The 114,997-nt window shown below is 59.1% G+C and carries 107 protein-coding genes, 8 tRNA genes and 1 riboswitch (2 of these 116 cut by a window edge); of the genes, 24 read left to right on the top strand and 91 right to left on the bottom strand.

All coding sequences use genetic code 11. From position 1 onward, the window contains the following. The 5 genes from upp to FYJ74_RS04575 all read right to left on the bottom strand — a co-directional run. On the bottom strand, positions 1-984 hold the 5' portion of the coding sequence (gene upp / locus FYJ74_RS04595; RefSeq protein ID WP_120372010.1) for a uracil phosphoribosyltransferase. It extends 114 nt beyond the left edge of the window; 984 of the gene's 1,098 nt are visible here — the first part of the coding sequence; its start codon is at positions 982-984; its stop codon lies off the left edge, out of view. Positions 985-1,124: 140 nt separating this feature from the next. Continuing rightward, positions 1,125-1,532, bottom strand: a complete 408-nt coding sequence (locus FYJ74_RS04590) for a biotin/lipoyl-containing protein (RefSeq protein ID WP_154528396.1) — start codon at positions 1,530-1,532, stop codon at positions 1,125-1,127. A 78-nt stretch (positions 1,533-1,610) separates the two neighbouring features. Further along, positions 1,611-2,027: an OadG family transporter subunit gene (locus tag FYJ74_RS04585; protein ID WP_229769336.1), complete on the bottom strand. Its 417-nt coding sequence runs from the start codon at positions 2,025-2,027 to the stop codon at positions 1,611-1,613. 15 nt (positions 2,028-2,042) lie between these two features. After that, positions 2,043-3,602, bottom strand: coding sequence for an acyl-CoA carboxylase subunit beta (locus tag FYJ74_RS04580; RefSeq protein WP_120372012.1), 1,560 nt, complete (start codon positions 3,600-3,602; stop codon positions 2,043-2,045). A gap of 310 nt (positions 3,603-3,912) precedes the next feature. Continuing rightward, positions 3,913-4,143, bottom strand: coding sequence for a flagellar biosynthesis protein FliR (locus FYJ74_RS04575; RefSeq protein WP_154528395.1), 231 nt, complete (start codon positions 4,141-4,143; stop codon positions 3,913-3,915). A 577-nt stretch (positions 4,144-4,720) separates the two neighbouring features. On the opposite strand from FYJ74_RS04575, the gene FYJ74_RS04570 reads away from it, so the two are divergent. Further along, on the top strand, positions 4,721-7,066 hold the full coding sequence (locus tag FYJ74_RS04570; RefSeq protein ID WP_154528394.1) for an autotransporter family protein: 2,346 nt from the start codon (positions 4,721-4,723) through the stop codon (positions 7,064-7,066). A 215-nt stretch (positions 7,067-7,281) separates the two neighbouring features. Here the strand turns inward: FYJ74_RS04570 and FYJ74_RS04565 are convergent, their stop codons facing one another. The 10 genes from FYJ74_RS04565 to rpoD all read right to left on the bottom strand — a co-directional run bounded on the left by FYJ74_RS04565 (position 7,282) and on the right by rpoD (position 21,080). Next, positions 7,282-8,229 carry a Gfo/Idh/MocA family protein gene (locus tag FYJ74_RS04565; RefSeq protein ID WP_199674672.1) on the bottom strand — a complete coding sequence of 316 codons (948 nt, stop codon included), beginning with the start codon at positions 8,227-8,229 and terminating at the stop codon, positions 7,282-7,284. 44 nt (positions 8,230-8,273) lie between these two features. Beyond that, complete coding sequence (locus FYJ74_RS04560; RefSeq protein ID WP_120372015.1) at positions 8,274-9,023, bottom strand: polyphenol oxidase family protein; 750 nt, start codon at positions 9,021-9,023, stop codon at positions 8,274-8,276. Further along, entirely contained in the window at positions 9,010-10,314 is a 1,305-nt protein-coding gene (locus tag FYJ74_RS04555) for a bifunctional folylpolyglutamate synthase/dihydrofolate synthase (protein WP_154528393.1), read from the bottom strand. Before FYJ74_RS04555 ends, FYJ74_RS04560 begins: the two co-directional genes overlap by 14 nt. A gap of 9 nt (positions 10,315-10,323) precedes the next feature. Continuing rightward, positions 10,324-13,029 (bottom strand): valine--tRNA ligase, encoded by a 2,706-nt coding sequence (locus tag FYJ74_RS04550; RefSeq protein WP_154528392.1) that lies wholly within the window; start codon positions 13,027-13,029, stop codon positions 10,324-10,326. A 29-nt stretch (positions 13,030-13,058) separates the two neighbouring features. Beyond that, positions 13,059-13,655 carry a ribosome biogenesis GTP-binding protein YihA/YsxC gene (gene yihA / locus FYJ74_RS04545; protein ID WP_154528391.1) on the bottom strand — a complete coding sequence of 199 codons (597 nt, stop codon included), beginning with the start codon at positions 13,653-13,655 and terminating at the stop codon, positions 13,059-13,061. Beyond that, positions 13,652-15,970 carry an endopeptidase La gene (gene lon, locus FYJ74_RS04540; RefSeq protein ID WP_154528390.1) on the bottom strand — a complete coding sequence of 773 codons (2,319 nt, stop codon included), beginning with the start codon at positions 15,968-15,970 and terminating at the stop codon, positions 13,652-13,654. The genes yihA and lon overlap by 4 nt, the downstream gene beginning before the upstream one ends. Positions 15,971-15,973: 3 nt before the next feature. Continuing rightward, a complete protein-coding gene (gene clpX / locus FYJ74_RS04535) occupies positions 15,974-17,272 on the bottom strand; it encodes an ATP-dependent Clp protease ATP-binding subunit ClpX (RefSeq protein ID WP_154528389.1) in 1,299 nt (432 codons plus the stop codon). A gap of 82 nt (positions 17,273-17,354) precedes the next feature. Further along, positions 17,355-17,933, bottom strand: coding sequence for an ATP-dependent Clp endopeptidase proteolytic subunit ClpP (clpP, locus tag FYJ74_RS04530; protein ID WP_154528388.1), 579 nt, complete (start codon positions 17,931-17,933; stop codon positions 17,355-17,357). An 82-nt stretch (positions 17,934-18,015) separates the two neighbouring features. Further along, a complete protein-coding gene (tig, locus tag FYJ74_RS04525; protein WP_326830867.1) occupies positions 18,016-19,368 on the bottom strand; it encodes a trigger factor in 1,353 nt (450 codons plus the stop codon). A 296-nt stretch (positions 19,369-19,664) separates the two neighbouring features. Further along, complete coding sequence (rpoD, locus tag FYJ74_RS04520; RefSeq protein ID WP_229769335.1) at positions 19,665-21,080, bottom strand: RNA polymerase sigma factor RpoD; 1,416 nt, start codon at positions 21,078-21,080, stop codon at positions 19,665-19,667. Between rpoD and FYJ74_RS04515 the strand changes: the two genes are divergently transcribed. Continuing rightward, on the top strand, positions 21,070-21,378 hold the full coding sequence (locus FYJ74_RS04515; RefSeq protein WP_154528386.1) for a hypothetical protein: 309 nt from the start codon (positions 21,070-21,072) through the stop codon (positions 21,376-21,378). The two genes, rpoD and FYJ74_RS04515, sit on opposite strands and share 11 nt — an antisense overlap. 311 nt (positions 21,379-21,689) lie before the next feature. On the opposite strand, the gene FYJ74_RS04510 is transcribed toward FYJ74_RS04515, so the two are convergent. Continuing rightward, positions 21,690-22,370: a hypothetical protein gene (locus FYJ74_RS04510; RefSeq protein WP_154528385.1), complete on the bottom strand. Its 681-nt coding sequence runs from the start codon at positions 22,368-22,370 to the stop codon at positions 21,690-21,692. Positions 22,371-22,697: 327 nt separating this feature from the next. On the opposite strand from FYJ74_RS04510, the gene FYJ74_RS04505 reads away from it, so the two are divergent. Further along, entirely contained in the window at positions 22,698-23,327 is a 630-nt protein-coding gene (locus FYJ74_RS04505) for a DedA family protein (RefSeq protein WP_154528384.1), read from the top strand. A gap of 129 nt (positions 23,328-23,456) precedes the next feature. Here the strand turns inward: FYJ74_RS04505 and FYJ74_RS04500 are convergent, their stop codons facing one another. After that, entirely contained in the window at positions 23,457-23,654 is a 198-nt protein-coding gene (locus tag FYJ74_RS04500; RefSeq protein ID WP_040550697.1) for a cold shock domain-containing protein, read from the bottom strand. Positions 23,655-23,880: 226 nt separating this feature from the next. Continuing rightward, positions 23,881-25,221 (bottom strand): glutamate--tRNA ligase, encoded by a 1,341-nt coding sequence (gene gltX / locus FYJ74_RS04495; protein WP_154528383.1) that lies wholly within the window; start codon positions 25,219-25,221, stop codon positions 23,881-23,883. A gap of 115 nt (positions 25,222-25,336) precedes the next feature. Here gltX and FYJ74_RS04490 point away from each other — a divergent pair, with 115 nt between their 5' ends. Then, the gene (locus FYJ74_RS04490) at positions 25,337-27,931 is read left to right on the top strand and encodes a DNA polymerase (protein WP_229769334.1); all 2,595 of its coding nucleotides are present in this window, start codon (positions 25,337-25,339) and stop codon (positions 27,929-27,931) included. A 70-nt stretch (positions 27,932-28,001) separates the two neighbouring features. After that, complete coding sequence (locus tag FYJ74_RS04485) at positions 28,002-29,114, top strand: SurA N-terminal domain-containing protein (protein ID WP_154528381.1); 1,113 nt, start codon at positions 28,002-28,004, stop codon at positions 29,112-29,114. 142 nt (positions 29,115-29,256) lie between these two features. Here FYJ74_RS04485 and FYJ74_RS04480 read toward each other — a convergent pair whose 3' ends face one another. The 8 genes from FYJ74_RS04480 to FYJ74_RS04445 all read right to left on the bottom strand — a co-directional run bounded on the left by FYJ74_RS04480 (position 29,257) and on the right by FYJ74_RS04445 (position 32,793). Continuing rightward, complete coding sequence (locus tag FYJ74_RS04480) at positions 29,257-29,913, bottom strand: ankyrin repeat domain-containing protein (protein WP_195838796.1); 657 nt, start codon at positions 29,911-29,913, stop codon at positions 29,257-29,259. Between the two features lie 87 nt (positions 29,914-30,000). Next, the gene (locus FYJ74_RS04475; protein ID WP_154528379.1) at positions 30,001-30,537 is read right to left on the bottom strand and encodes a TIGR04076 family protein; all 537 of its coding nucleotides are present in this window, start codon (positions 30,535-30,537) and stop codon (positions 30,001-30,003) included. 91 nt (positions 30,538-30,628) lie between these two features. Next, positions 30,629-30,718, bottom strand: a tRNA-Ser gene (locus FYJ74_RS04470). Between the two features lie 39 nt (positions 30,719-30,757). Further along, a complete protein-coding gene (gene tadA, locus FYJ74_RS04465) occupies positions 30,758-31,258 on the bottom strand; it encodes a tRNA adenosine(34) deaminase TadA (protein ID WP_154528378.1) in 501 nt (166 codons plus the stop codon). Between the two features lie 68 nt (positions 31,259-31,326). After that, positions 31,327-31,403, bottom strand: a tRNA-Arg gene (locus tag FYJ74_RS04460). A 39-nt stretch (positions 31,404-31,442) separates the two neighbouring features. Then, positions 31,443-31,519, bottom strand: a tRNA-Arg gene (locus FYJ74_RS04455). 18 nt (positions 31,520-31,537) lie between these two features. After that, positions 31,538-31,627, bottom strand: a tRNA-Ser gene (locus FYJ74_RS04450). A gap of 110 nt (positions 31,628-31,737) precedes the next feature. Next, the gene (locus tag FYJ74_RS04445; protein WP_154528377.1) at positions 31,738-32,793 is read right to left on the bottom strand and encodes a 3'-5' exonuclease; all 1,056 of its coding nucleotides are present in this window, start codon (positions 32,791-32,793) and stop codon (positions 31,738-31,740) included. Positions 32,794-33,198: 405 nt separating this feature from the next. On the opposite strand from FYJ74_RS04445, the gene FYJ74_RS04440 reads away from it, so the two are divergent. The 3 genes from FYJ74_RS04440 (at position 33,199) to FYJ74_RS04430 (ending at position 34,966) form a co-directional block, all read left to right on the top strand. Then, entirely contained in the window at positions 33,199-33,741 is a 543-nt protein-coding gene (locus tag FYJ74_RS04440; RefSeq protein ID WP_078016496.1) for a GNAT family N-acetyltransferase, read from the top strand. Positions 33,742-33,955: 214 nt separating this feature from the next. Beyond that, entirely contained in the window at positions 33,956-34,603 is a 648-nt protein-coding gene (locus tag FYJ74_RS04435) for a flavin reductase family protein (protein WP_154528376.1), read from the top strand. A gap of 57 nt (positions 34,604-34,660) precedes the next feature. Continuing rightward, positions 34,661-34,966, top strand: coding sequence for a DUF3795 domain-containing protein (locus FYJ74_RS04430; RefSeq protein WP_154528375.1), 306 nt, complete (start codon positions 34,661-34,663; stop codon positions 34,964-34,966). A gap of 219 nt (positions 34,967-35,185) precedes the next feature. Here FYJ74_RS04430 and FYJ74_RS04425 read toward each other — a convergent pair. The 36 genes from FYJ74_RS04425 to FYJ74_RS04255 all read right to left on the bottom strand — a co-directional run bounded on the left by FYJ74_RS04425 (position 35,186) and on the right by FYJ74_RS04255 (position 71,309). Next, positions 35,186-35,284 (bottom strand) — tRNA-Sec (locus FYJ74_RS04425). Between the two features lie 102 nt (positions 35,285-35,386). Next, on the bottom strand, positions 35,387-35,773 hold the full coding sequence (locus FYJ74_RS04420) for a J domain-containing protein (protein WP_154528374.1): 387 nt from the start codon (positions 35,771-35,773) through the stop codon (positions 35,387-35,389). 14 nt (positions 35,774-35,787) lie between these two features. Beyond that, positions 35,788-36,627, bottom strand: coding sequence for a purine-nucleoside phosphorylase (locus tag FYJ74_RS04415; protein WP_195838795.1), 840 nt, complete (start codon positions 36,625-36,627; stop codon positions 35,788-35,790). Positions 36,628-36,660: 33 nt separating this feature from the next. After that, on the bottom strand, positions 36,661-37,554 hold the full coding sequence (locus tag FYJ74_RS04410) for a tyrosine-type recombinase/integrase (RefSeq protein ID WP_154528373.1): 894 nt from the start codon (positions 37,552-37,554) through the stop codon (positions 36,661-36,663). 59 nt (positions 37,555-37,613) lie between these two features. Continuing rightward, complete coding sequence (locus tag FYJ74_RS04405) at positions 37,614-38,156, bottom strand: NUDIX hydrolase (protein WP_154528372.1); 543 nt, start codon at positions 38,154-38,156, stop codon at positions 37,614-37,616. Between the two features lie 34 nt (positions 38,157-38,190). Further along, a complete protein-coding gene (fmt, locus tag FYJ74_RS04400) occupies positions 38,191-39,123 on the bottom strand; it encodes a methionyl-tRNA formyltransferase (protein ID WP_154528371.1) in 933 nt (310 codons plus the stop codon). Then, positions 39,120-39,599 (bottom strand): peptide deformylase, encoded by a 480-nt coding sequence (gene def / locus FYJ74_RS04395; RefSeq protein WP_154528370.1) that lies wholly within the window; start codon positions 39,597-39,599, stop codon positions 39,120-39,122. The genes fmt and def overlap by 4 nt, the downstream gene beginning before the upstream one ends. A gap of 162 nt (positions 39,600-39,761) precedes the next feature. Further along, positions 39,762-41,318: a S1 RNA-binding domain-containing protein gene (locus FYJ74_RS04390; protein WP_154528369.1), complete on the bottom strand. Its 1,557-nt coding sequence runs from the start codon at positions 41,316-41,318 to the stop codon at positions 39,762-39,764. Further along, positions 41,311-42,192: a 4-hydroxy-3-methylbut-2-enyl diphosphate reductase gene (gene ispH, locus FYJ74_RS04385; RefSeq protein ID WP_154528368.1), complete on the bottom strand. Its 882-nt coding sequence runs from the start codon at positions 42,190-42,192 to the stop codon at positions 41,311-41,313. Before ispH ends, FYJ74_RS04390 begins: the two co-directional genes overlap by 8 nt. After that, positions 42,189-43,136 carry a tRNA (adenosine(37)-N6)-dimethylallyltransferase MiaA gene (miaA, locus tag FYJ74_RS04380; protein WP_154528367.1) on the bottom strand — a complete coding sequence of 316 codons (948 nt, stop codon included), beginning with the start codon at positions 43,134-43,136 and terminating at the stop codon, positions 42,189-42,191. The genes ispH and miaA overlap by 4 nt, the downstream gene beginning before the upstream one ends. Further along, on the bottom strand, positions 43,133-44,959 hold the full coding sequence (gene mutL, locus FYJ74_RS04375; protein ID WP_154528366.1) for a DNA mismatch repair endonuclease MutL: 1,827 nt from the start codon (positions 44,957-44,959) through the stop codon (positions 43,133-43,135). The genes miaA and mutL overlap by 4 nt, the downstream gene beginning before the upstream one ends. Next, positions 44,959-47,541, bottom strand: a complete 2,583-nt coding sequence (mutS, locus tag FYJ74_RS04370; protein WP_154528365.1) for a DNA mismatch repair protein MutS — start codon at positions 47,539-47,541, stop codon at positions 44,959-44,961. The genes mutL and mutS overlap by 1 nt, the downstream gene beginning before the upstream one ends. Then, positions 47,542-47,964, bottom strand: coding sequence for a Holliday junction resolvase RuvX (gene ruvX, locus FYJ74_RS04365; RefSeq protein WP_154528364.1), 423 nt, complete (start codon positions 47,962-47,964; stop codon positions 47,542-47,544). 2 nt (positions 47,965-47,966) lie between these two features. Then, complete coding sequence (gene alaS, locus FYJ74_RS04360; RefSeq protein ID WP_326830866.1) at positions 47,967-50,615, bottom strand: alanine--tRNA ligase; 2,649 nt, start codon at positions 50,613-50,615, stop codon at positions 47,967-47,969. A 65-nt stretch (positions 50,616-50,680) separates the two neighbouring features. Next, a complete protein-coding gene (locus FYJ74_RS04355) occupies positions 50,681-51,967 on the bottom strand; it encodes an amidohydrolase (protein WP_154528363.1) in 1,287 nt (428 codons plus the stop codon). Between the two features lies 1 nt (position 51,968). Beyond that, entirely contained in the window at positions 51,969-53,219 is a 1,251-nt protein-coding gene (locus tag FYJ74_RS04350; protein WP_154528414.1) for an adenosylhomocysteinase, read from the bottom strand. After that, on the bottom strand, positions 53,209-54,492 hold the full coding sequence (gene xseA / locus FYJ74_RS04345) for an exodeoxyribonuclease VII large subunit (protein ID WP_154528362.1): 1,284 nt from the start codon (positions 54,490-54,492) through the stop codon (positions 53,209-53,211). The genes FYJ74_RS04350 and xseA overlap by 11 nt, the downstream gene beginning before the upstream one ends. After that, complete coding sequence (gene nusB / locus FYJ74_RS04340; protein ID WP_195838794.1) at positions 54,489-55,010, bottom strand: transcription antitermination factor NusB; 522 nt, start codon at positions 55,008-55,010, stop codon at positions 54,489-54,491. The genes xseA and nusB overlap by 4 nt, the downstream gene beginning before the upstream one ends. Further along, positions 55,007-55,450 (bottom strand): cytochrome D ubiquinol oxidase subunit I, encoded by a 444-nt coding sequence (locus FYJ74_RS04335; protein WP_154528360.1) that lies wholly within the window; start codon positions 55,448-55,450, stop codon positions 55,007-55,009. Before FYJ74_RS04335 ends, nusB begins: the two co-directional genes overlap by 4 nt. Before the next feature lie 116 nt (positions 55,451-55,566). Further along, positions 55,567-56,070, bottom strand: coding sequence for an Asp23/Gls24 family envelope stress response protein (locus FYJ74_RS04330; protein ID WP_154528359.1), 504 nt, complete (start codon positions 56,068-56,070; stop codon positions 55,567-55,569). After that, complete coding sequence (locus FYJ74_RS04325; protein WP_154528358.1) at positions 56,057-56,482, bottom strand: CD1247 N-terminal domain-containing protein; 426 nt, start codon at positions 56,480-56,482, stop codon at positions 56,057-56,059. The genes FYJ74_RS04330 and FYJ74_RS04325 overlap by 14 nt, the downstream gene beginning before the upstream one ends. Before the next feature lie 113 nt (positions 56,483-56,595). Beyond that, on the bottom strand, positions 56,596-57,171 hold the full coding sequence (gene efp / locus FYJ74_RS04320; protein WP_154528357.1) for an elongation factor P: 576 nt from the start codon (positions 57,169-57,171) through the stop codon (positions 56,596-56,598). 482 nt (positions 57,172-57,653) lie between these two features. Continuing rightward, complete coding sequence (locus tag FYJ74_RS11615) at positions 57,654-58,868, bottom strand: hypothetical protein (RefSeq protein ID WP_195838793.1); 1,215 nt, start codon at positions 58,866-58,868, stop codon at positions 57,654-57,656. Positions 58,869-59,267: 399 nt separating this feature from the next. After that, entirely contained in the window at positions 59,268-60,968 is a 1,701-nt protein-coding gene (locus FYJ74_RS04310; RefSeq protein WP_154528356.1) for a type II secretion system protein GspD, read from the bottom strand. A 9-nt stretch (positions 60,969-60,977) separates the two neighbouring features. Then, positions 60,978-61,451 carry a hypothetical protein gene (locus FYJ74_RS04305; RefSeq protein ID WP_154528355.1) on the bottom strand — a complete coding sequence of 158 codons (474 nt, stop codon included), beginning with the start codon at positions 61,449-61,451 and terminating at the stop codon, positions 60,978-60,980. Next, positions 61,448-61,969 carry a hypothetical protein gene (locus FYJ74_RS04300; RefSeq protein ID WP_154528354.1) on the bottom strand — a complete coding sequence of 174 codons (522 nt, stop codon included), beginning with the start codon at positions 61,967-61,969 and terminating at the stop codon, positions 61,448-61,450. Before FYJ74_RS04300 ends, FYJ74_RS04305 begins: the two co-directional genes overlap by 4 nt. Continuing rightward, a complete protein-coding gene (locus FYJ74_RS04295) occupies positions 61,966-62,499 on the bottom strand; it encodes a hypothetical protein (protein WP_154528353.1) in 534 nt (177 codons plus the stop codon). The genes FYJ74_RS04300 and FYJ74_RS04295 overlap by 4 nt, the downstream gene beginning before the upstream one ends. After that, positions 62,489-63,397: a type IV pilus biogenesis protein PilM gene (gene pilM / locus FYJ74_RS04290; RefSeq protein ID WP_154528352.1), complete on the bottom strand. Its 909-nt coding sequence runs from the start codon at positions 63,395-63,397 to the stop codon at positions 62,489-62,491. The genes FYJ74_RS04295 and pilM overlap by 11 nt, the downstream gene beginning before the upstream one ends. 29 nt (positions 63,398-63,426) lie before the next feature. Continuing rightward, entirely contained in the window at positions 63,427-63,774 is a 348-nt protein-coding gene (locus FYJ74_RS04285) for a type IV pilus modification PilV family protein (protein WP_154528351.1), read from the bottom strand. An 11-nt stretch (positions 63,775-63,785) separates the two neighbouring features. Then, positions 63,786-64,958, bottom strand: coding sequence for a type II secretion system F family protein (locus FYJ74_RS04280; protein WP_195838792.1), 1,173 nt, complete (start codon positions 64,956-64,958; stop codon positions 63,786-63,788). A 47-nt stretch (positions 64,959-65,005) separates the two neighbouring features. Then, a complete protein-coding gene (locus tag FYJ74_RS04275; RefSeq protein WP_154528349.1) occupies positions 65,006-66,091 on the bottom strand; it encodes a type IV pilus twitching motility protein PilT in 1,086 nt (361 codons plus the stop codon). A gap of 5 nt (positions 66,092-66,096) precedes the next feature. Beyond that, positions 66,097-67,611 carry a GspE/PulE family protein gene (locus tag FYJ74_RS04270; RefSeq protein WP_154528348.1) on the bottom strand — a complete coding sequence of 505 codons (1,515 nt, stop codon included), beginning with the start codon at positions 67,609-67,611 and terminating at the stop codon, positions 66,097-66,099. A 13-nt stretch (positions 67,612-67,624) separates the two neighbouring features. After that, positions 67,625-69,214, bottom strand: coding sequence for an outer membrane protein assembly factor BamB family protein (locus FYJ74_RS04265; protein WP_195838791.1), 1,590 nt, complete (start codon positions 69,212-69,214; stop codon positions 67,625-67,627). A gap of 17 nt (positions 69,215-69,231) precedes the next feature. Beyond that, the gene (locus FYJ74_RS11610) at positions 69,232-69,837 is read right to left on the bottom strand and encodes a hypothetical protein (protein WP_195838790.1); all 606 of its coding nucleotides are present in this window, start codon (positions 69,835-69,837) and stop codon (positions 69,232-69,234) included. Beyond that, positions 69,819-70,619 (bottom strand): PulJ/GspJ family protein, encoded by an 801-nt coding sequence (locus tag FYJ74_RS04260; RefSeq protein ID WP_154528346.1) that lies wholly within the window; start codon positions 70,617-70,619, stop codon positions 69,819-69,821. Before FYJ74_RS04260 ends, FYJ74_RS11610 begins: the two co-directional genes overlap by 19 nt. Positions 70,620-70,958: 339 nt before the next feature. Continuing rightward, entirely contained in the window at positions 70,959-71,309 is a 351-nt protein-coding gene (locus FYJ74_RS04255; RefSeq protein ID WP_229769333.1) for a heat-shock protein Hsp90, read from the bottom strand. A gap of 167 nt (positions 71,310-71,476) precedes the next feature. On the opposite strand from FYJ74_RS04255, the gene FYJ74_RS04250 reads away from it, so the two are divergent. From FYJ74_RS04250 to FYJ74_RS04215, 8 genes are all read left to right on the top strand, one after another. Then, positions 71,477-71,563 (top strand) — tRNA-Leu (locus tag FYJ74_RS04250). Positions 71,564-71,891: 328 nt separating this feature from the next. Next, positions 71,892-72,101 (top strand): hypothetical protein, encoded by a 210-nt coding sequence (locus tag FYJ74_RS04245; protein ID WP_154528344.1) that lies wholly within the window; start codon positions 71,892-71,894, stop codon positions 72,099-72,101. 68 nt (positions 72,102-72,169) lie between these two features. Further along, positions 72,170-72,814 carry a hypothetical protein gene (locus FYJ74_RS04240; RefSeq protein ID WP_154528343.1) on the top strand — a complete coding sequence of 215 codons (645 nt, stop codon included), beginning with the start codon at positions 72,170-72,172 and terminating at the stop codon, positions 72,812-72,814. Beyond that, positions 72,811-73,065, top strand: a complete 255-nt coding sequence (locus FYJ74_RS04235; RefSeq protein ID WP_154528342.1) for a helix-turn-helix domain-containing protein — start codon at positions 72,811-72,813, stop codon at positions 73,063-73,065. The genes FYJ74_RS04240 and FYJ74_RS04235 overlap by 4 nt, the downstream gene beginning before the upstream one ends. Positions 73,066-73,154: 89 nt before the next feature. Then, complete coding sequence (locus FYJ74_RS04230; protein WP_154528341.1) at positions 73,155-75,413, top strand: AAA family ATPase; 2,259 nt, start codon at positions 73,155-73,157, stop codon at positions 75,411-75,413. Continuing rightward, the gene (locus FYJ74_RS04225) at positions 75,410-75,832 is read left to right on the top strand and encodes a hypothetical protein (protein ID WP_154528340.1); all 423 of its coding nucleotides are present in this window, start codon (positions 75,410-75,412) and stop codon (positions 75,830-75,832) included. Before FYJ74_RS04230 ends, FYJ74_RS04225 begins: the two co-directional genes overlap by 4 nt. Positions 75,833-75,930: 98 nt before the next feature. Continuing rightward, on the top strand, positions 75,931-76,107 hold the full coding sequence (locus tag FYJ74_RS04220; RefSeq protein ID WP_154528339.1) for a hypothetical protein: 177 nt from the start codon (positions 75,931-75,933) through the stop codon (positions 76,105-76,107). 31 nt (positions 76,108-76,138) lie between these two features. After that, on the top strand, positions 76,139-76,645 hold the full coding sequence (locus FYJ74_RS04215; RefSeq protein WP_154528338.1) for a hypothetical protein: 507 nt from the start codon (positions 76,139-76,141) through the stop codon (positions 76,643-76,645). 226 nt (positions 76,646-76,871) lie between these two features. Here the strand turns inward: FYJ74_RS04215 and FYJ74_RS04210 are convergent, their stop codons facing one another. The 6 genes from FYJ74_RS04210 to FYJ74_RS04190 form a co-directional block, all read right to left on the bottom strand. Next, a complete protein-coding gene (locus tag FYJ74_RS04210) occupies positions 76,872-77,060 on the bottom strand; it encodes a hypothetical protein (RefSeq protein ID WP_154528337.1) in 189 nt (62 codons plus the stop codon). Between the two features lie 225 nt (positions 77,061-77,285). Next, on the bottom strand, positions 77,286-78,011 hold the full coding sequence (locus FYJ74_RS04205; protein ID WP_154528336.1) for a Fic family protein: 726 nt from the start codon (positions 78,009-78,011) through the stop codon (positions 77,286-77,288). Then, positions 78,004-78,240 carry a helix-turn-helix domain-containing protein gene (locus FYJ74_RS04200; protein WP_154528335.1) on the bottom strand — a complete coding sequence of 79 codons (237 nt, stop codon included), beginning with the start codon at positions 78,238-78,240 and terminating at the stop codon, positions 78,004-78,006. Before FYJ74_RS04200 ends, FYJ74_RS04205 begins: the two co-directional genes overlap by 8 nt. 740 nt (positions 78,241-78,980) lie before the next feature. Then, a complete protein-coding gene (locus FYJ74_RS11750; RefSeq protein WP_326830869.1) occupies positions 78,981-79,370 on the bottom strand; it encodes a tyrosine-type recombinase/integrase in 390 nt (129 codons plus the stop codon). Next, the gene (locus FYJ74_RS11935) at positions 79,256-79,930 is read right to left on the bottom strand and encodes a tyrosine-type recombinase/integrase (protein ID WP_326830871.1); all 675 of its coding nucleotides are present in this window, start codon (positions 79,928-79,930) and stop codon (positions 79,256-79,258) included. Before FYJ74_RS11935 ends, FYJ74_RS11750 begins: the two co-directional genes overlap by 115 nt. A 229-nt stretch (positions 79,931-80,159) precedes the next feature. Continuing rightward, complete coding sequence (locus tag FYJ74_RS04190; RefSeq protein WP_154528334.1) at positions 80,160-82,637, bottom strand: DUF3656 domain-containing U32 family peptidase; 2,478 nt, start codon at positions 82,635-82,637, stop codon at positions 80,160-80,162. A 234-nt stretch (positions 82,638-82,871) separates the two neighbouring features. On the opposite strand from FYJ74_RS04190, the gene FYJ74_RS04185 reads away from it, so the two are divergent. The 7 genes from FYJ74_RS04185 to FYJ74_RS04155 all read left to right on the top strand — a co-directional run bounded on the left by FYJ74_RS04185 (position 82,872) and on the right by FYJ74_RS04155 (position 91,062). Continuing rightward, positions 82,872-83,831 carry a LysR family transcriptional regulator gene (locus FYJ74_RS04185; RefSeq protein WP_154528333.1) on the top strand — a complete coding sequence of 320 codons (960 nt, stop codon included), beginning with the start codon at positions 82,872-82,874 and terminating at the stop codon, positions 83,829-83,831. 132 nt (positions 83,832-83,963) lie between these two features. Then, on the top strand, positions 83,964-85,193 hold the full coding sequence (locus tag FYJ74_RS04180; protein WP_154528332.1) for a pyridoxal phosphate-dependent aminotransferase: 1,230 nt from the start codon (positions 83,964-83,966) through the stop codon (positions 85,191-85,193). Between the two features lie 366 nt (positions 85,194-85,559). Further along, on the top strand, positions 85,560-86,480 hold the full coding sequence (locus FYJ74_RS04175; protein ID WP_154528331.1) for an ABC transporter permease: 921 nt from the start codon (positions 85,560-85,562) through the stop codon (positions 86,478-86,480). Positions 86,481-86,492: 12 nt separating this feature from the next. Next, on the top strand, positions 86,493-87,452 hold the full coding sequence (locus FYJ74_RS04170; RefSeq protein WP_154528330.1) for an ABC transporter permease: 960 nt from the start codon (positions 86,493-86,495) through the stop codon (positions 87,450-87,452). A 22-nt stretch (positions 87,453-87,474) separates the two neighbouring features. Then, positions 87,475-88,467, top strand: coding sequence for an ABC transporter ATP-binding protein (locus FYJ74_RS04165; protein ID WP_154528329.1), 993 nt, complete (start codon positions 87,475-87,477; stop codon positions 88,465-88,467). Next, positions 88,464-89,420: an ABC transporter ATP-binding protein gene (locus FYJ74_RS04160; RefSeq protein WP_154528328.1), complete on the top strand. Its 957-nt coding sequence runs from the start codon at positions 88,464-88,466 to the stop codon at positions 89,418-89,420. The genes FYJ74_RS04165 and FYJ74_RS04160 overlap by 4 nt, the downstream gene beginning before the upstream one ends. A 52-nt stretch (positions 89,421-89,472) precedes the next feature. Beyond that, positions 89,473-91,062: a peptide ABC transporter substrate-binding protein gene (locus FYJ74_RS04155; protein ID WP_154528327.1), complete on the top strand. Its 1,590-nt coding sequence runs from the start codon at positions 89,473-89,475 to the stop codon at positions 91,060-91,062. A gap of 90 nt (positions 91,063-91,152) precedes the next feature. On the opposite strand, the gene FYJ74_RS04150 is transcribed toward FYJ74_RS04155, so the two are convergent. Then, positions 91,153-92,526: an MATE family efflux transporter gene (locus FYJ74_RS04150; RefSeq protein ID WP_326830865.1), complete on the bottom strand. Its 1,374-nt coding sequence runs from the start codon at positions 92,524-92,526 to the stop codon at positions 91,153-91,155. Positions 92,527-92,947: 421 nt separating this feature from the next. On the opposite strand from FYJ74_RS04150, the gene FYJ74_RS04145 reads away from it, so the two are divergent. Next, the gene (locus FYJ74_RS04145) at positions 92,948-93,268 is read left to right on the top strand and encodes a hypothetical protein (RefSeq protein WP_154528326.1); all 321 of its coding nucleotides are present in this window, start codon (positions 92,948-92,950) and stop codon (positions 93,266-93,268) included. Between the two features lie 209 nt (positions 93,269-93,477). On the opposite strand, the gene FYJ74_RS04140 is transcribed toward FYJ74_RS04145, so the two are convergent. The 22 genes from FYJ74_RS04140 to FYJ74_RS04035 all read right to left on the bottom strand — a co-directional run. Next, positions 93,478-94,545 carry a D-alanine--D-alanine ligase family protein gene (locus FYJ74_RS04140; protein WP_154528325.1) on the bottom strand — a complete coding sequence of 356 codons (1,068 nt, stop codon included), beginning with the start codon at positions 94,543-94,545 and terminating at the stop codon, positions 93,478-93,480. 62 nt (positions 94,546-94,607) lie between these two features. Beyond that, on the bottom strand, positions 94,608-95,210 hold the full coding sequence (locus tag FYJ74_RS04135) for a flavin reductase (RefSeq protein WP_154528324.1): 603 nt from the start codon (positions 95,208-95,210) through the stop codon (positions 94,608-94,610). Positions 95,211-95,406: 196 nt separating this feature from the next. Further along, entirely contained in the window at positions 95,407-96,210 is an 804-nt protein-coding gene (gene thiM / locus FYJ74_RS04130) for a hydroxyethylthiazole kinase (RefSeq protein ID WP_154528323.1), read from the bottom strand. Next, positions 96,194-96,724, bottom strand: coding sequence for an energy coupling factor transporter S component ThiW (gene thiW / locus FYJ74_RS04125; protein ID WP_154528322.1), 531 nt, complete (start codon positions 96,722-96,724; stop codon positions 96,194-96,196). The genes thiM and thiW overlap by 17 nt, the downstream gene beginning before the upstream one ends. A gap of 146 nt (positions 96,725-96,870) precedes the next feature. Next, positions 96,871-96,973: riboswitch (TPP riboswitch) on the bottom strand. A gap of 105 nt (positions 96,974-97,078) precedes the next feature. Continuing rightward, positions 97,079-97,154, bottom strand: a tRNA-Lys gene (locus FYJ74_RS04120). 20 nt (positions 97,155-97,174) lie between these two features. Then, a tRNA-Leu gene (locus tag FYJ74_RS04115) sits at positions 97,175-97,259 on the bottom strand. A gap of 328 nt (positions 97,260-97,587) precedes the next feature. After that, the gene (locus FYJ74_RS04110; RefSeq protein ID WP_154528321.1) at positions 97,588-98,496 is read right to left on the bottom strand and encodes a radical SAM protein; all 909 of its coding nucleotides are present in this window, start codon (positions 98,494-98,496) and stop codon (positions 97,588-97,590) included. 69 nt (positions 98,497-98,565) lie between these two features. Next, positions 98,566-99,759, bottom strand: a complete 1,194-nt coding sequence (locus FYJ74_RS04105) for a phosphoglycerate kinase (protein WP_154528320.1) — start codon at positions 99,757-99,759, stop codon at positions 98,566-98,568. A 1-nt stretch (position 99,760) separates the two neighbouring features. Then, a complete protein-coding gene (gap, locus tag FYJ74_RS04100; protein ID WP_154528319.1) occupies positions 99,761-100,783 on the bottom strand; it encodes a type I glyceraldehyde-3-phosphate dehydrogenase in 1,023 nt (340 codons plus the stop codon). A gap of 130 nt (positions 100,784-100,913) precedes the next feature. Beyond that, positions 100,914-101,792 (bottom strand): DNA-binding protein WhiA, encoded by an 879-nt coding sequence (whiA, locus tag FYJ74_RS04095; RefSeq protein WP_154528318.1) that lies wholly within the window; start codon positions 101,790-101,792, stop codon positions 100,914-100,916. Then, complete coding sequence (locus FYJ74_RS04090; protein WP_154528317.1) at positions 101,789-102,928, bottom strand: gluconeogenesis factor YvcK family protein; 1,140 nt, start codon at positions 102,926-102,928, stop codon at positions 101,789-101,791. The genes whiA and FYJ74_RS04090 overlap by 4 nt, the downstream gene beginning before the upstream one ends. Beyond that, entirely contained in the window at positions 102,925-103,812 is an 888-nt protein-coding gene (gene rapZ, locus FYJ74_RS04085) for an RNase adapter RapZ (RefSeq protein ID WP_154528316.1), read from the bottom strand. Before rapZ ends, FYJ74_RS04090 begins: the two co-directional genes overlap by 4 nt. An 11-nt stretch (positions 103,813-103,823) precedes the next feature. Then, the gene (locus FYJ74_RS04080; protein ID WP_154528315.1) at positions 103,824-104,540 is read right to left on the bottom strand and encodes an SPOR domain-containing protein; all 717 of its coding nucleotides are present in this window, start codon (positions 104,538-104,540) and stop codon (positions 103,824-103,826) included. Between the two features lie 29 nt (positions 104,541-104,569). Then, a complete protein-coding gene (gene ftsZ, locus FYJ74_RS04075) occupies positions 104,570-105,742 on the bottom strand; it encodes a cell division protein FtsZ (protein ID WP_154528314.1) in 1,173 nt (390 codons plus the stop codon). 14 nt (positions 105,743-105,756) lie between these two features. Next, positions 105,757-107,064 carry a cell division protein FtsA gene (gene ftsA, locus FYJ74_RS04070; protein WP_154528313.1) on the bottom strand — a complete coding sequence of 436 codons (1,308 nt, stop codon included), beginning with the start codon at positions 107,062-107,064 and terminating at the stop codon, positions 105,757-105,759. 27 nt (positions 107,065-107,091) lie between these two features. Then, the gene (locus tag FYJ74_RS04065) at positions 107,092-107,853 is read right to left on the bottom strand and encodes a hypothetical protein (protein WP_154528312.1); all 762 of its coding nucleotides are present in this window, start codon (positions 107,851-107,853) and stop codon (positions 107,092-107,094) included. A gap of 26 nt (positions 107,854-107,879) precedes the next feature. Next, complete coding sequence (gene murC / locus FYJ74_RS04060) at positions 107,880-109,310, bottom strand: UDP-N-acetylmuramate--L-alanine ligase (RefSeq protein ID WP_326830864.1); 1,431 nt, start codon at positions 109,308-109,310, stop codon at positions 107,880-107,882. Between the two features lie 14 nt (positions 109,311-109,324). Beyond that, positions 109,325-110,362, bottom strand: coding sequence for a UDP-N-acetylglucosamine--N-acetylmuramyl-(pentapeptide) pyrophosphoryl-undecaprenol N-acetylglucosamine transferase (locus tag FYJ74_RS04055; RefSeq protein WP_154528311.1), 1,038 nt, complete (start codon positions 110,360-110,362; stop codon positions 109,325-109,327). Positions 110,363-110,376: 14 nt separating this feature from the next. Next, positions 110,377-111,390, bottom strand: a complete 1,014-nt coding sequence (locus FYJ74_RS04050; protein ID WP_320633441.1) for an FtsW/RodA/SpoVE family cell cycle protein — start codon at positions 111,388-111,390, stop codon at positions 110,377-110,379. A 67-nt stretch (positions 111,391-111,457) separates the two neighbouring features. Beyond that, positions 111,458-112,768, bottom strand: a complete 1,311-nt coding sequence (gene murD / locus FYJ74_RS04045; RefSeq protein ID WP_154528309.1) for a UDP-N-acetylmuramoyl-L-alanine--D-glutamate ligase — start codon at positions 112,766-112,768, stop codon at positions 111,458-111,460. A gap of 60 nt (positions 112,769-112,828) precedes the next feature. Beyond that, positions 112,829-113,794, bottom strand: a complete 966-nt coding sequence (locus tag FYJ74_RS04040; RefSeq protein ID WP_229769331.1) for a phospho-N-acetylmuramoyl-pentapeptide-transferase — start codon at positions 113,792-113,794, stop codon at positions 112,829-112,831. Then, positions 113,791-114,997, bottom strand: partial view of a UDP-N-acetylmuramoyl-tripeptide--D-alanyl-D-alanine ligase gene (locus tag FYJ74_RS04035; protein ID WP_195838789.1) — the 3' portion only. The gene runs 164 nt beyond the window's last position; only the last 1,207 of its 1,371 coding nucleotides appear in the window; its start codon lies beyond the right edge, outside the window; its stop codon occupies positions 113,791-113,793. The genes FYJ74_RS04040 and FYJ74_RS04035 overlap by 4 nt, the downstream gene beginning before the upstream one ends.

Here is a 114,997-nt window from a genome sequence, read left to right as displayed (position 1 = left end):
CTCGTGCACGACCGAAACGCCCTCGGGCGCGGCGATCAGGCAAACCAGAGAGATTTTTTTGCCGCCGCGCTTTTTGATCAGGCTGATGGCTTCCGCCGAGGAACCTCCGGTCGCCAGCATCGGATCGAGCAGGAAAATATCGCGTTCCTCGATATCGCCCGGAAGCTTGCAGTAGTACTCCACCGGCTGAAGCGTCTCCGGATTGCGGTAAAGGCCGATATGCCCGACCTTCGCGTTGGGGATCAGATTCAACACGCCCTCCATCATGCCCAGCCCCGCGCGCAGGATCGGCACGATGGCCAGTTTCTTGCCCGCCAGTGCATAGGCCTTGGTGCGCGTGATCGGAGTTTCCACGTCGATCATCTTCAGGGGCAGATCGCGGGTGATTTCGTAGACCATCAGCGAAGCGATCTCCGCCACCGTCTCGCGGAACGTCTTCACGGGCGTGTTCTTGTCGCGGATAATGCTCAGCTTGTGCTGCACGAGCGGATGATCGAAAACCACCACCTGACCGGCATCGTTCATAAAGGCTCGATTCGTGCTGCGTTCGTAGGCGCAGATCTTCTGCGTGCGGCGCACATGGCGCCCGCCGTCGAATTCGGTCGCCAGCCAGGTATCGACGATTTCCATCGCCGTCGGCTCATCGATGACGCGCGCTCCCAGGGTCAGAACGTTGGCGTTGTTATGACGGCGACTCAGGGCCGCAACCTCTTTATTCCAGCAGTCCGCCGCGTAAACTCCCGAGACCTTGTTGGCGGCGATCTCCATGCCCAGCCCCGTACCGCAGACCAGAATGCCGCAGTCGGCGTCGCCGTGAGCCACGCTGCGCCCCACCTGCAGAGCGATATCGGTATAATCGCAGGAAACCTCCGCCGTGTCGGTGCCAAAATCCTGCACATCCAAGCCCTCACGCCCCGTCAAATGAGCGATGACCTTCTGCTTCAGCTCATACCCCGCGTGATCGGAACCAATAAGAATTTTCACGATGAAATTTCCCCCTCAAAAGAAGTTGATTCGCCGACCTCCAGTCATTTATACGGAACAAAGCTATTTTGCCACAGTTGCATAAAAAAAGCGAGGTCATCCACAAAAAGTGGACGCCTCGCCTTCGGGACCGGCAGTTTTCAGCCAATAACCACGAGAACGTCGCCGCTGTTCACGGCCGAGCCTTCGTTCACGCGGACCTCCAGCACCTTGCCGTCGCGGCCGGCGGGAATTTCGTTTTCCATCTTCATGGCCTCGAGGATCAGAAGATTGTCATTGGCCGTCACGGTGTCGCCCACCTTGGCAAGGACGCGCAGGACTTTGCCGGGCATAGGCGCCGTCACTTCCGTGCTGCCCGCCGGAGCGGCAGCGGCCGGCGCCGCCACCGGAGCGGGCGCCGCCTTGGGCGCGGTAACTGCAACAGGAGCAGCAGCGGGCGCCGCCGCAGCGGGAACCGCCTGAGGCGCCGCGACAGGAGCGGCGCCAGCAAGAGGCTCGACGTTTACGTCATAGGACTTGCCATTCACGGTAATCTTATACATCGACATTATGAGTATCCTCCTCAGTTGTTTTTCAATTAAGATATTTTTTCGGATTTCAGGCGCACTGACCCGAACCGTCAGTCGCTAATTCCAGCGGTCAGAGAGAGCTCCCTGCAGCGCCTCAATGCGTCCGCAGGCGATCCATGGCGTTTCGTCGCTGCCGATCAGGTGCACGCCGGCCGGAACGATCGATCTGATGGACATCGCAGTCCCCGTCTGCGCCGCGATCGCCGCCGCGATAACGGCCACGAGTTCGTCGTCCGAGGCCGCTCCGACGTGAGCGGGAGCAGCGCCTGCAGCAACTTGCGCAGGGGCGGAAACAGCCGCTGGGGGTTTTCCATTGCCGGCGACTTTGGAAACAACGCGCATGGCAAAGATCACCAACGTCAGTCCCGCCAAAACGAGGAAAACGACGCTGAAGGCAATCAGGGAAAGAGCCGTAGCACCGCCCATTCCTCCAAAGGACGCTGCTAATGTTTTTACTGCTTCGGTAGCGGGCATCGCTCTTCCTCCTCACTAGTTGGGCATGACGCCGTGCTTCTTGCGGGGCAGGGCTTGACGTTTTGTGCGATGAGCCTTCAACGCCTGAATGACTTCGTACCGGGTTTCTTCGGGGAGGATGACCTTGTCGACATAGCCGCGGCTGGCCGCCTGGTACGGCGTCGCAAAGGCGTCTTCATACTCGCTGATGAGCTCGGCGCGCTCAGCCTGAGGATCCTTGGCCGCTTCGATCTCCTTGCGGAAGATGATATTGGCCGCGCCGGCCGCTCCCATGACGGCGATCTGCGACTGAGGCCAGGCAAGGACAGAATCGGCTCCCAGAGCCTTGGAACACATGCCGATGTAAGCGCCGCCGTAAGCTTTGCGCATCACCACCGTGATCAGGGGCACCGTAGCCTCGCTGTAAGCGTACAGCATCTTGGCGCCGTGACGGATGATGCCGCCCCACTCCTGCGCCTTGCCGGGCAGGTAGCCGGGGACGTCGACGAACGTCACGATCGGAAGGTTGAAGGCGTCGCAGTGACGGATAAAACGGCTCGCCTTATCAGAGCAGTCGATATCGAGACATCCCGCCATCACGCTGGCCTGATTGGCGACAATGCCGACCGGCATGCCGTCGAAACTGGCATAGCCGATCACGATGTTCTTGGCCCACATCGCCTGAACCTCGACGAACTTGCCGTCGTCAACCACGGCCTTGATCACGTTGTGCACATCGTATCCCTTGTTGGCGTCGGTAGGCACCATGGTGCGCAGGGCCATCTCCGTGCGGGAGACGGGGTCGCTCGTCGCCACGCGGGGCGCGTCGCCCATGTTGTTGCTGGGCAAGTAGCTCAGCACGTCACGAACCTGCCGGAAGCATTCCTGCTCCGAAGCGGCAAAGAAATGCGCGTTGCCGGAGCGGCTGTTATGAGTTTTGGCGCCGCCCAGTTCCTCGCTGGAAATCTCTTCGCCGGTCACCGTCTTGATGACGGCGGGGCCCGTAATATGCATGATGCTGATCTTGTCAACCATGAAGATGTAGTCCGTCAGAGCGGGGCTGTACACCGCGCCGCCAGCCGTCGGACCGACGATGACCGACATCTGCGGGATGATGCCGCTGGAAATGGTATTGCGGTAGAAGATTCCGCCGTAGCCGTCCAAAGCGTCAACGGCTTCCTGAATACGAGCTCCGCCGCTGTCGTTGATGCCGACGATCGGACAGCCGTTGCGAAGGGCGAGGTCCATGACTTTGCAGATCTTGGCGGCGTGCATCTGTCCCAGAGAACCGCCGAGAACCGTAAAGTCCTGGCTGAAAACGTAAACGATGCGTCCGCCGACCGTGCCGTAGCCCGTGACGACGCCGTCGCCTAAATATTTTTTGTTCTCCATGCCGAAATTCGTGCAGCGATGTTCCACAAATTCGTCGAGCTCGACGAACGATCCCTCGTCCATGAGGAGATCGATCCTTTCACGAGCCGTGAGACTGCCCTTGGCCTTGTGCTTGGCAACGGCCTTCTCGCCGCCGCCGGCCGCCGCCTTGGCGCGCTTGTCGAGAAGCACATTGCAAAGCTCATCGATGGTTTTTACCGCCATACTGGTACCTCCTTGAAAAATATGAACTGCCGTTAACGCCGTTTATCTTTAACGCTCATCAGACGTCAATCCGTGAGGCGCTTGACAAGAATGGGGCTCGCCCTTTCCTTCGCCGAAAAAAAACAATAATCATACTCTATCAGTAATTCGGGCAAAGTCAATCACGAATTGCTCCTTGTTTTCCCGTGCGCACGAGGGCTACGGAGGAAGGCGAAAACCGCCTACAAATAATAACAGAGAATAACGAAAAAAGCTCTTATTCTTCTTGCTGAATTCTTAAAAAAATGCGAGAAACACGTCCGACAGAATTTTAAACATATCGAAAACCAAGGAGCGCTCCGAAAAACATCATCAGACCGCCGACAAGACAGAGCCACAAGACCGAGCGAAGATAAATCAACATCGCGCCGCCCCCGGGGTAACGGCCCGTCTGAACGCCGCGGATCAGCTTTACAAGGAAGAACGTCGCCGCAAAGAGAACGAGGCCCAACAGGGCCTGAAAATTGAGGGCCGGGAGCCCCATGATGATCTTTTTTTCCACGTTGTCCCTCCTGGGTGCGAAATATACGACGATAATATCACAATCCACTATTCCTATGGCAGTGAGTCCAATGATTGCGGCAATAATACTCCTTCATCAATCAGAAAGCCGGACGCAAGGGGGCCGCGAGGAAGATTCGCAAAGCGAGCCCTGATTTTCAATTGAAAGGCAGCATCGGAAATGCCGCGTTTCAAAAGAAGACTGTTTTTCAGCCATAGAACTATCTTTAAAGACATCGCTCCGCTCCATGTATAAGCAGCGTTTCAGCGCTGGACAAAATTTAGCAAAAAATAACAACGCGGGTGACTCAACCGGCTTTCGAGACGGGTTCGGCCACAGAAGAACCCGGCGGCGCTCCGAATGCTAAATAAATCACAAATAAATACGATAATTTGACAGCATAATCCGATATATTACTGCTTACTATACACATATATATTTATTATAACAAACTTCAATCCTCATTTCGTTTGGTATTGCACGAACTTCTTCCATCGCCCCCGCGCCGACACGCCGAAGCGACGCGGCGAAAAGGAAGTTCGGCGAAGCACGTCACACATTAATTCAGGAGGTATGCATGGTCACACAGTGGAAGCGAAACATCGCAGAAAGTTTTTGGATCCTGTCGCTGGCGGGCGTTTTGTCGCTCGGCAGCCCGTGGAAAATTCAGGCCGCCGATTACAGCAACGCGGACTCGTTCCCCGCGGCTCAGCTGACGCCGGGCGGCGTCGTCAACGGGCTGAAGGTTTACAGAGTCCTGGACGCGGGCGGGCAGCCCTTCGATAACATCTCTTTGAGCAGCGGCCACGTCAACGCGTTCCAGTGGGAAGGAGCTTTTCCCACGCCGGCGCCGGTGGAGGACAACACGCTGGTCATCGTCGAAGGCAAAACGCTCAAGCTCGACTACACCGAGACGACCGGCCTCGTGCTGACCGCGAACGAGCAGAAGCATCATAAAATCCTTTCCATCGGCACGGAAGACGCGCCGATGGACGCCATTACCATCGGCGGCGCCGTCCGTTTATGGCAACAGGAAGCGTTGATCGCGCCGCGAAGAACCGCGCACGGTATTTCGCTGATCGGCAGGAACATCAACCTTTTCGTCAACGAGGCTCACTATCCGGGGCTCGAAAGTACGCAGACGCACCGCACTGTCATGACAGACGGCGCCTTTGCGAACGGAAGCTGGATCGAAGTGCAGGCCAAGGAGAAACTGACGATCTCCGGCGACATCGGCGTCGGCACCGTGCGTGGGTGGACGGGCTCAGGCGTCACGGATCCCGATTCGTTCGGACTGACGGGCAGCCGCGACGGACGCATCGAGATCAACACCGACGGGGCTCTCGGCGGAGGGACCGTGCAGATCGACGGCAACCTCGGCGCGGCGCAATACGGGGGCGGCACCGATACGCTGCGCGGGAACCAGCTGCTCGTCCGTTTCCCTACGGCCGATTCCTGGCTGCGCGGCCGAACGGTGGATTACTGCGTCAGACTGGAACGGGACAGCGCCCTCGACGAGGGCGTGCGCCTTCGGTTCGAGCGCGGCGCGCGGTGGATGATGACCGCGACAAGTTCGCTCAGCGATCTGCATCTTGACGAAACGAGCGCTGTCGACGTGACCTACGCCGACGCCGGGTTCCCCAAGGCGGGAATGCGCGCTCTCAACGTGTATCGCCGCATGAGCGGCAACGGCGCCGTGAAAATGGATATCGACCCGGAGAACAAAAAGAGCGACCGGCTGTACGTCTACGGCACGCACGAAGGATCGCACCGCATCGACCTGGTCAACGTGGGCGCGGGCACCGAGGGCGCGGAAGGAACGGTGCTGGCTTTCGTCAAAAACGAACAGGGCGAGTTCCGCGCCGGCGACACCGAGGGCGCTCTCTACTGGAACGCCTACGAGCTGGGACGCGCCGACCGCGCCGCCGGCGACGAAATGGAGTACAACATGTTCGACACGCAGTGGTATCTGAAGAAGGTCACGATCGTCCCCGATCCCGTTGAGCCGGACAAGCCCAAGCCGACGACCACCGTGCGCATCGACGCGGCGGCGAACGCCGTGAACTACCACGCCTGGCGCACGGCCAACGACCAGCTGCATTCGCGCCTGGGCGAGCTGCGTCTGGACGGCGGCGCCAAGGGCGCGTGGTTCAGGGTCAGTCAGAGCAAATTCGAGCGCGCCGGACAGTACGGCCTGGAGAACAAGTACAGCGCCTACGAGCTGGGGTACGATTTCCTCAAGCTGCTGCCCGACGGCACGAGACGACACTACGGCGCTTCGTTCAGCTATCTCGACGGCGAAAGCGACTACCGCAGGGGCACTGGAGACAACGACGGCAAGACCGTCAGCCTGTACTGCACCGACATCCGCCCGACGGGGGACTACATCGATGTGGTGCTGCGCGCCGGCAGCCTGAAAAACGACTACACCGTCTACGACAGCCACGACAGGGCGATCGAGGGCGAATTCCGCAACTTTGCTCTCTCGCTCAGCGGCGAGTACGGCAAGAAGTTCGCGTTCGAAAGCGGCTGGTACGTCGAACCGCAAGCGCAGCTGACGTTCGGCTGGCTGCGCGGCGACGACTACGCGACGAACACCGGCGTCAGCGTGGAACAGGAAAACTTTTCGAGTCTTGTCGGACGAGTCGGCGTACAGGCGGGACGCAGCTTTGCCAAGGGAGTGCTGTACGCGCGGCTGAATCTGATGCGCGAGTTCCTCGGCGATTACGACGTGACCATGAGCAAGGGAGCCGCCGCGGTCAAGACCAGCGACGATTTCCGCGACACATGGTTCGAGTATGGTATCGGCGGCTCGTTGCGCGTCGGACCGGCCGCTTACGGTTACTTCGACGTGATGCGCAGCGCCGGCAGCGACTTCAAAGAAAAATGGAAATGGAACGCCGGTCTGCGTTTTGAGCTGTAAAAAACAAAGCATATCCAAATTTTTTCTTCGAAATAGTACAGCATCGGAAATCTGTTCCGCAATATCCGTACCAATATGAAAAAGGCGCTTTCTCCTGTCGTTGGAGAAAGCGCCTTTTTAATTAAAAGATAGTATTGTATCGATCAGCGGTTCCTTAATACGTTCCGTCAAGAAACAGTATGAAAAGGCACGAAGCCTTTTTAACGAAATTGGCATCAATCCTGAAAATGAATCTGTTTCAATATGTCCACAGCCACCTGGAGCGCCCGCTTGCCGTCCGAAATCCCGACCAGAGGCTGGCGCCCCTCGCGCACGCAGGTCATGAAGTGCTGAAGCTCCTGCTTGAGCGGCTCCCCTTTCGGCAGCAGAGGATGCTCGATCACTTCGATCAAACTCCCGGCGGCCGACGTCTGCGGCGCGTGATGAACCATTACGTCCTGGGTTTCAAAGTTCACGGAATAGTACTTGTCGCGGCACATCACATCCATCTGGCGCAGGCGGCGCTCCGCCACCCGGCTTACCTGAATGTCGGCGACCGCTCCCGACTCGAAAGCGATCTGAGCGACGGCAAGATCTTCGTGATTCGTGCGGATCTTGCGGCCCATCGCGTTGATCGCCGCAATTTCGGATTTGACAAGCGAAAGCACAATATCGATGTCGTGAATCATCAGATCGAGCACGACCCCCACGTCGCCGATCCGCGACGAAAAGGGGCCCTGGCGGCGTGACTGTATGCAGAGCGGATCGTTTCTGATCTCGCCGTCAAGATAACGAATCGCGCTGTTAAACCGTTCCACGTGCCCGACCTGGAGAACGATGCCGTTGTCCCGGGCGATATCCAAAAGCGCCGAGGCCTGCTCCACAGTGCTCGTTACCGGTTTCTCGATCAGCAGGTGAATCCCCTGTCGGGCCAGACGGCTGGCCACGTCAAAATGAGCAACGGTCGGCACGACAACGCTGATCGCTTCGGGGCTCTGTTCGCCAACGAAACGGTCCACGTCGGTATAGGCCGGCACGCCATACTGCGCTCCAATCTCCTCTGCGGCTGAGAGAGAACTGTCAACGACGCCAACCAGCTTTGCTCCCATCAGTTCTTTGTATATGCGCGCGTGGATACGGCCAAGATGTCCTACTCCGATGACGCCAACTCGGATGCTCCCCACATGATTCACCCCGTTTTATATGTTACACTGCTCTTTTTATCTTATCACGTACACTCCGATTTTTGTGGCCTTTCAGTCTGTATTGTAAGAAGCATTCGCGGGTCGTTTTCTCGAGTGGAGCGTCTGTGGGAGTAGAACAGATCGGTTTGGCAGCATGTGCACTGGGATTCGAGGAAAATGCGTTCGGCAGGAACGCCCTGTTCCCGCAGCTGGCTGGCGATCTGTTTTTTCAGGTCGATCAGCGCGTATTCGGCCGAAACGCGGACGGCCTCCGGATCAAAGATTTTCAGAGCTTCGGCCGTAGAAGGATCGTCCATGCGGCGGCTGTAGCACGTTCCGGAAATACACGGCCCCACCCACGCATAAAGGTCCTGCGGAGCGGCGCTGCCAAATTTTTCGCGGGCCAGCGCCATTCCCGAAGCGCAGATATTTTTCAAAGTTCCCCTGAAGCCGGAATGCAACGCCAGAATCCACGGCTTCATCCCCAAGGACAGGATCAGCACCGGCGCGCAGTCTCCGAAGCGCAGTCCGCAGGCCGCATCTCCGGGTGCGATCAGCAGACCGTCGGCCCGATCTTTCCCGGGATAGCGGAGCGCCCGGTCTGCGGAGAGAACGCGCGTGCCGTGAACCTGGCTGAGCAGGACAAACGGGGCACGCGCCGCCAGGCGCTCGATCTCGTCCTGCGCGCGGACGCCTTTCAAGGAGATCCGCACATGAAAGGGAGCCCGCGGCGGCAGCGGATAATCGTAAAAACCGCAATGCGGCGCGATCGTAAAAGATTTACAGCCATCCATCGTCCTTTATCCGCCTCCTGACCGTGCCGATGAAGTACAGACTTCCGCAAAGAATCACGGGATTGCCCAGCGCCACGGCGGTTTGCAGAGCCGTCAGCGGATCTTTCACCGCCAGCGGCTCGCCCCCCCACGAGAAAGCGGCCGCCGTCCGCGCCAGAATCTCGGCGCTTTCGCAGCGCTGCGCACCTTCAAGCTCCACGCAGAACAGCCGCGCCTGCGGAAACGCCCGGGCATACAGCGCCAACGAGGCGGCGTAATCCTTGTCAGCCATGGACGTGTAGACAAAGCTGAGCGGACGGTCGCCGTAAAGCGCTTTCAGCGACCGGATCAGCGCGGCCGTGCCGTGGGGATTGTGAGCGCCGTCCAGAATCACGTCGGGATTACGGTGCATGACCTCCATGCGTCCCGGCCAGGAAACTTCCGCCAGCCCCTTTTCCATCGCCCCGGCGCCGACCGGCAGCCGGTCGGAAATCATTTCCAGGGCCCGCAGCGCCAGCGAAGCGTTTTCAGGCTGATGCAGCCCCGCGAGCCGGACGAAGCAGCGCCGCGTTCCCTGCGGCCCCGCATAGGTAAAGCAGTTCCCGTCCAAAGAGGTTTGCACGCCGGCAACTCGACAGCGCTCGGAAAAGATCTCGCCGGCCGCGTCCACCTCCGCACAGCGAGAGCGGAACTGTTCGTTCAGCGCCGTCTCGCCGCCGCAGTACAGAGCTTTTCCGCCCGGCTTGACGATGCCGAACTTCTCCGCGGCGATCTCGCTCAGGCTGTTGCCGAGCAAATGCATGTGATCCATTCCCAGCGGAGTGATAACGCTCAGCAGAGGCCGGCGCAGGATGTTCGTGGCATCGAGCCGTCCGCCCAGCCCCGTTTCGATCACCGCAGCATCGACCTTCTCCTGCTCAATCAGCCAGAAAGCAGCCGCCGTCAGCGCCTGAAAATATCCCAGACGGACCTCCGGCAGCTTTTTCAAAACCGCATCGACCCGCTCCAGAGCGTCCAGCCATTTCTCGCAGCTCAGCATCTGCCCGTCGACCAGGAGCCGCTCGCCCAAACACGTCAGATGCGGGCTCGTGTACAGGGCCGTCCTGTATCCTGCGGCGCGCAGCATGGAATCGAGACAGGCGGCCGTAGAACCTTTGCCGTTCGTTCCGGCGATATGAACGGCAGGAAATCTCGACGGATCTCCCAGTTCCTCAAAAACTTTCTCTACAAAAACAAGCCCCGAAATCGACTCGGGGCTTGTCAGAGAGTTCAGGCGCTTTTCGACAGCATCCCAACACTCGAAACGATCCATTTTAATTGATTATTCCTCCGACAAGCTGGCAATGTTTTCGAGAATGCGAACGCGGCGGCTCTTCGACTCGTCGGCGCGCTGACGTTCCGTCTCGACGACATCCTCCGGTGCTTTGGCCACAAAACTCTCGCTCGAGAGTTTCTTCTCGCTGCGGGCCAGATTGGCCTCGACCTGCTTCAATTCTTTCTGCAGACGTTCGACCTCCGCTTTCGGATCGAGCAGGTCGCCCACGGGCAGGAACACCTGGCCGGCCTTGACGATCGAACTCAGCGCCAGGCGTGGTTTGGGCGCGTCGGCCGCGACGACTTCGACGGCGTCGACCTTGGCGGAGAGTTTGATCAGGTCGAGATTGGCCTCGAGCACCGGCTCGAACGCCTGATCGGGACCGCGCAGCACGATGCGCTGCACGTTCCGGCTGGGCGGCAGCCCCGCTTCGGCGCGCAGATTGCGGATGGAACGGATAAATTCCTGAAGCTCGTCCATCTCCGCGACCGACGCCTGGTCAACGGCGTAAGCGGCAGCGTCAGGCCAGGACTCAAGTTCCATCGGCTTCTCGCCAAAGGCAAAAGCGTGCCAGAGTTCCTCTGTCACAAAAGGAATGAAAGGGTGCAGCAGACGCAGAGCATCCTTGAAGACGCACAGCAGCACGCGCTTTGTCGTTTCCTGGCGCTCGGGGCCTTCGTCGCCGTACAGCGCCGGCTTGGAGAGTTCGATGTACCAGTCGCAGAAATCGCCCCACATGAACTCGTAAAGCTCGCGCGCGGCTTCGCCGATGAAGTATCCGTCGATATCCTGCGTCACGACGTCGTCAAGACGGCGCAGCCGTTCGAGGATCCAGCGGTCATGGAGGCGCATATGCTGAGGATTGGGCTGTCCTTCATGATCCTCGTCGCCGAGACTCATCAGCGCGAAACGGCTGGCGTTCCAGATCTTGTTGATAAAGCGTTTGTAGTTTTCGATCTTCGCAGGGCCAAGCAGGATGTCGCGCCCCTGGACCGTCAGGGCCGCGACCGTAAAGCGCAGCGCGTCGGCGCCGTACAGCGTGATCATGTCGATGGGGTCGATGCCGTTCCCCAAAGACTTGCTCATCTTGCGTCCCCTTTCGTCGCGCACCAGGGCATGGATGAAGATGTCACGGAAAGGCACCTCATCCATGAACTCCAGCCCCATCATGATCATCCGCGACACCCAGAAGAAAATAATGTCGAATCCCGTGACCATGACCGACGTCGGATAGAAATATTTCAGTTCCTCGGTCTTTTCGGGCCAGCCCATCGTGGAAAACGGCCACAGCGCGCTGCTGAACCACGTGTCCAGAACGTCCTCGTCCTGTTTCAGCCTTTTGGAGCCGCACTTGGGGCAGCACTCGGGATCGTGTTCGGCAACTACGATATGACCGCAGTCCCCGCAGGTCCAGGCGGGAATGCGATGCCCCCACCACAGCTGACGGGAAATGCACCAGTCGCGCACGCCGTCCATCCACTGATAATACGTCTTATCCCACTGCGGAGGGATCCAGCGCATGTGCCCGGCCTTCGATTCCGCGACGCCGCGTTCGGCCAGCGGGGCCACCTTGACGAACCATTGCTCCGACAGGTAGGGTTCCACGGTGGTGCCGCAGCGGTAGCAATGGCCGACCTGATGAGGCAGCTCTTCGATCTTTTCGAGCACGCCTTCGTCCTGCATGATCTCCACGCTCTTGACGCGCGCCTCGGCCACGGGCATGCCTTCCATCTCTCTGGCGGCCTCGGTCATGTTGATCATGTGCCCGTCCTCGTCGATCACCTGAATCGGCTCGAGGCCATGCGTACGTCCGACCTGAAAGTCGTTGGGATCGTGAGCCGGAGTGATCTTCACGAAGCCGGTCCCGAAAGCGGGATCGACCATGCGGTCGGCGATGACGGGGACCGCCCGTCCGCCGCTCATTTTGCCGTCGACAAGACGGCCGCCCGTCATCGGCACGATCACTTCGCGGCCAATCGCATAGGCGTGCGCTTCGTCGCCGGGATGCACCGCCACCGCCACGTCGGCGATGATCGTTTCCGGGCGCGTCGTGGCGATCATAATGTACTCGTCGCTGTCCTTGAAATAATAACGAACATAGTACATGTGCCCCATCGCTTCGGAATGTTCCACTTCGATGTCGGAGAGCGCCGTATGGCAGCGCGGGCACCAGTTGACAATGTACTTTCCCTTGTAGATCAGGCCTTTTTCATAGAGACGGCAAAACACCGTACGAACGGCTTGGGAAAGCCCTTCGTCCATCGTGAAACGCTCGCGCTTCCAGTCGCAGGAATCGCCCAAGCTCTTCATCTGATCGACGATGCGGTTGCGGTACTCCTCTTTCCACTCCCAGGTTCTTCTCACAAAGGCATCGCGCCCCAAATCGCAGCGCGACATGCCCTCTTTGGCGAGGCGACGCTCCACCACGTTCTGCGTGGCAATGCCGGCGTGATCCGTCCCGGGCAGCCAGAGCACGCTGTATCCGCGCGCTCTCTTGTAACGCGCCAGAATGTCCTGGAACGTGTGGTCGTAAGCGTGGCCCATGTGCAGCGCTCCGGTGACGTTCGGCGGCGGAAGCACGATTGAGAAAGCTTTCTTCTCCGGATCAATCTTTGCGTCAAAAAGATTATGATCCAGCCACCACTGATACCATTTTCCCTCGAGAGGCGCGGGGTCGTATGTTTTCGACAGCTCTGTGTTGCGCGAGGCCATTTGTTTTTCCTCCCTAGTCAAAGTCGAACTTATTTCAGCGCAGAGGTCAGATAAAGATCGATTTGCGCTTTCAGAGTTTCAATCGTCTCGGGCTCGTCGACTGAACAGGCCAAAGGCAGGCTCCACGAAGAAAGGCCCATTTCGACATATTTCATGACAACGCTCTTGCGTTTCGTTTTTGCGATCTTGTCGGCTTTGGTGAAAACTACCTGCATCGGCACGCCCAAAGCTTTGAGCCATTCCTGAAGTTCACGGTCCTTCTCCAGCAGGCCGTGCCTGATATCCACCAAATGAACCACCAGGGCCAGAGTTTCGCGGCGTTTGATATAGCCATCGATCAGCGCGGCCCAGCCCCTGCGTTCGTCCTTGCTGCGGGATGCGTAGCCAAATCCCGGCAGATCGACGAGCGTGAAGGGATGAGGCGCCTGGACGTCAAAGAAGTTGACGCTGCGGGTCATTCCCGGCTCCGAACTGACGTGAGCCAGTTTCTGTCCGGCCAGTTTGTTCAGCAGCGAAGATTTGCCGACGTTGGACCGTCCCGCCAGAGCGACTTCGGGCAGATTCCCTGCGGGAAACTGCTGGACTTTATAGGCGGTACAGCGCAGCGACGCCTTCCACGTGATCATCGTCCGCCCTCCAACGCTTCTTCGAAGACTTGCGCGGCCTGAGAGACGAAAACATAACGAACGCCCTGTTTAATCCAGGGTTCCATGTCTTCCACGTCGGCCCGGTTCGCTTCCGGTATAAACAGATTATAAATGCCGTAGCGTTTGGCCGCCAGCGTTTTTTCGCGCAGTCCCCCAATCGGCAGCACGTCGCCGCGCAAGGAAATTTCGCCGGTCATGGCGTAGCCGGGACGATATTTCGCGCCGCTCAAAGCGGAGAAGAGCGAGATCGCCATGGTGATGCCGGCTGAAGGTCCGTCCTTGGGGATGGCGCCCTCGGGAACGTGGAGATGCAGTCCTACGCCGCCCCATTTCGGTTCAGCCTGATTCGTCAGCTCACGCCAATGGGATTTGATGAATCCCAGAGCGGTCATCGCCGATTCCTGCATGACCTTGCCAAGATTGCCGGTCAGCTGCAGTTCTCCCTTGCCGGGCATCTTCACGGCTTCGATGATCAGGACGTCGCCGCCGGCAGCCGTCCAGGCCAGCCCGACGGAAAGGCCTGTCTGCGGTTCTCTGGGAATTCTTACGTCCGGACGGTGAGGCGCGCCCAGATACCCCGCCAGATCTTTGACCCCAATGCTGACTTTGCGCGGCGCTTCGCCCCGTTCTTCCCGTTCCAAGGCTACGCGGGCGATCTTGCGGAACAGCGTGGACAGGCGCCGATCGAGCTCGCGCACGCCGGACTCGTGAGAGTAATCGGCAATGACGGCTTTCAACGCCGCCGACGAAAGGACAGCGTCTTTCTTCGTCAGGCCGCTTTCCTTGTAGATGCGGGGCAGCAGATGGTCTTTGGCGATGTGATACTTTTCTTCGGGCAGATAACTGGAAAGTTCGATCACATCCATACGGTCCAGCAGCGGCGCCGGAATCGTATGGGACACGTTGGCCGTCGTGATGAAAAGCACGTCGCTCAAATCCACGGGCACTTCAAGATAATGATCGGTAAAATGAGAATTCTGTTCCGGATCGAGAACTTCAAGCAGAGCGCTGGCAGGATCTCCGCGAAAATCCGAGCCGATTTTGTCCACTTCGTCGAGCAGCATGACGGGATTGTTGCAGCCGGCTTCTTTCAATTTCTGCACGATGCGCCCGGGCAAAGCGCCGATGTAGGTGCGGCGGTGGCCGCGAATCTCGGCCTCGTCGCGCATTCCGCCCAGAGAAAAGTTGACGAAACGGCGCCCCAGCGCTTGGGCAACCGACTTTCCCAGCGACGTTTTGCCGACGCCGGGCGGTCCGACGAGACACAGAATCTGCGCCCGCGATGACTTGCCGGCCAACTTCCGTACGGCCAGATATTCGAGCAGCCGGTCTTTAACTCGTTTCAAACCGTAATGATTGGCGTCGAGGACTTTTTTCGCGGCGTCGATATCAAGCCGCTCTTCCGACTTTTTCAACCAGGGCACGTCAAGCAGCCATTCCACGTAGTTTCGAATGACGGTCGATTCCGGCGACATGGACGGCGTTTTCGCCATGCGTTTGAGCTCGCTCTCGACCTTCGAACGGACGTAATCGGGCAGTTCGCTCTTCGCGGCCCGGTCGCGCAGGTCCTGAGCTTCCGGGGAGTCGTCGATCTTCAGTTCTTCCTGAATGGCTTTCAGCTGTTCGCGCAGGAAATACTCCCGCTGATTCTGGTCGATCTCCTTTTGGACCTTGGAGTGGATTTCCCGTCCCAGCTTCAGCATTTCCGTCTCCGAAATCAAATATTTCAGAAGGAGTTCGAGACGGCTGTCCACGCGAAAACATTCAAGCAGCGACTGCTTGCGCTGAACGTCAAGGGTCATGTGCGCCGCGATCATGTCGGCCGCCAGACCGGGATCCTTGATGGCGCTGACCGGTTGGATCAGCTCAGCCGGCAGGCGGGGGTGATAGGTCACGTAGCTCTCAAACTCGCGGAACACTTCCTGACGCAGAGCTTCCAGGCGGTCGTTATCCACGTAGCCGCTCGGCACGGAGACAAGATCAGCCGTCAGCATGGAGTCCTGCAGCACATACGCGCGGCAGCGCTTGCGCTCTTTGCCTTCGAGCAGCAGCTTCATCGTACCGTCGGGCATGCGGATCATCTGCAGCATCTCGCACACGGTGCCGACATCGTATACATCCGCGGGGCCCGGATTCTCTTCCTCAGGATTTTTTTGAGCTGCCACAAAGATGCGGCGTTTCTCCGCGGTAGCCGCAATTTCTATGGCCTTCAAGGTCGAAGGGCGTCCGACGAAAATCGGCACAAGAACTCCGGGAAAAATGACGGTATCACGGGCAGGCAGCACATACAACATCGGTCAAAACCCCTTCGCTTCCACGTTTTTGATGTATTCAGGCTGCCCCGTTCCCGCTACGTATTCCGGAGTGATAACGATTTTCTTGATTTGTCCTTTGATGTTGGATGAGGGAACTTCATACATCAGATCGAGCATCAGGTTTTCCATGATCGCGCGCAGTCCGCGAGCGCCGGTCCCCTTGCTGGCCGCCTTTTCGGCGATCGCGCGAATGGCTTCCGCCCGATAGTCCAGTTCGACGTTCTCCATTTCGAAGTTTTTCTGATATTGCCTCACCAGGGAATTTTTCGGTTCGGTCAAAACGCGCACCAGAGCGTCGGCGTCAAGGCTCTGGAGAGGAACGAGCAGCGGCAGGCGGCCGACCAGTTCGGGAATAAAACCAAACGAAACGAGATCTTCGGGTTCCACCTGCCTCAGCAGGTCGTAGCGATCCGCAGCGGTGCCGTTGCGAATGTCGCTGTCGAAGCCGATGACCTTCTTATTGACGCGGCGGCCGACGATGTTTTCAAGTCCGTCAAAAGCGCCGCCGCAAATGAAGAGGATGTTGGCCGTGTTGACCTGAATGAATTCCTGCTGAGGATGTTTACGCCCTCCTTTGGGAGGGATGTTGGAGACCGTCCCTTCAAGAATCTTCAAAAGCGCCTGCTGTACCCCTTCGCCGGAAACGTCGCGGGTGATGGACGTAGATTCCGATTTGCGGGCGATCTTGTCGATCTCGTCGATGTAAACGATGCCGCGTTCGGCGGCGGCGACGTCGTAATCAGCCGCTTGAACCAGCCGCACCAGCACGTTCTCGACGTCTTCGCCCACATATCCGGCTTCCGTCAACGTCGTGGCGTCCGAAATTGCGAAGGGAACGTTGAGTTTTTTCGCCAAACTCTGGGCAAGGAGCGTCTTGCCGCTCCCCGTCGGCCCCAGCAGGAGCAGATTGCTCTTTTGCAGCTCCACTTCGCCGCCGCTGAAACCGGTGACAATCCGTTTGTAGTGATTGTAAACGGCGACAGAAATCGCCTTTTTGGCGTAATCCTGACCGATCACATACTCATCGAGGTATTCTTTGATCTCTTTCGGGCGCGGGGGATTCTTCAGCGCCGACATCACCTTGTCATCGTGCTGCCCGACATCGTTAAAAGCCTCGTCAAGATCCGCCGTATTTCTCAGATAGGAGTTGCAGATTTTTATGCATTCGCTGCAGATGTTGATTCCTTCCGGACCGGAGATCAGAGTGATCCCGTCTTCGGCGCTTCTGCCACAGAATGAACAGCGCGGATTCTTGCGATTTTTGTCGTCAGTGCGTGCCATGGCAGTCATCCCTTCCGATACCAGCCTGTTTTATCATAAACAACAAGAGAGAGAGGATCAAGAATTTCAACGTCATCCCGTTCTATCGCTTGTCGATCACTTTGTCCACAATGCCATAGGCAAGAGCTTCCTGCGCCGTCATGTAAAAATCTCGATCCGTGTCGCCCCTGACTTTTCTCATGCTTTGTCCCGTATGTTTCACAAGAATATTGTTCAGCGTTTCCTTGGTTTTGATGATCTCTCGGGCCTGGATTTCAATGTCGCTGGCTTGTCCCTGCGCGCCGCCGAGAGGCTGGTGAATCATGATGCGGGAATTCGGAAGAGCGATGCGCTTGCCGGCAGCCCCCGCCGAAAGCAGCACCGCGGCCATGCTGGCCGCCATGCCGACGACAATGGTAGACACGTCGCATTTCACGAACTGCATGGTATCGTAAATCGCCAGCCCCGCCGAAACCGAACCTCCGGGGGAATTGATATAGATGCTGATGTCGCGCTCCGGGCTTTCGCTTTCCAGAAACAACAGCTGAGCCACCACAGCGTTGGCCACGTCGTCGTTGATCTCGTCACCAAGAAAAACGATGCGGTCCTTCAACAGCCGCGAATAAATGTCGTAAGAGCGCTCTCCTCGGCCGGTCTGTTCTATTACAAAAGGAATATACATGTTGAAATCGAGGCTCCTTTCTGCTTCTCTTTCAAAAAAAATTGCCGCGGCATCGTATCTGCCGCAGCAACGAGGGAAAACCTTAATTCTGAGCGGCAGGCGCTTCAGCGTCAACACCCTTCTTCACTTCGTTGACTTTAACTTTTTCCATAATCGCCTGCAGCGTCTTGCGGTAACGCGCCTGAGAGATCATGTTCTCGAAGTCCTCCGGACGCTTCTTCAGCATATCTTTGATGCTGTCGCTGGAGATGCCGTAATTGGCGGCCATCTGGGAGATCTCCCCGTCCAGATCCTCTTTTCGTACGGAGACGCCGAATTTTTTGGCACAGGCATCAACCACGAGATACCCCATCACGTCGCGGCGAGCGTCTTTCTCGAGATTCTCTTCGAGTTCCTTAAGATCGTGCCCTTCGGATTTGTAATATTCCTCAAGGCTCATCTTCGTCCGCTGTTTGACGTTCTCCTCGAAACGCTTGCGAAGATGTTCCCGCTGGCGCCGTACCATCGAGTCGGGCAATTCGACCTGAGAAGCCTCGGTGATCTTCGCGATCGCTTCGTTCTCGGCCGCGGTCCGAGCGTCGGCCTTCAGGCGCTTGTCGAGGTTCTCGCGGATCGTGGCGCGCAGTTCCTCCTCGCTGTGTACGTTCTCCGCGGTGACTTTCCTGAAGAACTCTTCGTTCATCTCCGGAGCGACCGGCTCTTGAACTTCGATGACATCGAACTCATAGTGAGCCGTTTTGCCGGCGACCGCCTTGTCCCGATAGTCGTCGGCGACGTTGATGTCGGCCGGCTTTTTGGTCCCTGCCTCGGTTCCCGTCAGGGCCTCGACGATCTCGGGGCGCATGGAAAGGTTGTCCAGTTCAAACGTGTCGATCTGGGGTTCGTGAGACAGGATGTCTTTGCCGTCGTCGTCTTTCACGACCAGGCTGTAGGCGGCGCGAACCTTATCGCCATGCCGAGCGGGCCGATTGACGGGCTTGTAGGTGGACAATCTCTTTTTCATGTTTTCGAGCGCTTCGTCGACCATGCTTTCGCTGACGGCAAACACCGGCAGATCAACGGTGATATCCGAGAACTCGGGAAGAGTCACCTCGGGCTCGACCTCGTACTTCACAGTAAAAGAGACGTCCTCGCCCTCCTTGATGTCGAGATCGTCGACGACAGGCGAAGCGATCGGCTCAAGATCATACTCGGCGCAGACTTCGTCAAGAACTTTGGGAAGCATGTCTTCGAACGCCTGGCTCATGATCGAGTCTTTGCCAAGGCGCATTTCCAGCACCGTTTTCGGGGCCTTCCCTTTACGGAAGCCGGGGATGTTGACCCGTTTGGCGATCTCGGCATAGGTTTTCTTCAGCTGAGCCGCATAACCGGCCTGATCCACGGTTACCTTGATGGTTACAATGTTTTTTTCTTGTGACAGCAGTTCCGATTTCACAAGAAGCACTCCTTTCAATAACCTAAACTCAATGGTGATAAAAAAACGACTCGGACAAGTATATCACAGGAAAGCCAAAGAATCTTCATTATTTTATGCTCCAAGAGACCCGAAACACAAAAACATTCTTTGTGACGAAAAAATTATTGAACCTTTGGGGGAGATCCCGTCTTTTACGTTATTTTTATCGGAACACAAATACCCGTGAGCCCAAAATGCCCCTGGGCATAAGAAAGCCCTCCCTCCTGTCACAACGCGCGGGAGGAGGAAGGGTTGCGTCAGTCGTTGCTCAAAAACTACTCCAAAAAGTCCCGAAGTTTTTTGCTGCGGCTGGGATGGCGCAGTTTTCTCAGCGCCTTGGCTTCGATCTGACGGATGCGCTCGCGGGTGACGCCGAAGCGGCGCCCCACTTCTTCGAGCGTATAGGAACGTCCGTCCTCCAACCCAAAGCGGTAGCGCAGCACTTCGCGCTCGCGGTCAGAGAGCGCGTCGAGCATCTCCTCAATCTGCTCGTGGAGCAGGTTGCCGGCGGCGGCGTCCTCGGGACTGGGCATGTTGCGGTCTTCGATAAAATCGCCGAGCTGGCTGTCCTCTTCTTCGCCGATGGGAGTTTCCAACGAGACGGGAAGTTGAGCGATGCGGCGGATCTCTTCGACGCGTCCGCTTTCGATCTCCATTTCGTGCGCGATCTCCTCGTCGCTGGGTTCGCGCCCAAGTTTCTGCACGAGCTGGCGGGAAATGCGCACCATTTTGTTGATGGTCTCCACCATGTGCACGGGGATGCGGATCGTGCGCGCCTGGTCGGCGATGGCGCGGGTGATCGCCTGACGGATCCACCACGTGGCGTAGGTGCTGAACTTGAAACCTTTGCGGTAGTCGAACTTCTCCACGGCGCGGATCAGGCCGAGATTGCCTTCCTGGATCAGGTCGAGGAACAGCATGCCGCGGCCGATGTATTTTTTGGCGATGCTGACGACCAGACGAAGATTGGCGTCGATGATCTGCTGTTTCGCCTCCGCGTCGCCGGCTTCGACCCTGATCGCCAGCTCGCGTTCCTTCTCTCCGCTTAAGAGGGGAACTTTGCCGATCTCGCGCAGATACATGCGCACGGGATCGGACAGAGGCACGTCTTCCATGCGTCCAAGCTCTTCCCCGTAACCGGGAGCTTCGTCGCCGCCGGACGAGGCGAAATCAGACGCGCTGTCGTCATCGCCCGAAACGTCGGGGCTTTCTCCCTCCTCAGAAATTTTCGCCCTGCTTCTCGAAGGCCGCTTCGATTTGGCTGAATTACTATCCTTTGATGAAACTTGAGCGGAATCATCCAGCACTTGAATGCCAAGCTCCGTCAAATTAATGAAAACATTGTCCAGAATCTCGGAACTCCAGTAATCTGCGGGAATATATTTTTCGATATCCTTGTGAGTCACATAGCCAGTCTTGCGGCCCTGCACGATAAGCCCGCGGATATGACTCATCATGGAACGCAGATAGTCCGGATCGCTTTCCGAGATTTCGCCGGGAGAAGATTCCTCCGAATCGTCTCCTCCCTGTTCTCCCTCAAGAGCCAGATTTTCGTCGAGCTCATCGTCGGTTCCCACCTCGGCGAGATCCTCCGCGTCGGGGCCGCTGAAATTGTCGAGGTCTTCGTCTGCGGGGACCTCGGCAAACGGATCGTCGGGTTCTTTGGGAACCGCATCCAGCGTGGAAGTCAACTTGATGCGCTCCGGAGCGCTTTTCTTTTTATTGCTCGTTTTCTTTGCCTCATTCTTGGCCGGAGATTGCTTCTCCGGCTTCTCTGCGGCGGGAGCTTTCGGATCGCTTCCCTTCGCCGTCACCTTTTTCTTTTTCTTGACGGCTTTTTCAGATGTCTCGACAGTCTTTTTCGGGGTTTTCTTCGTTGCGCCCTTCCCTTCAGAGGAAACGCCCGCCTGGATGTCAGCCTCTTTCTTTACGGTTTTCTTCTTTGCAGGAACCGGCGCGTTTGCCGCGGGAGCCTTTTTTTTCTCATGAACCTTGGATTCTTCGCTGTTCACGTGTTTTTCAACCGCCTTATTTCCCGATTCAAAGCCGGATGCGTTTTTTTTCTTGTCGGAAGATGACGCCTTCTTCGCCTTCGGACTCTTCGGAGCAGAAGGAGATCGTCTGGTCAACTGAGCCTGCTCCGATACGTTCCCGGCGGAATCTCCCACTTTGGGTTCAAGAGTCTTGTTCTTTTTGTGAACAGCCATCGAACATCCTCCTTCACTTCTTCGTCCACGACGAAAAGGCCGATAGATCTTTCCGCAAACAATCAACTTCACATTCTCAAGGGATGAGCACCATCATGTTTCCTCGCTGCCGTCACCGATGGTCAGCTCATAAAAAGCCGGCAACGGGATAGACGGGGATGGTCCGATAACCGAACGGGTCTCGTCGAGCTGGAAATTCTCCAGCTTATTTACGACGAGCATGTCCTCTGGAATGTCAGTTTCGTACGGTAAAGGCGCGCGCAGAAAACCGAAGCGTTCCGCATAGAAAGGGACCAGGGCGCTGCCTTTTTTCCATTTCTGCATGTCCGCACGCATTTCCACGAGTCCTTCCAGCTCATGAAAAACCGGAAGCGCCGCCATATAGGCGATGACTTTATAACGTATGAGGGCAATCTGCCCATTCCAAAAGGTGCATTCCGTCACGCCGGCTTTCAGACCTCGGCGCCGGGTAAGAAAATGCCCCGAAAAACGCTCCATTTCCCGACTGTAGCCGAAAACAAGGGTGAACGGAGGCACATTTGAAGCCGTTCTTCTTTCGAGGACAGACTCATCCCAGATCATGCTGCCGGCGATGCCGCATTCACTGCCGCAGAGATACAGCAGTTCACTGTCCAAGGAGAGCGCCTGAAAAGAAAGGTCGCGCAACAATTCGCTGTGGAGCCCCGCCATGGAGACGGCGCCGTGCTCGCGTCGGGAAAAACTCCAGCATCCCACTTCTACGTCAAGTTCGCTGTTCCAATAAGGCAGGCACACGGCACAGCCTCCTTCTCGAAAATCTGTATATTATTATCCCACAAAGAACGCCTCAAATGGAAGAAATATTTTTTAAGTTCTCTGTTCCTGTTTTTTCCGGAAGACGTCCGATGATGCTACAATAGCGCCGTGCTTCATGCCGGTTTTCGGGAAAAAGACGGCACGCTTTTTTCCGCGCCGAGGCGGCGCCGAAAACCGCACGAGACAGGGGCCCATCAAGGACTTGTCGCGACGCGACGTCCATCCTTTCGCCCCGAAGCACGGTACGGTCAATCGGACTTTTAATTGATCACGGGTCTTTAGAAAATCATCGAGCGGGGTGAAGTCATGCTAAGCGATGTTTTTAGCAGTTTAGTCAGCTGGCTGGTGGATACGATCGGCTCGCTGGGGTATACGGGAATCGTCGCGCTGATGTTCCTGGAGTCGTCTTTTTTCCCTTTCCCCAGCGAAGTCGTTATGCCTCCGGCCGGCTTTTTGGCCCACGGAGGACAAATGTCGCTGCTTTGGGTGCTTCTTGCAGGAATTACGGGCAGTCTGTTGGGAGCGCTGTTTAATTATTGGCTGTCGCTGCGCTTTGGGCGCCCCTTCTTCGTCAAGTACGGCAAACATTTCGGGATCACGCCAGAGGTTCTTGACAAAGCCGATTCGTTCTTCGAACGCCATGGGCACATCAGCACGTTCGTCGGCCGTTTGATCCCGGTGATTCGTCAGTATATTTCGCTGCCGGCGGGGATCGCTCGCATGAACCTGACGCGCTTTTGCTTTTATACGACGCTCGGCGCCGGCATCTGGGTGGTCATCCTGACGCTGCTTGGGTACTGGCTGGGAGCCAATAAATCGCTGATCCAGCGGTATCTTTCCGAGATCAGCATGGTTCTTTGCGCCGCCTGCACAGTTATCGTGGCGTTTTATATCTGGCGCCAGAAAACACGTCAGGAATCAAAAAAGAGCCGATAGTGCGTCTTCTTCACGGCAGATTCGCCCCAAGAGGAATCTGTTTTTTCACGTAATAGCAGAAAGGCCGACAGATCAGATCTGCCGGCCTTCTTTTTTTAATCTCAAAGGGTTCAATCACCAACGTTCGTCTTACAGACGGACGACGTTAGCAGCCTGAGGGCCCTTTTCACCATCGACGACATCGAACTCGACTTCTTCGTTCTCCTCAAGGGACTTGTAGCCGTCCATCTTGATAGCGCTAAAATGGACAAAAACGTCCTTGCCCTCTTCGGTGGTGATGAAACCGAAGCCCTTGGTGCTGTTGAACCATTTCACTTTGCCCTTCAAAGTACATGCCTCCAAAAAAACATGATGAAAAATCCCGACCAGTTCGGGAGCGCCCGAAGGATTTTTCGAGCACAGGGAAAATATACAACGATTCCGCTGAAATGTCAAACTTGAAATTAGCGCGCGCACGTTTTTTCAAAGATTTTTATAAGACGTCGCTGCCTTATTTCTGCGGAAGAAACGTTCATGCATTTTCAAAAGCAGTTGTCAGATCACGCGACGAGGATCAGAGAACGTTATAATGCCGCAGCCTCTTGGACACCTCGTCGTGTCCGAGCAGTTCAATCACTTCGAAGATGCCGGGGCTGACTTTGTAGCCCGTCAGCATATAACGCAGGGGCATGGCGATGTCCTTGAGTTTGGCGCCGTTGGCGTCGCACCACTCGCGCGCGAAGGCCAGCATCTGATCGGGCGTGACCAGCTCGGAACGAGACAGAAAATCGGTATTGAACTTTTTCAGCAGGACGCGGTGCTCTTCGGTCAGGTCGCTGCCGTCGTACCGGGCCGCCACGGGCGCAAAGGTCACGAGATAGTCGGAGAACTCCGCCAGTTCCTTGATCGTCTTGCCGCGGCCGGCCATGATCTCGAAGCATTTGCCGAGATACTCCAGATCGAGTTTGCCGCAGTCCACGCCCATTTCTTCCCAGAAGGGACGGATCAGCTCGAACTTTTCCCTGACGGGCATTTCCGTGATGTGTTCCTGGTTGATGAAGTTCAGCTTGTCGAAATCGAAGACCGACGATTTGCGGTTGATGTTGCGAAGTTCGTATTCCTTGATGGCCAAGTCGCGGCCGAACACTTCCACGTTCCCCTTCGGAGCCCAGCCCAGCAGCGCCAGGAAGTTGAAGATCGAATCGGGCAGGTAGCCCATGTCGCGGTATTCGTAAACGCTGGTGGCGCCGTGGCGCTTGGAGAGCTTTTTCTTGTCCTTGCCGAGAATCATGGGCAGATGGGCGAACTTGGGCATCTCCCAGCCCAGCGCCTTGTAGATCAGGACCTGCTTGGGCGTGTTGGAGATGTGATCTTCGCCGCGGATGACGTGAGAGATCTTCATCAGATGATCGTCGACGACGACGGCGTAATTGTAGGTAGGAAATCCGTCGCTCTTGATCAGGACGATATCCTTCATCACGCCGGTACGGCCGTCGATCAGCGCGTCGCTCTTGTAGTCCACATGTCCGTAGACTTCGTCGTCAAAGCCGATGTCCAATCCCAGCGGCACTTTGTAAATGACCGCGCTGCCATCCTTGTAGGCCTTGCCTTCGTCGAGAAGCTGCCGGGCGTATTTGTTGTAAAGGTCGAGGCGTTCGGTCTGACGGTACGGTCCGTAATCGCCGCCAATGTCGGGCCCCTCGTCCCAGTCGAGATTCAGCCATTTCATCCCGGCCATGATCGTCTCTTCATACTCCTGCGTCGAACGGACGCGGTCGGTGTCTTCGATGCGGAGGATAAATTTTCCGCCGGTATGCCGGGCCCAAAGCCAGTTGAAAAGCGCCGTGTGAGCGCCGCCGATATGCAGCGCGCCGGTGGGGCTGGGCGCGAAACGTACTCTCACTTCATCTGCCATTTATAAAAGTTCCTCCTCACATAATTGGTTCATCGCGTGTACAATAGACAAGCAGCTGCGGAAAAAAATCCGCAGAGATCAGAGAGCATTATAACCCGCTTGGAGGTTTATGGAAATGTCTGGAAAAAAGATTTTGCTCATCGACGGACACGGCATCGCCTTTCGCGCCTTTTACGCGATCCCCGAACTGAACGCCCCCGACGGCACGCCCACCAACGCGCTGGTCGGCTTTTTCAACATGTTCGCCAAGGTCAGACACGACCAGCGCCCCGACGAGATTTACGCGGCGTTCGACATGAAGGAGCCGACGTTCCGCCACCGGCTCTATCCCGAATACAAAGCCACGCGCCGGCCGACGCCCGAAGAGTTCAAAATTCAGGTTCCGCTGCTCCATGAAATGCTTCCGTTTCTGGGCGTCCACATCATGGAACGTCCCTCGGTCGAGGCCGACGACTTGATCGGTTCGGCCGCCGTGCAGTTCGCAGCCCGCGGCGACGAGGTGCTGATCCTTACGTCGGACAAGGATATCATGCAGGTGCTGCGTCCCGGCGTGAAGATCATCCGCCCCGGCAAGGGCGTCTCTTCTTTCGAGGAATACGACGTTTCTCACTTCACCGAAAAATACGGTTTTTCCCCGGACACAATGGTCGATTATCTGTCGCTGATGGGCGACTCGATCGACAACATTCCCGGAGTCCCCGGCGTCGGCGAGAAGACCGCTGCGAAACTGCTGCAAAGTTATGGTTCCATCGAGGGCATTCTGGAACATACCGGCGAACTCAAGCCCGCACTGCAGAAGAAAATGAGCGAGCACGGCGCGCGGGCCGTCGAGAACCGCAAACTGACGCGGCTCAAATGCGACGAGGACTTGAGCGAATTCACCGCCAAAGAAGCGGCGGTCGATCTGGAAGCGTTCGGCGCTTTCTGCGCCCGACTGGGCATGAAAAAAGCGGCCGAATCCTTCGGCGCCGCAACAGAAAAGAAAAAATCCCCCAACGAGAATCCGCCGGCGGAGGCGGCGCGGCCGTCGCCCGTCAGTGCCGGGGACGATATCGCCGAGGCCGTTCCGCCCGCCGCCGCGATCCCGCTGGATACGATCCTGTGCGCGCCGAGAATCGCGCTTGATCTCGAAGAATCCGGCGCGCCCGTTCCATATACGATCAAAGAAGAAACGCTGCAGTCGCGCCGCGTCATCCTCGCCGCTCCCGACGGCAGCTGGTGGCAGGGAACGCTGGCCGAATTGACGCCGCACCTGGACGAACTGCTGGACAACAAAGTGATCTGCCTCGACGCCAAAGCGCTCTGTTATCTGATGGAACGCCCGCGCCTCGGCGGCCTTTGGGACGTCAAGACTGCCTGGTACCTGCTCCACCCCGATCTGGAAAGCTACGACATCTCGAAGGAGATCGGCCTCGGCCTCTCTTCGGAACGGGCTCTGCGCCTGCTGGCCATCGCCCGCGCCATGGAAGAAAAAATCGCCGCTCAGAACATGACGCGGGTCATGAACGAGATCGACCTGCCTCTGATCCCCTCGCTGGTCGGCATGGAGCGCCGCGGCATCCGCCTCGACCGCGAAAAAATGCTGGCGCTTTCGCGGGAATTGGAACGTCAGCTGAACGCGATTACCGAAAAAGTCTACGAAGCGGCCGGATGCGAGATCAATCTCAACTCCCCCAAACAGATCGGCGAACTTCTTTTCGAAAAACTGGGGCTCCCCGTCGTCAAAAAGACAAAGACCGGCTATTCCACCGACGTGTCGGTGCTTGAACAGCTGCGGGAAATCTGCGGCGCGCGCTGCGAAATCCCGGGTCAGCTTCTGGAATACCGCGAGCTTCAGAAAATGGCGTCCGGTTTCGTTCAGCCGCTGCTGAGCGCGGCCGGCGCGGACGGATTGATCCACAGCACCTTCGAATCGCTGACAACCGGCACGGGACGCCTCAGCAGCCGCGACCCCAACATGCAGAACCTGCCGGCCTACAGCGGCTGGGGGCAAAGGATCCGCGAATGCCTGATCCCGTCGCGGCCGGGACATTGTTTCGCCGCCGCCGATTATTCGCAGATCGAACTGCGCGTGCTGGCCCATCTCTCGGGAGATCCGCAGCTGATCGAGATCTTCAACTCGGATCGAGACATCCACACCGAAACCGCCGCCATGATCTTCGGCCTCCCCGCCGCCGCCGTCACCAAAGAGCTGCGCCGCAGCGCCAAAACCGTCAGCTTCGGCCTGATCTACGGCATGAGCGTTTTCGGCCTCGCTTCCCGCTTGGGGACGGACCGCGGCACCGCGCTCCAGATCATGGACGCCTACTTCGCCGCCTTGCCGGGCGTGCGGGAATACATGGAAACGAGCAAGAAAAAGTCCCTCGAAGTCGGCTACACGTCCACGCTTTTCGGCCGCCGCCGCCCGATGGATGAGATCGCCACCGGAAACCAGACGAAAGACCACCAAAAACGCGTCGCCATCAACGCCCCGATCCAGGGGACGGCCGCCGACATCACCAAGATCGCCATGAACAAAGTCGCCGCGCACTTCGCCGGACGCGACGTGGCCATGGTGCTCCAGGTCCACGACTCCATCGTCTGCGAATGTCCGCAAGATCAGGCCGAACAAACCGTATTGGAGCTCAGCCAGGTCATGGAAAGCGCCGTACAGCTCTCCGTCCCTTTGAAAACGGAACGGACTGTGGGCACATCTCTCGCCACGGTTTAATGTTTTATGGTACAATTCTTGAGCTGAAACAGAATTTTTCACGCTGCCAATTCGAAAGGAGTAAAGTCACTTGCAGATACTTACTGCGCTTCGCACTCAGATCAAGTGGATTCTCGCCCTGTTTATCGTCATCTTCACCGCTTCCGTCGGATTCATGTACGGCACGGGCAGTTCCTCCGACTCCGACAATCAGCGCACCGGCGATTTCGTGGTCGCCAAAGTCAACGGCGAAGAACTGCACATCAGCCAGCTGCAGGAGCACCTGCGTTCGTTCGTCGAGCGCAACGGCATCCGCGATCTGTCCGACAAACAGATGCCGCTTATCTACAAAGCCGTGTTCGACGAAATGGTGTCCAACCGCGCCGTCATCGACGAAGTCGCCCGCCTGAAAATCAGCGCCCCCGCCGACGACGTCGACAAGCAGCTGAAAGAGGTCGAGAATCAGTACGTGACCAAAGAAGCCTTCATGCAGACGCTGAAGAACCAAGGCAGCAGTCTCGAACAGGTCAAAGCCGAGATCGCCCGCCAGCTGGCCATCAACAAAATGCTGGAAGACGTTTCCGGCGGCGTGGTTGTTTCCGACGACGAGATCAAAGCCCTGTACGACGCGCTGCGCGGCAACTTCACGTTGCCGGCCGGCATCGAAGCCGACTTTGTCCAGCTGAAAAATAAAGAGGCCGCCGGCAAATTCGCCGAAGAAGTGAAGGCAAACAAGGACTGGGACAAAGCCCTTACGATCGTTTCGGACGACATTGTCCAGGCGACCTCGAGCGACGTTCACGAGCGCATCGCCGCGACGGAGATGATCGGCAAACTCGAGCCCATTTCCGCGCTGAACGACGGCGAAACCTCCGCCCCCATCGAGATCGCCAGCCAGGATTATTTTGTCGTTCGCCGCATCAGGGCCGTCTCGGAAGATGTGCGTCCCCTTTCCGAAGTCTCCGACGGCATCAAGACGATGCTCCTTCAGAGCAAAAAAATGGAGGCCCAGCGCAACTACATCAAGGGGCTGACCGACAAGATGAACGTAGAGATCGTCGCCCCCGAACTCTTCACCGTCAAGATCAAGAGCGACGACGTTCCGCCTGCCGATGCCCTCCCCGATGAAAAGCTGGACGGACTGAAGCCGGCTTTCACCGAGGACACCGCGGACAAAGCCGCCGCGCCGCCCGCGGCAAAATAATCCGCTTCGAATTATTCAAAAGGCCGCCAAGGGAAAATTTTCCCTTGGCGGCCTTTTGAATGCCGCGAAATCCGCGCGGCGCCCAACTCACAAAAATCCACGTGTCCGGCGCCGCTTTTGTCTCATGTCTGTCGCAGTCAATTTACGCCTGTCCTGCCGGCGCCGTATTCACGACCACGGCCTTGCGCTTCTGCGAAGCGCCGTACGTGATCCGGTCCGTCTCTCCCAGAGAAATATTCGACGTGTTCAGGCGTTCCATGGAATGTTCGATCAGCGTAGTGCCGCACAGCTGATAACATCTTTTCGACCAGAGATCGACATACTCGATCGTTCCCTCATACGAGCGGCCGTTCTCGGCAGGCTCCAGTTTCATGTACTTGATCAGAAGCTGAAGCATCTCCTTGCCGCGCACGTGGTAACGCGCCAGTCGCAGCGGCGTCCAGCCTTTGCTGTTCGTCGCCATCGGATCCGCGCCGTGCTGGAGCAGCGCCTGCACGACGCGGGGGTCCTTCGTCCAGACCGCGGCGTGGAGAATCGTGTCCCCGAATTCGCCCGTCGTCCGCACGTTGACGTCAGCCCCGGCATCGAGAAAATATTGGACCACTGCCAGCGAGTTATTCTGTGCCGCCAGGTACAACGGCGTAATTCCGTCGTGAAACGGCTGTGTGACGTCGATCCGCTCCGCAGCGATCCTCTCCCTGATCTCGTCGACCGTCCCTTTGACGCATAACGTCCAGAAGTCTTTCCCAGGCTCCTGCTGCATCTCTGCCGCCGCAACGCTTTTTTCATCATCCGCCATTCGTTCCTCACCCTTCATCACGATTCGTCGTTCCGTCTATATCACAAAGTTGAGAGATTGCGCCAAACGAGGCCGTTTTTAATGGAATCAGTCGATTTTCAGCACGCGATACTCACCGCAGTCTTCAACCGCTTTCTTCAAAACGGCGTCGGGGACCTCGCGTTCCAGCATCACTTCCGTAAAATTTCCCCGGTACGCCACGCCCGTAACGCCACCGACGTCAGTCAGCGCCTTGCGGATTTTTTCGCGGCAGACGTCGCAGACAAGGCCCTTGATGAACAGCGCTTTGTAATCGATGCGTTCGATTTTGAAGATCACCGGACGCGTTCCATCGCTGCAGCAGGCGATCATGACTCTCTCGTCGTTCGTCCAGTTTCTCATGATGGAACCGCCCTGAAGGGCCGTGTAAACATAACGGCTGATCGCATCCCACGCTTCGGAGCATTGAGTCCCTTTCCCCATGGTCCAGAAGTCGTCCCGGCCGCCGTAGCGTTCGAAGATAAACTCCTGTCCTTCCTCATAAAACGGGCAGGGACCGGACCTCGGGTCTGCCAGATACTTCCGCTGCAAGTCAGGATACAGTTCTTTCCTCAAAACGGTAATTTTGCATTTGTGCTGCACCATGATTCCCCCTGAAATTTATTGATTCTCCTGGTGCCAGTATAGCAAAAAGCCCCCGCGAAGGGGGCTTTTTGTAGTTTTCACAAAAAAATTATGGCGGAGGGAAGAGGATTTGAACCCCCGAGGGGCGTGAACCCCTGGCTGATTTCGAGTCAGCTGCCTTCGACCACTCGGCCATCCCTCCGCAGACGAAGGGTATTATAGCACAACCCAAAGAGCTTGCCTAGTTGTTTCTGCCGTCAGGGAGCCAACCGAATGTGCGTTTTTTCTCCCGGCGGACCTGAAAGAAATCCTGAAGGAGCGCGCGGCATTCCCGTTCCATTACGCCGGAGACGACCTGCAGACGATGAAAAAGACGCGTGTCGCGCGTCAGATCGTAGAGGGTGCCGCAGGCGCCGGCTTTCGGATCGGTACAGCCATAGACGAGACGCGAAACGCGCGCCTGAACGAGCGCCCCAGCGCACATGGGACAGGGTTCAAGCGTCACGTAGAGGGAACAGCCGCTCAGGTTCCAAGCGCCCAGATTCTGTGCGGCATCTCGCAGAGCGACCACTTCGGCATGCGCGGTGGGGTCATGTTCAACCCGGCGCCGATTGCGTCCCCTGCCAATGATCTCTCCGCAAGGATCCACCACGAGCGCGCCCACGGGGATGTCGCCTTCGCGCGCCGCCTGAAGCCCCAGTTCGAGGGCAAGGTTCATGTACTCCTGATCGCTTGTGAGCATGAAAGTCTCCTCCGCACAACGCAAAACAGGGGAGCTTCTCACGAAGCTCCCCTGGCTTTTCTCCAAAATGGCGCGCCATGCAGGATTCGAACCCACGACCTCCTGGTCCGTAGCCAGACGCTCTATCCAGCTGAGCTAATGGCGCGCAAAAAACACCGCACGACTGAGGGCTCAAACAAAAATCTGGCGCGCCATGCAGGATTCGAACCCACGACCTTCTGGTCCGTAGCCAGACGCTCTATCCAGCTGGGCTAATGGCGCGCATCGTTATTTTTAAGATGGCGGAGAGAGAGGGATTTGAACCCTCGAACCCGAAACCGGGTTACACACTTAGCAGGCGTGCGCCTTCGGCCACTCGGCCATCTCTCCGTCCTCAATCGAACAGGTCACATTCTAACGCGGCGGACCACTCCTGTCAAGCGGAAAATCGCTCCCCTGCTGTCGGAAAACACAAACTGAAGATACTCTTTTTCCACGGCTCAATCCGACCCGGCGCAAGCCGCTGCGGATGGCTCCGTTTTCCGTTTTCTGCGGCAGGAGCGATTTTTGGCAGCGCCCCCTTTTTTCACTTCATGGCCTTCCAGCCCTTCGAACCTGACATTCGCCCGCCGATACAAACGGCACCCCTGCGCGCGCAGGATCTTCCACAGCTGCGCCAGCACAGGCAGAGAAATGTTGTCGGCAACGCGCAGATTCGGCAAATACGCCTGCCAAAGGCACTCGCGATGACGGTCCATAAACTTGTCGGCCGCGTCGGGGACGCTACCTGCGAAACGCACTTCGACGCAGATTTGCTTCCTTGCGTGCCACAGGTGGATTACCGCGGCTTTTTCGTCGCCTGCCTCAAAAACCGGAAGGCTGTTGTAATCGATAACGCTACCGGACGTCTTTTTCGCCGTCCCCTTTGCGCTCTTCCGGACCGGCTTCTTGGGATCGTTCTTATGGGCGAAATCGTGCAGCACCTGTACCCTTTCGGCATCAGGCAATCTCTGCGCCGTATCATGAAGGATCTGGTACAGCCGGGCGGTCGTGCGGCAGTCAGCCTCGGCCCGATGAAAAGTCTGCGCGTCGATCACAAAATGCTCCGCCAGCGCCTTCAAGTTGTAATGTCCGGTCCCCAGCGCCGGAAAGAGCGCTTGAGCCCAGTAGAAAGTGTCTACGTACAAGTTTTCAAGTCGGTCGTGATAAAGTTCCTGACAAAAGTGATCGATAATGGGAAGGTCGTTTTCCGCCACCGCATGCCCGACGATCACGCTGTCGCCGATGAAATCGCGAAGCGAACCGATCACCTCACGGGGAAGCGGCGCACGGCGCACCATGTCGGTGGTAATGCCGGTCAGATCGGAGACGTAACGAGACACCCGCGCCACCCGCGGGCGCACAAGGGAACTGTACGCGTCAAGGCACTGCCCGTCGGGAGCGAAGCGGACCGCGGAAATTTCGATCGGACAAAAACGGGCGTAACCCTGGGATTCGACGTCAAGCACCACGTAGCCCTTCTCCGCCGGAAGAAAAATATCCGCTTCTCTGCTCATTTTCGCTCCCCCCTCCCCCGATTACAGTTTATTATTCTATAACTGAAACGCCGTTCTGTGAACCGCTGAATGCGAGATTGCAGCCGACACAAACACCGTATGGCCCAGCGCAGTAGAACGCTCCTTTCAACGCAGAGGCCGTTATCCACAAAGGATGCTTGTCGAAAGTATCTGCAAAAATATCAAGCCTGCGCTATCGCAAAGGCGAACTGTTCGTCTGCCTGATCCCGTCCTTGGATGCTCGTGCATGATAAAGAAGCAAACAAGAAAATGGTAGAAGGCTTCGCTATTCCGCAACATTCGGAGGCCGGAAGTATAGAGACGTTCATATTTCTGTGCTATATTGGAAAAGTTAACAGGCAACGTTCGATTGAACAAAATCGAGGTTTGAGGAGGAATGACAGGATGATTTTAGAAACGGAAAGACTGGTACTTCGTCCTTGGGAGGAAGCGGATGCAGAAGATTTATACAGTTATGCACGTCATCCTGAAGTTGGCCCGATAGCCGGATGGGCTGTTCATACGGACGTGGAAAACAGCAGAGAAATCATCCGAGGCATTCTGTCTGCGCCGGAGACTTATGCAGTGGTTCTAAAAGAAACCGGGCGTCCAGTTGGCAGTATTGGTTTAATGCTTGGCAAGGCCAGCAATATCGGTATTCCCGAAACAGAAGGCGAAATCGGCTGCTGGATCGGCGTTCCTTATTGGGGACGGGGGCTTATCCCGGAGGCGGTTCGGGAGCTTATGCGGCATGGCTTTGAAGAACTGAATCTCGAAAGAATATGGTACGGGTATTTTGACGGAAACATAAAGTCAAAGCGGGTTCAGGAAAAGTGTGGATTTCATTACCATCACACAGCGGAAAATGTCCCATGTGCAATAGAGGGAGTGCTTCGGACAGAGCACATAACATGCATATCGAAGGACGAATGGTTATCGGAGAGCTGAATCCAGTTTATCGAGGTGATACTATGGCCGACATTACGCTCACTCCTCGTCAATCGGTGCGGCTTCCGCATCGTGGAGTTTTACAACAGCCATCATCCCGATCCCAACACTCCGGATTCGGGGAAAGAGACGGACGAGCAGTTCCCGGATGGAATGTTTCGTTTTGAGAAGAGGATGAAAGAGACATATCGGTATCATCATGGGAGGAGCAGTCATGAAAATAGAGATCGGAAAAGATTTTCCCCAGTATTTTAAGCCCTCGTATCCAGAGGAATTCGAACTGTTTTCACACTTTGAAACAACAGCGGGGATACCAACGGTCTTGTTTGCCATCACCACATGGAAAGAAAATGGAAAGCCGAATGTCTGCTTCCATTCATGGAGCTGTTTTCACGGGGATAAGACCGCTTTCTTCGCTGTGATGGGGAATTTGTACCAGCACACGCATACCTATGCAAATATCCAAAGGGATAAATGTTTTTGCATCAATTTTCTGCCGATAAGCTCCTATGACAGATTGGTAGATACCATTACCCACAATGACTTGGAAACGGATGAATTTGCAGCAGGAGATTTCACGCTTTCCCATGCGAAAACGATCCGTGCGCCGATCATTCAAGAGGCATTTATAAATATGGAATGTACTTTGAAAGAGACGCGGGATTTAAGCGGTGCGGGGATCACATCAATGATTGTCGGTCAGATACAGCATATCTCTGTGGAAAAGGAATATGCGCAGGGCTATGAGCGACGATACGGCGGAGAGGGATTTATGATGCTGATACCGGCGCCGCAAGATCTTATTACCGGGGAACCCGGTCAATCTGCGATTGCCACTGTAAATATCGAGAAATACGACTGACGGCACGGGTACAGCCACCAGATAAACTGGAACTCTTGAGAGTACATAGACTGCGGGTTGGACTGCGAAAAGTGCGGCGCATATCTTGCGACACTCAATGACAATCAGGCGTTGCGTGAAAAAACGGCAAAACTGTGGGCCGAGTTGAATAAGGCTCCCATTTTGCCTGAACATATCAACTGTCAAGGCTGTCGCGTTAAGGGGATTAAAACTGTATTTTGCGATAGCCTTTGCGGTATTCGTCAGTGTGCATTGAAAAAAGGCGTGACGACATGCGGCGACTGTCCTGAATTGGGAAAATGTCAGATCGTTGGAAGAATCATCGCCAATAATCCCACTGCGCTGAAAAATCTAAAGGGATAAACTATGTAAATTTGACGATCTTCAATTTTTTAATTAACAAGAATAAGGACGACAGACAAAAATGTCCCTCTCTCCATGAAAATGAAATACCCGCCGCTTATCACAGCGACACACAAGCAGTAAGTCTGAAAAGATTTACTGCTTTCTTTGGACAAAAAATCGCGAAGCCCGGATTTTACAGGCTTCGCGATTCGTTTTGATTCCTTGATTTTCTAGTTATGGCGGAGGCGTGTGCGAATCGAACACACCAAGGACGATCAGAATCGCCCCTCACGCGGGTTTGAGGCCCGGGGCAGCCACCGGACTGCATCCGCCTCCGCAACGTGGAGTATTTTACTCTATTCTCCCTCTTTAGGCAAGCCGCTTTTTTTACAGAACTCCGGACGTTTTTGCGCGGCGGATTTCAAACGGCCCGGCGGCTTACATGCCGCGCAGGCGTTTCAGTTCCTCGTAGGCGCCCTGGATCTGCTCGAACTTCCGCGCCGCCAGGCGCGTGAACTCGGGGTCGTTCAAATCGGCGAACTTGTCGGGATGATATTTGGAGATAAGTTCCCGATAGCGCGCGCGAATCTCGTCGTCGCCGGCGCTGCGCGGCAGGCCGAGAATTTCGTAGGGGGAACGGGAAGCGCCGCCCGGCGCGGCGGAATCCGCAAAGCCGCGCCCGCTTTCCCCGCCGCTCTGCCAGTCGCGCCGCGGAGCGCTTCTATTTCCCATGCGGCGGAACAGGTCGCCGAGGAAGGAACGCGCGAAAGCCAAAAAGAGCAGCGGCACGATGAGGCGCTGAACGATCTTAAACAGGAATCCCATTTTTCCCTTCCGGCTTAATCCGCTCCGCCCAGCAGCTCGAGAAATTTCCCCACAAGCGCCGAAATGCGCGCGGCGGCGCGGCCCATCTCAGAGAGCACCTCTTCTTCCGACAGCTTGACGGGGCGCATGCCCGCCGCCAGGTTGGCGACGCAGGAGACGCCGCAGACTTCCATGCCCATGTGGTTGGCGACGATCACCTCATGAACGGTTGACATGCCGACGAGATCGGCGCCCATGGCGCGGGCCATGCGGATCTCCGCCGGCGTCTCGTACGAGGGACCGGCCAGGCCGATGTAGACGCCGCGGCGCGTCAGCAGCCCCAGCGATTGGGCGGCTTCTTCCAGCAGGGCGATCAGGCGGCGGCTGTAGGGCTCGCTCATGTCGGGAAAGCGCGGCCCCCAGGCGGGATTGTTGGTGCCTCTCAGCGGATTCATGCCGGTGAGGTTGATATGGTCGGTGATCAGGGCGATGTCGCCGTTGGCGTACTCGTAATTGATGCCGCCGGACGCGTTGGTCACGAGCAGGGTCTTGACGCCCCACTGGCCGAAGACGCGGATCGGGAAGGTCGTCTCCTGCGGCGCGTAGCCTTCGTAGCAGTGCAGTCGTCCCTGCATGACCACTACCGGCACGCCCGACAGCATTCCGCAGACGAGGCGCCCGGCATGCCCGGGCGCGGTCGAGGTCTTCCAGTGCGGAATCTCCGCGTAGGGAATGACGACGGGATCTTTCACGGCTTCGGCCAGCATGCCCAGCCCGGAGCCGAGGATCAGCGCCGCCCGGGGCACCCAGTTCACTCGCGACTTGATCGCTTCCAGCGCTTCCGTCACCTGACGGGCGTATTCTTTCATCTCCATGACAGGATCTTCCTTTCTCACACAGAATTTCCGCTAGGCGCGGGGATGGGCGCGGTCGTACACGTCGCGCAGTTCGAGATCGAAATGCAGATATTTCTCCGTGGTGGCGATGGAGCTGTGCCCCAAAAACTCCTGCAGGGTCCTCAGATCCATGCCGCGGCGCAGCAGGTGCGTGGCGATGGAATGGCGCAGCACGTGAGGAAAGAGGCGCTCCTCGGGAACGGAGGCCATCTTGCCGCGCTTCTGCACGATCCTCCACAGGTCGACCCGGCTCAGCGGCTCCCGGCGCGAAGAGAGGAACAGCGTTTTCTCCGTTTTGTCGCCGCCGAGAAACTCCAACCGCTTTTGCAGATAGATCTGAAACTGCCTTTTCAGATCTTCGGCAAAGGGGACTTGCCGTTCTTTGCTCCCTTTGCCGAGAACGATCAGATTTTTGTCGTCGAGATTCAGCGAGCCGACTTTCAGCCCGCACAGCTCGCTGGCGCGAACGCCGCAGTTGGCCAGCGTTTCCAGCGCCGTGCGGTCGCGGCAGTCGTAATAGCCGGGGCCGTCGCAGGCATCGAGGATGCGCTGGATCTCCCCTTCGGTGAGGATCTTGGGGAGCTTCTTGGTTTTCGCCGGCAGCACCGGGATCCACGTGTTCATCGGCAGATCGCCGTTGAGGACGCGGAACTTCACCCAGCTCCTCAGGCCGGCCACGATCAGCTGGATCGACGAGCCGGCGCGCCCTTGGTTCTTCAGCGCATGGATAAAGCTGGAGAGAACTTCCTGAGCAACGTCGAGCGGGTCCAGCCCCGCCTCTTCGCAGTAGGCGCGCCAGAGCTCCAGACCGCGGCGATACGTTTCCGCCGTGTTTTTGCTCTGCCCGCGCTCCAACAGGATGTAGTCCTCAAAAGCGGCGCGCGACGTTTCGAAGGATACGGGCATACTCGTTCGCCTCCATGCAAAAAAAATAAGGGCCGGCTCGTAAGCCGGTCCTTATCATATCACGTTTCATGAAAAATTACTTGGCGCGCGAAGTACCACGCCAGCGCCATCAGCGTTTTCGCGTCCTGAGGATCGCTCGAGCCGAGCAGCGCGCGCGCCTGTTCGTCGTCGAAGCGCAGCAGCGCAATGTCTTCGTCGTCGTCCGGACGGAGAGGATCCCACGCCAGTTCCTCGGCGAGAAAGACGAACAGCTTCTCGTCGGAAAATCCCGGCGACGAGAAGATCGCCGGCATCGGCGTCCATTTTGAGGCCCGGTAGCCGGTCTCCTCGCGCAGCTCCCGCTGCGCCGACTGCAGCGGTTCCTCGCCGCGCTCCATCAGCCCGGCCGGGATTTCGACGATCTCCGCGTTCAAGGGATAGCGGAATTGTCGCACGAGCAGAAAACGCCCTTCGCCGTCGCGCGCCAGAACGGCCACGGCGCTGCGGTGCTCGACCACTTCGCGCGTGGCGCGGCGGCCGTTTCGCGACACTTCCACCTGATCGACGCGCAGGTTGAGGATCCTGCCCTCATAAAGGCGTTTGGAAGAAAGACAGCGTTCCATAATATGATCTCCTGTCAAAATCGCGGCGTCCCGCTCAGGCGTCGAGCTTCTCGTCTTTTTCGAGGCGCAGCCCTTTCGCCCAGTCGCCCGCCGCCATCGGCCTTTTTCCTTCCGGCTGGACTGTCAGCAGTTCCAGGGCGCCCTGCGGCGTGCCCAGAAACAGCCGGCCGCCCGCGGCGAAAAGTTTTCCCGATCCGGCGGCAGGATGCGGCGCCACGCGGGTTTTGAGAATTTTCACGCGCCGGCCGCGGAACGTCACGTACGCGCCCGGCGCCGGGCACAGGCCCCGCACCAGGTCATGGAGTTTCCGCGCGCCGAGCGCAAGATCGAGCCGCGCTTCGCTTTTGTCGATTTTGGCGGCGACCGTCGCCAGCGCCTCGTCCTGGGGCGTCAGCGCGGCCGTTTCGTTCAGCAACGAGGCGACGTTCTCCGTGAAGAGGCGGGCCCCCGCCACGGCCATGCGTCCCAGCAGCTCACCCGCGTTCTCCTCGGGACCGATCGCGCAGCGCCCCTGCAGCCACACCGGGCCGGCGTCCATCTTCTCCACCAGACGGAACAGGGACACCCCCGTCTCCGTCTCGCCGTTCATCAGCGCCCGCTGCACAGGAGCCGCGCCGCGGTAGCGCGGCAGCAGCGAAGGATGGATGTTGATGCAGCCGCAGCGCGGCCCGTTCAGCCACGGCTCGCCGACCTTCTGGCCGAAGTCGATCACCAGGATCAGCTCAGGCTTCTCGCTTCCGTAAAGCCGGATCAGATCCGCGTCGCGATTCACCGCAGCCGACTGCCGAAGTGGCAGTTCCAGTTTCAGCGCGACTTCCTCCACAGGCGTGCTTCGCGTCTTCAACCCGCGTCCGGCGACGCTCGGCGGGGCCGTCACGACAAGCTGCGGCCTGCACTTCGAAGCGATTTCCTCCAGGCAGCGGGCCGCGAAACACCCCGTCCCGAAAAACCAGATCTTCGCCGTCATTTTCTCTTCATCAGGCGCTTGCGGATCAATTCCCGCTTCATCGGCGAAAAATGATCGATCAGCAGCTTGCCTTCCAGATGCTCGATCTCGTGCTGAAACGCGCGGGCGACAAAACCCTCCGCCTCGTGCCGGCGTCTGGCGCCCGTTTCGTCCTGACACTCCACCACAACGCGTTCGGCGCGTTCGATCTCGCCGAAGATGCCGGGAAAACTCAGGCAGCCCTCCTCGCCCCGCTGCGTTCCCGTCGCTTCCACAATGACGGGATTGACCAGAACGTAGCGTTCGCCCTCAAAGCAGACCACGGCCACCTTTTTGGACACGCCGACCTGCGGCGCGGCGATGCCGACGCCGTCGTCGTCTTTCATGACGATCGTCATCTCGTCCACAAAAGTCTTCAGCGCCTCGTCGAAAACGGTCACGGGCCGAGTCGCCCGTCTCAAAACAGGATCGGGAAATTCTACGATTTTCAGCGGCATTGGATCACATGTTCCTCCCACAATATTTTGCTTCTATTCTAGCCGTTTTGCGTTTTTTCTGCATCTGTTTTTACCAGACGAAAAACTCTGCGCAACGCGCTGCCATAAAAACGGTACGAAAAAGAGCCATCCTGCGCGGGATGGCTCTTTCTGCATAAATCCTTACTTGTCTTCGAAGTTGATGCCGCTGAAGAGGTCGCCCAGCGTCACGCCGGTGTCCTCGCTGAAACCGGAGAGCTTTTCGGCTTCAGGCTTGTGGCGGGGCTTGGAACCTCTTTCGCTTCTGGAGGCCGATCCTTCATGACGGGGTGCTTTTTCGCCCTGAGTCGGAGCGTTCTTGCCGCGCTCGGCGGCCTTCTCGCCGGCCTCGATGGCGCTGACGCTGAGGCGGATGCGGCGCTCGGCGGGATTCACTTCAAGAACGCGGGCAGTCACTTCCTGGCCTTCCTGAAGCACGTCGCCCGGCTTTTCGACGCGGTGCGTGCTGAGCTGGCTGATGTGGATCAAGCCTTCGACGCCCTTCTCGATCTCGACAAACGCGCCGAAGTCGGCCAGGCGTACGACCTTGACGGTGATGTCCTGTCCCTTCGCGTAGCGTTCCTCGATACCCTTCCAGGGATCGTGCAGCTGCTTGTAGCCCAGGCTCATGCGCTTCTTTTCGGGATCGATGTCGAGCACGACGGTCTCGACTTCCTGTCCCTTGTGCAGCACTTCGCGGGGATGCTTGATGCGGCTCCAGCTCAGGTCGCCGATGTGGATCAGTCCCTCGATGCCGGGTTCCACTTCGACGAAGGCGCCGAAATCGGTGACGTTGGTGACGACGCCCTTGGTCTGCTGATCCTTCTGCCAGCGCTCCATCACGGTATCCCATGGATTGCCCTGAGCCTGGCGGATGCTGAGGCTGATCTTGTTGTTTTCCCTGTCGATGCCGATGACTTTGACTTTGACGGCGTCGCCTTTTTTATACGTTTCGCGGGACTTGGAGCTGCGCTGCCAGGAAACTTCGCTGACATGCACCAATCCATCCAGAGGGCCGACGTTGACGAACAGGCCGAAGGTGGTCACGCTGCTGACCGTGCCGTCAAGCACGTCACCCACGTTGACCTCGCTGTAAAACTTCTCGCGCTTAGCGGACAGGTCCTCGTCAAGCAGGCTCCTGCGGGAGAGCACCAGGCGGCGCTTGCGCTTGTCCATTTCAAGCAGACGGACCTGGAACTCTTCGCCTTCGAAGCGGCCGGGATTGACGCCGCGGCCTTCCTCGGCAAGATGCGAAATCGGGATAAAGCCCTCGAGGTTAAAGCAGTTAACCATCAAGCCGCCTTTGACCTTGCGAATGCCCTTGACGGTGATGACGTCGTTCGCCTTCGCCTTGGACTCGAGTTCCGCCCAGCGGCGATCGAACTCGCAGCGCCAGCGGCTGACGAGAAGCTGAGCTTCTTCGCCGTCGCGCTTGCTCGTTACCTGGACTTCGATCTTGTCGCCGATTTCGGGAGCGGCCTTGTCATCGACAAGAATGTGGTGCGTCCACTCGCGCTCGGGCAGGAAGCCCTCGCACTTGTAGCCCACGTCGACAAGCCAGCCGCCGTCGGTTTTCTCGACCACCGTACCCTCGATGACCTTGCCGCGCGCAATCTCTTCCGAAGCCGCGTCGTACTGGGCCATAAGAGAGGCCATATCCATGCTTTCTTCTTCAACCTGGTTCTTGACTTCTTCACTCATTCCTGACATCCCCCTGACGTCCTGCGATGTTATCAATCGCGTTATGTAGTTGTTCGATAAGCCAGTCAGGCGTACTCGCCCCGGCCGCAATACCAATCACCCGTTTCTCCAGCACCCACCTCCTGTCAAGCTGACCGGCATGCTCGATCCATACTGCGTCGCAGTTCGAATCGCGCGCAATGCGACACAACTTGCCGGTATTGGCGCTGTTATGTCCGCCGATGACGATCATGCCGTCGACCGCAGACGCCAGTCGTCTTACGGCCTGCTGGCGTTCAATCGTAGCACGGCAGATGGTGTTGTAGATCCTGAGCTCGTCGGCCACGCCGAGGGCCGCCTTGGCCACTTCAGCGAGGAGACTTTCTTCCTGTGTTGTTTGAGACACCAATCCCAACTTATGGATTTTAACAGACGATTTGAATATTGTCGAGGAAAAAAGTGACGGAATCGTCGAAATCACCGTCGAAGGTCCGCGGACGTATCCCCGCATGCCGATGATCTCGGGATGTTTCTCGTTTCCGAGGATCAGAACGTGATAGCCCGCCTCGGACAATTCCCGCGCGTGATCCTGTGCCGCGCGCACGAAGGGGCACGTACCGTCGATGACGTTGACATTTCTTTTCCTCAGATTCTCCAGCACGCCGGGAGCCGCCCCGTGGGCGCGGATAAACGCCGCCGCACCGGCGGGAATCTCCATCTCGGACTGGACGACGCACAATCCCATCTTTTGCAGACGCTCGACTTCCTGCGGATTGTGGATCGGACTGCCGAGCGCATAAACAGGCGCCGCCTGCGTCAGCGCTTTTTCCACAAACCCGATCGCTCGTTTGACGCCAAAACACAGCCCTGTCGGTGCCGCGACGAGCACTTTCATCGCAAAGCCTCGTCAAGGTGCTTTTTCGCCTGTTCGATCAACCATTTTCCGTTTTCCGCCGGCGTCTTCTGCGACAGGTCGCACCAGACGGCCGGCGCGAATTTTTTGAACCAGGTCATCTGTCTTTTGGCGAACTGCCGCGTGGCGATTGCGTCTCCCATGATCGCTTCTTCCAAAGTCATCCGCCCCTGATGGAACAACGTCAGTTCTTTGTAACCGAAACCCTGCATCGACGGCAGATCGGGGGAATAACCGTTGTCGAGCAGCCACTTCACTTCTTCGGGATAGCCCGAAGCGAACTGCCGGCGCACGCGCCGTTCAATGCCGTTTACAAGGATGTCGCGCGGCTTGAACAGGCCCAGATAGAGCACGTCGTAAGGCGACTCCGACGGGCGCTCGCGCGCGTACCATTCGGAAGCCGGACGCCCGGAAAGAAGGAAGATCTCCAGCGCCCGGGAGACACGGAATTTATCGTGGGGATGAAGTCTGGCGGCGCTTTCGGGATCGGAATTTTTCAGCCGGCCGTAAAGTTCGTCCGCTTCGAGGGCAAAAAGTTCGGCGCGCAGTTTTTCGTCCGTGGGCACGTCGATGGACAGCAGCCGGCTGAAGAGCGCCTGATAATAGAACGGCGTGCCGCCGACGAAAAGCGGCGCCCGCCCCCGCGCCATGATCCGCTTGACACAGTCTGCCGCCTGAACGACAAAATCGGAGGCCGTGTAGACCTGATCGGGATCGGCGACGTCGATGAGGTGGTGCGGGATCTCCCGGCGCACTTCGCGGGAGATCTTGTCCGTGCCCACGTCCATGTAGCGATAGACCTGCCGCGAGTCCACCGAGATCACCTCGGCGTTCAGCGCGCGGGCAAGGTCGAGGCTCATGGCCGTCTTGCCGACGGCCGTCGGGCCGATCACCGCGACGATGGGCAACTTTTGCGCGCCGCTCATAGCCCCAGTCTCCCGAAATGCTTGTCCAAAGCGCCGCCGGTCAGCCGCAGCACGGTCGGCCGCCCGTGAGGACAGGCGTTGGGCTGGTCACAGCGCTCCAGTTCGGCCAGCAGTTGATAGGCTTCCTCCGCTTCCAGGCGCGTCGTCAGCTTGACCGAAGCCTTGCAGGCTTTGGTCGCGAAGACGTTGATCAGCGAGTCGGAATGTTCCTGGCGTTCCTCGATCGCGTTCAGCGCGCTGCGCAGCAGATCGACGGGCGAAACGCCCACGACTTTGGCGTGCATAGGCAGCTGCGACAGGGAACCGTCCTCGTCGATCGCAAAGTTCAGCTCGCTCAGTTTCTCGCGGTTCGCCAGCGCCTCGTCCTTCAAAGTCGGCGGCAGCGGAATGGGCATGATCAGTTTTTCCTGTCCCCGCGAAGCGGCGCAGGCCTTCAGGATCCGTTCGTAATTGACGCGCTCGTGGGCGGCGTGCGGATCGACGATCAGCAGCCCGTCCGGCGTGGAAAAGATCAGATAGCCCTGCGGCAGCTGCGCGAGATAAATCGTACCGTCCGGCGCGGCGTTTTCCGCAACAGACATGTCGCCAGACGGCGGAACTGAAACGGTCTGACGATAGGAAGCGAAAGGCAGACGCTCGCCGCTCGCTTCCTGCGAACCTCGCGCTGCAAACGCGTTCGGCGACGCGGCGCGAAACACCGGCTCCTCCATGCGCGAAAACGGATGCGGCTCGCGCTCGGGCAGGCGGCGCCACGCCGCGGAATCGCCCGGCGCTGCCAGCCCGCCGGCGGAAAAAGATTCTGTCGGCGCCTCGAACGGAGGCGAAGAAAACGGCATACGATCGCCGCGCTCAAGGATCGGCGCGTCGGAAAATCCCTTGGCAAGACGCTCCGCCGCTTTGCGGACCAGATCGTACACCTCCCCGGAACGGCGGAACAGGATCTCCGACTTCGCCGGATGGACGTTGACGTCCACGTCTTCCGCCGGCAGCGAAAGCATGACCAGCCAATTGCCACGCGTCGCCCAATGGAAGCCCTGGATCGCCGACCGGATCACCGCGTCGCTGACGCGGCGTCCGTTCACGAACGAGACCAGCTGAAAGCGGCTCTGCGGCCCCAGGTCCTGCCACCACAGCCGCACGGAGGACGTCGCGGCCTCGAAAGCGGAAGCTCGGATCTCGGGCTCGTCGCCCCATATCTGCGCCAGCAATTTCTCGACGCTGCCGCCGCCCGAGCTTTTGAAGACGCTCTTGCCGTCGTGAGTCAAAGAGAACGCGACGGCAGGATAAGCGAACGCGTAGTCCTGGACCAGGCGCGAAATGCGGCGGAACTCCGCCGCGGCCGTTTTGAGGAACTTGCGCCGCGCCGGCAGATTATAGAAAAGATCCTTGACGACCACCGTCGTGCCGGGACGCAGCGGTACCGCCGTGACGCGGGGCACGCCGTTTTCGTAATGGAGCGAGGCGCCTTCGGGCAGGTCGGGCCGGCGGCTGTAGAGCTCGAAATGGCTGACGGCGCAGACGCTGCTCAGCGCTTCTCCGCGGTACCCCAGCGTGGCGATCGCCTCAAGGTCTGCCTCGCTGCTGATCTTGCTGGTAGCGTGTTTTTCCACCGCCAGAGGCAGCTCCTCCGGGACGATGCCGCCGCCGTTGTCCTTCACGGAGATCAACACCTTGCCGCCCTGCCCCAGTTCCACGTCGACGGCCGTCGCGCCGGCGTCGAGGCTGTTTTCGATCAGCTCCTTGACGACGGAAAGCGGCCGTTCGATCACCTCGCCGGCGGCGATTTTGCGCGAAAGCCCGTCGGGCAGTCGATGAATTCCCATCATTCACACCTCAGTTTCTTTGCCTGTGAAACCAGCCGGTAGAGCTGGTCGAGAGCGTCCCGCGGCGTCATCCGATCAGGCTCGAGCGAAGCGACTTCTTCGATGAAGGCGTCCCCGGAAAGGTCGAACATGTTCACCTGCGCCGACGGCGCAAAACGGTTCGGATCGCCGTGAGACTCCGACTGCTCGGCCTCCAGCCGCTCGAGAATTTCATGGGCGCGTTTGAGCACCACCCGCGGCAGCCCGGCGATGCGGGCGACCTCGATGCCGTAGGAACGGTCGGCCGGGCCGGGCTGTATCTTGTGCAGAAACCGCACGCCCTCGTCGGTCTCTTCTACGTCCATGCTCAGGTTGAACAGCCCGGGCATGGTCTTTTCGAGGTCGGTCAGCTCGTGATAATGCGTGGCGAAAAGTACGAACGGCTGGACGCCGCAGAGGTTGTGCAGATACTCGACCACGGACCAGGCGATGCTCATGCCGTCGTACGTCGAAGTGCCGCGCCCGATCTCGTCGAGGATGACTTCGCTGCGGGCCGTGACGTTATGGAGGATGTTCGCGGTCTCCATCATCTCGACCATGAAAGTGCTGTTGCCGCGCGCCAGCTCGTCGCGCGCGCCGATGCGGGTGAACAGGCGGTCGGTCAGCGGCAGACGGGCGGACGCCGCCGGCACGTAGCTGCCGGCCTGCGCCATGATCTGCAAAATCGCGGCCATGCGCAGGTACGTCGACTTGCCCGCCATATTGGGACCGGTGACGATGGCCGTCCGCCGCGTCAGATCCATCTTCAGGTCGTTCGGTATACAGGGCTGGCCGCGCAGCGCCCGTTCGACCATCGGATGGCGGCCTTCGCGGATCTCGAGGACCCGCTCTTCGACGACTTCGGGACGGCAGTAGCCGCGTTCCCGCGCCGTGCGCGCGAACGAGTTCAGCACGTCCAGTTCGGACAGCGCGTGGCCGAGCCGCTGAATGGCGTCGGTCCGTTCGAGGCAGGCCGCCGTCAGCTCGTCGAAAATGCGCTGCTCGATCTCCGCGATCTTGGAATCCGCCTGCAACCGGCGTTCCTCGTACTCTTTCAGTTCGGGAGAAATGTAGCGCTCGGCGTTGACCAGCGTCTGTTTGCGGACGTACTCCGGCGGGATTTCCGTATTTTCCGCTTTGGCGCGGGAGATTTCGATGTAGAATCCGTAAACTTTGTTGTACCCGACTTTCAGCTTCGCAATGCCAAGGCGCTTTTTTTCCCGTTCCGCAAAATCTTCGAGCCAAGCGTCGCCGCTGTCGCCGAGAGAGCGCCACTGGTCGAGCTCTTCATCGCAGCCGGGCGCGGCGATGGCGCCCAAACTCAGGGAGCGCGGCAGCTCCGGCAGCAAAAATCTATCAAGCCGGGCGCGCAGCTCCGCCAGTTCGCCGGGATCTGGCAAAGCCGCCGAGCGGCACATTTCGCCCAAGGCCGCGTCGATTTCCGGGTGCACGTCCAGCGTGTCGCGGATCGCGCCGAGGTCGCGCGGATTAGCGCTTTTCATGTGCAGGCGAGCGATGGCGCGCTCCACGTCGCGGCATTTTTCTAGCAGATCGGCAAGAGAACGCGAGGCGTCTTCGTGGCCGTACAGTTCCTGAACGGAATCAAGACGCTCGTTGATTTTCTCGATCGAACAGAGCGGACGGGCGATCCAATCGCGGAGCAGTTTTTTGCCGAACGGCGTGGCGCACTCGTTCATGCACTCGAACAGCGACGCTTCCCCGCCCCAGAGGTCGAGATTGTTCTGCGTGTGCCAGTCGAGGTGCATGAACCCTTCCGGCAGGATTTGGGAAATGCTTCTGATGTGAGCCGCTTTCGAGAAGCTGGTCTCCTCCGCATAGCTCACCAGCGCGCTGACGGCGCCGATGCGCGGATCGCCGCGGCGCAGACCGAAGCCCTCGAGGGAATTGACGTTCCAGAGCCGACACAGACGCGCCAGCCCGATTTCGGGATCGAAGTCCTCCGCCGACATCTCGGAATACGACCAGCCCGGATGGGCTTCGATCTTTTCCCGAGAGCCCCGCCCGCGCGGGATCAAAATTTCGCGCGGCGCAAAAGAGAGCAGCACCGACCAGGCTTCCTGCGGAGAAAAAGTTCCCACCTGCACCGTCGAGGCGCTCGGCGTCAGAAAGCCGACGGTCCACTGATCCTGCTCCAGCAGCAACGAGGCCAGCGACGAGTCGACGGTTCCCTCCTCCGGGATGAAAGTCCCCGGCGTCAGGATCTTGACGACTTCCCTGTCCACCAGCGTGCGTCCGTCGGGCGGCGTCATCTGTTCGCAGACGGCGATCTTGTAGCCCTTTTCGATCAGACGCGCGGCGTACTGATCCACCGCATGATGCGGCACGCCGGCCATCGGCATGTTCTTGTTCGCGTCGCGCGCGGTCAGGGCGATGTCGAGTTCGCGCGAGACGAGCTTGGCGTCGTCGAAGAAACATTCGAAGAAATCCCCCATGCGGAAAAAAAGCACGCAGTCGGGGTATTTGTTTTTCCAATAGAAGTACTGTTCCAGCATCGGCGTCATCCTGGCGGGCCTCTGCTGGAAAGGCGCTTTGGGTTCCGTCATCTAAAATCGGTCAGCTCCTTTCGCATCCATGTAGCTTTGCAGGATCACCGCGGCGGCGATCTTGTCGACGGACTGTTTTCGTTTGCGGCGCGACACGTTGCCCTCGAGCAGATAGCTCGTGGCGGTGCAGGTGCTGTAACGCTCGTCCCAATATTTCACGGTGATCATGGGAAAGCGCTGCTGGATCTCCTTTACCACGTCCTGCACATGTTGCGCCGAGGGGCCGATCGTTCCGTCCTCGCGGATCGGCAGCCCAACGAGCAGACAGCCCGTGTCGTAACGCTCGAAGGCGCGCTCCAGATCGTCCAGCCAGGGGCCGTCCGCTTTCCAGACAGCGATCCCCTGAGCAAACATGCCCAGGGGATCGCTGACTGCCACGCCGATCCTCACGGTTCCGACGTCGAGGCAGATAATTCGGGGCATCGTCAAGCTCCGATGAATTTCGCAACGAGATCGACGGCGGCGGCGATCGCCGCGTCGATTTTGGCCGGCTCTTTGCCGCCGGCCTGCGCCATGTTCGGACGGCCGCCGCCGCTTCCGCCGACCAGAGCGGCCAATTCCTTGACGATCTTGCCGGCGTGGAGTTTTTTCTTTTGCGCTTCCTCGCCGAGCATGCAGAGGATCTGCACCTTGTCCTCCGCCGCCTTGGAGAAGACCACGAACACGGCTTTGGGATCGCCGTCCTTGAATTTGTCGCCGGACTCGCGCAGCAGTTCCATGTTCTGTCCGTCCACGCGCCCGATATAGAGGTTGACGGCGCCGCCGGCAAGCGTCTTTTTCGCGATCAGACTGTCGATGCTGCCGGCGAGTCTGGCGCGCGACATCCCGTCGATCTGACGTTTGAGTTCCTTGATCTCCTCTTCCATGCCCCTGACTTTTTCGATCAGCAGCGGCCGTTTGACGGCCAGACGCGCGGAGAGTTCGTCGGCGGTGCGGCTCAGTTCCTGAAGCAGATGCACCGTGGTCATGCCCGTCACCGCCGTGATGCGACGGATCCCGGAGCCAATGCTCTCTTCGCTGACGATCTTCAGAGAACCGATCATACCCGAGGACGAAACGTGAGTGCCGCCGCACAGCTCGCTGGAGAAATCGCCGACGGAGACGACGCGCACGGTTTGGCCGTACTTCTCTTCGAACAGCGCTTTGGCGCCGCTGGCTTTGGCCGCTTCGAGATCCGTCACGGCCGTCGTGACCGGCCGGTCGGTCAGGATCGCCGCGTTGGTCAGCGTCTCGATCTCCTCGAGCTGTTCGCGGCTCGGCGCCTCGTAATGAGTGTAGTCGAAACGCAGGAAACGGTCGGACACGAGCGAACCGTTCTGGCGCACGTGCCCGCCCAGCACCTTGCCGAGCACGGCGTGGAGGATGTGCGTGGCCGTATGGTTGCGGGCGATGGCAAGATGGCGGTCCAGGTCGACCTGCGCGAGGACGCTCTCCCCGACGCGGAGCGTCCCTTTGGTCACGGTGACCGTCTGCATGTTCAGCTCGCCGAAGGGATGCGTGCTGTCCCTCACGACCGCAAGAACGCCGTCGGCCTTGATCAGCCCCGTGTCGCCGATCTGGCCGCCGCGCTCGGCGTAAAACGGCGAACTTTCGAGCAGGACCATGCCCTCTTCGCCTTCGCCGAGAGCGTCGACTTGCCGTCCGTCCCTGACGAGCGCGCGGATCTTGGTATTGCATTCGCTCTTTTCGTAACCGACGAAATCCGTGGCGCCGAATTCGTTGACCAAGGCGTTGAACACGTTCCCCTTGATGACGTTGTTGGCGATCTGCTTGCTGGAGCTGCGGGCGCGCTCGCGTTGCTGCTCCATTTCCTTTTTGAACTCCTCTTCGTCGACCGACACGCCGCGCTCGGCGCAGATCTCGCGGGTCAGTTCCAGCGGGAAGCCGAACGTGTCGTACAGCTGGAAGGCCACCGCGCCGCCGAGAGTCTTTCCGGCGCTTTCGAGCGCCGCTTTGACTTCGGCGTCGAGCAGCTCGCTGCCCTGGCGGATCGTTTTGCCGAAACTGTTCTCCTCGATCTCGACGATCTTCTCGATGGTGAGCCGGTTCTCCCCGAGTTCGGAGTAGGGATCGCCCATCAGTTCGATCACGGCGGGAATCACGTCGTTGATGAACGGCTTGTTGATGCCGATCAGGCGTCCGTAACGGGCGGCGCGGCGGATCAGGCGGCGCAGCACGTAGCCCTGGCCGTCATTGGCCGGCAGAATGCCGTCCGCGATCATGAAGCAGACGGCGCGGACATGATCGGAGATGACCTTCAGCGCCAGATCGCTCTGATCGTTCTCGCCGTACCTGACCCCGGCGATGTCGCCGGCTTTTTTCATGAGCGGGGTGAAGAGATCCGTCTCGAAGTCGTTGCGTACGCCCTGGATCAGCGAGGCAAGGCGCTCGAGCCCCATGCCGGTGTCGATGTTCTTGCGGGGCAGCGGTTTGAAGCTGCCGTCGGCCTGCCGGTCGTACTGCGTGAAGACGTGGTTCCAGATCTCGAGAAAACGGTCGCAGTCGCAGCCGGGATGGCAGTCGGGGCCGCAGGAAAATTCTTCTCCCTGATCGTAGAGGATCTCGGAATCGGGACCGCACGGTCCCTGAGGCCCCATGAACCAGAAGTTCTCGTCCTCGCCGTTGAGGACGAGATGGGATGCGGGCATGCCGATCTCCTTGGTCCAGATGTCGAACGCCTCCTGATCGTCCTTGTAGATCGTCGCGTACATGCGGCTGCCGTCGAGTCCCAGGACCTGCGTGAGGAATTCCCAGCCCCAGGTCAGCGACTCGCGCTTGAAATAGCCGCCCCAGGAGAAGTTGCCCAGCATCTCGAAAAACGTGTGATGGCGGGCGGTGTGGCCGACGTTCTCGATGTCGTTGGTGCGCACGCACTTCTGCGAGGTCACGGCGCAGGCGTATTCCGGCTCTTCGAGTCCCAGATAATACTTCTTGAAAGGCACCATGCCGGCGATGGTGAACAGAAGCGAGGGATCGTCGGGAACGAGCGAAAAGCTCTTGTAATGGTGAGCCCCTTTCGATTCCCAGAAATTTACGAACAACTGACGGATTTCCTTACCGCTGCGATACTGCACGGATGTCCCCTCCTGCACTTTTTTAAGAGAAAATAACGACGGCGCCCCGGGCTGCCGGAGATTCCTCAGGCATGAGCCGCCAGCAGCCAGGCGCGCTGCGCCGAACTGTCCGCGCGGATTTCTTTTTCGGCGCGCGGCGTAAAGGTCCGATCCTTGACGATCCAGTCGCCTCCGCAGAGAACGTGCTTCACGTCGCCGGAACTGCCGGCGTACACGACGTAGCTGGACATGTTTTCCTCGTCGACGCCGAGATAGTGGAGCGCCGTCAAATCGACGGCCGTCAGGTCCGCGGCCCAGCCTTCGGCGAGCCGCCCCACTTTTTCGTAACCGAACGCCCGCGCCCCCTGATAGGTCGCGCAGTCGATCAGCTGCCGCGAGGAAACGGCCAGCGGATCATGGCCGACGCCCTTGTGGACCAGCGAAGCAAGCCGCATCTCGTCCCACAGATCGAGCCGGTTGTTGCTGGCGGCGCCGTCGGTCCCCAGCGCCACGTGAACGCCTTTCTCCAACATGGCCGGAATCGGCGCCACGCCGCTGCCGAGCTTCAGATTCGACGCCGGACAGTGCGCCACGGTGATGTTGTCATGGGCGGCCAGATAGTCGAGCTCGTCTTCCCTGAGCTGCACGCCGTGCGCGAGGACCAAACGCGGCACGGTCGCAAGCCCGGTTTTTTCGAGATACTCGACCGGCGTCATTTTCAAGGTGTCGGTGAGGTAGCCGCGCTCCCACTCGGCTTCCAGGAAATGCGTCTGCAAGGGCAGATTTTTTCTTTTCGCTTCGGCGGCGCATTCGCTGACGAACTCGAATGGCACGGTGTACGGCGCGTGCGGATCGATGCTGTTGATGATCCGCGGCCCCCGCATCTCCGCAAAATCGCGGTAAAGAGTCTGTTTGAAACGGGCCGGATCGCGCACGACGCCGACGGAAACGGAACAGCGCATGCCCAGCTCGTTCACGGCGCGGGCGACCTGATCCATATGATAATACATGTCGGCAAAACCGGTGATGCCGCACGTGGCCATCTCGCACATGGCCTGAACGGCGCCGGCATAAACGACTTCGTCGGTGAGGCGCTCTTCCAGCGGCCAGATTTTCTGCTCCAGCCACTCCATCAGCGGACGTTCCTCGCCGAGGCCGCGCAGCAGCGTCATCGCCGCATGGCAGTGGGCGTTGAAAAAGCCCGGCATCAAAAGCGTTTCGCCCTTGCCGTCCATCACTTCGCATTTTTCGCCGCCCAATGAATCCGGAGCGGCAATTTTTTTTATGCGCTCCCCCTCGACGAGCAGATCGGCGCGCCGCGCGCGCTCCATCGTGCCGTCGAGAAGATAAACGTTGCGGAACAGGATTGCCATTTCAGTCTTCGCGCCAGTCGGCCATATAGGCGCGCTGTTCTTCGGTCAGGCGTTCGAGGGACAACCCCATGGAAGCGAGCTTCGTTTCCATGACCGCCGCGTCGATTTCTTCAGGCACGTCCATCAGCCCCGCCTTGAGAGCGCGCCCGTGTTCGTTCACGTAGATGGCGGATTCGAGCTGGAGCGCGAAGCTGAGATCCATGATTTCAATCGGATGCCCGTCGCCGCAGGCCAGATTGACAAGCCGGCCTTCGCCGAGCAGATTGAGACGGCGGCCGTCGGGCATCGTAAAAGTCTCGATGTTCGTCCGCGCCAATTCGTGTTTGACGGCCAGCGCCGCCAGTTCACGCTTGTTGATCTCGACGTCGAAATGTCCGGCGTTGCCCATGATCGCGTTGTCCTTCATGAGCTGGAAATGTTCCGCCCGGATCACGTGCGTGTTGCCGGTAAACGTAAGAAAGATATCTCCCAGCGGCGCCGCCTGGGCCATGGTCATCAATTCGTTGCCGTCCATGACCGCTTCGAACGCGCGGTGCGGATCCAGTTCGGTGACGATGACGCGGGCGCCGAGGGCGCGGGCGCGCATGGCCGCGCCCCGGCCGCACCAGCCGTAACCGGCGATGACTACGGTCTTGCCCGCCACGAGGATATTGGTCGTGCGCATGAAGCCGTCCCACACCGACTGCCCGGTGCCGTAGCGGTTGTCGAAAAGATATTTGCTGTGGGCGTCGTTCACGGAAATCACCGGAAATGGCAGAATCCCCTGCCGTTCCATGGCCTTCAGGCGTTTGACGCCGGAGGTCGTCTCCTCGGAAGCGCCCTTGACGGCCGGGATCAAGTCCTTCATGTCGGAAAGGAGCGTTGCCACCAGATCGGCGCCGTCGTCCGTGATGACCGACGGGCCGAAAGCCAGCGTATCGCGCAGATAGCAGTGATATTCCTCGCCGCTCATGGCGTGACGGCTGAACACGGAAACGCCCGCATCGACGAGAGCGGCGCAGACGTCGTCCTGCGTGGAAAGCGGATTGCTGCCGGCCGCCCGGACTTCGGCGCCCAGATCTTTGAACGTCCGCAACAGGCAGGCGGTTTTCGCTTCCAGGTGAAGACAGGCTGCAAGTTTTACGCCCTTCAGCGGCTGCGAAGCGGCATAACGGGCCTTCAGGGCGTTGAGCACCGGCATGGAGCGCCACGCCCAGTCCATTTTGGCATGCCCGCCCGGAGCGAGGGAAAGATCGGCGATTTTATAATCCATCATGAATTCTCCTCCTCTGTATATGCGCATCTCTTACGTCCACGCCGCGAGGTTCCACGGAATCCACGCGCCCTGTCACAGTGCCGTCGAGCATCTGCACAGAGAGCACGTCGCCGCAGCGCGCCTGAGCGCTGGAGAGCAGCGGCTCGCCGCCGCTCATGACCAAGCTGTAGCCGCGGCGCGCAAGAGCCGCCGGCGACAGATTCTCCAGCGAACGTTCGCACTCGTCGAGCCGGCCGTTCATGAGCCGAAGTTCGGCGCCGACATGATACGTCGTTTTTTCATCAAGATCGTCAAGACGCTGCGCCGCGTTTTCCAGCAGACGCCTCAGAAAATGCCTCATGGTTTCCTCGCGGCCGGCAAGGTTCTGTTTTTCATCGCGCAGGCCGTGGTCTGCGTGCATATGAAGAAGACGGGAACATTCCGCCAGGGCGCTCAATTCCCGCATACGATCGGGAAACACCGACGTGGCGGCGGCCGTCGGCGTCGGTTCGCGCCGGTCGGCGGCCAGATCGCACAGCGACCAGTCGACTTCGTGCCCCACGCCGCACACGACGGGGGCGGGACAGCGGGCGACCTCCCGCACCAGTTCTTCGTCGTCAAACGGATTGAGGTCTTCTTTGGCACCGCCGCCGCGCACCAGGAGCACGGCTTCCACTCCCGGCAGAGCCGAAGCCCGTCTCAGCGCCAACGCCGCGCTTTCGGCCGCGTGAACGCCCTGCACGAGACAGGGGACGACGATCAGCTCGGCGGCGGGAAAACGCGCGCGAAATTGCCTGATCACGTCCTGAACGGCAGCCCCCGTATCGGACGTAACGCAGGCCACGCGCTGCGGATAACGCGGCAAGGGACGCTTGCGCGCGGCAGCGAAAAGCCCTTCTTTTTCCAGCCTGAGCCGCAGCTCTTCTTTGGCTCTCGCGGCCGCGCCCAGCCCCAGCGGATACATTTTACGCGCGTATATCTGCACGACGCCGCGCGCCTCGTAAAGCCTCACGCTGCCCGAAACCACGACGCGATCGCCGACCGCCGGCCAGAGAAGCATGCCCGCCGCGTCGCCGCGGAACATCACGCAGGGCAGCGAAGCGCTGCGCCCTTTCAGGACGAAATAAACGTGCCCGGAGACGTGACGTTTGAAGTCGGTCAGTTCGCCTTCGACGACAAGATGAGCAAGCGTCTCATCGTAGTCGAGCAGATTTTTTACTCTTAAGGCGACTTCGTCTACGCTCAGAGGCGCGGCATCCCCTCTGACGCGAGCGGAACCATAGCGGATCATGACAGCGAGAGCCCCTTGACGATACGGGCCAGGACGCCGTTGACAAAACGAGGCGAGTCGTCGCTGCCGTACTCTCTGGCCAGCAGCACGGCTTCGCTGAGAGCGACGCCGACCGGGACTTTTTTCGCGATCACGGCCTCGTACAGCGCCAGGCGGATAATCGTGCGATCCACCAGGCTCATGCGTTCGGTTTTCCACTCGGTCGAGTACGTTTCAATCAAGGCGTCGATTTCAGGAAGAGCGTTGCGCACCAAACAGGCGCGCTCGCAGGATTGGCGATAGTCCGCAAAGGGAACCCGCGACACCCCGATTTCCTCGTCGGTGCCGTTTTCTCCGCTTTCAGCTTCAGCGCCGTTTTCCGCAGCGGCTTCCGGCTCGACAAAAAGCTCTTCCAGATATGCTTCGACCTCACGCTGGTCAAGCTTCTTTCCGCCCAGAGAATCCAGCGCGCACAGAATTTGGAAAAGGCGCACTCGCGCCGCATGAAGCGATTCTTGAGTGTTATCTTTATTCGTCACCACTGGGAACCTCGTTTCAAAAAGGGCAAAAGATTCTGCAGCTTGGCCCAGCCTCCGCCGGAAATAAGCCACGACGAAAACAGCCATGTACAAAATGCCAGAACGGCATAAACGGCCACAGCCCACCAGGAAAGTGCGAAAAAGGCAAAAACGCCGCAGACGCAGTTGATCCAAAACGCAGGCTGCCCGCAGAGAGAGCGCTCCAGATAAGGCGACTCGACAAGAAAGCGACTCTGTCTGATCCACTGCAATCTGGGCAGCTCCATCCCCATGGCACGCAGATCCTCGGTGATGGCCTTGGCGCGGCGCATATCGTCCTCCCGGCTCCAGAACTCGCGCTTGTCGTTGATCACGACAAGACACAAACGGTCATGGGCGCGCAGTCTGACCGCGCTGCACTGTACTCCCTGAGGAAGATGGCGGGAAACAAGAGAAAGCACCGCCTGCGTATCCACTTTGATAAAACCATAGGGCGTACGCCCAAAATTCTGATACGTCGCGCATACCTCCCTTCTCTACAACGACAGCCGGCCCGAGGACGAGCCGGCTGTTTGTCTCACTCTCCGGCAGTAGTCACAGCTGCCTTTGCTCCAGTTTCTTCCGTTCCTTGCTCTTCCTTGGGGGCCTGCTCGCCGAAATAAACTCCCTGAACAAAAATGTTCACGGCTTTGACTTCATAGCCGGTCGAGGTTTCCAGCTCCTTTTTCAGGAATTCCTGCAAATCCCAGGCCACATCGGGAATACGAAGTCCGTAGCGAACGAGAACGTAAGCGTCGACGGAGATCTGCGACTGCGTCCCTTCTTCGAGCGAAACGCGCACGCCCTCGGGATTTTTTCGTCCCAGTCCCAGCACCGACATGCCGGCGTTTCCCGGCACCACCGAGGAAACTCGCGCCAGCGCCCGACGGGCGATTTCCTGAACGACGTCTTCAGAGATGTGAAGCAGGCCGTCGGTTGATTTCGGATCCTCCTCGCGAGCTTCCTCTACGGCGCGTTCCAGGTCGAAATCGGATTTGTAGAGCGGCTCGGACGTCTGATCCAGCTCGTCAATCGGCGTCATGATCCTCCGCCTCTAAATCCACGCTGACCTTTTCCCCGCAGTCTGGACACTCAACGCAGTGATCGTCAGGGGAAAGCATGGAAGTCTGACAGTAAAAATGCAGGCCGCAGGACGGGCAGGCGACTTCCGTGTAATCGTCTTCAAGAGGCGCTTCGTCTTCGTCGAGTTCTTCGTCGATTCCCAGGCGCGATTCGACGTCGGACAGATCGGCGTCGAGCTCGCCGCAGATCGAATAGAGGTCGTCAGCCGCGCTCTGCTGCTCCTCCAGCTGCTTTTTCAGCGCGTCGTTCTCGTCCGCCAACGCATCCAGCGCGTCGACAACGGCATTAAAGAGAGAAAGCGCGAGCTTGTCTTCCGGCTTGCCGGCGTCGAGAAGTCCTTTAATGTAGGCAATCTTTTCACGTGCGCTCATTGCCGATCTCTCCTTTATGAAAAACAAGGTCCGAAACAGTCTTTCCGTACAGGCTGAAAGACGCAGTTTCCTCTTCAATTACAATTTACAATGTTCCACGTGGAACAATTCGATTATTTTTTCACTCGTTCAACGTATTCGCCGGTCCGTGTATCGACGACGACGCTCTCGCCGTTCATGACGAACATCGGCACCGTGATGACCAGGCCGGTCTCCATCGTGGCCGGTTTGCCGCCGCCGGCGGCCGTGTCGCCCTTGAAGTTGGGCTGCGTGTCGACGATCTTCAGCACCACGCTGTTGGGCAGCGTGATCCCCATGACCTTGCCCTCGTACATGTCGAGACTGACCTCGAGATTGTCCGTCAGATAATTGAGCGCCGGACCAAGAGCCTCCTTGGTCAGATAAACTTCCTCGTAACTTTCCATATCCATGAAGACGTAGTGATCGCCGTCTTTGTAGCTGTATTGAGCGGGTTTCTCGTCAAAGACGATGCGTTCGAATTTATCGTTGCCGGACACAAAGCTGTTTTCGGAAATGCTGCCCGTATCGAGGTTGCGCAGTTTGCACTTGAGCACGGCGCCGCCGCGCCCCTTCATGTGATGCTGACAGTCCACCACTTCCCACAAACCGTCCTGCCATTTCAATTTCATGCCAGGGTAAAACTTACTTGTATCGACAATATCGGCCATGTATCACGTAACCTCCCGAGAATCTGTTTCTCTGCCGCAAATGCAGACAGCCATGACGTTTAATTTTAATGTGTTTTCACTTCATTTGCAAGGTCCGGAATTTGCGTTTGTCGTCGTTCTCGATCACGCCGCTCATAAGCTCCGCCAGCTAAAGCGCGCGAAACGCTCCGGGGCTGCCCGCAAAAGGAAAGCGGGCCCGTGGAAGCGCGCAGGCCCGCTTTGGAGCGCCCATGGAGGCGCAACGTTATGGAAAAATAAAAAAAATACCGCACAACGGCACGTTCGCCCGGCGCCAAAAGAACCGCGTCGCGCCGAAAGCGTCGGAGGGCAAGATCGAAGCGGCGGCGCCCGCGCGGCTTCGCCCCGAAACCGGCGGCGGAACTTTTTGCGCGCGGCGCCCCACGCCGATTATTTCAGCACAGGAGATCGCTTAGACCCGGCCGCCGCCACGCAACGCCGCGGCGGGAGCCGCCGCTGGCCGGTCAGTGGCCGCAGCCGTCGTGGCCGCCGTTGTCCTTGTTTTCCCGCTTCGCGTCGCTGGCGGATTCCGCGGCGCGCTTGACGGCTTTTGCCCCTTTGCGCCCGGGGGCCTTGGGATCCTCACAAGCGTCAAGCATATCCTCATAACTTTGCACCCAGCCTATACCATCGACGACTGCTTTTATCGCCTCGGTCTTCGAGGATATGGTTACCGCTCCTTGGATCACGTTTACGGCATTGACTGCCACGGTTATCTTTTTAAAATCCTTCCGTTCAGTGCTGCGATTTTTATCAGTCGCGACATCGACAAAACCCAGAATCGAATCACCCGCCGCTAACCCACTCCCAACCACCCCAATGGTAGAGGTAAAGAGTCCAGCAGCCGCGCTTCCAGACGCTGCGAGCCCCGCAGCCGGGAAACTGAGGAAGAAAAGAGCGGCGCCTGCGACAGCAGCGGTTCCGGCCGCAGCCACCTCGCCGGCTCTGGCAACGTAGCCAAGAGTACCAGAAATGGCTGCGTCCAGCCGGGCGTCCGCCATTTCTGCTTTTATCCGGTCTTTTCGGGCCTGGGGATGTTTGGCCTCCATTTCCTGCTGCCGTTTCTTTTCCTCCTTGCGGAGCCTGTCGATCTCGGCGGCCGACATGTTGATATCCGGAGTGCCGTCCGCGATGCTGTTGAGTCCCGCCTCGATGCCGTCGAGACTGGACAGGTTGAAAGGCGCCGCATGGGCCGGAGTCGCGAACAGGAAGCTCAGCGCCTCGGCCAGCAGCGTCCGCTCCTCTTCGTTCATGAAGGATACGGCCATCCTCTTCGCCACGCGGATGTTGAGGGCGTATCTCTTCGCCGCGGAACTCAGTTCCTTTCTCAGCCGCGTCACCTCGTACGCCATGGCGTCCAGTTCTTCCTGCGAAGGCGTCTTTCTGCCCCGGTGGACGGCGTCGTAGATCCGTTTGCAGTAATACCTGGCGCCCATTTCCGCGTTGACGAACGCCTCGATGTACGCGTCGTGTTCCCTCAGGATCTGCGCGGCGTATTTCTTTGGAATGACGGTTTTCTTCGGCGCCTTTTTCCTCGTTTTCGCGGCGTCTTGCTTCTTCGCGGATTTCTTCGCCGCCGGCGCTTTTTTCGCGGCGGGTACGATTTTCTTCGGCACAGCCGATGCGCCCGTCGCGGCGGCCGCCGCTGGAAAGCCGGAGAATGTCAGCGCGCACATCAAAAGTATCGACGTCAGGGTTTTCGCTCTCTTTCCGATTCTCATCGTGTCATCGCCCTTTCGATTTTCGTCTTTTTTTGCGATCCGCTTTTCAGAAGACCGCAGCGGCTCCGAAACATATCCGCATCGAAAAGTATAACAGAAAAACCTCGTTTCGCACATAAAGAAATATATGCCGAGCCCATTTTCACAGGGCCGTCGACACTTTTGGCGTTGAGCAAGCGTTTTGAACCTTTTTAAGGGTGACGCAAAGACTCCCGCCTGCTGAAAGGACTGAGCGAATACCTATAAAAAGACACGTCACCCGCGCCGGCAGATCTGCAATCCCAGCGCAACGGATCGGAACGTAAGACACGGGAAGCTTTCGAGCCGCTTTTTCAATGAACGGTTACGGCGACGTTTTCACCGCCCGTCGGCAAGGTCGGGGATCTCAAGAATATAGGGGATCAAAATCATCACGACCTGGCTGCGCGTCTTCTTGTCAAGTTTGGCTTTGAAAAGCTCGCCTATCAGAGGGATGCTGCTCAAAATCGGCACAGAAGCGCGCGTGCGCGAGCGGCTTTCCTTGAACAGGCCGCCGATCACGAACGGCTCGCCGTCGCGCACGCGGATCTTCGTTTCGACGGTGCGCGAGTTCGTCTGCGGGATCTGCTCGCCCTGACCGCCGCGGATCCACTGGATCACCTCGCCTGTCGCCAGAGAGACGCTGACGGTGATCATGCCGCCGCGTCCGATCCGGGGCGTCACTTCCAGTTTGGGGCCGACTTCTTCGTCGTCGTAGGTCGGATTCTGCGCGTCGTCGCGCCGCGACACGTATTTCAGTTTTTCCACGAGCTTCACGGTCGCTTTTTCGCCGTCGAGCACGGTCACCGTAGGGTCCGCCAGAACGCGCGCTTTTTTCTGTTCCACCAAAGTGTGAAGGCGAAAATCCAGCATCCGCGTCGCCGTGCCGGCCAGCTGGACGATGCCGCTGCCGATCTGTCCGGGAAGATTGGCGGAAGTGTCCAGATTCCCCAGCGGGCCTTCGGCCGTGCCGGGCTTGTGACCGCTCTGCGCGAATCCCGCCGAGAGCGCGCCGTTCTGGTAACTGCCCCACCACCAGTCGTAAACGGCGTTGAGGGCAGTTTCGAGCTGGTCGCTCGCGTCGTCGTTCACTTCGATGATGCGCGCCTTGAGCATCACCTGCCGTCCCGGTGCGTCGAGCAGGCGGAGCGTTCGCCGCACTTTTTCCTGCTGAAAGGCCGTTCCCGTGACGACGATCAGATTCTGGCGCTCGTCGACCAGCACTCTGTTGGCCGGCGAATTGAGCTCCGCCAGATCTTTCAGCAGGGGCGCGGTCTTCTGCGCCTCCGCATAGGCGACGTGATAGCTCCTGGTCGTCAGGCGCCCCGTCAGCAGGCTCAGCGAATTTTTCGCGCCGACGACGACCGTCCGGCCAACGACGCTGAAGCCGAGATTCTGAGAACGGAGCACGAACTGAAACACTTCCGCAAAGGGGGCCTCGCTGAAGGCCAGCGTCATCCTCGCGTTCTGCGGCACCGAGGCGTCGACGACGATATTCACGTCCGACATCGCGCCGAGAAGGCGGAAGACGTCCGCCAGTTCGCAGTCTTTCAGATTCATGGAGATCTTTTTCGACGAAATGCGCCCGGCGTCTCCGCCTTCCCGCAGAATCGGCGTTTGTTCCCGATCCTGGGCGCGCCCGCCTTTTGCGAAGCGGATCCGCATGCGCCCGCTCCCGGCCCCTCTGACCTCGCCAAGCTGCAAAGGTTCTTCGCAGAAAAGCGTGATCAGCGTGCTGCGATTGGAGTCTTCCACTTTGATATGAGGGACCAGCGGCGTGTCGAGATCGCGCTCGTAGTTCAGGGCCGGGAAGCGCACTCCTTCGAGCGCCAGCGTCAGGGAATTTTCATTTCTGTAAGCCAGTTCGGGGCGTTTCAACGCGTGCCCTTCCAAAGACAACACGATATGCGAATCCCCGGCCTGCTCCGCGTGAAGCGCCCAAAGCCGAGGCTCCTCGCGCGTTCTGGCCGGCAGCTCCGCCGGCAGGAAAAGGGAAAACAGGAACAATGCAAGCGCCGCACAATGCTTCTTCGGATTCATACGCCCCTCCTATTCCAGCGGCACGAAAAATTTTTGTCCGCGCCACTGACAGGTCATGCCCGTCTGCCCGATCGCCAGGATCCTCACGCCGTTCAGCGACTGCCCCGGGACGGCCAGGACCGTCCGCGCCGAACCTTCGACGGCCACGGCCGCCCATTGCCGGCCGCCGGACGAAATGACGCCGCGCAGCGCCAGGAGCGGCCGGTTCAGGATAGCGTCCGACGAAATGTCCTCTTCGCCGTCCCATGACTCTTCCCATGCCGCCGCTCGCTTCAGAACGTCGAGCCGCTGCTGCAAAATCCGTTCCAGCTCGGCACTTCGCGCGACCGGCATCGGTTCCTCGGGAGCCGCCGCCGCGACGGCGATTTTTACGGGATGAAAGAGCCGGCGCTGCCAGAAGGCGGTGGAAATCAACGAAAGGACTGCACAGCCCCAGCAGAGAGCGCCGGCCGCCATCTTGATTTTTCCGGGATTCGCGCTCACGATGCCGTCTCCTTCCGCAAGAAGGAAGACAGCGTCATGTCCACGCCGAACGACTGTTCGCCGCTACGGCGCGCCTCCACGCGGTCGACGCAAAAGAACTCGCGGCGTGCCAGAATTTCGCTCAAAAAGGCGCGGATCCCCTGTCCCCGTGTCCGCAGAGCCACTTCGAGACGCACCGCTCCAAGCCGATCGGGATCCGGCGACAGGGACACGGCGCAGTCGACCTGGGCCGTCAGCGCGCACTGCTCCAGCGCCGCCTTCAATTCTTCGGGCGTGGCTGCCGGAACGATCGGCAGTTTGTCGAAACGGTCCCGTTCTTCCTTCAAAGTAGCGATCAAAGCCGTCAGTTTTTCCGCACGGCCCCTGCTGCGCTCGGCAAGCAGGCGCAGCTCCGCCGTGCGCGTTTTCAGATCGTCCGTGCGGGACACGATCCAACTCTGCGCCCACGCCACGGCAAGCATCAGCGCAACGGCCGCCAGCCCGCGAAAAACCGGCGCCGTCACCGTGAGTTTTTTCATCGTCCCCGCCTCGTTCCTTCCAGACACAGGAGCAGACTTCCGCCGCTCAGAAGCCGGCGCTCGCTGATTCGCAGCGGCGCGTAGGGCAGACGCGCCAGCTTTTCGAGGGCGTGATCCGCGTTCTCGCGGTCGGCGAACAGAATCTCGATCCGACAGCGTTCCCGATCCGCCGTGACGGCTTCCAGCTCCCCCGTCTCCGGCACGGCGCCGGCGAGCGCCGTCAGAATTTCAAGCGCCAGCGCCGAACTTTGCCCTTGCTCGATCATGGCCCCGAGCCGACTGTCGTGCGCTTTAAGATCCCCGCACACTTCGCCCAGACGCGCCGCAGCCGCCGTCGCTTCGCGCTCCGCTTCCCGAACCGCGGCGTACTGTGACCGCAGACGCGGCCACAGCGTCAGCGCGCAGACAAAAAACTGCAAAAAACACAAAAACATCACGGCAAACGCTCCATATTCGCGCAGAAAGCGCTTCCATCCCGGCTCGACGGGCTCGCAGTAAGACGCGGGCAGCAGGTTGAATTCAGTCTTCATGGTCAAACCTCAGCAGCAAACCGACGACGTCGTACCATTCGGAATCGGCCGGAGGCGTGAGAACCGCCGGACAAAGGCCGTCGAAATCGATTTCCCGCGCCGCCGCGTGCAGATCGCCGAGCGGGAGCGCAACCGGCGCGGAGGCGCCTTTTGCGATATAAACCGGCGGCGCGGTCCCGCCGAAGTTTTCGGAAACATAATCCAAGGTCCTGTTTATTTCCGAACAGACCTGCGAACTCCAGGCAAATTCTTCGGCCGAGAGGGCGACGCTGCGAAAAAACAGACCGCTTCCCGCGGAGACGAACGCGCAGTGCAGCGAATCTTCACGTTTCATGACCAACAAGAAATTCTCTTCGGCAATGGCGGAACCGAAAGCGCGCGTCGCGGCGACAATCTGCGGTTCCGCGGCGAAGACGCGGGCCCGCGGACCGCGCAGGCTTTCGAGAAACGGCGCAACCTGCGCCTTCGCGCAGGCCGCGCCCACAAGGCGCAGCCGGCCGTCGTGCGACGGGGAGCTTACCTCGCAGACATCGAACAGGGCTTCGCCGACGTCGAACGGGAAATAATCGGAAAAACACCACGTCATGGAAGCGCGCGCCTCTTCCACATTGGCCGCCGGCAGGGCAAACAGCCGAAAAATGCAGTCGGCCGACGGGATTCCCACGGCAAAAGGAATCCTGCCCCAGCGAAACGCCAATTTCTTGCGCAGAAACGCGCCTAAGGCCGCTCCGTCCGCCAGATGCCCGCGGCTGACCAAACCGTCGGGAAGAGGGATTTTTTCGGCGTTGACGAGCCGCGCCCGCCCGCCTTCCCGCAAAAGTTCGGCGTAGCACGCCCAGCGATCGCGCAGCGCCAGCGCCGCCCCCGCACAGCGCTCAGTCCTCCGTTTCCACAGCATCGTTCCGCTCCTTCCCCGAGCACACCGCTTCAGCGAATCCGCCTGGACAGTCTGACTTCGCGTTTTTCTCCCCGTCCCGGCCAGGTCACCAGGACCGTACAGACGCTCCCCTCCGCCGAAGGCGACAGGTCGACAGAAACGTCAAACGAAGCGAAGCCGCTGGAAAAATTCTCCAATAACTTCTCCGGCGAAGGGACCTTCCCCCACGCCTCCACTTCCTCGACGCACGAGAGCGCCCCCCGCCAGCCTTCCTGACGACGGCGAAGCTCAACGGCGGCGTGCAAATTTTCCGTAAAGGTAGAGGCCAGCAGAGGCAGAAAAACAGCCGCAAGCGCCGCAGCGATCAGGCACTCGACCAGCAGAAAACCCTTTTTCATCGCGCGCCTCATCATGAAAATGACCGCACCGCCTGCAAAACCGGCAGAAAGATCGCCGCGACGACGAGCGCGGCCGCCAGCCCGACGGCGATGATCAACAGCGGTTCGAGGACGGACGTCAGCCGCTTGATTCCCTCGTCGAACGCCCTTTCATGCCACTCTGCGGCCCGCAGCAACATTTCATCCATTTTTCCGGTTTGCTCTCCCGCCGCGATCAGCGTCGCCGTCACCGGCTGCAACAGAGCCAGTTCCCGGGCCCGCGCCGCCAGGCCGGCTCCCCGGGAAGCGGCGCCATGAAGCTCCATCAGCGTGCGGGCCATCGCGGCGTTGCGAGAAGTTTCCGCGCTGAGTTCAAGCGAACGCAGCAGCGGCACGCCAGATTTCAGCAACAGCCCCAGACTGCGCAGCGAACGCGCCAGCGCCGCCTTCGCCCGCAGCGCGCCGACGACGGGGACTTTCAGCCGCAGACGGTCGATCGCCAGACGCGCCCCGGGCACTCGGCGCAGTCCCCAGATTGCGCCGGCGGCGGCAGCCAGACCGGCAAGCAGGAAAGACAGGATCAGCGGAAGGTGTCCGCTCACGTAAAAGAGTTTGGCTGTCAGCGCCGGCATGGGAATTTTCAAACGCGCGAAAACTTCGTGGAACTTCGGCAGAACGAAACCGAACATGACCAGAAGCACCGCAAGAGAGAAGAACAACACCAGCGCCGGATAGGTCAGCGCGGAAAAAATTTGGGAGCGCAGCCGCTCACGGCGCTCATACCGCTCCGCCACAAGCTCCAGCGATTCGGAAAGCCGCCCGGTCTCTTCGCCGACAGAGAGCATCATCTGGTCGACCGGCTCACAAAAACGGCAGTCTCTCATCGCCCGGCTCATGGCTTGTCCGCCGTTGATTCCCCGGCACACCCGCCGGATCTTTTCGATCATCGGAAAGCAGCGGCTCGTCTCCGCAAGCCGCTGCAGGGAAATGCCCAGCGGAATTCCCGCCGCGGTAAAAAGCGCCAGCTCCCGGAAAAACAACGCTTTCTGCAACAGCGGGATCGTGCCGATGGCGCGCAGTTTACGCCAGAGCGACGCCGCGGGCTGCGCCGCTTTTTCCGAAGCGCCGGCTTCGATCGCAAGCGGCAGCAGGCCCTGCCGGCGCAAAATCCGCGCCGCTTCCCGCGCGTTCGCGCATTCGACCACGCCCGTTCGCAGCTCTCCGGCGGAAGACCGGGCTCGATAGGAGAATTTCATGGCAGCATCAACCGGCCGCCCAGAAGACGCTTCATCTCTTCGCCGTCAAACGCGCCGGCAAGGGCGGCTTCCGGCGCAATGCGTTTCTGCTCGACGAGCCGCAGCAAAGACTGCTCCATCGTGTGCATGCCGTCGCGCTGCGACGTTTGCAGTATCGTCTTCAGCTGCGCCGTGCGCGACTCGCGGATCGCGCTTCGCACCGCCGCCGTGCCGACGAGCATTTCCGTGGCCAGACAGCGGCCGCCCGCGCGCTGCGGAACCAGCCGCATCGCGCACACGCCCGCCAGCGAAAGCGCTGTCTGCGCTCTGATCTGCGCCTGCTGCGCCGCTGGAAAAACGTCGATGATGCGTTCAACGGCCTGAGGCGCGTCCGGCGCGTGCAGCGTCGCCAGCACCAGATGTCCGGTCTCGGCGGCCGTGATGGCGGCGGAAATCGTCTCGCCGTCGCGCATTTCCCCGATTTCAATCACGTCGGGATCCTGCCTCAAAGCGTCCCGCAGTCCGGCCGCGAAGCTCGGACAGTCACGGCCGATCTGACGCTGGTGGAGCAGCGCCCGCTTGCAGTCATGCACGAATTCAACGGGATCTTCCAGCGTCACGATGTGGATGTGGCACGTTCCGTTAAGCCAGTCGACCAGAGAAGCCAGCGCCGTGCTCTTGCCGCTCCCGGACGGTCCGGTGAACAGCAGGAGGCCGCGTCCTTTCGCGCAAAGTTCTTTCAAAACCGCCGGCAAACCACACTGTTCCGGCGTCGGGATCCGAGCGGCAATCAACCTCACCGCCGCCGCAGGCTGTCCTCTGCTCCAGAAACAGCTGAGACGGAATCTCCTCGGCGCGGCGGGAACGCCAAATTCATGCGCGGCGCTGATGCTTTTATTCAGTTCCCAGTCGTTCCATTCCGCCGCGGACAGCATTCGCCTGATGGACGCCAACAGCCATTCCCGGCCAACCACGTCGCGGCCGCTGTCCTCGAGCCGGCCGTCGATACGGAACAACGGCGCGCGCCCGCAGGAAAGATGAACGTCGCTGGCCCCGCATTCCACCGCTTCGTCAAACAAAGCCCACAGATCAGATCCCGGCATGGCAATCACCTCACATCGATGGCGCCGAAAACTTCTTCGTAACTCGTCACGCCGGCCAGCGCTTTGGCGATGCCGCTGCGTTCCAGCGTTCTCATGCCCTTGCGGACAGCCGCCTCGCGCAGCGTGGAAACACTTTCCTCGCGCGCGATCAGAGCGGAAATTTCTTCGTCGACAGCCAGCACCTCGAAAATCGCCGTCCGTCCCGCATATCCCCGGCCGTCGCACAGCGGGCAGCCCACGGGCCGGTAAAAAACGCTCCCGTGCGGAAGCCCCAGGCGCTCGCATTCGCGCTCCGGCAGCGCATACGGCTGCCGGCAATGAGGGCAGAGTTTGCGAACCAAGCGCTGAGCCATCACGCCGCGCAGCGCCGAGGCCACGAGAAAGGCGGGCGCACCCATGTCGATCAGGCGCAGCGCCGCGCTGGCGGCATCGTTGGTGTGCAGCGTGCTCAGGACGACGTGGCCGGTCAAGGCGGCGCGGACGGCGAGCAGCGCCGTTTCGCCGTCGCGGATCTCGCCCAGCATGACGATGTCGGGATCCTGGCGCAGAATGGAACGCAGCGCCGCAGCGAAACTCAGCCCGCTGCGCTCGTTGACCTGCACCTGCGTGACGCCGGGAATGTCGTACTCCACGGGATCTTCCACGGTCACGGCGTTGAACTCGGCGAGGTTCAGCCGTTCCAGCATGGCGTACAGCGTCGTGGTCTTGCCGCTGCCGGTGGGGCCGGTGTTGAGGACGATGCCGTTGGGAACGTTCAGCAGATTCTTGATCCGTGCCAGCTCTGCGGCCTCGCATCCCAACCCTTCAAGCCCGCGCAGCGCCCGTTCGCGGTCAAGGATGCGCAGGACCGCCTTCTCCCCGCGAACGGACGGAAGCGTAGAAATGCGGAAATCCACTTTGCGCCCTTCCACGTCCCGTAACATGCGGCCATCCTGAGGAAGACGGCTCTCGGCGATGTCCATTCCGGCCATGATCTTGACGCGCGCCGTCACGGCCCGGTGGATTCCCGACGGAAAACGGACTGCGTCCACAAGCCGGCCGTCGATGCGGAAACGGACTCGCGACTCTTTTTCGCCCGGTTCGATGTGAATGTCGGAGGCACGTTCGCCGATCGCCTGAGCGACCATGCTCTCCACGATCTGGGAAACCGGCGAGGCATCGTCCAGCCGTTCCGACGCCGCTTCGTCGTTCCTCTCGTCGTGCAGGTAATCCGCGGAGAGGCGGGCGATGCGTCCGGAAAATTGATAGGCGCGGCGGATTTCGGCCGCAAGATCGGGAACGCTCGAAGGGATCAGCTCCACCCGCCGACGGGCCAGTGCCTGCAGTTCATCGGCGCAGGGCAGGCTCCGCGGCTCTTCCGCCATGACGTGCAGATGGCCGTCGGGAGCGATCGTCAGCGGCAGGACGCGAAGCCGCGCCGCCGTTTCGAACGAGATCAGCCGCAGCGCTTCCGGCGCAGGATGCAGCCTGGCCAGCGCCACGCGGGACGGCGGCAGAGCGCCGCTCTCGCTGAGCATCATAGACGTCATCTCCTTACCTGTAGAGCGTGTAATAGATTCCCGACGACGGCGCCGGCAGAACCGACGAGACGGGAACGGCAGTTGGTCCGTCCGCGCCGTTTTCCAGCACCACGACTTTGCCGTCCCGGACCGCCAGACCGGCCGCCTTGTGGGAAAGCGTTTCCGCAGCCGCGAGCCTGCCGGGCGTCAGATCGACAACCTGCAAAACGCGGCGTTGTTCCTCCCGCCCCAAGAGGTAGAGCAGCCCGTCATAAAAAAGCGCGCTGACGACGTCATGAAAACCTTTGAGCTCCAGCCACCAGCCCCAGCCGCTGCCGCGCCAGGGCGCCGCGCTCCAGCGCAGATCTTTCAGAGCCGCCGGCGCGGCCGCGACCAGAGTGTCCGCGCCGTTCTCGCCGACAAAAGCCAGCCACAGCCCGCGGGATACAACGCAAGGGATCGGCGCGAAACGGAAATTCAACTCATCGAAAAGCGTTATCTTTTCCAGATCGATCCGTTCGGAAAACCGAAAGTCTTCCGCCTGGCGCAGAAAAATCTGCACGCCGCCACGGCTGTCGCAGAGCGCCACGCGCTGCAAACTTGCGGATGAGTCGTTCAGTCCCAGCGGCGGCAGGCAAAGTTCCGCGTCGCCGCCCTCGCTTTGTCCCGTCAGTTTCCCGCTCAAAGCGTCGTAGCTCAGCAGCCGCCCCCGCGCGCCGGCGCCGGAAGGCACCAGCAGAGACCACTTTCCGGCAAGGGGAATCGCCAGCGGCGCTGCCGCGGCATGCCCGAGCGGCGCTCGCTCCTCCTTATCCCCGACGCCGCCCCAGCGGAGACAAGCGCCGTTTGCCAGATCCTCGCGCCCCCAAAGAAAAGACGGCGCGAGAGGGTCGGTCACGTCGAGGCAGAAAAGGGCGCGAGCCCCCAGCCCCAAAGTGCCCCACAGCAAAATGCGTTCCCGCGAGGAGACGTTCACCCGCTCCGCCGTCAAACCGCCGGCCGCCAGCCAGGGCAGCTCCGTCAGCGATTTTGCCCGCACCAGGGCCTCTGCCCGCGTTCTCCAGCAGAGCTGCGGCGGCGCAAAAGCCCAGCGTTCTTTCCCCGTCGCCGCGTCAAAGGCGCATATCAGCCCGTCGTCAGTCTGAACGTACAGGGAATTTTCCGCGTCAACCATGGCCGCCGGAAACGGCGCGCCAAGCGCCGTCTCCCGCAGCCGTGCGCGCCATTCGGCCCAGAGCGTTTCATCCACGCCGAAGTACCCTCCCGCCGCGGGATCATAACCGCCAAGCGGGCGCAACTCCCCCGCCGACGGTCCGTCGTCCCCGCACGGCACGATAAGTACCCGACGCGAAGCCCCGACGGACGACTCCCAGATGATCCGTTCCGTTCCAAACGCGTCGCCGAAGAGACGCTTTTGTATCTTGCCCTCGTCGCCGCAGGGGCTTGGGCGTTCCCGCCGCAGCGGCACGTAACCGCCGCGGCGCCCGTTCGCTTGGAAGAGCAAAGGCGTCCCCGTCAGTTCCCATTCCGAATTCCGCGAGAAGCTGGAAAGTTCCCGCAGTTTTATCGGCAACGCCGGCACCTCGGCCCGCAGGCTTTCCGCCGAAAACAAAACCAGAAGCACAAGAAACCCCGGCCACATCATCGTTCCACCAGGACAACCCGTTCGAGCGTTACGGCATGAAGCGCGTCCGCCGCCGGCGAACGAGGACGCGCCGTGACCACAATGCGCCAGGCGCCTTTTTGAAAAAGCGGGCGTCCCGCCTGCCCCGTCTGAAGCTGCGTATATGACTGACGAAAAACCAGCGGCGAATCGCCCTCCGACCACAAACCGCCCAACGAGGGCGGATACGCGGCAACCCTTGAATTCCCATTCAAAAAGGGAGAAACGGTAAAAAGGCACCATTGAACGCGGCTCTCCACCTCCGCGTCGGCCGTGGAGAACCGCCCGATTTCCGCCGGCACGGCGATCTCCAGTTGTTCCGGGCCGATCGTGGGTGAAATCGACATCACCCCGTATCCTCCGCGCGGATTTTCCGGTTTACGCTGAAAAAGCCACCTCGTGGCGCGTTCAAGCGCGTCCCGCGCCGCCGTGTCGAGCTTCGGCTGCAGGATGGAATCGTCGGCGCTCCGTTGCAGCCAGTGCCAGCGCGCGTACTCCAGCGCCAGCATTCCGACCAGGGCCGAGACCACGATCAGCAGGATCGCCAGAGCGCTGCCCCGTCGCTTCAGAGCCCGAGCTTCCATGTCCGCGAGACCTCCAGCATCTTTTCTCCGGCAGCGAACTGCACTCTGACGCTGAGCAGACGCCTGTCTTCGTCAAAACGAAACCCGAGCGCCTGCACGTCATGAAACACCGGCTGCTCATGACTGCCGTCATGATAATCGACATAGACCGTTCCATTTTTAACGAAAACCGTCATCGCCAAAAGCCGGCAGACCGGAGTTCCCCACGGCACGGCAAGGGATTCCCGCGCCGTCACCGTCGGGGATTCGCTGGCCGCTTCGCGGACGAGCCGCACCGGCACCTCCGTCCCCGGGAACAAAAGCCAGCTGACCGACAGCCTGGCGTCCACCGTGTTCTCCTCCTTGACGGCGCCGGAAAACAAACTTTTCACCGAAACGTTCGCTTCCGCTTGGAGCTCTTTCAGCAAGATATTCCCCGTCGGCGTGCAGGAGACGAGACGGAGCGTGTTCCCCCAGTCGGCGCCGGTGGAACGGAAACCGTACCCGCCAACGGAGTCGCCGACGGAAACGCTTTTCTGCCAGAGCGACCAGGCCGGCATGGAGTACAGCGGCAACGGCGGCGAAAACAGATCCGTCTGCCAACGTTCGGGCAGTCCGACGCCGCAATGCTTCGCCGGAGTTTCCAGAAAAGCGAAAACGCGTTCCACACTGCTCCAGCCGGGCGCTGAGACATAATCCTCACTGCGGTGGAAGGACTCAACGGCATTCTGCATGACGAAAAGAGCGCCGCCGCTCAGCAAAACAAAAAGAGGAAGCGCTGTCATAACCTCGACAAGCGTCATTCCTCTTCTTCGTTTGCGTTTTCCGCTTCGCATCGCGCCGTTCCCCCGAGCATTCGACGAAATTTCACGACCTCCATATAGAACACTAAATAAAGCGTTTTCATTGTATCAGAGCCCACGGCGCGGAACAAGGCACAATTTTTTCCGATCATGAAATGCACGAAAAATACAATTTCCGTTCCAGACGCGACGCGTATGCCCAGGCGCGCCTCGACACGCCCCAAAAGCCGGACGATCGCTGGCCATCGCGCTCTTTGAATTGCCCGCAAGATGCTGGAACGGTGAATAACATCACGGCAGATTCCGCTTCAACGTGACTGCCGTCTTTGGGGACGGATCCTACGCAAAAAGCTCTTCTTTGCGGGCAAGGATTTCCACGCCGCCCTGACAGGCTGGGCAAAAACAATATTTGCCGCCGGACGCTTTGACCTTCTTGCCCTGTTCCGTCATCTGGGCGACCGTTTCCGCGCCCAAAAAATCCACGGCCGCCTGACTTTTCAGGAACTCCATCGTCGCGTCGATGCTCTGCACGTCCTCTTCCAGTTCCTTCACGAGCCTTTCCGCCGCTTCCTTCTGCTGGGGCGTGCCGACCGCGTCGAGCCATTCCTCCCCCGCGGCCTTCAATTCGGCGCAGCAGCTTCCGGCCGCAACAACTTCTTTCACTTTGGCGATCATCGCATTTTTGCTCATTCTCATCCCATCCTTTCGTTACGAGAGCTTCAATTGCCGTTTTTATTATATCACGATGCGTTCAGGATATTTTCCAGCTCGAGAATCCTCGCTACATTCTTACAAGAATACAACTTGCGGAAGCGGACTGTCCGTGTTATCATTCTACCGTTCATCGTTGTGCCCATGCCTGAGTGGCGGAATCGGTAGACGCAGGGGACTCAAAATCCCCCGTGGGCGACCACATGAGGGTTCGAGTCCCTCCTTAGGCACCAATTGAAGCAAACGCGCCTATTGCAAGGGGGCGCTTGTGTATATTAAAATGGCGTCATGCTTACAGGGTTGCCTGAAAAAGGCGTAAATCCCCCGAGGTTGGATTGGGACCATGGCGCTGAAATGGCCTCGCGCAGGCGAGGCTTAAGAGCTTTCCATGCGACTGCATGGAAGGCTCTTTTTTTGTCCCCCTTCCTGTGTAATTTTTCATATTACCATAAAGGGGCAATTTTGTGGATTGCCTCTATATCTAGCGTTTTAATGCTGGCGATAACCGCACAAATGGGGTAAAATACACACAGAGACAGGAGGTGATCCGAAATACTTACAGTGGTCAGATTCGAGAGACTGAGGCGCGACGTGTCGGTGAAAGACCTGACGGCACGGGCCGGGGGCGATGTGGGAAGATACCGAAATTTTGAGAGGGGCGATAAATACAGGAAGCTTAACGATGTAGAACTTGAGGGCGTGGCGGAGTGCCTGCGCATTCCCCGCGAGATGTTCGCCGACGCCAAGGGCGCGCCGCGCATGATGGCGTAAAAAAAAAAGAAAGACCGTTCGCCGGGCGCGGTTCCGGGAACGGTCGTAAGACTGGAGATGAATTGATTTTGTACTCTGATTATAGCACAACGAAAGATCTCGAAGAAAGCAGTTATGACTGCATAGAAATTGAACTTACGGAAAAAGAGATGCGGGGCGAGGAGGGCATTAAAAAAGCCCTTCGTGTATGGGTGGCAAAGAAGTGGGTCGAAAACGGCATAACTCCGAACTTGGATGGCTATGACAATGCGTTGGAACGGGCAACGCAGGCGGCGTTTGACGCCCTCCGCGCCGCCGATGCACGACAGACGGGGGGAGTGAGCGAAACAAGCGGAACGTCCCTGCTCTTTGACATTCACGAAGCCTTGACACAAGCAGCAGGACGTGTCAGGCGTGCGCGCATCAGGGCATATAAGTACACGCGTCCTGTGCGCCGCCGCGAAAGAAGAAGTTCCAGCCGTTCTCGTTCTTCCTTCGTGGCCGCGCCTTCCCATGCCGGCTCTGATTCTGGCGGCGACGACGGCGGTTCAGACGATGGAGACGGACAATCTGATTCGCATCATGTAGGCACCGGCCACGAGGCCCGTGTCAATGTTGTTGTAGACTCTCAACAGAATAAAAGTATCGAGGAGCCGGGCATTGCCGCGCGGAGTGACGCGCTGGCGGTGGCTGGATTTTTTGTACCCTTTGAACGGGCGGAGGTGGCGGCATGACGGCGCAGAAAGACAGAGGGAACATCAAGATGCAGAACACGCAACGCCGGATCGTGCTGGCCACACTGCTCCAAGGCGAAGTGTTTGACCGCGAGCATGTCTTCTCCTGCGGCAAGGTATACGAGCTGGCCGCGCGAATCTGCGAACTGCGGAAGGCGGGCTGGCCAATCCTGACCGTGAAACACGAGGACTGGAAGCTGGCCAAGTATATGCTGATCGGCGCGAGGAAGGAGGCGGCGGGCGATGACTAGTTCAGAGGGACATAAACGCTGCCTGGTTCGAGGAACACGTCGAGCCTCGAGTCGAGAAACTGACACGAAGCGGCAGCGACGAGCTGCTTATGTGCTCGCCGCTGCGGGAAGACCATAATCCTTCCTTCTCAGTCAACCTAGAAAAGGGGTGCTGGAACGATTTCGCAACGGGCGAGAGCGGCACGCTGACGGAGCTAGCCGACCGTCTGGGCGTTCCCGCGCCGGAATATGCGGGCGGTGAAACTTCTTCCTCGAGGAAAGAGCAGGACACCAAGGCCGCAGCGGCGGAGAGGAAAAAGGTCGAGGCGGCCCGTGCCGTGTGGGAGATGGCGACGGAAGACGAAGTACCAGCCCATGAGTACCTGAAGGCCAAGCAGGTGGATGCAACGGGCCTCAATCTGCGCAGACTTTCTCTTAGCGGCCCCGCTTTGCCGGAGCCGTACCAGAAGATCCCTCGCCGCGGGCAGCTGGTCGTTCCCGTATATGACGCGAAGACAGGTCAGCTTGTCGGCGTAGAACTGATCGACTGTTTCAAGACCGACGGCAAATGGGGCAAGCGCGACCTTGGCGTCAAGGAAGCCGGGTACTGGGAAGCCGGAACGTGCTCCGGGAAAGACGCGCCGATCGTCTTCTGCGAGGGCATGGCCACAGCGGCAACGGTAAAGCGCTTCGTGAGCGACTCTGCACGCGTGATCTGTTGCTTCGGAGCGGGGAACGTTCCTGTTGTGGCGGCGGCGTTTCATGCGCGGTTCCCCGGCAGGGAGATCGTCATCGCCGCGGATGCGGGTGAAGCCGGAGAGAATGCTTATAACGAGGTACGGCTGGGCGAGGCGAAAAAGTGCGGGCGGGGGCATGAGAATGACGTCCTGCGCCCCGCCATTCCCGACGCCTTGAAGGCTATTCCCAAGGGGGAGAACAATGCTGACTGGAACGACGTTGTTCTCGCCAAGGGCTTCGAGGCCGCCCGCACGGAGTTTGAGAAGCGCCTGAAGCTGTCGCGGATGCTGCGCGATATGCAGGCTTCGGCCTGCTCCACTCCAAAAGTGAAGTTCTTTACTACGTCCGAGTTGATGGCCATGCGCTTTGAGGATGAGAGGTGGGCGGTCGAGGGGCTTGTCCCTTCGGGGCTGACCGTGCTCGCCTCGATTGCCAAGAAGGGCAAGAGTTGGCTTTGCTTGCAAATGGGGGCGGCGGTCGCGGCTGGAAAGCCCTTCCTTGGCATGAAGACGACGCAGGGGGCTGTACTCTATGCGGCCCTGGAAGACACTCAGGCACGGTTGAAAGAGCGGCTCCAACTGCTCTACCCTATGGGTGGCGTCCCCTCTGTCATGAGCTTCACGACGACCTTCCCACGCCTCGACGCCGGAGGGCTTAAGCAACTGCTGGAATGGGTCGTTGAAAATAGCCCTTCGCTCGTAGTTATCGACGTCTGGAACAAAGTGAAGCCCGCGGGCACGGACAAAAGTCTGAACGCCTACGAAGCCGACTATAAGGCTGTGGGGCCGCTGAAGGCTCTGGCCGATGCGACGGACACGCCGATCCTTCTCGTCCACCACCTGAAAAAAGGCAGCGCGGCAAGCGGCGAGATGCTGGAAGGGCTGTCCGGTTCCATGGGGCTACCGAGCGCGGCGGATGCGATCCTCACCCTGAAGCGCGAAGGGCAGAACGAAACGGCAATAATCGAGCGGACGGGGCGAGATCTGGACTGTACCGACGACATTCCCATCCGTTGGACGAAGCCCGCGGGCTGGCGTCTCTTCACGCCGGAGGAGATCTACAAAGAGCGCCGCGAGAAGGAAAACGGCACGGCACGGGCCATCTTCGACGCTCTGAAGGAAAGCGGCGCGCCGATGTCGCCCAAGCAGATCGCGGAAGCGGCGGGAATTTCTCAGCAAAACGTCCGGATGTACGTTAAGCGCCTTAAAGATGCGGGGCAGCTCCATCGGTTCAGCAACGGCAGGTATTACCTCGCAAAAGAAGCAGTCCCGTGCCACGAAGAAAAAGAAGATCCCCCTATAAATAATAATCCCTCTCTCTTTTCTGTTACGCCTGTTACGGGTGTTACGCCTGTTACGCCTGTTACGCCTGTTACGGTTGGGCAAGAACGGGGTTGTTACGCTTCTGTTACGCCTGTTGTTACGCCTATCCGAAGCAGTGATACCAATGGTTTAGGCGAAAAACGTAACAGCGTAACAGGCGTAACAGACACTCCTGGTTGTTTAAGCAAGTACGAAGAAACGGGCGAGATCCGCGACGATTCCCCCGATGAGGGTTTTTCTCTTCGAGGCAATGCTTCTTATGAATGTCCTGAAGGCTATATTCCTGCTAATCAGGAGGTCACGATATGAGCACGCAGGGCGAAATGTCCAGGAACGGCTTGCACGTGATCCCGATCGCCATGCTTCACGGCGTGGCGGCATACCCCGACGGCAAGGACGGCCTGACGGCAAAGACCATGTTCAAGCCCCTTGCCCCCGACGGGATAGCGTACCTGAAGCGGCACAAGGCGGAAATCATCGAAGCCTACAAGGAACATTCAACCGACGAAATCATGAGCGTCTTCCTGCGGACGTATTCACCGGAAGACCGGGCGGAGATGATCGACGAATACCGGGAACGTGTGGCCATTATGACGGAAGGGCGGCCCGTGACGCTGGCCAATCAGGTTCAGGCATGGGCGGTCGTGATCGGCTCGATCCTCGATGGAACGGAAGCGTGTAAGTCCTGGCCGGACGAACCATGCCAAGAAAAAGGACAGGCAGAATAAAAGGGAGTCCTGCCAGCGCAGGGAGTCTTCATTATGGAAACTTGAGACTGGAAAGGCGAAGGGCCATTTTAGAGCTATTTTAAGAAGGAGACAGAACAATGATCATGAAATCCAAAGAGGCAGAGCGCAAAATGTGCCCGTTGCGGACGAGGGAGTCTATCGCCACCTGCCACGGCAAATATTGTGCCTTGTGGGAATGGTTCGACGAAGCGGAAGAAACGGGATATTGCGGTCTGACTTGTCCCGTGACGTTGACACAGCAAGGGCCATTTTAGGGCCATTTGGCGATTTACGAGGGAGGCGCGCATGAGAATAGCGTATAGGCTGGCGCATGCCATTGATTTTCTTGTGCGCAAAGTACCGGGCGGTATCGCCGCCTTGCAGGGGAAGATGCATCGTCCGACAGATGAAGAGATACGCAAAGCCCTGGAATCGGAATGCGAAATCGGCGATCTGGTTCATGTGTCGCGTTCTTTGGATGTGGACGCCCTGCACAGAAAAGCTGCCCGGTTCCTTTCCTTCGAGGCCGATTTAAACGCAGTCCCGTGGGCCGTAATCGTGAGTATAGTACAGGGAATGATGAATGATGAAAGCGGCGGCATGGCTCAAGATATGAAAATCTATTTTGAGCACGCCGCCAAAATATACGCTACAGGTTGGATCGGACGCAGTGGCAGCGTTTCTATCCTCGACTCCATGGTGAAAAAATACGGCGTCTCCAAACAAACTATAACGAGACGGGCCGCTAAGATGCCGGAAGTAATCGCCCGCCTTGCTCTGAGCGGCATTTACTGCGAGACAGGCCGAGTTTAATTTAACACTTTAACACTAAAAAAGGAGAAAAACGGGCGTTCGACAAGAGTCTACATGAATCGAATAACTGCAAACACTGATTCCATGTACTGTTCCGGCAGAAAAATTCCGCTCAAAAAGTTGGCGTTTTGGGCCTCAAAAACTACTTAATCGTGGAAAAAGCGTAAAAAAACAGGGCGCTCCGGCCTGTAGCGGTCGGAACGTCCTTGCGGCTTCTGTGCTGCCTTTATTGTTTTGGCCGTTTGTCCGGGTGGTGCCTGTAGTACAGCTCGTCTTCGTTGTGATCCCAATTAGGGCTATCAGGAGTGAGAGGCGTCGTTATCCCAGTAGCCGTATCAAGCATAAACTGTTCGCCGGTCTTGCCGTCCGTGCGGAAAAAGATATGATCCTGCGCCCAACGATCACGCAACGACATAAGCGCTCACCTCCGTGGGACGCGTTTCCTGCGTTACTTATTCAGGCCGATGCAGTACTCTTTCAATATCTTTAACTTCGACAGTTGGCCACTGGGACATATCCCCCTCCGTTTCTATCAGAAAAAGGCGTGATTCATAAGAGTCAACAACAGTGCCCTCGCGGCCGTCTTTCAAGCGGACGAAATCCAGCTCATGAATTTTCATCATTATTCTCTCTTTCGCGGTCAATCCAATATCTTCAAATACTCCAGCAAACGGGCCTCGAGGCACTCCGCGACCAGACCGGTCATCGGCGCGGGATCGCCGTCTCTGTAGTAGGAATCGAAGGCGGCGTAATAGCGGCGGCGGTCGCTGTATTTCACGTCGATGGGCGGAAAGCCCGCCTGCATGAGCATGAAGTTCAGCAGCAGCCGACCCGTGCGCCCGTTGCCGTCGATGAAGGGGTGGATGCCCTCGAAACGGAGATGGAACAATGATGCCGCCTCGACTGCGTTCTTGTCCGTGGCGGCGAAGTCTTTCAGCAGGGCGGCCATTTCCTCATGGATCAGCAGCGGCTCCGTCGGCGTGTGGAAAGCCCCGGAAATGACGACGGGAACTTTCCGATACTGCCCTTTGTCTTGCGGCCTGTCCATGAGCACGAGGGAATGGATTTCCCGGATGCGCCACTCCGTCAACGGTTCTTTTTCCGAGACGAGCCGCTCGACGCAAGCGAAGGCGTCGCGGTGGCCGATGGCTTCCAGATGGTCTTTCAGCGGCTTCTCGCCGATGGTGATCCCTTCCAGTACAAGCGCCGTTTCCCTGAGCGTAAGCGTGTTGCCCTCGATGGCGTTGGAGTTGTAGGTGTACTCGATCGTGAACTGTTCCCGAAGGCGTTCCAGCTCTCCGGACGTCAAAGGCCGGCAGGCGTCGAGCCTGGCTTTCAGCTCCGCGAGGCGGGAATCGCTAATCATCGGCCCGCGTTCCTTCCTCGCGGCCGGTTTCCGGCTCGTGCTCGATCACGTTCTGGATCGGCGCGCGAAGGGCGGAACAGATGCGGTCGAGCAAATCCATGGAAACATTTTCATTTTTGCCGATACGGGCAAAGCTGGTCGGCCCTGCTTTTACAGTTTTTCTTAGTTCCTCTCTTGTCATGTCTCTGTCGATAAGCAGTTTTAAAAGCGGTTTATAGTTAAACGGCATTCTCTCACATCCTTTCTGGCTATGTATTTTATCATGATTCTACTTAAATAGGAAGAAGCCTTTTTCTATTGAATAGTTTATCTATTGACATCTGTGTTTATCATGGTAGAATATCTACTGAAAAGGGTAGATGACATGCAAGAGAGGTGATGGATTGAAGCACGTCGATTCAGCACAGCGCATTAAAAAGGCCCCTGGAACTGTCCTGAGCTTGGCTGCCAGACAGTAGCAAGGGCAAGGGCTTGAAAAGAAGGCCGTTTGTATTGTAACACAGCGGCTTTCTCTTTGGGGAGAGTGTGAAAGGAGAATGTCCCTATGATGATTCATGGTGTGAAATTGGAAGAGCGTTCATGGTGTTCGCTGGAGATGGTTTTCCCCGACGGGTCTTCCTGTGCTTGGAGCCTTGCTCCACAGTGTTTACGAAAGCCTCGCTCGATGCCCCTAGGTCCCGAAGTCGCAATTGTGCCGTCTGACGCTGATAGGTTCACGGGGCGCTTTGGGGCGAACAGGACGCCAGAAGATAAAGAAATAGATGAAGCGGCCCTTAAGCTTTTATATTCGAGCGTGGCAAGAGCTACCTCGACGGCGAGCTTGATATCAAGCCTTCGGCATGAGCAGAGGAGCAGCCGAAGGCAACCTCCACAAACGTCTCGCAAGGCCCCTAACTTGAACGAAGCAGCATAATCATGCCTGTAAAATAAAGAAGCCCCTACAGCGGGCGGCTGTGAAGGGCTGGCGGTTCATTTGATCTTCCTGAGCGCTCTTTTCCTCGCGGGAACCAATCTCTCCACGGGCGAAGAGAGCGCCTGCTCTTTTCTCAGGTCGTCGGTGGTCAGGTGGATGTAGCGCTGAGTCATCTGCGGCCCGTGATGCCCCATGAGGCGCTGAAGGACTTCGCCGCTCATGCCGGCTCTGAGGTGGAGCGTGCAGGCGGCGTGCCTCAGGTCGTAGGGTCTGAACGTCGTCCCGTCGTTTAAGCAGTATTTCTTGAGACGCTGTCTCCATGAATCTACGCTCAGTCTTTGCCCGCTTTCATTGCAGAAAACCGGCGTGTCGCTCCCCCATTCCGGCGGCCTCGCTCTGAGCAGCTGGCGCAGGGCTGCCGCGGCAGTCGGCGAGAACGGGACGATTCTTTCCTCGCGGGTCCTGGCCGTCTTGTGCGGAATCGTGACCGCGAGGGAAAAGATGTTGAAATGCTCCGGCAAAAGTTGAAGCGCTCGCCGGGACGCGCGGCGGTGTCGAGGGTAAAGAGGATCAGGGCGTAGTCGCGCAGCCCCGCCCATGTGGAACGGTCTGGAAGCGTCAGCAGCTCTTTCACCTTCGCGGCGTCGATGTCGCGAAAATGCCCGCGGTCTTTGCGGCGTTTCAGGCCCCTGAACGGATCGGGTTCCGGCGGCTGTATCCCCTCTTCAACACACCAGCGCCAGAAGGCGTGGACGTAAACCAATCTCTGGTTGTACGTCGCCGGGGCAATGCGCTTGTTGATCCACGAAAGGAAAGCCTCACGCATGGCCGACGGGCCTGACCATGCCTGCGGGTAGTGGCTAAAGAAGTGATTCAGCGTCCATTGATAATCCTCAAGAGTCGCGCAGGCACTTCCCGATGCCTGCTTAAGGATGATGAAATCCGTGATGCTGTCCTGAACCGCCGTCTTCCGAGAAAATACAAGATGAACCGTGTTCTCCGGCATGAAAAACGCTTCCCTTTTTTACGCCATGGAGCAATGCCCCAAAGAAAGTCCCCCGGCATTGGACGTCTTTTATCGGCGTGAACCCTTGCAGTGGCGGAATCGGTAGACGCAGAGGACTCAAAATCCCCCGTGGGCGACCACATGAGGGTTCGAGTCCCTCCTTAGGCACCACGAAAAAACAAAGGACCGTTCGATTTTTTGTCGGACGGTCCTTTTGCTTTTAACGGTCTCACATCACGCCGCGGCTGTAGTGGCCGCGGGTGGTGTTGGGGAGGTTTTGCGGGTTCCTGAGCGCGCCGGAAAGGGCCCGGCGGTACAGATCGGTCAGGCGGCGGATCCCGTCGGGCCGATAGGTCCGGGCGTCGATGCGCAGGCGGGCGACGCCGATTTCCCGCAGCCGCGGCACGAGGTCGAGGGCGCAGAGATCCTGCGAGTTGAGCACGTGCATACGGCCGAACTGGTCGCTCGCCAGGCGGAACGCCGCGCGCGTGCGGTCGCGCAGATAGATTTCCCCGCGGCGGCCGGCGGCGTCTTTTCCCTTGCCGCCGAGGAAGCTGTCGCCGACATTGTACTCCGACACCATCATCTCGACCGGGCCCTGCACGAGACACTCCAGCGGCAGCGGGCTGACGCCGGCCAGATGGCGGATCTGGGGCATGTTCAGCTCGACCGACGGCGTGGCGCCGGCGGCGCCACTCTCGCGCCAGAAGAGCAGGCTCTGGCTGTTGTAGATGTTCAAGCTCATGTCGGCCCACAGGGGGATTTTCAGTTCCATTTCGCGCGCCAGCTGCCAGAGGCCGAGGTTGTGGACGTTGAGCTGGTCGGCGCCGCTGTCTTGGACATGGCGCAAGAATTTTTCGAAAAGACGCAGCTGCGGTTCCGCGACGATGCGCGGCGTGCCGAGCGCGGCGCGCCTGCCGGCGGCGTGGATCAGTTCGACCGCGGCGGCGCAGTCGGAAAAGCCGGCGTCTCTACCGCAATAGCGGTCGCCGCCGAAGATCACCCAGTCGGCGCCGCCGTCGAGCGCCGCCCGCACGCCGTCGAGCCGATCGGTCCACACGGAAAGCCGCGTTTTCTCCGCGGGGCGCGCGGCGGCCAATTTTTTCAGAGCGGCATTTTCCCGTTCGAGCTGCGCCGAAGCCGCGGCGTTCTCCACGGGGCGGCGCGGCGGCAGAAAATCGTCGAGCCGCGCCCGATCCAGCGCTTCGCAGGCCTGGCGGCGGGCCTCGTTGATCTCGCCGACGGGGACCATCAGTTCACCTTCGAGCGCCAGTTCCAGTCCGTTCAGAACGTATTCCGTCGCGCCGAGGCGCTCGAGCTGGCGGCGCAGCGACGCTTCGTCCAGAGGGCGCGTGCGGGCCGCTTCGGCGAGGAAGCTTGTGCGCCCCGTTCCCGTGTGCCCTTCGCCGTCGCTGAATTCGACTTCCAGCGGACGCCCGACGGCCACCGAAACTCTGGCGTTCACGGGCACGCGCCGTTTGTTCTTTTCGCCGTAGAATGTCGCGGCGTACTCGATCAGTTTTTTGTCCAGCGTGCGGAACACGGGCGCGTCCCGGCGCACGCCGGGCGGCACGTCGATCTCGGCCAGAGAACCGGCCGGAGCGCGCTCGACCGTGCACCCACCGACGGTCAGAGAAGCCACGGTCGTACCGGCGCCGCTTTCGCCTGTGCCCGCGAACTCGAGCCCGTCGCCGCGGCGCAGTTCCTTCTCCAGCCTGATTGTGGCGCGGTCGCGCCCCAAGGATTCGACGCGGCCGACGATCACGCCGCGGTTGTCGGGGCGGGAATCGCTGATCATCTTCCGTCCCGGGCGTCCCGTCAGGTACGCCGTCGTAAAGCCGCGGTTGAAGATCTGTTCGACGTTGGCGCGGTCGCGTTCCGGCACGCGGTAGTCCCCCGTCAGATAACTGTCGATGGCGCGGCGGTACGCGTCGACAACCGCGGCCACGTACTCGGGCCGTTTCATGCGACCTTCGATCTTGAAGGAACAGACGCCGGCTTCGATCATCTGCGGCAGCACGTCGAGCGTGTTCAGGTCGCGGGGGCTGAGCAGATACGCGCCGGCGGAACCGCGCAGGAGATTTTCTCCGCTGTCGCCTATCAGCGTATACGGCATGCGGCAGGGCTGAGCGCAGCGGCCGCGGTTGCCGCTGCGTCCGCCGATCAGACTGCTCATCAGGCACTGGCCGGAATAACAGACGCACAGCGCGCCGTGGATGAACGCTTCGATCTCGATGTCTTCGGCCGCGGCGGCCCGGAGATCGGCGATCGAAAGCTCGCGGGCCGGCACGGCGCGAACCATGCCGCAGTCCGCGGCGAAGCGGACGCCGGCCGCATTGGTGATCGTCATCTGCGTGCTGGCGTGCCGCGGCAGTTCCGGCGCGACGAGACGGGCCAGACGCAAAACGCCGAGGTCCTGCACGATGATGGCGTCCACGCCGGCGTTGCTCAGAAAAGCCAGGTAATCCGCCAGCTCGCGCATCTCCCGATCGTCCGCGAGCGTGTTCACCGCCACGAACAGGCGCACGCCGTGCAAATGCGCAAAACGCACGGCACGGCTCAGCTCGTCGCGGTCGAAATTACCGGCGTAAGCGCGCGCGCCGAAAGCCTTGCCGCCCAGATACACGGCGTCGGCCCCGGCGTTCACCGCCGCTTCGAGGGCCTCCCACGTTCCGGCGGGCGCCAGCAGTTCAAGGGATTTTTTCATGATGTCCTCGCAGGGTTCTCTTTACGACGTTCTTCGCGGACGGCCGACGTTTTCCGCCCGCGCTTTTGCAGACAGCGGCGCCGTCCCGACGGGATGACGCCGCTGTCTCTGTATTGTACTCCGTTTCACTGGAAAGTAAATTCGCGCCGGCGGCGCGCGGAAATCTTTTTCGTCCGCGCCGGACGTTTCATGATAAACTGAATCTGATCATGAAACGGGAAGGAGCCTCGGAGAATGGAACCGGTCGAGTTTCGGGAAATCGCCATGATCCTCGCCGTCGGCGAGGAATTGAGCTTCACGCGCGCCGCGGAGAAAAACTATATCTCCCAGCCGGCGCTCAGCAAAATCGTGCGCAAGGTGGAAAAAAATCTCGGCGCCGCCATCTTCGACCGCGGCTCTTCGCCGCTCCGCATCACTCCCGAAGGACAGCGCTTCATCGAGTACTTCCGCCGCCTCGAGCAGGTGCGACACGAGCTCGAGAAATACTGCGAAAGCCTGCGCCGTCAAAAGAAGGCCGATCTCGTCATTGGCGCGCCGTCGTTCTTCTGCACTTACGTGCTGCCCCCGCTCGTGGCGTCGTTTCAGATGGAGCACCCCGACTTCTCCGCCAAGCTCATCGAGACCAACGACGCCGAATTGCGCGAGCTGCTTCGCGCCGGCGTGCTCGACCTCGGCTTGACGGTCGAAGAAAACATGCCGGCCGATCTGCAATCCTTTGCCCTCAAAAGCGAATCGATCGTCCTCGCGGCGCCGCGCGCCAATCCGATCAACGCCCGCCTGCGGGATTTCGCTCTTGACGAGAGCGACTTCCACGGCGGCCTGGTCAACGAGGACGCTCCCTGCGTGTCGATCGGAGTCTTCGCCGGCGAGCGCTTCCTGTTCCTCAAGCCCGGCAACGACATCCGCGCCCGCGGGCTGAAAATCTGTCACGACGCCGGCTTCGAGCCGCAGATCGTGATGGAGCTGGACCAGCTGCTCACGGCCTACCGTCTGGCCGAAGCGGGGCTTGGCGTGGCCTTCATCCGCGCCTCCATCCCCTGCTACGCCGGCTTTTCGCCGGATCTCTGCCTGTACCGCCTCGACCATTCCGACACGCAGCGGCAGATTCGGGTAGTCTTCAACGAACGGACCCTCGCCAACGAACGGCAGAAGAGTTTTGTCGCCTATCTCAAAAGCTGCCCGGAAGTCCGCTAAACATCAGGCCATTCCATTCCGAACACACTCCCATGCGCGACTGGTTATTGGATTTTTTCCGCCGCGCTGATTTAGAATAAACTCAAATTGTTTCACCATCCTGCACCATTATGATGAAAGGCGGCATTTATCATGAATATCGTTGAAAAGTTTGCCATGCTCGGCATCGACAACGCGCCCGGCCAGGAAAGCCTGCAGAAGTCAGAACAGCTCGACCTGCGCGGCGAAAAGCTGGCAGGCCCGCGCGTCGACTTCTCTCACGGCGACGTCGACGCCCACCTGCCTACGCCCGGCAGTTTCGAAGCGTTTTCCCACGGCTTCTTCGAGGGCGGCGCTCAGGCTTACACGCCGTACCGCGGCCGCAGGACCGTGCTCGAACACGTGGCGGAAAAGCTTTCGGCCTTCAACGGCGCGAAGATCGATCCGGCGCAGAATCTGATCCTCACGCCCGGCACGCAGGGCGCCCTGTTCCTCGCCATGGGCGCGAACGTAATGCCCGGCGACAAAGTCGCCATCGTCGAGCCCGACTACTTCGCCAACCGCAAGATGGTCGAGTTCTTCGGCGGCGAGCTGATCCCCGTTCAGATGGATTACGCGGACGTTTCCGGCAAGGCCGGCCTCGACCTCGCCGCGCTGGAAAAAGCGTTTCAGGACGGCGCGAAACTGTTCCTTTTCTCCAACCCCAACAATCCCGTGGGCTGCGTCTATTCCTGCGAGGAAATCTGCGCCATCGCCGCGCTGGCGAAAAAATACGGCGCCGCGCTGATCGTCGACGAGCTTTACAGCCGCCAGGTCTACCCGGGCGTGAAGTACACCCATCTGGCCGCTCAAAAAGAAGTTCCCGGCAACCTGATCACCATCATCGGCCCCTCCAAAACCGAGTCGCTCAGCGGCTTTCGCCTTGGCGCGGCGTTCGGCAGCGCCGACGTGATCGAGCGCATGGAAAAGCTTCAGGCCATCATGGCCCTGCGCTGCCCCGGCTACAACCAGGCCGTGTTCTCCACGTGGTTCAACGAGCCGGCCGGCTGGATGGACGCCCGCGTCGCCGAACACCGGCGCATCCGCGACGACATCATGAAGGTTCTTGCCGCGGCGAAGGGCGTTTCCGCCCGGGCGACCGACGGCGGCAGCTATCTCTTCGTGACCATTCCCGAACTCGACGTCAGCCTGCACGCCTTCATCCGCGTCGTGCGCGAGCTGGCGGACGTGATCGTCACCCCCGGCACCGAGTTCGGCCCCCAGTTCCTGCACCAGTTCCGCATCAACTTCTCGCAGGACCACGACAAGGCCGTCGCCGCCATGAAGCGCCTGCTGGCCGTCATGGACCGCTACCGCAAAAACGAGACCGCCGCGAAAAACTGAAATTCGTGGCCAATGAAAGGGAACTGAGCGAACAATAGCACAAAGAGGGGCGGGAAACGCGAGCGGCGCGTTTTCCGTCCCTCTTTTTTCGTCGGCGATATTTTCTTCGTCTTGTGATGAACCGCTTCGCCCGATGATTTTGCTAGGTTTTCCGCCGGATCAAACGACAAATCCCGGCAATATGTCCGACATTCAGCGATTATTTTCTTTATTGACCATGCAGAATGAACTTTCCAAGCCTCGAACTTCATGCTAAGATAAATTTATCTTTTAGATTGTTTTCTTATATAAATTCTGATAAAACGTGTGGTTATTAAGAAATCGCGCCAGGCGATTTTTTCGAGAACATACAGGGGGGCTTGTCGTATGCTGAAGTACGTGCTGCAAAGAATATCCACGAGTTTGCTGACGCTGTTCGTGATCATCACGCTGACGTTTTTTCTGATGCGGGCCATTCCGGGGGGGCCGTTCACCGACGAAAAGGTGATCCCGCCGGAGATCATGGAGAAAATTCTGGAACGCTACCACATGAACGACCCGCTCTGGAAACAGTACGGGCATTATCTGTGGAACGCGGTCCACTTCGATTTCGGCCCTTCTTACCGCTACGAGGGCATGACGGTCAACCAGCTGATTTCCGGTTCGTTCCCCGCCTCCGCGTTGGTCGGCTCGCTGGCGATTTTGCTCTCGCTGATCGTCGGCATCCCCGCGGGCATCATTTCGGCGCTGCGGCGAGGGCGATGGCAGGACAAGACGGCCATGGTGCTGGCCACGCTGGGGATCACGATACCGAACTACGTGATCGCCACGCTGATGGTCTATTTCTTCGCCTACCGCTGGGGGATCGTCACCGTCGGTTTCTGGGAAGGTCTGCCGACGTCGATCCTGCCGGCAATCACGCTGGCGGGCTATCCGGCGGCGTTCATCTCGCGCCTGACGCGCTCCAGCATGCTCGAAGTGATCCAGCAGGATTACATCCGCACCGCCTATTCCAAAGGGCTGCGCGAGCGCACGGTCGTGTACATCCACGCGCTGCGCAACGCGATCATCCCCGTCGTCACCTATCTGGGGCCGCTGATCGCAGGCATCCTCACGGGCAGCTTCGTCGTCGAGCAGGTGTTCGGCATTCCCGGGCTGGGGCTGTTTTTCGTGACGAGCATCCAGAACCGCGACTACACGACGATCATGGGCGTGACGATCTTCTTCAGCGCCTTGCTGGTGTTCATGAATCTGCTCGTCGATATCTGCCTCGGCTTTATCGATCCGCGCATCAAGCTGGCCAAATAGGGGGGACGCATGATGACTGAAAAAACTTCCGCGGAAGCGCGCCCGCTCCGCCTGCCCGATCTGAACGACGCGTCGCTGTTCGAGTTCGTCGGCGCGGAAGAGAAAAACAAGGCGGAGTTCATCCGCCCCAGCCAGACGTACTGGCAGGACGCCTGGCAGCGCCTCAAACGCGACAAGCTGGCGATGTTCGGCCTGTTCCTGATCGTCTGCATCTTCCTGATGGCGATCTTCGGGCCGCTGCTGTCGCCCTACGCCTACGACGAACAGGATTTCCTCATCTCCAACGAGTTTCCCTCGTGGGCGCATCCGTTCGGCACCGACATGTTCGGCCGCGACATGTTCGTGCGCGTCATGTACGGCGCGCGCATCTCGCTGGCCGTCGGCCTGATGGCCAGCCTGATCAACCTGACGATCGGCGTGATCTACGGCAGCATCTCCGGCTTCGTCGGCGGACGCACCGACGACGTGATGATGCGCATCGTCGACACGATCCGCAGCGTGCCGACGATGATCTACGTCATTCTGTTGATGGTCGTGGTCGGTCCGGGGCTGAAGAGCATTTTCATCACGCTGGGCATCAACTACTGGACCAACATGGCGCGCATTGTCCGCGCCGAGGTCATGCGCGTCAAAAACGAGGAGTTCGTGCTCGCGGCGCGCGTCATCGGCGCTTCGCCGGCGCGCATGCTGCTGCGGCACCTGATTCCCAACGCCATGGGACCGATCCTCGTCACGCTGACGTTCTGCATCCCGCAGGCGATTTTCGCCGAAGCGTTCCTGAGTTTCGTCGGCCTCGGCGTCAGCGCGCCGATGGCTTCGTGGGGCGTGCTCAGCAGCGACGCGATGAACGCGCTGATGGTCTATCCCTACCAGCTGTTCTTCCCCGCCATGGCGATCTCGCTGACGATCCTCGCGTTCAACTTCTTCGGCGACGGTCTGAGGGACGCGCTCGATCCGCGGCTGCGCAAGTAGGCAAAGAGGGGGGAAGATTTTCATGTCGGAAAACATTCTCACGATCAGCGACCTGCACACCTCTTTCTTTACCCCGGTCGGCGAGGTCAAGGCCGTCGGCGGCGTCTCGCTGAAGCTCAGCAAGGGCGAAGTGCTGGGCATCGTCGGCGAATCGGGCAGCGGCAAGTCCGTGACGATGCTGTCGATGCTGCATCTGCTCGGTCCTTCGGGAAAAGTCGTCGGCGGTTCGGTCAACTTCGAGGGGCAGGAACTGACGACGATGAACTACAAACAGATGTCGGACATCCGCGCCAACAAGATCTCCATGATCTTTCAGGACCCGATGACCAGCCTCAATCCGGTGCTGTCCGTCTCGTACCAGCTGTGCGAACCGCTCATCCGCCATAAGCACATGACCAAGGCCGAGGCGAAAAAGCGCGTGATCGAACTGCTTCACGACGTCGGCATTGAGCCGGCCGAAGAGCGCATCGGCCAATATCCGCACCAGTTCTCCGGCGGGCAGCGCCAGCGCCTGATGATCGCCATGGCGCTGGCCTGCAATCCCGACCTGCTCATCGCCGACGAACCGACGACGGCGCTCGACGTCACCGTGCAGGCGCAGATCCTCGAACTGATGAAAGATCTGCAGAAAAAATGGAACACCGCCATCATCCTCATCACGCACGATCTCGGCGTCATCGCCGGCATGGCCGACCGCGTCGCCGTCATGTACAGCGGGCATGTCGTCGAGGAAGGGACGCGGCGCGACATTTTCTATCGCCCGGCGCATCCTTACACGCAGGGGCTGCTCAAGTCGGTGCCCAATCCCGACAACCTCACCAAGGAACGTCTGATCCCCATCAAGGGGCAGCCGCCCGATCTGCTCAACCCGCCCAAGGGCTGTCCGTACGCGCTGCGCTGTCCCAAGGCGATGCGCGTCTGCCTGCAGTATCCGCCCGAAACGCAGTTCGTCGAGGAAGGCCATTCAGCCGCGTGCTGGCTTCAGCGCGCGCCCCACGGAGGTGATGCGCGATGACCGGCAACCAGGAAATCCTTCTCGAAGTCACGGATCTGGTCAAGCACTTCAACGTGCCAAAGGGCGTCGTGCGCTCCGTCGACGGCGTGTCATTCAGCATCCGCCGCGGCGAAACGCTCGGCCTGGTCGGCGAGTCCGGCTGCGGCAAAACCACCACTGGACGCACGATCATCAGGCTGTATGACGTCACCTCGGGCAGCGTGAGGTGGAAAGGGCACGAGCTGGCAAACCTTTCGCAGAAGGAAATGATCCCCTACCGCAAGGAACTGCAGATGATCTTCCAAGATCCGTACGCCTCGCTCAATCCGCGCATGACCGTCGGCGACATCGTCATCGAGCCGATGGTGATCCACGGCGTGCCGCGGGACGAACGCATCGACCGCATGCGCCGCCTGCTTTCCATCGTCGGGCTCAACAGTGAGCACGCCAACCGCTACCCGCACGAGTTCTCCGGCGGGCAGCGCCAGCGCATCGGCATCGCCCGCGCGCTGGCCGTCGAGCCGGAATGCATCATCTGCGACGAGCCGATCTCGGCGCTGGACGTGTCCATCCAGGCGCAGATCGTCAACACGCTCGAAGACTTACAGCACGATCTGGGGCTGACGTATCTGTTTATCGCCCACGATCTGTCGATGGTCAAGCACATCAGCGACCGCGTCGCCGTCATGTACCTCGGCAACATCGTCGAAGTGGCGGGGAGCAACGAGCTTTACACCAATCCGCTTCATCCTTACACGCAGTCTCTGCTGTCGGCCATTCCCGTTCCCGACCCCGACAAGTCCGACGCGAGAAAGCGCATCCAGCTTGTCGGCGAAGTGCCCAGCCCGATCGATCCGCCTTCGGGCTGCAAGTTCCACACCCGCTGCCCGCGGGCGTTTGACCGCTGCGGCGTCGAAGCGCCGCAACTCGCCGGCGGCGAACATCAGTGCGCCTGCTGGCTGGCGAACAACTAGGCTTCACCGTGCACCTTTCGTGCGCGTCATTATACGTAAGGAGGATTCAGTCATGAGAAAACGCAGTTGGATTTTGGCAGCAGCCGCGGCGCTTGCTTTGTGCGCGAGCGCGTGCGCGGCGGAGAAGGTCTTCGTCTACAACCTCGGCGTCGAACCGAGAACGATCGACCCGGTGCTGAACAACGCCACCGACGGCTCCACCGTCATCTACAACCTCTTCGAAGGTCTGGTGCGCGTGTCCCTCGAGGACAAACCCGAGCCGGGGCTGGCCAAGAGCTGGGACGTTTCCGAAGACGGCCTGACCTGGACGTTCCACCTCCGCGACGGCCTCAAATGGCACGACGGCACGCCGCTGACGGCCGAACACTTCCGCTACGGCCTGCTGCGCGTCGTCGATCCCAACGTCGCTTCGCCCTATGCCTTCCTCGGCTTCCCCATCGTCAACGCCGAAAACTTCTACAACGGCAAGTGCAAGGCCGAGGACGTCGGCATCAGGGCCGTCGACAACACCACCCTCGAGCTGAAGCTCGCCTATCAGAACCCGCTGATGCTCGACCACCTGTCCTATCACATCTTCTTCCCCGCCAAGCCCGAAGTCGTCGAAGCCCATCCCCGCGACTGGACGACCTCGCCCGACACGATCCTCTGCAACGGCCCCTTCTACCTTACCGAGTGGAAGCACAACGCCGAGATGACGCTCGTCAAAAATCCCCACTACTGGGATGCCGAGAACGTCAAGATCGACAAGGTCCGCGTCGTCATGATCACCGACCCCAACACCGCGCTCGCGGCCTTCAAGGGCGGCAAGATCGACTTCACCAAGCGTCTGCCTTCCATGCAGATCCCCGTTCTGCTCAAGAGCGCCCAGGCCAAGACCGTCAACACGCTCGGAGTCAGCTTCAGCGTCTTCAACGTCACGCAGCCGCCGTTCGACAATCCGCTCGTGCGCCGCGCCTTTGCGCTGGCCGTCGACCGTCAGGGCATCGTCGACAAGGTGACCATGGCCGGTCAGGCTCCGGCCAACGCCTACATCCCCTACGGCCTGCCCGGACCGGAAGACGGCAAGGACTTCCGCTCCGCCGGCAAATCCTACTTCAGCAACCGCGCTCAGCCCGAAGAGGCGCGCAAGCTGCTGGCCGAGGCCGGCTATCCCGACGGCAAGGGTTTCCCCAAGGTGACGTACAAGTACAACACCAACGAAGGCAACAAAAACATCGCCGAAGCCCTTCAGGCCATGTGGAAGAGGAACCTCGGCATCGAAGTCGAACTGTACAACGAGGAGTGGAAAGTCTTCATCAACACCCGCTTCCAGAAGAACTACCAGATCGCGCGCCACGCCTACCTCGTCGACTTTTTCGATCCCGCCAGTCTGATGGACATCCTCGTTTCCGACTCGCCCGAGAACGTCACCGGCTACAACAACCCCGAATACGACAAGCTCGTCGTGGCGGCCCGCAGCGAAATGGACCACGCCAAGCGCATCGGCTATCTGCTCAAGGCCGAGGACATCCTCATGCAGGATCTGCCCGTGCTGCCCATCAACTATTACTCCACCCCCTACATGGTCAGCGAGCGCGTCAAGGGCATGTACATCTCGCCCCGCAACTGGGACTTCTTCCGCGGCGTCGAGATCGTCAAGTGAAGAGTTTTAAAGACAAAAAGGAGCGGGGCTCAGGCCCCGCTCCTTTTTGTCTTTGTCGCTTCACCACAGCGCTTGTCCTGTGAAAGATCGTCAATATGATCCTGTCGCTTCTTCCGCAGGATTCATCAAACGTTTTCCCGCGAAAATCCGATAATAGACCGCGAATGAAACGGCCGTCAGCGCCCACGACACGGGATAACTCGCGACGATCGTGATCAGCCCGCGGCTTCGAGGAACCACGAACAGGATCCAGAGCACGCGCGAAGTGCAGGTAGCGATGAGAGTGAGCAGCATCGGTCGCAACGTCTCCCCCGCGCCGCGGATGGCCGCTGAAAACGCTTCGCCGAACACATAAACAAAGTAAAGCGGCGACAAAAATCGCATCAGCTGCGCCATGATCGGGATCACGTCGTGATCGGACGGATTGACGAACAGCCTGCCCAGCGGCTCGTTCCAGAGATACAGCGCCGCGCCCAGCGCAGCGACGAGGCTGGCCGTCATTCCCGTCCCGACGAGGACGCCGCGTCGGGACCTCGCGAACTGCCCTGCGCCGTAATTTTGGGCGACGAAAGTCGATATCGCCGCCGCCAGAGAGTCCGCCGCCAGCCAGATCATAAAATCCAGCTTCCCGCACAGCGCCCAGGCGGCGATGTTGTTCGTTCCGGTCCTATTGACGGCGCCTTGAATCATCATGTTGGCGACGGGATAAAGCGACGACTGCAGTCCTACGGGAAGTCCCAGACAAACGATGGCTCTCAGCGCCGGACGGTGAAAACGCGCCCGCCGGACGGAAAAGCCCTCGACGCCGTTTTTTTCGTTCAGAGCGTTCAGCGCCAGCAGCGCGCTGAGCATCTGCGCCGCGGCGGTCGCCAGCGCGGCGCCCGAGACGCCCCAACGAAACAGCCCAACGAAGAGCAGATCCAGAACGACGTTGACGCCGCCGGAAACGACGAGCACGCAAAAAGGCGTTTGGGAGTTTCCGACCGCCCGCAGGACCCCGGCTCCGATATTGTAGAGCATGGAAAAAACGAACCCCGCATAGTAAATGCGCACATACGACAGCGCCGAAGGAAAGATATCCTCGGGAACGTCCAGCCACCGCAGGCAGACGGGCGCCGTCGCCACGCCAAGGACAGAAAGGACCGCCCCGCCGGCAAGGCCGAAGGCGACGACCGTATGGACGGCGTCGAGGAGTTCCCGTCTTTTCCCAGCGCCAAAAAGCTGCGAGACGATGATGGCCGCCCCGCCGGACAGTCCCACGAAAAAATTGACCGGCAACTTCAGCAGACTGTAAACGGAGTCCACGGCCGCCAAACCGTTTTTCCCGACGAACTGCCCGACGATCACCGCGTCCGCGGTCGTGTAAAACTGCTGAAAGAAATTTCCGGCCAGAATCGGCAGAAAGAAGATCAGCAGATTTTTCCATATGACGCCCCGAGTCATGTCACGTTTTTTGTCGCGCACCGCGTTCCTCCCCTTCGCCTTACGGACGCGCGCAAACGTGCGGCTCGCCGTCCGCGAAACTTTTTGCCAACGTTCGCTTCCCGATCGGTTCGAGACGTTCCGCCGGCACGATCTCCGCAAATCTTCCGTCTTTCATGACCGCCGCCCGCCGGCGACAATCAGTTCGAACGCAGACGGAACGTCGCAAGACGCGGTTTCAGCCTGCCCGGCCGGCGCCGCCAGGGGCAAAAACGCGGCGCACGCGGTTGACAAGTGCAGACGTCGTTTCATTCGTCACAAAATCTCTCTTCCTTTATTCCTGCTTCAATGATATTAGCTTTAACTAACCTATATCAAACAGTTTAGCACAAAAAATATAATTTACAAAGAGAATGATTTCGATTAAAAATATTCGATAAAGTAATTACAAGAGAGGCAAAAGATGAACACGGAGCACCGCGGCGGCGTTTCGTACGCGAAAATTGAAGAGCTGCCGATGATAGATTCGAATTTTCTTTATGGAACGACGCAGCGCCGCCTTTCCCCCCCCCTCCTGCCAATTCCAGCTGAGAATGGATATCGCCTCCTGCGTTGTGCCGCTCCTGAACGGCGCAGCAGCCCGCCGTTCAAAAATTTCTTTCCGCGCTCTGAACGAAAACATTCGTTTCGCGCCCGGCAAAAAGCTTCATTGACGGCGAGTATCGGAAACGAAGACGTCCCCCTGTCACGCCCTGCGAATAATATTATTTCTCAATTGAAATGACGAACACAGAGGCGCTGCGAGGGAGATTCACAAAGCGAGCTGCGCAGACTGCGCAGCAGTCGAGGTAGTTCTGAGCGACTGAACTCCCTCGCGGCGCCCGGCAAGCTATATTAGCGCTTTTATCAAGAAACAGTATAAAAACAGGGGAGTCGCGGCCGATATCGGCCATGACTCCCCTGTTTTTTCTTACATTCCGGATCGTTTTCTTCTCAGCGACGCCGCCGCGTGACGGCGGCGCCTTCGATCAATTTCTCCACCAGGGCGGGCAGCGGCACGCCGGCTGCTTCCCAAAGCTTGGGGTACATGCTGATGGCCGTGAAGCCGGGGATGGTGTTGATCTCGTTGAAGACGACGCGCTCCGTGCCTTTTTCGAGGAAGAAGTCGGCGCGCGAAAGGCCGCGGCAGTCCATGGCGCGGAAGATTTTTTTCGCCATGGCGCGGATCTCTTCGCGTTTCCCCGCCGGCAGCGGCGCGTCGACGACGGTGCGCGAAGCGCTGCTGCGGTATTTGGCGTCGTAATCGTAGAACTCGGCTCCGGCGAGGATCTCGCCCACGCCGCTGGCTTCGGCGTCCCAGCCGCCGAGGAGCGCGCATTCCAGTTCACGCCCGACGATGGTTTCTTCGGCGATCACCTTGCAGTCCTGAGCGGCGGCGAGTTCCAGCGCTTCGACAAGCTGCGCGCGGCTCCCCGCCTTGGAGACGCCGCAGGACGAACCGGCGTTGGACGGCTTGACGAAAACGGGATAGCTCAGCGCGGATTCAATGCGGCGCACGACGCCGTCCATATCGTCCAGCTCTTCACGGCGAAACGCCGCGTAACGCGCCTGCGGGATGCCGCAGCGCTCCAGAACGGCCTTGGTCGTTGCTTTGTCCATCGTCGCCGCCGACGACAGCACGTCGCAGCCCACGTAAGGGATCTGCGCCAGCTCCGCGATGCCCTGCGGGCAGCCGTCTTCGCCGTAAAGGCCGTGCAGGACGGGGAAGAGCACGTCCACGCGCTCGAGGGAAAAGCGGCCTTCGTCGCTGAGCAGAACGCTTTTCAGCGCCGCGTCCGGCAGCAGCGCCGCGCCTTTGCGGCTCTGACGCCACTCGCCCGAAGCGATCTGATCGACCGACTCGACGTGGAGCCAACGCCCTTCTTTGGTGATGCCGATCAGCAGCAGGTTGTATTTTTCCCTGTCGATATTGCGGGCCACCGTCGCGCCCGAAACGCAGGACACCTCGTGCTCCGACGATTGGCCGCCGAACAGCAGCGCCACTTTTTTCTTCGTTTCCATTTCATACCTCGCTATAAATCCCGGACGCGTTCCCAAACGTGTCCTCGTTCTTTTTTCCCAAACTACTCGATCCGCTCGAAATCGGACGCGCCGTGTTTACAGAGCGGGCACACGTAATCAGGCGGCAATTCTTCGCCTTCGTACACGTAGCCGCAGATCTTGCAGCGCCAGCCTTTTTTCTTGCCCGCCTGCGGCCGGGGCTTGACGTTCTCGTGATAGAAGGCGTACGTCGCCGGCTCTGTGCCGGACATGATCTCTCCGCCCTCGATGTCCGCGAGGAACAGCGAATGCGAGCCCAGTTCCCACGTTTGCAGGACTTTTCCCGAGAACCACGCGTTCACGTGTTCGGTCGGGACCAGAATTCCGTTGGCCGTGCGGATGGTCTCAACGCCGGCAAATTTGTCGGCGCCGCGCCCGCTCTGGAAGCCGAAGCGCTGGAACAGTTCGAACGGCGCCGTGGTATCGAGGATCGCCACGTTGAACCGCCCCGTGCGCGCGATCATGTCGTGAGTGTAATTCTGTTTGCAGACCGAGACAGTCACATGGACGGGGGCTGCCGACACCTGCGTTACCGTGTTGACGATGCAGCCGTTGTCCTTGCCGTTTTCCGCCGCGCTGAGCACAAAAAGGCCGTACGTCAGCTGATGCATAATTCGCGAATCCATAAAGAAAACCCCTTCCTCTGCCCCGAATCCCGCGGCGCAAGAACGGACTCCGCGCCGCGCCCTCCTCGCCGCGTCGGAAACAAAAACTCCGGCCCCCGCCGGACATTTCCTCAGCAACCCCAGCGCAAGCGTCGATTATTTTTCTTTTTGATTATACCATGCGCTCCGTCTCGTGTGAGGAAGGAGCGGAGAACGTTCAGCCCTCGGAATATTTTGCTCCTCCCATGAATTGAGCCTCATCGAGGCTGTAAAGAGTGTCGACGAACAGGTCGCGGAAATGCGCCGGACCGCGGCGCGCCGAGCGCGTTCCGGCGGCGGCCAGCTCGCCGCTCAGCTCCACGGCGGCGCAGACGGCGGCGGCCGCGAGCGGAGAACTTTCGACCGCATAAGCGGCGCCAAGCAGCGACGACAGCATACAGCCCATGCCCGTGACGCGGGTCATCATCGCGTCGCCGTTACTGACGCCGAACGCACGACGTCCGTCGGTCACCGCATCGACAGCCCCGGAGGAAACGACCGTGCAGCCATGCCGCCGCGCCAGAGCAGACGCGACTTCGGCGGCCGCCGTCTCCTCGTCCGCGTCGACGCCCGCCGCCGTTCCCGTATCGCTGAGCAGGGCGCGAATCTCCGCGCCGTTGCCGCGCACGCAGGCCACGTGAAATTCTTCCAGCAGCTCAATGCAGCTGCGGCGACGGAGCGACGAAGCGGAAACGCCGACCGGATCGACGATGATCGGATGCCCGCACGCAACGGCCCGCCGCGCCGCTTTTCCGATGGAATCCAGCTGCGAAATCGCCCCCAGGTTGATCACCAGTGCGTCGGCATGGAGCTGCACTTCTTCCACTTCGTCGGGATGGGCGGCCATGAAGGGACGCGCACCGGCAGCCAGCAGGACATTGGCACAGTCGTTCACGGTCACCGGGTTCGTGATGCAGTGGACGAGAGGACGGCGGCGGGAAATCTTCTCCCACACCGCCCACAGTTCAGCGAGCGTCGCCATGCCGTTGTCCCGAGAAAAAACGCTCAGCTTCGAGCAGCCCTAATTTTTCCATGGCGACGGTGATCACCGCGCCGATCGCCGCGCCGCCGGCAGAGCTGATCAGAAACGGCACGACGAAGGTCAGCAGCGCGGCTTTCTCGTTTCCCAGTACAAAACGCGCCACGGGATAGGACAGCATCCCGCCGATAATCCCCGTGCCGGCGATCTCCCCCAGCCAGGCGGCGGGGAGCCGCCGGACCGCGCGGTACATGACGCCGGCAAGCAGCGCACCGCACATGCTCCCGGGGAACGCAAGCGGCGTGCCGGCGCCGATGAGGTTGCGGATCAGGCTGGCGACGAACGCCGCCGCCACGTTCCATAGAGGGCCGAGGAAGACGGCGCCGAGAATGTTGGCCAGATGCTGCGCCGGCGCGCACTTGGCCCCGAACACGGGAAAAGAAATAAACGATCCCACCACGGCGAACGCGGCCAGAACGGCCGTAAACGCGATTTTTCTGACTCGTAAATTATTCATGGACGCCTCCTTGAAAACATGCTCCTAAAAAGCTTTCGCTCTCTTTCTTGCTCATCTGTCTGTGCGGCGCCGACGCCGGCTTCACTGCCGGTCCGGACGATTCCCGACAAAAAAAGCGGTGCCCTCTCGGACACCGCCATTACGTTCGTTCACACATCTTACATCCCTCCGTTGGCATTATCCAATTCAGGTTCCGGGTCGAAGCTCAGCGCTTCCTCTCAGCCGTTTCCAGCTCCCCGCGTCAGATTGTTCAATTGTGAAAACAGACGGCCGTTTCCGTCTGCTGCCGTCACGCTCTTCGTCACCAGCGAACGATACAAAATAACCCGGCGTGAAAAGCCGGGAGAAATACCCTGGTGGATCGTACAGGACTTGAACCTGTAACCCTCTGATTAAGAGTCAGATGCTCTGCCAGTTGAGCTAACGATCCAGACTGAAAACTTATGAACTTGGTGCGAAGGAGGGGACTTGAACCCCTACGCCCGAAGGCACCAGATCCTAAGTCTGGCGCGTCTGCCAATTCCGCCACCCTCGCAACGCGCCTCGCACGACACGGGGAATTATAGCATCCCCGCGCCGGGCATGACAAGTGGATTTTTCGCCAGGAGCAAATGATCGCCAGAAGTCGAAATATTCAGCTCTTTCGGCGTTGCAAGCGGAACGACCCTACGAGGAGAAGAGGAAAACGACCCATGCGCGAACGCTGCAGCGCCCTTGCGTTCGGCTCTTTAATTAAGAAACAGTATTATTCGCGTAAGCGATTGCTCCGCATTTTTCCGACTCCGGCGCGAACCACAATCGCAAAACAACGCAGCGGCTGGAAGAAGACGCGGTCAGCCGCACTGTTCTTCCAGCCGCTGCGTTTATGTTTCTTCATCGCGGGCGACGTTGCGTCCGTCGAAGACGGGAATGAATTTTTCCATCGCCGTCCGGCCGCGCTGGACGAAGCAATTTTCCATGCCGAGCTTTTCGGCGTGGGCCAGCACCTTGTCGTACTCGTACGTCGTCAGGCGGCGATTCAGCTCGGGGCAGCCAGCGGCCTGCGGCATGGGCGTGAACTGGTTCATCAGGCTCACGCAGATGTCCGAACCGAAAGTACTCCACAGATAATCCAGCAGCCTCAGGCTGTCGCGGGAGTGCCCCGGCAGGATCAGATGCCGCACCAGTACGCCGCGGGTCATCAGCCCGTCTTTCATCACGAACGGCCCCGCGATCTCGAACATCTTCCCGATCGACGCCGAGGCGTAGTGAAAATAATCCGGCGCGTTGGAGTATCGCACCGCCAGGGAATCGTCGCAGTATTTCAGATCGGGCAGGAACACGTCCACGGAGCCGCGCAGCGTTTCGATCGTCTCCGGCAGCTCGTAGCCGCCGCAGTTGTACACGACCGGCAGGGAAAAACCGTTCGCTTTGCCCCGATCGAGCGCCTCGACGATCTGCGGCACGTAATGCGTCGGCGTCACCAGATCGAGCGAGGCGGCGCCGCGCCGCTGCTGTTCGAGAAAAATTTCGGCCAGGCGTTCCACGCTCACGTCGATGCCCCGCCCTTGGTGGCTGACGGCATAGTTCTGGCAGAAGACGCACTTCATGGTGCAGTGGGAGAAAAAAACCGTGCCGGCGCCCTGCGCGCCGGTCAGACAGGGTTCTTCCCAGCGGTGCAGCGACACCAGCGCGACGCGCGCCAGTTCGCCGGCGCCGCACCAGCCTTTTTGCCCGGCCCGCCGGTTCGCTCCGCAGCGGCGCGGGCACAGGTCGCATGAACTCAGATCCATCGTTGCGCTTCCCCCATATACAAAAATCGCCCCGGAGAACGTTTCTCCGGGGCGATTTTACTCTCTCGGCTACTTCATTTCAAGCGCGGCGATGCCGGGCAGGCTTTTGCCCTCGCAGTATTCGAGGCTGGCGCCGCCGCCGGTGGACACGTGAGACATCGCGTCTTTGAGGCCGAATTTTTTCACGGCCGAAGCAGTGTCGCCGCCGCCGACTACGGTGAACGCGCCCTTGGCGGTGGCCGCCGCCAGCGCCTCCGCCACGGCGCGGCTGCCGGCGGCGAACGGTTTGTTCTCGAACACGCCCATGGGACCGTTCCAGAGCACCGTCCTGGCTTTCGCTATTTCAGCCGCAAACGCTGTGGCTGTTTCCGGGCCGATGTCCAGTCCCATCAGACCGTCGGGGACTGACGACGCGGGAACCACGGAACACTGAACCTCGTCGCCGATCTCCGCGGCGGCGATCACGTCCGTCGGCAGCAAAATCTTCACGCCCTTCGCCGCGGCGCGCGCCAGCACGTCTTTGGCAAAATCCACATGCTCGGCGTCGTACAGCGATGTGCCGATCGTTCCGCCCCGCACGGACAAGAAGGTAAAGGCCATGCCGCCGCCGATCAGGATCGTGTCGGCTGTGTCGAGCATGTGTTCGATCACGCCGATCTTGTCGGAAACTTTGGCGCCGCCCAGCACCAGCACATACGGTTTTTCCGGATCGGATTTGACGCGCTCGAGCGCTTCCACTTCGCGGGCGATCAAAAAGCCGGCGTAGGCGGGCAGCACGTGAGCGACGCCTTCGGTGGTGCAGTCGCCGCGGTGCGAAGCGCTGAAAGCGTCCATGACGAACAGATCGAACGGTTTTGCCAGCAGCTTGCTGAACTCGGGATCGTTCTTCTGCTCCTCGGCGTGAAAGCGAGAGTTCTCCAGCAGCAGCAAATCGCCGGGCTTCTGCGCCGCGACGGCCGCTTCGACCTCCGGGCCGACGCACTCGGGAACGAAACGCACCGGATGCCCCAGCCCCTTTTCCGCGTCTTCGCGGATCTGTCCCAGCGACATCTCCGGCACGACCTGCCCTTTGGGACGCCCGAAGTGCGAAACCATCGTCACCCGCGCGCCGCCGGCCAGCAGCGCGTCGATGGTCTTTTTATGCGCGACGATGCGGGAATTGTCCTTGACTTTGCCGTCTTTGAACGGCACGTTGAAATCGACGCGGACCAGAACTTTTTTGCCCTCCAGGGGCGCTTCGGAGATTCCGCGCAGCCTCAGCATTTTACAGCCCCTTGGAGATCACGTAGTTGACCAGGTCGACGCAGCGGCAGGAATAGCCCCACTCGTTGTCGTACCAGGCGAAGACTTTGACGAGTCCGTTCATCTCGATAGTCTGATCGGGCGCGAAAATGCTGGAGCGGTCGTCGTGAATGAAGTCGGCTGACACGCACTCGTCGGTGACGTAACCCACGTAGGGAGCCAGCGCGCCTTCAGCCGCCTTTTTCACGGCTGCGTTCACTTCGTCGGCCGTCACCGCGCGGCCGGGGACGAAGGTCAGATCGACGATGGAGACGTCGGGCGTGGGCACGCGCAGCGCCATGCCGCTCAGCTTTCCTTTCAGGGCCGGAATGACGAGCGCCACGGCCTTGGCGGCGCCGGTCGTGGTGGGGACCATGGAACAGGCCGCCGCGCGGGCGCGGTAGTTGCTCTTCTTGTGGGACTTGTCGACCAGGTTCTGGTCGCCCGTGTAAGAATGGACGGTCGTCATCAATCCCTTTTCGATGCCGAACGCGTCGTTGAGGATCTTGGCGATCGGCGCCAGGCAGTTGGTGGTGCAGGACGCGTTGGAAACGATGTGGTCCTTGGCGGGATCGTACTTTTCCTCGTTGACGCCCATGACGAACGTCGCCACGCCGTCGCCCTTTCCCGGCGCGGTGATGACGACCTTTTTGGCGCCGCAAGCGATATGCGCGCCTGCTTTTTCGGCGGTGACGTTCTTGCCGGTGGCCTCGATGACCAGGTCGACCCCCAGTTCCTTCCAGGGATAAACGTCGTTCTCGGGCTTGACGCAGAGGATCTTCCGGCCGTCGACGACGATGGAATCACTTTCGGCGCCCACCGTGCCGTTGAAGCGGCCGTGCACGGAATCGTACTTGAAAAGATACGCCATCTGGTCGGCTGACGCGCTGTGTCTCGTAACGGCGACGACTTCGAAAAGTCCTTTTTTGTCGTACTCCGACATCGCACGAAGAACAAGACGGCCAATTCTGCCAAAACCACTGATTGCAACTCGAACTTTGCTCATAGCAGCAGCCTCCTAAGAATTATTAGCCGTTTTCGCCGGGGAAGACGGCCTTCGCAAGCGGCATCATACCGTATGTTTAGATTAAGCGCAAAACAGCCGGCTGTCAAGATTTGCGCCGATAACTTTCACGTCAGGGCTGCTTTGACGAATCAAAACCGGCCTCTTCCGCGATCGCGAGCAATTTTTTCAGGCGGTATTTCACGGTGCTCTTGCTCACCTGCGGGCGAAGCAGATCGCCAAGGTCGGACAGCGTCGCTTCCGGATTCTCGAGCCGTGCCCGGGCCAGGGGGATCAGCTTTTCGGGAATCAGTTTCACGTCAAGCCGACGCAGAAAATCGATCACCGCCACGTGCTGGCGGGAAGTTGCCACGCTGCGGCGAATATTGGCGCTGTCGCAGTTGGCCTGCTTATTGGCCAGGTCGCGGCTGCCGCGCATTATCGAACGCTTCTCAAGGTTTTGCGCCAAAGCCGACATGCTCACAAAATAGCAGAAGCGCATGATCTGCTGAAGGTCGCGGATCGTCAGCTCGCGCACGTTCTCCTTATCCCGCACCGAGAAGGTGATTTCGCTGCCCTTCAGCAGTTCGCTCATATTGCGCGCCAGCGACGCATCGTGAAAACGCATGATGCAGTAATATCCCCTCTTGGGATTGTAAACGCTCCCCGCGCAGCCGAAAACGCCGCGCGCCCAGGCCCAGCGGATGAAATCGCGGCGGCGACGTTTCGCAAGAATCGTCCCATAAAGAGACTGCGGCAAAACGATCGCCACTTTCCGATCCTGCACGCGCAGGATCTCGCTCAGGTTCGCTTCGCCGTTCCAACGCACACACGGCCAAAGACGGCGGAAACGGCGGTAGACCCACAGCCGCGATGACGAGATACGCACCTCGGTTCCGACGATCTGTTTGTTCATGCAGGCAACGATCCCGGACAGCTCGGATTCCGCGGAAACAGCGTCGGTCACGGGAGCCAGAAACCATTCGTCCCACTGCTCGGTGCTGATCTTCATAACTCGTACCCGTCGTTCAGTTTGCGGTTGATCCGCATCAACGCTTCCGCCAGGCGGGCGCTGTGATGGCGCACGACGCCGCTCTCCTGAATCTGAAGCAGCGAGGCGCGGAAAACCTGACAGCCCTTCGAGATCAAAAACTCTTCGTCCTGCCGCCCCAGCGACAAAGGTTCCGCTCCTTGAGCGTGGTACTTTTCCCGAAGCGGTTCGGGAATGACGTCTTCGCTGAGAACCACCGCGTCGGGATAACGCCCCAGCGCTTTGGCGACCCACTGAACGTGGTTGAGCTGCGTCATGCCGCTGGTTTCCCCCGGCTGAGTCATCAGATTGGCAACGTAAACGACGGGGCGCTTCGATGTGCGCAGCGCGGCGGTAAAGTCCTCCACCAGCAGGTTGGGGATGACACTCGTAAAAAGGCTGCCCGGCCCCAGAATGACCATATCGGCATGATGAAGGAGCGAAAACGCCTCGCGCACCGGCTTCACGCCCGAAGGCTCGAGGCGGATACGGCGAATGTCGCGGCCGCGTTCCGCCACCGCCAGCTCGCCGCGCAGCGTCGTTCCGTCGTTCGTCTCGGCGACGAGCGTGACGTTTTCCGTCGTGATCGGCAGCACCCGACCGCGAATCGCCAGCAAACTGTTGACGAGCTCCACGGCGTTTTTGAAATCGCCCGACTGCTCCGTCGCCGCCAACAAAATCAAATTGCCGAGACTGTGCCCTTTCAGATCGCCCTGGCCGAAGCGGAAGTTCATGAAGGCCCGCAGCTGATCGTCGTTTTCGCTCAAAGCGACCAGACAATTACGGATGTCGCCGGGAGGCAGCATGCCCCAGTCACGCACCAGACGCCCGGAACTGCCCCCTTCGTCGGTCACCGTGACCAGGGCGACGATGTTGCGCGTATAGCCCTTCAGCCCCTTCAAAAGAGAAGAAAGCCCCGTCCCGCCGCCGACTGCCACAAAATGGGGTCCTCCTGCGAGACGGAGCTGTACGGCCGCCGCCGCCGCTTCCCGTTCGTTTGTTCTTTTCGATATGAAGCTTCGCACACGGCGGCTGTTGCGGAACAGCAGAGATACGGTCACGCCGCCGGCCAGACAGCCGCCGACAAAAATCAGCGCCACGGCGAACAAAAGCGTCATGATTTCCGCCCTCCCCGCTCGTCCCGTTCGAGGTCACGATGCTTGATACGGCACTCCACGCCGTCGATCCGTCCCAATCGCTCACTCAGCCATTCAGCCGCAAAAACAGAGCGATGACGGCCGCCTGTGCAGCCGATGGCGATCTGCAAATAGTTTTTGCCGCTGAAATGGTACACGGGAATGATGCTCTCAAAAAGCTCCAGACTCTGGTGCAAAAACGAGCTGGCCATCGGATCGCTGTAGATGTACTTTTGTACCGGTTCGTCACGTCCCGAGAGATGTTTCAGCGTCTCCACGTAATAAGGATTGACGAGAAAACGCACGTCCAGCATAAAATCAGCGTCAAGCGCCACGCCGTACTTGAAGCCAAACGAGCTGACCGTCACCTGCAGTCCGGCCGGATTGCGCGCCAGGATCGAGAAGATCTCGGCGCGAAGCTGGGCGCTCGACAGCGCGGAAGTATCGATGATACGGTCGGCGATGCGACGGAACTGCGCCAATTGTTTGCGCTCAAGGCCGATCCCTTCCAGCAGGGAGTTCATGAAGCCCAGCGGATGACGCCGGCGCGTCAAACTGTAGCGGCGCAGCAACACATCCTCCGACGCTTCGAGAAAGAGAATCTGGACGTCGACGCCCTTCCGCTTCAGATCGTCGAGCACGCGCGGCAGACAGTCGGGCAGATCGAGGCTGCGCACGTCGATCACGGCCGCCACGCCGTTTTCCAGCGCCTTGGGATGCTGAGACAGGATCCCGATCAGCTCCGGAAGCATGCCGACGGGAATGTTGTCGACCGTAAAAAAGCCCTGATCTTCCAGAAGATGCAGCACGCTGCTTTTTCCGCTGCCGGACAGCCCCGTGATGATCAGCAGTTTTTTCGGAAGCATGATCTTGCCGCTCACTGATTCTGTCGTACCAGAACCGGATGCCCCGCCGCCTTGATGTCCTTCGCGATCTCGTCGGCCACCGCACGGTCGCGGCCGCCGGCCACGATCACGCGATAATAATTCTTGCCGCGCACCTCCGCCTGGCGCACCACGGCGCTGTGTCCCATCTTCTGAAGCGACGAAACGACGGCATTCGCCGCCGCGCGGTCGGTGTAAGAACCGCACTGGATAATGAACAGGCTCTTGTCGATGCTGCCGCCGCGGACAACGACGCGATTTTCCCCTGGCGCAGCCTCGCCTTTCTTGGGATCGACACGAGCAGCACGTGGTTGCGACGGGCTTTTCGCCGACGCATTGTCACCACCCTCGCCGCTTGTCGTGGCCGGGCGGTCTTCGGTCTGGGAGCGGCCGTCGCTTTTACGCTGTACGGGTTGAGCGATGATCACATTGTCAATTTTCTCTTTTTTCGTCACCACGCCGTCTCTCTTGGCGCTCTGGTGTTGGGCAATCGGGCGCGGCTGTGTGATAACGGTTGGCTTCGGAGGGTTAGGAGCCCAAAGAAGGCGAACTCCGACCACCACAATGCCTAATGCGACAACGCCAAGAATCGGCAGCATAAAGTCGCCAAACGGGACAGCCGGTTTTTGTTTAAAACGGCTTGTTGATCTGGCCGCCATAAAAATCACCTCAGTTTCATAGAATCGTAACATAAACAACAACGGAGACAAGCAGACTTGTCCCCGTCCGAAAATCCTCGTTACTTTTTGCGGCGTCTATAAGTCGTCGGGATATCAAGTCCAGAGCCAAGCCCTTCAAAAATACTGTGAGGCTCTTCCGAAACCACGTCGCTGGGCGTCAGGTTCTGTTTCTCGAACAAGCCGGCGGAATCTGCCCCGGCCTGCGCCTTGGTGTCGTTCTTATCGGCAAGGATGTCCTTGAATCCCGTAGCGATCAAGGTAAAGCGCACGGTATCGCCCATCGAGGGATCAATGCCCTGTCCCCAGATGATGTTCGCGTCCTCGCGGGCGGAAGCGGAGATCAACTTCGCCGCTTCGTTCATCTCGAGAATGCTCAGGTCTTCGCCGGACTCGATACAGTACAGTACGGAGGAAGCACCGTTCATCGGCGACGTCATCAGCGGCCCGTTCATCGCCGCGCGGGCCGCCGCGAGCACGCGGCCATCGCCCTTGGCTTCGCCGACTCCCATGATCGCCGTCCCCGCGTCGCGCATGATCGTGCACACGTCCGCAAAATCCACGTTGACCTGCATGATCTTGCGAATGACGCCCGTCACGCCGGCGACGGCCTGCCGAAGGACTTCATCGCTCATCTTGAAGGCTTCCTGCCACGTCGTCGATTTATCGGAGAGCTCAATGATGCGGTCGTTGTGCACGATGACCAGAGCGTCGACTTTCTCGCGCAGTCTGCTGATGCCCTCGGTCGCCTGCCGAATGCGCTTCGGTCCCTCCCAGCTGAAAGGATACGTTACGATCGCGACGACCAGCGCGCCGACCTTTTCCTTGGCGATGCCGGCGATCACGGGAGCCGCGCCTGTACCAGTGCCACCGCCCATACCGGCGGTGATGAAGACCATGTCGGCCCCTTCGAGAAGGTTCGTGATTTCCTCCTCAGACTCCTGAGCCGCGTCTTGTCCCACGCTGGGATTCGCACCGGCGCCCCGCCCTTTGGTCAGATTGCGCCCCAGGATCAGTTTCGACGAGGCCTCCGAAAGCCGCAGCGCCGCAACGTCGGTGTTGCCGGCAATAAAATCCACGTCGTCGATGCCGCTGCGAATGATCGTATTCAGTGCGTTGCCGCCGGCGCCGCCGACACCTATAACCTTGATAACTTCTCGAGGAACTAAGGTGCTGATATCGTCATCCTCAAGGGGTGCATCGTTGGTGATCGAGAAGATCTCGCTGTCGTCCATGGAACCGGTCCTCCTTAGAATAATTCTCTGAAAAGTTCTTTCGCATTGCGGGCAAAGGATTTAAGGGGCGACTGAGAAGGTCTTCTCGCACCTTTCATTCTCTTAGAAGATTTGCCGGGGGCAATGTTTTTGAAAATCGACATAGGCGCTTCCACGTATGCAAAGGGATTCTTTCTTCTTTCCATCAGATATACGACGATCCCCGATACGGCACTGTAACGGCAGTCATTGCGTCCTCGCTGCATCTCCTCCCGAAGCACGGGCACGCCGACTCGCACGGATGTTCCCAAATAAGAATCGGCAAACGGAACGATACCTTTGGTCATCACGACGCCGCCCGTCAGAATCACGTCAGTGGGAAGACCCGCCTTTTGGATAGCCTTGAGGCTGGGAACAACGCTGTCAGCAAAAAGCTCGTCCAGACGGCTCGCAATGATCTCCCCCACTTCCTCCTTGCCGAGTTCACGCTTCCGGCCGCGGTGTTCCACCGTCAGCGATCCATCCGTTTCCGCCTTCGGATCCACGTCGATATCTTTTTTCAGCTCTTCCGCAATCGCAAAGGGAATTTTCATGACGCAGGAAATGTCGTTGGTAATATGATCGCCGCCAACGGGAATTTCCGCGGCGTGAACCATATGTCCTTCGGAAAAGATCGACACGCTCGTCGTTCCGCCGCCAATCGCCACAAGGGAGGCGCCCATCGCCCGCTCGTCGGCGCTCAGCGTTCCCAAAGCTTCGGCGACAGGTTTCAGAACAAGGCCAACGACAGAGACTCCCGCTTTTTCTACACAGTTTACCACATTTTGCGCTACAGTAGTAGGGATTACGAGCGCCGTCAGTTCGACCTCCAGACGGATGCCCGTCATCTCCAAAGGGTTGTCGATCCCGCTGTTTCCGTCGAGAGCATATTTAATGGGAATTGAATGGAGGCAGCAACTGCTCGGCGGCAGCTGAAGCTCGCTCAGCGCCGTCTCGATGACCCGTTCGATGTCTTCGGCCATGATCTGGCGCGGTGAACGCCCCAGGGAAATTTTCCCCTTCAGCACGTGGCATTTTACGTCGATACCGCTGAAAGCGACCACAGCGCGGCTGATCTTTATACCGCTGAGCATAGACTCGGCATCGGCGATAGCGTCGGAGACCGAACTGACCGCCTGATCGAGATTGACGATCATGCCTTTGCGCAGACCTCGAGAAGGCGCCTGTCCTATGCCTATGATCTGAGCTTTATCGGGATTTTCCGGCGCTCGTTCGGCAACTGCCACGGCTATTTTCTTCGTACCGAGATCAAGTCCCACCAGGATGTCAGAATCTCTGCCCATGAATTCTCTCTCCTTTACCCTTAAACGTCATTCAGGGATGACACTATCTTTCTTAATAATTATTTTATCTTCGTACGTCGCATCTATCGACGTTTTTTGTCCTGGTTTCGCGCCAGTCAATTCTCTCACGACGATGAGACTTTTTTCAAGACGAGACACTTTTCCAATAAAAGACGACCGGCTTTTTGTCCTTATGTTTTCAAAAACACAGGCGATCACATCCTCTCCGCCGCGGCGGAGCAGTTCAACGTCGGAAACTTTCAGGTCCTTCTGGGAAAGCAGGGTCTGCTGCAGTGAATCAAGCCATTGATACGGAACCGTCAAATGAGTAACTCCGTTGAGTCCTAGATCCTCGAGCAAGGGGAACGTATTTCCTACCCGAAGTTCAGGGAGCTGCGGAATTTCCGCGGTCAGCACCTTGTCCCATAAATCGCGGCGCCATGCCGCACCGTCCTGCGCGATAAGATACTCGGCATGCTGCCAGACGATTTTCATGACCGGGACAAAAGGGACCGCGGTCAGTTTCAGGGCGCCGCGAAAAGGGCTCCATTGCGTTTCTATCGCAAAGGGGTACTGCCGTTCATAGCTTTTGAGCTCGCTTTTCGCCAGAAGCCATGCCGGATGAAAATTCAGGAATGACTCGCTCCAATCGCGCAGATTCATCTCGAATTCGGCCGAAAAATTCTCAACCTGCAACGACTTCAGGCGAAAGGGTTGAAAACGATCGTTCAGGCACAGAAAAGATCCCGTTAAAAAAGAGTATATGCACCACCGCAATCTTTTCCGCATTGCCCGCCCCCACAAAAATTAAGATGTCAAAGAGCTGACGCAAAACTCCTGTTCAACTCTTGAATGACCAGATCTCCAATCACACAGACATCGCCCGCCCCTTCAGTCAGAATCAAGTCGCCGGGACGAACCAGCGACATGACTCTTCCCGCTGCTTCAACTTTATTCTGAGCGAGAACGCAGTTGCCGCCACGTTTGGCCACTGTGGCGCCGATCAGTTCGGACGACACGCCGGGAATCGGTTGCTCGTCCGCCGCATAGATCGGCAGCAGCACGACCTGAGGCACGCTGGCCAGCACTTCCGCGAAACGATCGAAAAGAGCCTGGGTCCGCGTGTAGCGATGAGGCTGAAATATCAACAGGATTCGACGGTCAGGGTACATAAGCCGGACCGCGTTCAGCGTCGCCTCGATCTCGCGGGGATGGTGTCCATAATCGTCGTATACCAAGATATTGTCCGGACACATGGCGCGCAGCTGGAGACGCCGCTTCGCCCCATGAAACATTCTCATGGCCTTTTGAACGATGTCGAAGGAAACTCCCAGTTCATGAGCGACGCCACATGCCGCCAGAGAATCGAGAACATTATGTTCGCCGGAAATCACCAGCTCAATGGTTCCCATCTTCCGGCCTTTCGCATAGAAACTGTAATTCAAACCGCCGCCGCAGTGATACTGGATGTCCGCGGCGTAAAAATCGAACGAAGGGTCGCGCCCAAAAAGATGCACGCGATTCTTCAAATCGTCCGGAAGCGCTTCGATCACCTTTTTAACTCCGGCATCCTCTCCACATAGGAAGAGTTTACCGCCTTCCTTGGTGTTGCAAAGAAAACGACCAAAGGCATCGATGACGGCCTGAAGATCGGGATAATGATTCACGTGATCCCAATCGACGTTGGTCACGACGGAGTAAAGAGGGTGAAAATACTCAAAAGACTCGTCGCTTTCGTCAAGCTCGGCGACCATATACTCACCCATGCCGAGCTTGGCGTTGCATCCGATGTCGCACAGTTCTCCTCCGACCGCAATGGTGGGCTGCATGTCGGCTTGCTCAAGAATATAGCTGATTAGCGAAGTCGTCGTCGTTTTGCCGTGTGTTCCGGCCACGCCGATGCCGTTCTTGGAGTCGAAGAGCAGACTCAGCAGCTCGGCCCGCTGCATCACAGGAATCTCTTTCCTGCGCGCCTCGGCCAGCTCGGGATTGGACGCGGGGATAGCGCTGCTGTACGCCAGCAAATCGACTCCGCACTCATCCAAATGGCGCACGTCGTGTCCGTAAAGGATTTTTACGCCGGCTTTCTCCAGCTTTTCGACGTAAGCCGTGCGCCCCATATCGCAACCGCTGACATTGAAGCCCAACTCGTGGAAAAGCAGTGCCAGCCCGCTCATCCCCGCTCCGCCAACACCCATAAGGTGGATGTTCTTGATACTGCCCAGATCTATTTTTTTTCGACTCACGTGGGATTCCCCTTTCAAACTGTGAGGCTGCGCAAGGCTTCATAAAGTTTTACCGCGCCTGCGCTCGAATCCTCACAGCTCATGCGCCGCTCTGCAACAGACTGCAAGGCCGCACGAAACTGTTCTTGAGAAGAGCCCTCCAAGAAGACGGGGGCTCCCGTCAATTTGGAGAAATATTGGGCGTTGCTCAACTGATGCTGTCGAGCGGCTTTTAACCACGGCACGACGAGCGCCGGGATTCCCAGAGCCCGAAGTTCGGCCAGTGTCGAAGCTCCAGCTCGGCAGATAATCATGTCCGCTGCAGAAAACACCGTCGCCATGTCCCAGCAGGCTTCATGAGTCAACGCTTCGGGGAAAGGACGGTCTTCGTCCTTGATTCCCATACACAAGACTTTATAACTCGTTGATTTTATCATATTTTGTGCATCTTGCAGCACTTTTCTCATGCCGCCGCTCCCCAGAGAGCCGCCCAAAATAATAATCAATTTTTCGTCATCGCCCAGAAGCGTCCCCAGCAGCCGTTTCTGGGCGTCCTTTTTATCGATCAGGTGGATCTCGCGCAACGGCATCCCCGTCACAATTTTTTTTGCCGTGCCCAGTCCCTTGCACTCTTCCCAGGCACAAGCGACAGGAATACCGCATCTGGCCGCAAAACGGGTGACCTTCCCCGCTACGGTATTCTGTTCATGCATGAGCACGGGAACATGGAGGCAACGCGCCGCCAGCAAGACGGGCATCGAAAGATAACCGCCAAACAGCACACAACGGTCGATCCGTTCTTTCTTTAAAATCGCGCGCGCCTCGAAAAAAGAACTGAAAAGGTGTTTCCAGCGCTTCAGCGAACGCAGGCCGGACACTCCCAAAGGAGAACCTTCCAGAGACAATCTTCGAGGAACTACGCCATGAGCCTTATAAATTTCATCTTCCAGCGGGCGGCTGCCCGAGAGCCAAATGACAGATTCGCCCCGCTTCTGCAGCCACAAGCCGAAAGCAACGGACGGGATGATATGACCGCCGGTCCCCCCGGCAGCCAGCAGGATTCTGTACGTCACGTCACCGTCCTCCTCTACGCGCCTTCTATCGGTTCTTTGATCAGTCTGATCAGCAGACCGATCCTTGCCCACATGAATACCAGCGAGGTGCCTCCGTAGCTGATAAACGGCAGAGGCATGCCTGTCAGAGGGATCAGTTTCATGACGCCGCCCAGATTGATGAAAAATGGCAGCAGTACCGCGACGCAGCATCCCCAGATGAGAATACGCCGTTCCGGCGTCGCTTTTCTGTATGCGGCATAGACGCGCAGCGTCCAAAACACAAACAGAAGAAAAACGCTCATCGTGCCGACAAGCCCCAACTGTTCTCCAAGAGCAGGGAAAATAAAGTCGTTATGTACTTCCGGCAAGAACTGCTGGCCCCGCCCAAGACCGATGCCCCATATTCGCCCGTTGGCAAAAGCGATCAGTCCCTGAATGACCTGATAGCCGGAACCCAGCGGATCGGTCCAAGGGTCGAGCCATGTTTCGATCCGTTCGGCGCGATATCCATAATTCGCCATGTACCATAGCACCGGAGATACGGCAATTCCCGTAATCAGCGGCAACAAGATGCCGTACCGTTCGATGAAAAGAGCGCCGACGATGCCCACGAGCAGCAGCAAGCCGCCAAAGTCAGGTTGTTTCATGATGATCAGGGCAAAAGGAGCAAACAGGATGCCGCTAAGGATCAGCGCTTTCCACATGCTGTTCACCCGCATATAGACTTTGCCAAGATGAATCATCATCACAAAGCTCACGACTTCCAACGGCTGAAAGTTGACTGGACCAAGGCGAATCCATCGGGAAGCCCCTTTGACGACGACTTTCAACGGAGAAAAAACCGTCATCGCCAGCAGCCCAAAGGCCACGGCCAGCAAAAAAACGCTGTGTTTCGACCAGAAACTCAGCGGCACCTGCGTCACCACGATAAACCCCGTCAAAGCTACCATGAGCCACAGCGCCTGCTTCAATCCCGGCGAAGAAAGATCCCAGCCCGTCATCGACGAGACCACAACAACGCCCAACGTGGAAAGGATCAAGGGCACAATCCACAGTCCAAAAACGCTCCCGCTGCCGGCGTCGCGATTATAAAACCGCGCCCCTCTTATCTGGTTAGAATAGCGTTCTGACGAGTTGGGCAAAATGATCTCCCCGTTCTTCATAACTATGATACATGTCCCAGCTTGTGCAGGCGGGAGAAAGAAGGACTTTATCGCCGGGGCCGGCAAGTTTCGAGGCTTTCTTCACAGCTTCGCTCATATCGTTCGCCCGCACGGCATGTCTGTAACCGGCAGCCAGCAGCGCCGCAAAAATTTTTTCGGCTTCGGAACCGATCACAATCGCGGCAAACGTCTCTTCGCACACGACTCGGGCAAGTTCATCATAGCGTTCGCCCTTGCCCTGGCCGCCAAGGATGATGAGTTTGCGGCCGCTGATGCTGTGCAAAGCTGCGATCACAGCGGCCACGTTGGTTCCTTTGGAATCGTCGATGTAAAGGACGCCATTCCGTTCGCCCACCGGTTCACAGCGATGGTGGAGGACTTCAAAACTGGCAAGCCCCGCGGAGGGATCGATGTCGCGAAACGCAAGCGCCACGGCGGCACAAGACATGGCGGCATTTTCCAAATTATGGGCGCCGAGCAGTTTCAACGAGCTTTTATGGAACAACAGGCGGCGTCTTTCGCGATCGACCAGAAGCACATCGCTGCCGTCCATGTCGATCCTCAAATTGCCGCGTCCCAGCGCGCAAACGGTACGTCCCGCCGGGACGCGGAACGCGTCGATGTCATGCGTCACCGCGTAGCACTCCCCCTCACGGGGCAGAAAGATCCTGCACTTGTCGCTTTTGTAGTTCTCATAACTGCCATGCCAGTCAAGATGATCGGGGGCCAGATTCGTCAGGACGGCAACGTCCGGTCTGAGCTGCGTGTTCCAGTGCAGCTGAAAACTGCTCAGCTCCATCACGATGGCGTCGTAACTCCGATCCGCATGGGCCGCCAAGGGATCGCCGATGTTCCCCACAGAGACGGCATTCAGACCGCAACTTTGCAACAGATGGGCAATCAGCGCCGTACAGGTTGTCTTGCCATTGGTGCCCGTCACGGCGATTATTTTTCCTTTGAGATGTGACGCAAGGAGATCAAGTTCTCCCTGCACGGGAACGTTTGCAACGCGGGCCAGTCGTACCGCCTCGGACTTTTCCGGGACGCCCGAGCTTACCACCATCAGGTCGCACTGGCAACATCTGGGGGTATGGCCGCCGACTTCCCATTGAATTCTCGCCTTGCTGAAGAGCTCCTGCGTCTGACGAGGAAGTTCCGCCCGGCAGTCAGTCACGAAAACGCTGGCGCCGCATTGGGCCGCCCAAAGCGCCAACGCCTGTCCGCTGACGCCGGCGCCGACAACAGTAATCTTATGAACCATCCAAACCCCTTCCTTCACCGTGCGCCGCAGGCAGACTCAGACGACGGCAATCCCGTCCGGTCAGACAAGCAGGAAATGCAGCAGACAATACGCAAAGGCTGCGCAGAACAGGGGACAGAGCGCGTGAATCATCCAAAAGCGGACGACAATACGATCTTCGGGCCAGCCGAGAAGCTGAAAATGATGATGGATCGGGCTCATCCTGAACACCCGCTTGCCCCACCCGTGAATGGCAATCAGCTGAATCACGACCGAGAGCATTTCCAAACCGAATCCCATGCCGACGGGAACAAGAACCAGTACGCCGGTCCCCATAAAAGCGCAGGACGCCATCAGTCCGGCCAGGAAATGTGCCCCTACGTCGCCCATAAAGACTTGGGCAGGGTGACAGTTGTGCCACAGGAAGCCCAGCGAGATGGCGGCGCCGGCGGCGGTTCCGTAATAACCGGAATCAGGCGACAGAAGATAGAGCGCCGCGAAAGTGATCGCGCTTGCCCCGGCAGCGAGGCCGTCAAGACCGTCAGTCACGTTCACCGAATTCTGTATTCCGACGGCAAAAAACAACGCGACGGGCCAAATCCAGTGGCCAATCGAGCAGCCGCCCCAGAGGGAGGGAATCGTGCCGTCCAGTCCCAGCAAAAGGAACCACAGAAGCGTAGTTGCCGCCTGCAGGATAAATTTCTGCATGCTGCGCAGTCCCTCGCTGGATTTGTTCTTGAATTTCAGCATGTCGTCGGCCAGGCCAACCATCGCCGCAAGGATCGGATAGGACCAGAAAACCACACCGGAACGATGGCCCTGGATCATTTGACTGATCAGAAGCCCCGAGCCGATCAGCAGAAAGACCACGCCGCCCATGGACGGCACGTTCGCCTTGACCTCTTCGTCAATGTGCGTTCCATAGGCTTTTTGCACCTGAGACACATGACGCTGTCGCATCCAAACGATCCACGAACGTTGAGCGGCGATTTCGCAGAAAAAAATCACGCAAAAGATCAGCAGAGGCTGCATCATCGTCATCGTCATAATTCAAGCGCCTTGACCACGCGTTCGAGATGATTGCCGCGCGAGCCCTTGACGAGAATCACGTCGCCTTCGCCCGGCCGCGTCCTATCCACCGCCTCGATCAGCGCATCGATGGAGTCGTAGTAATAATCCGCCGCCCCCTCGACGTTTTTCCATTCTTCGCCGAAGAGATACAGCAGGTCGCTGACTTGAAGCGCCCGCTCAAAGATCCTGCCGTGTTCCGAAACTGACGCCGTTCCCAGCTCCAGCATTTCGCCGAGGATCAAAAAACGGCGCCCCGGGATGTCGGCGGAGTCCATGGCGGCCAGAGACGCTTTCACAGCGGCTGGACTGGCATTGTAACATTCGTCGAGAATCGCCGCGCCGCTTTCGGACAGACGCACTTCGCCGCGTCCGGCGCTGTTGCGGCACTTGGGCAACGACGCCGCGATCTCGCGGCTGGAAAGTCCCAGACGCCCCGCGATGGCGATGGCGCAGCAGAGCGGATAGAGCTGATGCACGCCGGCCAACGGCAGAGAAAGGTTGAACGACAAACCGTCCAGCCCCGTCAGGATCGCGCGCACCGTAAAATGATCTTTTTCCCAGCTCAATCGCTCGCGGGCAAAGAGCACTTCGCCGCAACGGCCGAAACGGATTACTTCCGGCAGTCCCAACTCTTCGGCGCGCGTACAGAGCATTTCGTTGTCGCCGTTGATCACGGCGCAGCGCAGATTTTTCGACGCCAAAATTTCCGATTTGGCCTGAAGCACGCCTTCAAGGGAAGCGAAACTTTCCAGATGGGCCGGCGCCACCTCGGTGATCGCAGCGATCGTCGGCGGCAGATAACTCACCATCGCGGCGATTTCCCCGCGATGATTGGCGCCCATTTCCAACAGCATGACTTCCGTGTCTGTCGGTGCGGCCAGCACCGTCACGGCACAGCCGATGAGCGTATTATAGTTGCCTCCGGCAACGTGAAGTTTAAAATAATCTTCCAAAAGAGCTTTCGTATCGTTTTTCGCGGAAGTTTTTCCGACGCTGCCCGTGATGGCAATCGTTTCGCGCAGATGCTCCAGCGATCTCAGATAGGCCGAGGCCAAAGAGGCAAGGCCGAATTCGCAGCGTTCCGGCGTCAGGACAAAAGCGCATTGGGGATACAGCGAGCTCCATTCCTCTTGATATGCCGCCGCCTCGCAGACGATCAGCGAGGCCCCCTTCGCAAGC

It is taken from the genome of Pyramidobacter porci (assembly GCF_009695745.1).
GTDB classification, from domain to species: domain Bacteria; phylum Synergistota; class Synergistia; order Synergistales; family Dethiosulfovibrionaceae; genus Pyramidobacter; species Pyramidobacter porci.
Note: the sequence above shows the minus strand (reverse complement) of the source record. Positions and strands in the feature narration are given on the sequence as shown.

Excerpts from the sequence above, each read along its gene's own strand:
- ruvX (WP_154528364.1), bottom strand. The coding sequence starts at position 47,964 with ATGCCCCGAATTATCTGCCTCGACGTCGGAACCGTGAGGATCGGCGTG.
- pilM (WP_154528352.1), bottom strand. The coding sequence starts at position 63,397 with ATGCTGTGGAAACGGAGGACTGAGCGCTGTGCGGGGGCGGCGCTGGCG.
- FYJ74_RS04445 (WP_154528377.1), bottom strand. The coding sequence starts at position 32,793 with ATGAGCAGAGAAGCGGATATTTTTCTTCCGGCGGAGAAGGGCTACGTG.
- FYJ74_RS04415 (WP_195838795.1), bottom strand. The coding sequence starts at position 36,627 with ATGGAGATGAAAGAATACGCCCGTCAGGTGACGGAAGCGCTGGAAGCG.
- FYJ74_RS04475 (WP_154528379.1), bottom strand. The coding sequence starts at position 30,537 with ATGGTGCAGCACAAATGCAAAATTACCGTTTTGAGGAAAGAACTGTAT.
- FYJ74_RS04170 (WP_154528330.1), top strand. The coding sequence starts at position 86,493 with ATGACTGAAAAAACTTCCGCGGAAGCGCGCCCGCTCCGCCTGCCCGAT.
- FYJ74_RS04350 (WP_154528414.1), bottom strand. The coding sequence starts at position 53,219 with ATGGATTATAAAATCGCCGATCTTTCCCTCGCTCCGGGCGGGCATGCC.
- FYJ74_RS04325 (WP_154528358.1), bottom strand. The coding sequence starts at position 56,482 with ATGAGCGCACGTGAAAAGATTGCCTACATTAAAGGACTTCTCGACGCC.
- thiM (WP_154528323.1), bottom strand. The coding sequence starts at position 96,210 with ATGGCGACGCTCGCTGAACTGTGGGCGGTGTGGGAGAAGATTTCCCGC.
- FYJ74_RS04160 (WP_154528328.1), top strand. The coding sequence starts at position 88,464 with ATGACCGGCAACCAGGAAATCCTTCTCGAAGTCACGGATCTGGTCAAG.
- yihA (WP_154528391.1), bottom strand. The coding sequence starts at position 13,655 with ATGATCACGTGGAAGGCGTCGCTGCGCTGTACCGCCTATAAAGTCCAG.
- mutS (WP_154528365.1), bottom strand. The coding sequence starts at position 47,541 with ATGACGGAACCCAAAGCGCCTTTCCAGCAGAGGCCCGCCAGGATGACG.
- FYJ74_RS04185 (WP_154528333.1), top strand. The coding sequence starts at position 82,872 with ATGGAACCGGTCGAGTTTCGGGAAATCGCCATGATCCTCGCCGTCGGC.
- FYJ74_RS11610 (WP_195838790.1), bottom strand. The coding sequence starts at position 69,837 with ATGGAAGCTCGGGCTCTGAAGCGACGGGGCAGCGCTCTGGCGATCCTG.
- FYJ74_RS04225 (WP_154528340.1), top strand. The coding sequence starts at position 75,410 with ATGAGCACGCAGGGCGAAATGTCCAGGAACGGCTTGCACGTGATCCCG.
- clpP (WP_154528388.1), bottom strand. The coding sequence starts at position 17,933 with ATGTATATTCCTTTTGTAATAGAACAGACCGGCCGAGGAGAGCGCTCT.
- FYJ74_RS04140 (WP_154528325.1), bottom strand. The coding sequence starts at position 94,545 with ATGGAAACGAAGAAAAAAGTGGCGCTGCTGTTCGGCGGCCAATCGTCG.
- FYJ74_RS04255 (WP_229769333.1), bottom strand. The coding sequence starts at position 71,309 with ATGAGCAAAAATGCGATGATCGCCAAAGTGAAAGAAGTTGTTGCGGCC.
- def (WP_154528370.1), bottom strand. The coding sequence starts at position 39,599 with ATGCCGCTGAAAATCGTAGAATTTCCCGATCCTGTTTTGAGACGGGCG.
- FYJ74_RS04295 (WP_154528353.1), bottom strand. The coding sequence starts at position 62,499 with ATGAAGACTGAATTCAACCTGCTGCCCGCGTCTTACTGCGAGCCCGTC.
- mutL (WP_154528366.1), bottom strand. The coding sequence starts at position 44,959 with ATGGGAATTCATCGACTGCCCGACGGGCTTTCGCGCAAAATCGCCGCC.
- FYJ74_RS04355 (WP_154528363.1), bottom strand. The coding sequence starts at position 51,967 with ATGGCAATCCTGTTCCGCAACGTTTATCTTCTCGACGGCACGATGGAG.
- FYJ74_RS04230 (WP_154528341.1), top strand. The coding sequence starts at position 73,155 with ATGTGCTCGCCGCTGCGGGAAGACCATAATCCTTCCTTCTCAGTCAAC.
- FYJ74_RS04555 (WP_154528393.1), bottom strand. The coding sequence starts at position 10,314 with ATGGATCGTTTCGAGTGTTGGGATGCTGTCGAAAAGCGCCTGAACTCT.
- FYJ74_RS04215 (WP_154528338.1), top strand. The coding sequence starts at position 76,139 with ATGAGAATAGCGTATAGGCTGGCGCATGCCATTGATTTTCTTGTGCGC.
- FYJ74_RS04550 (WP_154528392.1), bottom strand. The coding sequence starts at position 13,029 with ATGGCCTCGCGCAACACAGAGCTGTCGAAAACATACGACCCCGCGCCT.
- FYJ74_RS04390 (WP_154528369.1), bottom strand. The coding sequence starts at position 41,318 with ATGAGTGAAGAAGTCAAGAACCAGGTTGAAGAAGAAAGCATGGATATG.
- whiA (WP_154528318.1), bottom strand. The coding sequence starts at position 101,792 with ATGAAGATCAGCACCGAGCAGTGGGACGAATGGTTTCTGGCTCCCGTG.
- FYJ74_RS04180 (WP_154528332.1), top strand. The coding sequence starts at position 83,964 with ATGAATATCGTTGAAAAGTTTGCCATGCTCGGCATCGACAACGCGCCC.
- FYJ74_RS04270 (WP_154528348.1), bottom strand. The coding sequence starts at position 67,611 with ATGATGCTCAGCGAGAGCGGCGCTCTGCCGCCGTCCCGCGTGGCGCTG.
- ftsZ (WP_154528314.1), bottom strand. The coding sequence starts at position 105,742 with ATGGACGACAGCGAGATCTTCTCGATCACCAACGATGCACCCCTTGAG.
- FYJ74_RS04275 (WP_154528349.1), bottom strand. The coding sequence starts at position 66,091 with ATGCCGGGATCTGATCTGTGGGCTTTGTTTGACGAAGCGGTGGAATGC.
- FYJ74_RS04505 (WP_154528384.1), top strand. The coding sequence starts at position 22,698 with ATGCTAAGCGATGTTTTTAGCAGTTTAGTCAGCTGGCTGGTGGATACG.
- thiW (WP_154528322.1), bottom strand. The coding sequence starts at position 96,724 with ATGAATAATTTACGAGTCAGAAAAATCGCGTTTACGGCCGTTCTGGCC.
- FYJ74_RS04580 (WP_120372012.1), bottom strand. The coding sequence starts at position 3,602 with ATGGCGGTAAAAACCATCGATGAGCTTTGCAATGTGCTTCTCGACAAG.
- FYJ74_RS04590 (WP_154528396.1), bottom strand. The coding sequence starts at position 1,532 with ATGTCGATGTATAAGATTACCGTGAATGGCAAGTCCTATGACGTAAAC.
- FYJ74_RS04440 (WP_078016496.1), top strand. The coding sequence starts at position 33,199 with ATGATTTTAGAAACGGAAAGACTGGTACTTCGTCCTTGGGAGGAAGCG.
- tadA (WP_154528378.1), bottom strand. The coding sequence starts at position 31,258 with ATGCTCACAAGCGATCAGGAGTACATGAACCTTGCCCTCGAACTGGGG.
- FYJ74_RS04135 (WP_154528324.1), bottom strand. The coding sequence starts at position 95,210 with ATGGATTCGCGAATTATGCATCAGCTGACGTACGGCCTTTTTGTGCTC.
- FYJ74_RS04330 (WP_154528359.1), bottom strand. The coding sequence starts at position 56,070 with ATGACGCCGATTGACGAGCTGGATCAGACGTCCGAGCCGCTCTACAAA.
- FYJ74_RS04260 (WP_154528346.1), bottom strand. The coding sequence starts at position 70,619 with ATGACGCTTGTCGAGGTTATGACAGCGCTTCCTCTTTTTGTTTTGCTG.
- FYJ74_RS04405 (WP_154528372.1), bottom strand. The coding sequence starts at position 38,156 with ATGGAACGCTGTCTTTCTTCCAAACGCCTTTATGAGGGCAGGATCCTC.
- xseA (WP_154528362.1), bottom strand. The coding sequence starts at position 54,492 with ATGATCCGCTATGGTTCCGCTCGCGTCAGAGGGGATGCCGCGCCTCTG.
- FYJ74_RS04420 (WP_154528374.1), bottom strand. The coding sequence starts at position 35,773 with ATGGGATTCCTGTTTAAGATCGTTCAGCGCCTCATCGTGCCGCTGCTC.
- FYJ74_RS04560 (WP_120372015.1), bottom strand. The coding sequence starts at position 9,023 with ATGGATGGCTGTAAATCTTTTACGATCGCGCCGCATTGCGGTTTTTAC.
- FYJ74_RS11935 (WP_326830871.1), bottom strand. The coding sequence starts at position 79,930 with ATGCCGGAGAACACGGTTCATCTTGTATTTTCTCGGAAGACGGCGGTT.
- ispH (WP_154528368.1), bottom strand. The coding sequence starts at position 42,192 with ATGAAAGTGCTCGTCGCGGCACCGACAGGGCTGTGTTTTGGCGTCAAA.
- murD (WP_154528309.1), bottom strand. The coding sequence starts at position 112,768 with ATGGTTCATAAGATTACTGTTGTCGGCGCCGGCGTCAGCGGACAGGCG.
- FYJ74_RS04155 (WP_154528327.1), top strand. The coding sequence starts at position 89,473 with ATGAGAAAACGCAGTTGGATTTTGGCAGCAGCCGCGGCGCTTGCTTTG.
- FYJ74_RS04190 (WP_154528334.1), bottom strand. The coding sequence starts at position 82,637 with ATGAAAAAATCCCTTGAACTGCTGGCGCCCGCCGGAACGTGGGAGGCC.
- FYJ74_RS04090 (WP_154528317.1), bottom strand. The coding sequence starts at position 102,928 with ATGACGCTTTTGTTCGCCGTGGCGCTGATTTTTGTCGGCGGCTGTCTG.
- FYJ74_RS04145 (WP_154528326.1), top strand. The coding sequence starts at position 92,948 with ATGAACACGGAGCACCGCGGCGGCGTTTCGTACGCGAAAATTGAAGAG.
- gltX (WP_154528383.1), bottom strand. The coding sequence starts at position 25,221 with ATGGCAGATGAAGTGAGAGTACGTTTCGCGCCCAGCCCCACCGGCGCG.
- FYJ74_RS04210 (WP_154528337.1), bottom strand. The coding sequence starts at position 77,060 with ATGTCGTTGCGTGATCGTTGGGCGCAGGATCATATCTTTTTCCGCACG.
- lon (WP_154528390.1), bottom strand. The coding sequence starts at position 15,970 with ATGTTGTATGTGCTGCCTGCCCGTGATACCGTCATTTTTCCCGGAGTT.
- FYJ74_RS04200 (WP_154528335.1), bottom strand. The coding sequence starts at position 78,240 with ATGCCGTTTAACTATAAACCGCTTTTAAAACTGCTTATCGACAGAGAC.
- FYJ74_RS04480 (WP_195838796.1), bottom strand. The coding sequence starts at position 29,913 with ATGGCGGATGATGAAAAAAGCGTTGCGGCGGCAGAGATGCAGCAGGAG.
- FYJ74_RS04220 (WP_154528339.1), top strand. The coding sequence starts at position 75,931 with ATGATCATGAAATCCAAAGAGGCAGAGCGCAAAATGTGCCCGTTGCGG.
- miaA (WP_154528367.1), bottom strand. The coding sequence starts at position 43,136 with ATGAGCGGCGCGCAAAAGTTGCCCATCGTCGCGGTGATCGGCCCGACG.
- FYJ74_RS04040 (WP_229769331.1), bottom strand. The coding sequence starts at position 113,794 with ATGACGATGACGATGATGCAGCCTCTGCTGATCTTTTGCGTGATTTTT.
- clpX (WP_154528389.1), bottom strand. The coding sequence starts at position 17,272 with ATGGCACGCACTGACGACAAAAATCGCAAGAATCCGCGCTGTTCATTC.
- FYJ74_RS04310 (WP_154528356.1), bottom strand. The coding sequence starts at position 60,968 with ATGAATCCGAAGAAGCATTGTGCGGCGCTTGCATTGTTCCTGTTTTCC.
- FYJ74_RS04105 (WP_154528320.1), bottom strand. The coding sequence starts at position 99,759 with ATGCTGAGGCTGCGCGGAATCTCCGAAGCGCCCCTGGAGGGCAAAAAA.
- FYJ74_RS04205 (WP_154528336.1), bottom strand. The coding sequence starts at position 78,011 with ATGATTAGCGATTCCCGCCTCGCGGAGCTGAAAGCCAGGCTCGACGCC.
- FYJ74_RS04110 (WP_154528321.1), bottom strand. The coding sequence starts at position 98,496 with ATGGATCTGAGTTCATGCGACCTGTGCCCGCGCCGCTGCGGAGCGAAC.
- FYJ74_RS04235 (WP_154528342.1), top strand. The coding sequence starts at position 72,811 with ATGACGGCGCAGAAAGACAGAGGGAACATCAAGATGCAGAACACGCAA.
- FYJ74_RS04065 (WP_154528312.1), bottom strand. The coding sequence starts at position 107,853 with ATGCGGAAAAGATTGCGGTGGTGCATATACTCTTTTTTAACGGGATCT.
- FYJ74_RS04585 (WP_229769336.1), bottom strand. The coding sequence starts at position 2,027 with ATGCCCGCTACCGAAGCAGTAAAAACATTAGCAGCGTCCTTTGGAGGA.
- FYJ74_RS04165 (WP_154528329.1), top strand. The coding sequence starts at position 87,475 with ATGTCGGAAAACATTCTCACGATCAGCGACCTGCACACCTCTTTCTTT.
- rapZ (WP_154528316.1), bottom strand. The coding sequence starts at position 103,812 with ATGCTTCCGAAAAAACTGCTGATCATCACGGGGCTGTCCGGCAGCGGA.
- ftsA (WP_154528313.1), bottom strand. The coding sequence starts at position 107,064 with ATGGGCAGAGATTCTGACATCCTGGTGGGACTTGATCTCGGTACGAAG.
- FYJ74_RS04435 (WP_154528376.1), top strand. The coding sequence starts at position 33,956 with ATGAAAATAGAGATCGGAAAAGATTTTCCCCAGTATTTTAAGCCCTCG.
- FYJ74_RS04490 (WP_229769334.1), top strand. The coding sequence starts at position 25,337 with ATGTCTGGAAAAAAGATTTTGCTCATCGACGGACACGGCATCGCCTTT.
- fmt (WP_154528371.1), bottom strand. The coding sequence starts at position 39,123 with ATGACGGCGAAGATCTGGTTTTTCGGGACGGGGTGTTTCGCGGCCCGC.
- FYJ74_RS04175 (WP_154528331.1), top strand. The coding sequence starts at position 85,560 with ATGCTGAAGTACGTGCTGCAAAGAATATCCACGAGTTTGCTGACGCTG.
- efp (WP_154528357.1), bottom strand. The coding sequence starts at position 57,171 with ATGGCCGATATTGTCGATACAAGTAAGTTTTACCCTGGCATGAAATTG.
- FYJ74_RS04570 (WP_154528394.1), top strand. The coding sequence starts at position 4,721 with ATGGTCACACAGTGGAAGCGAAACATCGCAGAAAGTTTTTGGATCCTG.
- FYJ74_RS04285 (WP_154528351.1), bottom strand. The coding sequence starts at position 63,774 with ATGAAAAAGGGTTTTCTGCTGGTCGAGTGCCTGATCGCTGCGGCGCTT.
- FYJ74_RS04410 (WP_154528373.1), bottom strand. The coding sequence starts at position 37,554 with ATGCCCGTATCCTTCGAAACGTCGCGCGCCGCTTTTGAGGACTACATC.
- gap (WP_154528319.1), bottom strand. The coding sequence starts at position 100,783 with ATGAGCAAAGTTCGAGTTGCAATCAGTGGTTTTGGCAGAATTGGCCGT.
- FYJ74_RS04300 (WP_154528354.1), bottom strand. The coding sequence starts at position 61,969 with ATGAAAAAACTCACGGTGACGGCGCCGGTTTTTCGCGGGCTGGCGGCC.